The sequence below is a fragment of the Marinobacter sp. DSM 26671 genome (assembly GCF_900112835.1).
Taxonomy (GTDB): Bacteria; Pseudomonadota; Gammaproteobacteria; order Pseudomonadales; family Oleiphilaceae; genus Marinobacter; species Marinobacter flavimaris.
Genome location: NZ_FONF01000009.1, coordinates 56,854 through 170,874, shown reverse-complemented (window position 1 = coordinate 170,874; position 114,021 = coordinate 56,854). Strand labels below are relative to the sequence as shown.

The following is a 114,021-nucleotide window of genomic DNA, read 5'->3' as shown; positions in this document are numbered from 1 at the left end:
CCGGATACCGGATCGGCCGCAGTGAACTCCGCGGTGCCCTGGGTCATCAGGTTGTAGGCCGCTTCCACGCGGTCCCAGCGGTTGTCGCGATCCATGGCATAGTAGCGGCCCACGATCGAGGCAACGCGGCCGACGCCGAGGCTCTTCAATTTGGCCGCGGCCTTCTCCAGGGATGGTTTTGCGCTGCGGGGCGGCATGTCACGGCCATCGAGGAAGGCGTGGATGTAAACTTCCTTCGCGCCACGTGCGGCGGCAAGTTCGGCAGCGGCAATAATGTGGTCTTCGTGGCTGTGTACACCACCGGGCGACATCAGACCCATGAGATGAACGGCTCGGCCGCTTTGGACAGCCTTGTCGATCGCTGAGCAGAGCACTTCGTTCTGCTGGAAAGTGCCTTCTTCCAGATCTTTGTCGATACGAGTAAGGCTTTGATAGACCACGCGCCCTGCGCCCAGGTTCATGTGGCCAACTTCCGAGTTACCCATTTGCCCTTGCGGCAGCCCAACAAACATACCCGATGTATTGATCAGGGTTTTGGGCTGGTTTTGCCAGAGTTTGTCCCAGAACGGGGTGCTGGCATTGCTGATGGCATTGTCTTCAGCCGGGTCGCGATGGCCCCAGCCGTCCAGGATAATCAGTGCAGTCGGCTTGCGCATTGCAGTCATCATTAAGTCCGGAAGTAAAATGTTAGTAAATTTACTAAAACGAAAACCAAGTTTATCTATTTTCGCATTTACTGGCCACTTTCGTCACCTTCTGTCCGGGGAGCAGGCTGTGTATAATCCCGCCAAACTCATTATCAGGGTAAATTCATGGACCGGTTGTTTGAATTTGTCGTTAACCACTACATTCTTGTGTCGCTGTTCGTGGCATTCCTGGTTGCCATTCTCATTCTGGAGTCCCGTCGTGGCGGTGCCAAGATCTCGGCCCAGGGTGCGGTCAATCTGATCAACAAGGATGAAGCCGTTGTAGTCGACATCCGGGACCGCAAGGAGTTTGGTGAGGGCCGCATTACCGGCTCGATCAACATTCCCCTGAACAGCCTGAAGAGCCGGGTTGGTGAGCTGAGCAAGTTCAAGGACAAACAGATCATCGTTGCCGACAAGATGGGCCAGCATTCTGCCATGGCGGTTAAACAGCTGAACGCGGAAGGCTTCAGCAATGTGGTTCGCCTGAACGGCGGCGTTGCCGACTGGAAAGCCAGCAATCTTCCGCTGGTGAAGAAATAGAGCGGCCCTTGATCTGAAGATCATTCTGCCGCACTGTTTCACATAAGCCGGCCCGGCGCCAACGTAAAATGTCCCGGCAGCACACTTCATAACATCCCATAACAGCGGGCCCCGAGCCCATGATCGAGAACGAAAGGATTGAAAATGGCTGAGAATCAGCAAGCCGCAGCAGGCAGTGACAACCAGAACCAACCCCAGTTTGCCCTTCAGCGCATCTATGTGAAGGACCTGTCTTTTGAGTCACCCAACTCTCCGCTGGTATTTCAGGAGCAGTGGAAGCCGCAGGTGAATCTGGATCTGAATACGTCTCACAACAAGGTCAGCGACAACCAGTACGAGGTTGTGCTTTCCCTGACCGTCACCGCGAAAGTGGGTGAGAAGGTAGCTTACATCGTCGAGATCCAGCAGGGCGGCGTGTTCCTGGTGCAGGGCATCGAAGGCCAGCAGCTGGGCCAGATGCTGGGCGCCTACTGCCCGACCATCCTGTTCCCGTATGCGCGCGAAGCGATCGACGGTATTGTGAGCAAGGGCAGCTTCCCGGCCCTGATGCTGGCGCCGGTGAACTTCGACGCCATCTATGCCCAGGCGCTCAAGCGCAAGCAGGAAGAAGCTGCTGGCGAGGCAAGCGAAGAGCAGCAGACTCACTGATCCGAACCACTGTGATCAGATATAAAAAAACCGGCTCAGGCCGGTTTTTTTATGTCGCTCCGTTAAACCCCAGCTGCCGCCAGGCCTCGTAAACCGCCAGGGCTGCGGTATTGGAGAGATTCAGGCTGCGGCTATGCGGTTGCATGGGAACCCGCAGGCGATGCTCAGGCAGCAACCCCTCGCGGACATCAGCGGGAAGGCCGCGGGTTTCCGGGCCGAACATCAGGTAGTCGCCATCCTGGTAGCTCACTTCGTGGTAATGGGCGCTGCCTTTGGTGGTGAACCCGAACAGGCGTCCGGGTTGCTCGCTGGCCAGGAAGTCCTGGTAACTCTTGTGGATCCTGACCGTTGCGTACTCGCTGTAATCCAGCCCGGCCCGCCGCATCTGTTTGTCTTCCAGGTTAAAACCCAGCGGTTCAATCAGATGCAGCTGGCAACCGGTGTTGGCGCAGAGCCGGATGATGTTGCCGGTGTTCGGCGGTATCTCCGGCTCGTACAGCACAACGTGGAGCATGAAGCTTAGCGCTCGACGGCCAGGGCAACGCCCATGCCGCCACCGATGCACAGTGTGGCCAGGCCCTTGTGAACATCGCGGCGAACCATTTCATGCAGCAGGGAGACCAGAATGCGGCAGCCGGATGCGCCGATGGGGTGGCCCAGGGCAATGGCGCCGCCGTTCACGTTAACCTTGCCGGTGTCCCAGCCCATGTCGCGATTTACAGAAATAGCCTGGGCTGCGAAGGCTTCGTTGGCTTCCACCAGGTCCAGATCTTCCGTGCTCCAGCCGGCAAGCTTCAGACACCGCTGGCTGGCCGGGATCGGGCCGGTGCCCATAATCGTCGGGTCCACGCCTGCGTTGGCGTAGGCCTTGATGGTGGCGATCGGAGTCAGCCCCAGTTCTTTCGCTTTCTCGGCACTGCAGACCATCACGGCTGCGGCGCCATCGTTGAGGGATGAGGCGTTGCCGGCGGTAACGGTGCCGTCTTTCTTGAAGGCCGCACGCAGGTTGCCCAGTCCCTCGGCAGTCACGCCGTCACGGGGGCCTTCATCGCGGTCAACGACAATCGGGTCGCCCTTACGCTGGGGAATGGAGACCGGAACAATCTGCCCATCGAAATAGCCGGCTTCGCGAGCGGCGGCGGCCTTCTGCTGGGACGCCGCTGCAAACTCGTCCTGCTCGTCCCGGCTGATGCCGTATTTCTCGACGATGTTCTCGGCCGTGATGCCCATGTGGTAATCGTTGAAGGCGTCCCACAGGCCGTCCTTGATCATGGTATCCACCATGGACCAGTTGCCCATCCGCTGGCCATTCCGGCTGTTGGGCAGCACATGGGGCGCCTGGCTCATGCTCTCCTGGCCACCGGCGATCATCATCTCGGCGTCGCCACAGCGGATGGCCTGTACCGCCATGTGAACCGCTTTCAGCCCTGAGCCGCAGACCTTGTTGATGGTCATGGCGGGCACCGACGCTGGAATGCCGGCGTTAATGGCAGACTGGCGAGCCGGGTTCTGGCCAACACCGGCGGTAAGAACCTGACCCAGTACCACCTCGTTGATCTGGTCACCGGCAACGCCGGTTTCTTCCATTAGTGCCTTGATGACGGCGGTTCCCAGCTGGTCTGCGCTCAGGCTGGAAAGACCTCCGCCAAAGGTTCCGATAGCAGTACGGCGGGCGGCAACAATAACGACATCACGCATGGGAATTCTCCGGATCAGTGGCGCGCGCGGGATTGGGGCCGGCGCGAACAGGATTGAAAACTGCTGGCATTGTATCCGGAAAGCGGTCACCGGCCAAAGATCAGGTCCGTCATGCGCGGGTTGTACTACATGTTCAGGCTTCGGCCGCCATCAACAGAGACGATTTGCCCGGTGATAAAGGGCGCATCGCAGATCAGGAACGCAATGGTTTCGGAAATATCGTCAGGGTTGCCGGTGCGGGCCAGTGGCGTCTTCTGAAGGATTGCCTGTTGGGCGGATTGATCCATCTCGGCTTCGCCCTCTGGCCAGAGGATTGCGCCTGGCGATACGCCGTTCACGCGCACGTCCGGCGCCAGGTCTTTTGCCCAGGAGCGCGTCAGGGCAGCCAGGCCGGCCTTGGTGGCGCAGTACAGCGGGTGATCATCGATAGGCCTTTCACTGTAAATATCGATCAGATTTACGACGCTGCCGCGGTTTCGCCGAAGTTCGGCCAGGCATCCCTGAAGCAGGAAAAATGGGGCCCGTAGGTTGGTGTTCAGGATTGTGTTCCAGTCGTCTTCGGTGGCGTCTGCGGTCGGGGTGGGGTAGAAGACCGATGCATTGTTCACCAGTGCGTCCAGTCGGCCCCACTGTGCGATGGCGTCACTGGCCAGCCGGTCCACTCCAGTTAACTGGCTCAAATCCGCCTGCAGGGCGCAGGCGGAGTCGGGCCGTTGGCGGTTCATCTGCGCAATCAGTGAGTTCGCCTGCTCTTCCCGGGTCCGGTAGTGAATCACCAGGTTCCACCCTCTTTCGTGAAGTGTCCGGGCAGTCTGTGCGCCAAGACGGTGGGCTGCGCCGGTGATCAGGGCAACAGGCGTTGTGGACGGCATGGTGCCTCCTCAGTGGTTGGTCGGGGCGACGGCGTCGCCGATGCGTTTCAGGCGTTCAGTCCGGATTGCGCTGCCCAGTTCCTTGCCTTTATACCCTTGCGCCAGGAGGGTTCTCGGCTCAACGCCGGTCGCCGCTTCCGAGGCGGTTCGCAGCAGGTCCAGTGTGAGGGAATCGCCCGGCAAGGCGCACTCGAGCACCTTCGTGAGTTGCGAAAAACGTTCCGGGCGGCGCCAGACGTCCGCCTGGTCGAGCAGGTCCAGAAGCGTTTCGGCTTCCGGGCTTTGCGCATCAATGTCCCGGATCTGGGGTGTGAAGGCAGTAACCAGTCGCGCCAGATTCTGACAGTCATTGGGTGCCTTCAGGGCTTTGCCCCTGTCCTTTGCAACAGGGGCATCCAGGGGGGAGAGCAGGGCCGCAAAACGCTCCTCCGTCTCGGCGTGCAAGCGGCGGTGGACGCAGCCAAGTGCCGCCATCGCGAGTTGAAAGACTTTTTCCGAAGCTAATTCCGGAACAAGAACCTCAAGGGCGCCGCAGTCACGAAGAACTTCGAAAAAGGCCTCGGGCGCCTGTTCATGCAGCGCCCGCTGGAATTCTTGCCAGACCCGTTCGGGCACCAGGTGGTCTACTTCTCCGCTATCCACCATGCGCTTCATCAGGGCCATGGTCTGGTCGCACACGGAAAATCCCAGCGGGTGAAAGCGGGCTGCGAACCGGGCTGTGCGAAGAATTCTCAGGGGGTCCTCGGCGAAGGCCTCCGAGACATGCCGAAGCTTGCGATCTTCAATATCTCTGCGGCCTTCAAAGGGGTCGACCAGATCGCCGTTTTCAGCTTTTGCCATCGCATTGATGGTCAGGTCCCGGCGCTTCAAATCCTGCTCAAGGGTGACGTCGGGCGCGCTGTAAACAGTGAAGCCGTGGTAGCCGCGCCCCTGTTTCCGCTCGGTGCGAGCCAGGGCATATTCTTCCCGGGTTCGGGGATGCAGAAATACCGGGAAGTCCGCGCCCACCTGCTTGAAGCCGTTGGCTAGCATTTCCTTTGGAGTTGCGCCGACCACCACCCAATCCCGGTCCTTGACCTCAAGGCCGAGTAATTCGTCACGAACGGCACCGCCAACCAGATAGGCCTGCATGAAATCGCTGATTCCTTTCGGGAGTGTGTCGGTGGATTATCCGGTTCCCGGGCAGGGCAGGCAAACCTGTGACGCATGAGGGCCATAAAAAAGCCCGCCCGGATTGCCCGGGCGGGCTTTGATTGGAGCTTGGGGTCAGATGAAATCTTCATCTGACCCCACTTTCAGCTTTCCATCAGAACGCGGTGCCAAGCTCCAGGGCGGCACCGGCATCTGCATCGCTGTACAGGGCGCCGATATCGAGGCGGACGCCGACAATGTTCAGTCCGAGACCTGCCGTGAACTGGGTTTTCTCTTCAATGCCGTCGTTGTCATCGTTGCTGGCCAGGTTGTGGCGAACACCCACCCGCAACTGGGCGTAACGGAAGGCGTCGAATTCGGCGCCAAGGGCTGCCCACTGGGTGTCGTCCTCAAAGCCAAAGGCTTCCTTTTTGGTCAGGTCCACTTCCGCGGTGATAACGTGGTATTCGCTCTTGTGCGCGATGCCCGCTGTAACCATCGGGTCCAGCTTTAATGTGCGAACTTCCTCTCCGAGCAAAGGCCGGCTCGCAGCGGAGTCGAGCTCCATGGGGATCAGGTTTTTAACGACAATTCCGGTGTTCCACTGGTTGGAATCACCAAAGCTGTAGGCTGCGCCCACGTCGAGGTTGAAGCCGCTCTTTTCAGTCTGATACTGGTCATCGTCGAATTCGTCATCTTCGAAACCGGAAACCGCTTCCGTGTACTGGAAGGTGCGCAGCTCCACGTATTTCGGCGACAGGCCAAGCTGGAAGCTGTTGCCATCCTGTAGCTCAAAAGCCCGTGCGAAGCTGATGCCCACTTCCCCGACGGCGGATGCCAGTATTTTTCCTTGTGATGTCAGGTTCAGGGTGCCATTCGTACTGATCTGGTCGACGGCATTCTGAACGTCCTGGGCCGTTGCTGCAGTGGCAATCGCATTCAGTGCGGTAATATCCTGATCGGACACGTCACCACGAACGGTTGCTGTCAGGTTTGCATTGGTAAACACGCCGACAGCCAGAGATTGTCCCGGCACAGCCAGGCCCAGCCCTAGACCGGCGTTCACTCGCATGGTGTCCCTGTCGAATTCGGTCAAACGGTCGCTGAGATCGGCGGCGCCGTCCTGAATACTTTGTGGGTCGTCGGTATTGGGATCAAAACCGGAAACCAGCGATTCAAGATCAGTGATTACATCCTGGATATCATCCACCTGGTCAACTGTTTCTTCCTCATCCGCTGCGCGAGCATTCACCGAGGGCAGCATCAACCCAAAATCATCGTTCCAGCTGTGGTGATCGGAGGCCATCATCGCCGGGTTATCCATCGGCGCTGATGATGGTGTTGCTACAGCGACGCCAGTGCCACCCATGGCAAAAGAGCGGGCAGACATAAACGACTGCGGGCTGGCCAGTGCAGAACTGGTGGCAATGGAAAGACCAATAGCCAGAGAAAGTTTGGTCAGGCGATATCCGGTCATGAAGAATCCTGTCAGGTAAAAAGGCAAAATAGATGTTACGTACCTGAAAGGGTAAGGCAGAACCTTATCCAGCTCATGACGCATGGGGTAACGGTTTGTTTTTGATGTGTAAACAGAGGCAGTTTTTTGCCGCATAGGGATTGCAAAACAATACGGTTGGGAGTTGTTGATCGGAATATCAGGCAGTTAGAAAAACTGGCGTAGTTTTTTCATGGGAAACCGGAAATGACGTTTTCTGGAGACACGCAATGAACCTTCGCTGGATACTTATGCCTCTGCTGGCAACAACGGTGGCTGCTTGTGCGCCGGTTGGCAGTTATCAGGGGGATAACGGCAACCAGTCCCGCCAGGATACGATGCTGGAGCCAATTACTGTGCGGGTGAGCGGTCTGGGGACCTATGAGGATGTTGCGGCCGACCGTTCAAATATCCGCAAACGTCTGATGGCCCGGCGGGCCTCCCAGCTGGACGCCTACCGGAATCTCGTTGAACGGGTCTACGGTACTGTCGTGTACGGCAGTTCCACCGTTAATGATTTTGTGCTGCGCAACGACACCTTCAGAACCTATGTGGACAGCTACATTCGCGGCGCGAAGTTGGTCGCGGTCAACGAGCACAGCGACGGTGTCTTCGAAACGGTGATGGAACTGAAGCTCGAGCCACGTTTCCGGGCCTGTGTGGCCAAGGTTGCTGATGATCAGGTGCAGGATCTCTGCCCGATTCCCATGCCGCAGGAAAATGACAGCGTGGGCGATGTGCAGAGCAAAGGCGTGGATTCCCTGTATTACCTTGATTGATCGAGAGTATAGAGAGTGTAGGGAGTATCGAGAATTATGAAACGCTTGCTGTCACTGGCTGTGCTCGGAGCTCTGGCGCTCTTCGTGGTTTCTGCCGCCCATGCGGTGGTTCTGGAAGGCGTGGGCCATGCCAATATCCACAATGGCAACCTGGAAGCCGCCCGGGCTGAGGCCCGCAAGGCCGCAATCCGGGACCTTTCCCTGCAGTATGAAGCCAGGGTTAGCACGCACGACACCATGAAAAACGGCGTGATCACTGAGTCACGGATGGATCTGGCGTCAAGCGCCAGAGCCCGGAATGTGCGGGTAATTGATGAGTACCAGAGTGGCAATCTGTTGCGGGTGATTGTCCGGGGCGATATCAGCGAGAGTCGCAGCCAGTGTGGATCTGGAGATTCCGGACGCCTGAAAAAGCGCGTCGCAGTGACCGGGTTTCCTGTCCTGTATCCGGACCAGGCCAGAGTCGGGCGGATTGATGACGCCGGCGAAATCTTGCCGCAACAACTCCAGCAGCGTTTGGTGGCTCAGGGCGGATTGCAGGTCTTTGGTGCGACAACCTCACGGATGTTCACGGATCTGCTGAACGCGCCTACGGTACAACAGGGCGACAATCGATTGACCAATGTACTGGAACTGGCCCGTGAAATGGGCGTTCAGTTCGTAGTGACAGGCGTTATCCGGGATCTTGGCGTTGCGGATCCGTCAGCGTGGGGCACCTCCGTGCTGGATAAAATGCAGCGGGGCATCGGGGCGGTAGATCAACGGCGCCGGTTTGCGGCTGATCTCGTTATCTTCGACGGCTTCAGTGGCGCGCCGGTCTATCGTCAGAGATTTGAAGCCGCGGCCGATTGGGATGCCGGGCCTGGCAGTTCAGCAGGGTTCGGCTCTGCCGGCTTCCAGAAAACCGCCTACGGTCAGGCTGTCGAGGATGTTATCGCAGACATGGCGATGGCAGTAACGGATGCATTGGCGTGTCAGCCCTTCATGACCAGAATTGCGCGGGTAGACGACTTTTCTGTAACGCTGGAATCCGGGGCTACAGCAGGCCTCAGGCCGGGTGATGAGTTGAAGATCTATCGCAGCAAGCGCTACCTGGAATCACCAGATGACTCACCAGAATTGCAGGGCAGCGACTTGTCAGTGACGCTCGAAAAAGTTCAGCCGCATTTTAGCCGGGGTACCATGCCGCAACTGGGCGGCATCGTGAATATCCAGAGAGATGATATAGCGATTATCTGGTAGGGCTGACGGGCATCAATTGCTGGCGTTGGCCACCTCGGCGGCCGCAATGTCGCGGATCTTGCCAACCATCGCCCTGAGCCCGTTGCCGCGGGTCGGGGAAATGTGCCGGAACAGGTCCAGCTGCTCGAATAACTCATCAATGTCCGTGGCCAGCAGGTCCCTCGGGGTTTTGCCGTTAAGGGCGACCAGGATGATGGCAGCCAGTCCACGAACAATCATGGCGTCGGAGTCAATCAACAGGTACAGCCGGCCACTGTCTTCATCGTAATGATGAATCAGCCAGACCTGGCTCTGGCAGCCATGAACATAGTTTTCTTCAACCCGGGATTCCTCGGGAAACGCAGGAAGCTGCTTGCCCAGATCAATGATAAAAGCGTAGCGCTCTTCCCAGTCGTCCAGCAGCTCGAAGCCATCGAGAACGTCATCCAGGGTGGTGTCTTTACCCAAGGGGTTGTTCAGAAAGTCCTGTTCACTGGCAGTCATTTACAGCATTCCCAGTTCGAGTTTGGCTTCGTCGGTGAGCATTTCGTTGCTCCAGGGCGGATCGAAGGTCAGTTCAACGGTCACCTTGTCCACATTGGGCACATGCTCGAGCTTGGTTTTCACATCTTCGGTTATCACCGGGCCCATGCCGCAGCCGGCGGCAGTCAGCGTCATCAGCACGTACACATGGTTGCCGTCTTCGGTGCCATTTTCAATCCTGCACTCGTAAATCAGGCCCAGATCCACTACGTTCACCGGAATTTCCGGATCGTAGCAGTTCTGCATGGCTTCCCAGACCTGGTTTTCGTTGACGGTGCCGTCTTCCGGGGTTTCAAAGCTGCTTTCCAGGGGTTTCTTGCCGAGCGCGTCGGCATTGTGGCCTTCAATCCGGGCAAGGTTACCGTTAACAGCGACCGTAAAGGTGCCACCCAGCGACTGCGTGATGGTCACAAAGGTGTCCGACGGAATCATGATTTCGGTTCCGGAAGGAACAAGGCGGGCTTCCACCTCGCGTTTGGTCAGGACCACTTCCCGTTCTTGCATGCCTGTTCGGGCCTCGCTCTTTTCAATCTTTATATCGGATTACGCGACGGTAAAACTCTCGCCGCAACCGCACTCTGCGGTGGCGTTCGGATTGCGGAACTGGAACATGGAGTTCACGCCCTCCGTCACAAAATCGATCTCGATGCCGTTCACCAGCGGCAGATGCTCTTCTTTCACGAAAACATCGACGCCATCAATGTGAAACACCTTGTCGTCGGCGGCGGTGTCTTCCACCCATTGGGTTTCGTATTTGAAGCCGGAGCAGCCACTTTTCTTGATGGCCAGCCGAATGCCCTTGGCGTCCGGCTTTTTCTCCAGCTGTTTGCGCACGTGCTTGACCGCGCTGGGCGTCATGGTGACGGCGACGGTCGGGGTGAAGACTTCGGCTGTCATAATTCCACCTCCATCAGGCAAACAGACGCTGGACTTTCTGCAGGGCGGTAAACAATGTATCCACCTCGTCCAGAGTGTTGTAGAACGCGAATGAAGCCCTGGCTGTACCGGGAACTCCATAGAAATCCATCAGCGGCATGGCGCAATGGTGACCCGTGCGGATTGCGATTCCCTGCTGATCCAGCAGCGTGCCTATATCACTGGGGTGCAGGCCGGCAATTTTAAAGGATATAACCGGCACTTTGTTTTTTGCCGTACCGATAATCTCCATGCCGGGTACGGTTTCCACCAGCTGGTTGGCCCGCTCAAGGAGGCCGGTCTCGGCCGCTTCCATGGCGGAACGATCCAGGCCGTTCAGGTAGTCGATGGCGGCTCCCAGTCCGACTGCCTCGGCAATGGCCGGGGTGCCTGCCTCGAATTTGTAGGGCAGGGTATTCCAGGTGGTCCGTTCAAAGGACACTCGTTCGATCATCTCGCCGCCGCCCTGGTAGGGAGGCATTTCCTCCAGCAACTGGGCCTTACCGTAAAGCACGCCAATACCAGTGGGGCCAAACAGCTTGTGCGATGAGAACACGTAAAAGTCGCAGCCCAGCGCCTGAACGTCCGGCTGGTAATGAGGTACCGCCTGGGCCCCGTCCACCAGGGTGATGATGCCGTGGGCCTTGGCCTGTTCAATCAGGGCCGCCACCGGGTTCACCGTGCCAAGCACGTTGGAAACGTGGGTGATTGCCAGCACCCGGGTCTTCTCATTGAGCAGGCTGGTGAAGGACTCGAGGTCCAGCTCGCCTTCCGGTGTCACCTGAACAGGCACCACTTTCGCACCCGTGCGCTCGGCAATCATCTGCCAGGGCACGATGTTGGCGTGGTGTTCCATGTGGCTCACCAGGATCTCGTCACCAGCCTTCAGGCGCGGGGCGAGCCCATTGGCAACTAGGTTGATGGCCTCGGTCGTGCCGCGGGTCCAGATAATTTCCCGGGTGCTTTCGGCGTTCAGGAAGTTTCGAACCGTCTCGCGGGCACCCTCGAAGGCGGAGGTCGCACGGTCTCCCAGCGTATGGGCGCCCCGATGGACGTTGGAGTGCATCTCACGGTAATACCGATCCATGGCATCCAGCACAGCCTCCGGCTTCTGGGCCGACGCACCGTTGTCCAGATACACCAGGGGCTTTCCGTTTACCTGCTGGGACAGGATCGGGAAATCCCGGCGAATCGCGTCCACGTCGAAGGTGGTGCGCTTGGCGGTGCTTGCCACGGACAGATCGGTCATAACCGGTTACGCCTCCTGAAATGTCTGTTCGAAGAAGTGGTTCAGACGGCCCTGGACCGTCTCCCGCACTGCTTCAACCGGAATCTGCTCGACCAGCTCGTTGATAAAGGCCATGGTGAGCAGAACGTTCGCCTGACGCCGGCCGATACCCCGTGAAACCAGGTAAAACAGCGAGATTTCGTCAAGCTGGCCGATGGTCGCGCCATGGGCACATTTCACGTCATCGGCATAGATTTCCAGTTCCGGCTTGGTGTCAATCTCTGCCCCGTTGGACAGCAGCAGGTTCTTGTTGTTCATATCCGCATTGGACTTCTGGGCGTCCTGATGGATATGAATCCGGCCATTGAACACGGCGTGGGACTGGTCCGCTGCGATATTCCGATAGGTTTCTTCGCTGTTGCAGTGGGCAGCCACGTGCTCGATGGTGGTGTGGTTGTCGTAGTGCTGTTTGCCCTGGGTAACAACTACCCCGTTGAGCTTGCACTCAGCGCCTTCACCTTCAAGCCGAACCTGCAGATCGTGCCGGCGCAGGGGGCCACCAAACCCAACGGTATGGCTTTCAAACCGCGAGCTGCGCTGTTGCAGGACGCCGGTGGAGCCAATGTGCTGGACGTTCTCGCCTTCCATGTTCAGGCGAATGCTGGTGATGTTGGCGCCGTCGGCCACATTGAATTCAGTGACGGTATTGACCATGACCTGGGCCGAGCCGCTGGAGATGTACTCCTCCACCAGCGTAATCTGGCTATGACGGCCGGCATCCACGAAAATGCGCGGGAAAGCCGAACCGCTGGCCTCGGCCGTTACCTCGTGAACAATGAACAGCGGCTGGTCGAGCACTGCGTCCGGCTTCAGGCGAATCAGCAGGCCGTCTTCAAAACGGGCTGAATTCAGCCGGGCCATCTGAACCGCCTTGTTGTCCAGGGTGCTGTCCAGGCGATCCGCCAGATCGCTGGCTTCCTCATCGCTCAGATCGCCGAAGCTCTTGATGCTGATGCCGTCCAGATCCGGATATTCGCAGGCCTCTGGCATCATTACACCGTTAAGGAACGCAACCTTGTAGCCGGGCACTGCCAGGCCGCTGCCGGTCTTGCCATCCGCCGGCAGGGAGATGGCCATGTCGTCGGTCAGCTTCAGGTACTTGCTGGAGTATTTCCAGTTTTCGGTTTTCCGGGTCGGCAAGGGCATGTCGACCAGAGCGGTTCCACGCTGCTTGCGCAGGGCGAGCAGGGGCTCCGGCAGGGACTGCCCGGCCGGGTGCAGGAACGCGGTGGAAAGAGTGGGTGCTGGTTTCATTCCGCGACCTCCTTAGTTGGCTGAACTGTCGGCAGTTTCTTCATCCTTGATGCCCAGCCAGCCGTAGCCGCGTTCTTCCAGCTCCAGCGCCAGCTCGCGGCCACCGGATTTGATGATCTTGCCGCCCGCCAGAACGTGCACGTAGTCCGGCACAATGTGGTTCAGCAGACGCTGGTAGTGGGTCACCATCAGGATGGCGCGGTCTTCCGCGCGCAGAGCATTCACGCCGTCAGAAACAACCTTCAGGGCGTCGATATCGAGCCCGGAGTCGGTCTCGTCGAGAATTGCCAGCTTCGGCTGCAGCAGCAGGGCCTGCATGATCTCATTACGCTTCTTCTCACCACCGGAGAAGCCTTCGTTGACGCCCCGCTTCAGGAACGCCGGATCCAGATCCACCTGCTTGGAAATTTCTTTGGCGAGCTTCATGAACTCCGCCGCGTTCATCTCGTCTTGGCCCTTGTGCTGGCGCATGGCATTCACGGCGGTGCGCAGGAACTGCAGGTTGCTCACCCCGGGGATCTCCACCGGGTACTGGAACGCCAGGAAAATGCCTTCGCGGGCACGCTCTTCAGTTTCAAGTTCCAGCAGGTTGTCGCCGTTCAGGGTGATTTCACCCTCGGTAACTTCAAATGCTTCGTTGCCTGCCAGCACCTGCGACAGGGTGCTCTTACCAGAGCCGTTGGGGCCCATGATGGCGTGAACTTCCCCGGCCTTGATTTCCAGGTTGATGCCCTTGAGGATTTCTTTGCCCTCAACGGATGCGTGCAGGTTCTTGATGCTCAGCATTTGTAGCGTCTCTCTCATTTAACCGTCTGAATTCTGTTGCCTGCCCCTAACTGGGCGGAGTCAGCCATCGGGCAGGCCCTTCCGGGATACGCTGTAAATACATCCCTGTACGCTCGACGAAATCATCCCTGATTTCGACGATCCCGGAAGGGCCTGCCCGACGGCTTCTGCGATACTTTTGTGCTTGCCGTCCTGTTAACCAACGGACCCTTCGAGGCTAACTTCAAGTAGCTTGCCGGCCTCGACAGCGAACTCCATGGGCAGCTCTTTGAACACTTCCTTACAGAAGCCGTTCACGATCATGGAGACCGCCTGTTCCGGGTCGATACCGCGTTGGCGGCAAAGGAACATCTGCTCGTCGCTGACCTTCGAGGTGGTTGCCTCGTGCTCTACGATGGCCGACTTGTTCTTGCTTTCAATGTAAGGGAACGTGTGGGCGCCGCAGCGGTCGCCGATCAGGAGCGAATCGCACTGGGTAAAGTTACGTGCACCTTCCGCCCCGGGGCCGAATTTCACCAGGCCGCGGTAAGCGTTGGAGCTCTTGCCGGCGGAAATACCCTTGGAGATGATTGTGCTGGAGGTGTTCTTGCCCAGGTGAATCATCTTGGTGCCGGTGTCGGCCTGCTGGTAGTTGTTGGTCAGTGCCACGGAATAGAACTCACCAACGCTGTTTTCGCCACGCAGGACACAGCTCGGATACTTCCAGGTGACCGCGGAGCCGGTTTCGACCTGGGTCCAGGAAATCTTGGAGTTCTTGCCGATGGCGGCGCCACGCTTGGTGACGAAGTTGAAGATGCCGCCTTTACCTTCTTCATCACCCGGGTACCAGTTCTGCACGGTGGAGTATTTGATCTGGGCGTCGTCCAGGGCCACCAGTTCAACAACCGCAGCGTGCAGCTGGTTCTCGTCCCGCATGGGCGCGGTGCAACCTTCAAGGTAACTCACGTAGCTGCTGTCTTCGGCAATAATGAGAGTACGCTCGAACTGTCCGGTGTTGGCTGCGTTGATGCGGAAATAGGTGGACAACTCCATGGGGCAGCGAACGCCCTTGGGTACATAGACAAACGTACCGTCGGAGAAGACCGCGGAGTTCAGCCCGGCGAAAAAGTTGTCACCGGCCGGCACTACCGAGCCCAGGTATTTTTTGACCAGCTCCGGGTAATCCTGAATTGCTTCGGAGATAGAGCAGAAGATCACGCCGGCTTTGGCCAGTGGTTCCTTGAACGTGGTTGCTACGGAAACCGAATCGAATACTGCATCAACCGCCACGCCCGCGAGCTTCTCACGTTCGTGCAGGGGAATGCCCAGCTTTTCGTAGGTTTTCAGAAGCTCCGGATCCACTTCGTCCAGGCTCTGGGGCATGTCTTCCGGCCGCTTGGGCGCGGAATAGTACGAAATCGAGTTGTAGTCGATTTTCGGGTAGCCCACGTGGGCCCAGTCCGGCTCGTCCATCTCGAGCCAGCGACGGTAGGCTTTCAGACGCCACTCCAGCATCCATTCCGGTTCTTTCTTGAGGCCGGAAAGGCGGGCGATAACGTCTTCATTAAGGCCGGGTTCGAACGTGTCGGATTCAATGTCTGTTACAAATCCGTACTCGTATTCCCGTTTGATCAGCTCGTTCACCTCGGTGTCGGTGGTCGCCATGATCGTCGCTCCGTATTCTCTCATCGCGGGCTTGCGCCCTTAGTGTCGCCGACAGCGTCAAAGATGGGCTGTCGATCGGATGTCTTCAGTTTGGGTGTTGCAGTGGTCGCTCATCCCATGAGTACGCCCTGCAATCGCTTTTTGGATGACGGATTTCAAAGACTGTCGCTGATAAGTAAGCAGAAAATCCGCCTGAATCCATCGCTTCTGGCGAGCGATTATACAATACCAGAGTAAAATAGTCAGGTATTAATTTGAACGTGGGGTGATTATACCTTAATCGGCCTTTGGGGCACTAAGAGGGTGGTAATGAGGCTGATAGTCAGGTTCTTGCAGGACTGGAGTTTTTGAGAAGGACGCCAAGCGGGATTGCCTCCCAAAACACGCCGTGAACCCATCCCTGGGGGCTCGGCATTGCCATCCATGGCAATGCACGGTTTTGGGAGGCAATCCCGCTTGGCGCCTCAGACTAATTGCTAGTCGCCGGTAGCCAGGAGTCTGGTGAGGTAGCTGTGCTCCAGAGTTTGTGGAAGATTAGCCGGTTTTGGAATCCGCACGATATGCCCGCTGCCCGGCGCATAGTCCATGGCCTGGCCGTTTCGGTTCTCCATGACATTAGCCGAGAACCGGATGTTGCCGGCCGGGCTGATCAGTTCCAGTTGGTCGCCGGGGGCGAATTTGTTCTTCACGTCTATGGTCAGCCACTGGTCATCCTTGCCGGTAATGGTGCCAACCACCTGCTGGGTGCCAAGGAATGAGGAGCCCTGTTCGTAGGTCTGGTATTCCCGGGGCATATGGCGGCGCAGGAAGCCTTCGGTATAGCCCCGGTTGGAGAGGGCTTCCAATTCGTCCATCAGGTTCATGTCGAACGGCTTGCCCTGCACCGCCTCGTCGATGGCGCGACGGTAGACTTGGGTGGTGCGGGCCACGTAGTAGGTGCTCTTCGTGCGGCCCTCAATTTTCAGGGAATGAACGCCCATCTTTGCCAGTTCAGCGACGTGTTGAACGGCTCTCAAATCCTTTGAGTTCATGATGTAGGTGCCGTGCTCGTCTTCATAGGCGGGTATGAATCCGCCCGGGCGGTTGGGCTCTTCCAGCAGGATTTCTTTCGGTGCCACCTCCTGTACATCGCCGCCGCCGCAGGTGGCGATCAGGTCGCCGGTCTGGTCGTGGCCGTGCTGGACCTGTTTGTAGTTCCAGCGGCAGGCGTTGGTGCAGGCGCCCTGGTTGGCGTCCCGGTGGTTCATGTAACCCGAGAGCAGGCAGCGGCCAGAATAAGCCATGCACAGGGCGCCGTGAACGAAGACTTCGAGCTCCATCTCCGGGACCCGTTCGCGGATCTCGCGAATTTCATTCAGGGCCAGTTCACGGGAGAGGATGACTCGGCTGATTCCCTGACGCCGCCAGAACTCTACCGTGGCCCAGTTCACCGCGTTGGCCTGTACTGAAAGATGGATGGGTTGGTCTGGCCATTTTTCCCGCACCAGCATGATCAGGCCGGGATCCGACATGATCAGCGCGTCGGGTTTTTGTTCCAGTACTGGCGCCAGATCTCTCAGATAGGACCGCACCTTGTCGTTGTGAGGTGCTATGTTGGAGACAAGGTAGAACTGTTTGCCCAGTTCGTGGGCCCGTTCAATGCCCGCGCCAAGCGCTGCAACGTCTTTGAAACTGTTGTTTCTTACTCTCAGCGAATAGCGCGGCTGGCCGGCGTAGACCGCATCGGCGCCATAGGCAAAGGCGGTTTCAAGGTGTTCGGGGGTGCCCGCGGGGGCGAGCAGTTCCGGGGTTTTCATAGTGGCTCCGGGCGATTCTGAAAACGGGGCATTCTGCCGTATGCCGTCGGCCGTTCCCTTGATCCTGCTCAAAGGTCTTATTGATTGTTTTCGGCTAACATGTGTACGCTCACGGTTCGGGCTTTTCGGGCCGAAGCGTTGCAAAGGAGGAATTCAGGATGGCATCAAAGCCTCTGACGCCAGAGGTGGCGCGGGCTTCGCTGAGTGTCAGGGTCAGTTCCCTGATCAGTGTTCAGCTTGCTCGTGGCAAAGTTGGTGTGGAAGTCGTGGCGTCGCAGCTGCATATGAGCCGCTACACGTTGCACAAGAAACTGAAGCGTGAAGGGCTGACCTTCGCCCGTTTGCTGGAGGATGTTCGCCGCAGGCAGGCGCTGACCTACATGCAGGACAGGACCAAACCGCTGGTGGAGATTGCCGAGCAGCTCGGTTTTTCGGAGTTGAGCGCATTCAGCCGGGCTTTCAAGCGCTGGATGGGGACATCCCCGGCTGAATACCGCTCTGTCAGGCTATCCTGATCCGGATTAGACTTTTTTGAACACCAGTGAGGCATTGGTACCACCAAAGCCAAAGCTGTTGCTCATCACCAGGTCCAGTTTCTGGTTATCCATGCGTTCCCGAACGATCGGGTAGCCTTCGGCCCCTTCATCAAGGTCCTGGATATTTGCCGATGGAGCAATAAAGCCTTCACGCAGCATGATCAGGCTGTAAATAGCCTCATGTACGCCCGCCGCGCCAAGAGCGTGGCCGCATAGGGGTTTGGTGGAGCTCAGCGGCGGGATCTTGTCGCCAAACGTCTCTTTCAATGCTTTCAGCTCGGTGATGTCTCCGGCCGGGGTGCTGGTGCCGTGAGTATTCACGTAGCTGATTTCGCCATCCAGGTTCTTCATTGCCTGCTTCATGCAGCGCACTGCGCCCTCGCCACTCGGGGCAACCATATCTGCGCCATCGGAAGTTGCACCGAAGCCGACGAGCTCTGCCAGGATGTTTGCGCCCCGCGCTTCCGCGTGCTCCAGCGCTTCAAGGGCCAGCACACCGCCACCACCAGAAATCACGAAGCCGTCCCGATTCGCGTCATAGGTGCGTGACGCCAGTTCAGGCGTGTCGTTGTATTTCGTCGACAGGGCGCCCATGGCATCGAACAGCAGGCTCAGGGTCCAGTGGATATCTTCGCCACCGCCGGCAAACATGACATCCTGGCGCCCGAGAGCGATCAGATCGGCGGCATGGCCGATCGAATGCGCGCTGGTAGCGCAGGCAGAGGTGATGCCGTAGTTGATGCCGCGAATGCCAAATCCGGTTGCCAGTGACGCATTGATCGCACTGCCCATGGTGCGCGGCACGCGATAGGGCCCGACACGGCGGATACCGCGGTCGCGATGGGTATCGATGGAATCCAGCAGCTCAACCGTCGAGGCGCCGCCCTGGCCAAAGATGATACCAGTGGTGTCGGCCTTGATGTGCTCATCGGTCAGCTCGGCCTGCTCGATAGCCTCAAGCATCGCCAGATAGGTGTAACCGGAAGCGGGGCACATGAAACGCCACAGTTTCCGGTCAATCAATTCGGGCAGGTTCAGGTTGATCTGGCCGCAGATGTGGCTGCGCAGACCATTGTCCCGGGCTTCTTCGCTAAAGCCGATGCCAGAACGGGATTCCCTGAGTGACTGTGCGACTTCCTTCTGGTTGGTACCAAGGCTGGAAACAATGCCCATACCGGTGATTACAACACGACGCATCCTGTTAACTCCTAAAAATCATCGGTCGAGGTGAACATGCCGACCCGCAGGTCTTTGGCTGTGTAGATTTCCCGGCCATCTACTTCCATCCGGCCATCGGCAATTGCCATGGTCAGTTTGCGCCTGATCACGCGTTTGAGATCCAGACGGTAGGTGACTTTCTTGGCCGTCGGCAAGACCTGGCCAGTGAACTTCACTTCACCGGCGCCCAATGCGCGGCCTTTCCCTTCACCGCCACCCCAGGCGAGGAAGAAGCCTACCAGCTGCCACATGGCATCGAGGCCGAGGCAGCCCGGCATCACGGGATCATCAACGAAGTGCACCTTGAAGAACCACAGGTCCGGATTGATGTCGAGCTCCGCTACCAGGCTGCCCTTGCCGTAGAGGCCGTCGTCGTCCGCAATGTGCGTGACGCGGTCAAACATCAGCATCTCGTTGATGGGCAGGCGCATGGAGCCGGGGAAGAGCTCGCCATGGCCGCATTTGATCAGGTCTTCTTTATCAAAATGATCCGGGTTCATAGTGCCAGTGTCTCTGTTACAAAATGATTTCCTCATACTTTAGCTCGAATTTCGGGAGCTGCTATTGACCTTTAGTGGATGATTGCCGGTTTGAAGTTCCCCGAACTTGTCTGTTAATCCCGTTTGATGGTCATCAAGGTGCTTGTGCGACCCCGCGAATACAATCATCCATCAGAAGTCCGTTCTGTGACATCCGGAGATTCGAGACTGGCAAGGAGGGCGTATGTCCGGGAATGAGGAAATTATCGCAAGCAAGGTTCGGCGCGAGGGTGACCGGGTTTTGGTACGTCTTGAAAGAGAAACCGGGCACTTGCCTGAGCGAGTCTGGAAAATGCTGACAGACTCGGTGTGTCTGGCGGAGTGGCTGGCGCCTGGAACGCTGGATGCCAGGCCCGGCGGTCGGGTTCAGCTGGATTTCGGTAACAGTGGTATGCCGATCGATTGTCGGGTCACGGATTGCCAGCCGAATCGTCGCCTGGCCTATTCCTGGAGTTCGGGTGATTCCCCCGAGCGTCCGTTGATATGGGACCTTGATCCCATCGACGAGGGAACCCGCCTGTCGCTGACATTATTACTGCCTGATGATGAGGTGGTGCCGATTGCCTGTGCGGGCTGGGATGCTCATCTTGAGATGCTTCTGGCGGCATTGGAAGGAATCAGTATTCACTTCCCTGCCAGCCGGTTCCGCCAGGCAAGGGCAAGGTTCGAGTTGCTGGTCAGGCAGGAGTTGGCTGCCTGACCAGCCGGGGTCAGCCCTCTCGGCCATCCGGTCTGGGGCTGGCCAGGATGGTGGTGTAGCGGTACAGGAATATACCAAAGGCGACCAGCCAGAGCAGTGCGCTGCCACCAATGCCCGGGTGCCATGGGATGATCTCGAAGGCTGTGAGTACTCGCACCAGCGCGGCCAGATGAATTGCAACGAAGGCAAACACCATTCCCTTCGGCAACACCAGCGGTCTGCCGCTGTGGCCGAGGGCGACCCGGGAAATAACTCCCAGAATCAGGCACGCCACCGCCCCGGTGCCGGCGGCATGGCTCCAGGCGTTGGAGGGCCAGCCCGCGAACAGTGTGCCTGCCAGCAGGAACAGGGCCACCGGCACCCACAGGATGGACAGGTGCAGAATCCAGAGCAGGGGCTCCTGGCGTACGAGCCAGCCCTTCCATCCCGCCAGACGCACCAGCATAAGCCCACCGGACAGCAGCGCCAGCAAACCAGTAACGGTTTGCCAGCCAGTCACCAGGGATGCCATCAGCAGAATCAGGCTGAATACAGTTGCCATGTCCAGCGCGGGAATGGTCTTTACAGCGTTGCTGTCGAGTCCCCTCTGGCGCAACCAGCCGGTGGAAAACGCCGGAGTGATGCGGCCACCGACAATACTGATCAGTGCCATGGCCATGATCAGGGCACCATAGCTGAAGGCCATGTCGAGGCGGGTGACAAAGCCGATCTGCATCAGCCAAAGCAGGCCGAGTACCACCATGATCATCAGTTGTCGTTTTTGCCGGGCGTGCCAGATACGCCAGCCGGCATCCACCATTACCAGGGGCAGGAATGCCAGGTTTACTCCCAGAACCAGCCAAAAGGGCAGGTCAGCACCGGTTGCCAGCAGTACACGGCCGGCCAGCCAGACGCCCCAGAGCAGTACCAATCTGAATCCATGGGTTCGTTCTGTCTGGGTCCAAACGCACACTGCGGTTAACAGGAACCCCGCGATCGCTGCCGACAGAAAGCCAAACAACATCTCGTGCTGGTGCCAGAATAATCCGGGCATGGCCAGTGGAAGACTGATAACACCATTGACTTGCATCACCCAGAGGGGAATGACGGCAAGGGCCAGAACGGTCATGGACAGAAAGAAAATCCGAAAGGGGTAGGAAAATAATTGGCTGACGCTGACCGACGCCCGTTCAGGGGAAGTAGGAATGGCCCGCATAGATGTCTCCCATATACATGTATTCTGTGTATATGTTAAACCCTGACAACCGCGTTAACCATACCTGCTTGTAGGTAGATTGCGTACAATGCGGCAAAACGCCTGTTAACCAAGGAACTTTCATGACCGCGTACATGATTTTGAAACACCTGCACGTGACCACCGCGTACCTCACCATCACCCTCTTTGCCCTGCGTCTGCTCCTGGACGCCGTCGGAAGACCTGGGTGGCGACAGACACCGCTGCGGTTTATTCCCCACATCAACGACACCATTTTGCTGGTGGCGGCGATCTCTCTGGTTTTTGTGGCCGGGTACGCTTCGGCCATTCCGGGTTGGCTGATTGCCAAAATTGTCTTACTGGTCGGCTACATCATTGCTGGCGTGTTTGCCCTGAAAACCACCCTCGGAAAGCCCGTTCGAATTTCCGCGGCGGTACTGGCCCTGGTGCAGGTTACGGCCATTCTTCATTTGGCCCTGGCCAAGCCGTTCTGAGTCAGCGCTTTTCGCTGATCTGCTTCGTCAGCTCCGCCAGTTGTACCTGAACGGCCTGGAGCTGGCGGGCAATTTCGTCCCGCTCATCGTGGGCCTTCTGGGCCTGCTTGGCGTTCTGCTCCTCACTCATAACCTCCAGGATTGCCCCGATCATCATATTCAGGAAAACAAACGCCGTCAGGAATATGAAGGTGATGTAGAAAACCCAGCTCAGCGGATACTGCTCCATGGTGGCGTACATCACATCCGTCCAGTCCTCGAAGGTAGCCACCCGGAAGAGTGTCAGCATGGCAATGGCCACGTCGCCCCAGAGCTCCTCGTCCACGCTGGCGAAGAACATCGAACCCATGGCCGCGTAAATGTAGAAAATGATGAACATCAGCAGGGCGATGTAGCCCATGCGCGGAATCGCTTTTAGCAGCGAGTTGATCAGGAACCGGAGCTCCGGAACCACCGACACCAGGCGCAACACCCGGAAAACCCGCAACAGACGTCCCAGCAGAACCGCCTCGGAGTTATCCAGAGGAATCAGGCTGCCGATGACCACGAGGGTATCGAACAGGTTCCATCCGTCGAACAGAAAACGTTTCTTGTTGGCGCACACACCGAATCGGAACAGGATTTCCAGCAGGAAAAACAGGGTGATGGCGTTGTCCATCACGATGAGCGACTTCTCCACCAGGGGCGGCAGATCATAGGTTTTGGCGCCAATGGTCAGTGCCGACAGGATGATGATGGTGATGACTGCGCCCTGGAAAACCTTGCTGGACTCAATGCGGCGGAGTTTCTCGAAACCGGAGGCGGGGTTCAGTTGGGACGGCATGGCAGGCGACGGCTCCAGAAGATTCGGGGAAGGCCGAATTCTAAAGGGCCGGGACAGAATTGGATAGCCTCAACAAGGGTCGTTCGTTGTGCAAGGTGCCCCGCTGGGTGTAATTAGCAGGATTTATTCAGCCTGATCAGAAATATTCATTCGTGCGATCCGCAAACCCTTCCCATAATCAAGTCGCAAACAATAAAACCAAAAAGCGAGTGACAATCCATGGAAGATAGACCGGAGTTAGCCGGCTGGCGCTGGGGGCCGTTCACGTTCCGCGTGCCCTTTTACCACACGCGCCTGTGTTGGTCCGAGTTCCTGCAAGGGCTGTTTGTTTCAGCCGCTACAGGCCTGGCATTGATTCCCGTAATGACCGCCTTCTTCGGCCTCAGTTTTGAAGAAGCCGTCGCATTGTCGATGATCCATGCCTCCCTGATTGCCTCGGCGGTGATTGTTTTCGGCGAGCCCTACGCTGGCGGCTGGATTACCCCCGCGTTGCCCCTGATTCTGGCGTTTGTAATAGGGGGCTACGAGGACCCGGTCAGCCGGTTCCAGGCGATGACCGCGCTGAGCCTGGTGTTTGCCTCGCTTGTCCTTTTTCTCGGGATAACCGGCCTGGGTCGTCGCTTTGTGATTTGGCTACCCGATACGCTCAAGGCCGGCATCATTCTCGGGGCGTCGATAGCTGCGCTCAAGCGGGTGTTCGTGGACGATGCCGAGCGCTTTCTGCTTGAACAGCCCATCGCCACGGGTCTTGCCTGTGCCATCTGTTTGATATTCACGTTCTCCATTCCGATGCAGAAGCTCAAGGAGCGCAGCCGGTTCTTCTTTATGCTGGGAGCCCTGGGCCTGCTGCCGGGCTTTCTGGCCGCGGCCATCGTCGGGCCCTTGGTTGGCGAGGTGGATTTCGATATTCAATGGGGAATTCTGGTGCCACCACTGGGCGAGGCATTGGCGAAGGTTTCTCCACTGGCCATCGGCTGGCCGTCCCAGGAGATGATTCTCCAGAGTATTCCGCTGGCACTGATTGCCTACATCATTCTGTTTGGCGATCTGGTCACCGGGAATGAAGTGCTGCGGGATGGCTTGAAGGTGCGCAAGGACGAGCACGTGGATATCAACCTGAACCGCACCCATTTCTCCCTGTCGATCCGTAACGCCATCATGGGTATTGTGGCGCCCTTCTTCCCGACCCAGGGAGCGGTGTGGACCGGCGTACATGTAATTGTGGTGCAGCGCTGGAAGCAGGGGCCGAAGGCCATGAACAGCTTACACAGCGGCCTGGCCTCCTACTACCTGATGGGCCTGCCGTTCATCTTCTTCCTGTTGCCGCTGCTGACCGGCCTCAAACCGCTGCTGGGTGTTGCGCTGTCGCTGACTCTCGTGCTGACCGGTTTTGCCTGTGCTTACATTGCCATGTCGATCCCGAGGGACAATGCCTCAAGGGGTACGGTGGTTCTGATCGGCGCTGCTCTGGCGTTCTTTGAGCCATGGATGGGGCTGTTGATAGGCGTGGTGGCAACCCTGGCTCTCGTGGGCTGGGATCGCAGCCCGGACCCGATTCCCCACGACGAGTGACGAGCTGATGGCAGATCCCTGGTGTCAGCCAGCCTGGCCCAGGATGATCTGCCATTCCTCCTCGCTCACGGGCATCACCGAGAGCCGGTTACCCTTGCGGACCAAAGGCAGGTCCTCAAGCCCGGCCATGGATTTAAGCTTATCCAGCGGGATCAGTTTCGGCAGGGAGCGAACGTACTTCATGTCCACGGCTTGCCAGCGAGGCTTCTCAGCGGTGCTCTTGGCATCAAAATAGGGCGATTCAGGATCAAACTGGGTCGGATCTGGATAGGCGCTGCGAACGACCTTTACGATACCGGCTATCCCGATGTGTTTGCAGCTGGAGTGATAAAGAAAGACCTCGTCACCCTCTGCCATGCGCGCCAGAAAATTCCGGGCCTGGTAGTTGCGCACGCCATCCCAGGGGATTACACCGTTCGGGGCCTTGGCAAAATCCTCGATGCCGCATTCTGCAGGTTCTGATTTAACCAGCCACTTCGTCATGATGTCTCATCCTTGTTTCCGGATCTGCCTCATCGCACCTGGCAATTATACGAAAAAGCCCCGCTGTGCGGGGCAACAAGGCGTAATGGGTGAAACGCTTCATGAGCGTCCCGCGGTTGGCGGTGGCGCCAGCGGTTCTCTCGGCTTTTTGCGGTTCAGCGGGTAAAACAACTGTGGCGAAGCCAATTCCGGCAAGTCCGTTCTTTCCTCGTTGGCGGCCCATTCCACCCGCTCGGCAGACCGGATTGCGTAGTGCATCCACACCAGGGCAGCGGCGACGATCACGAACATCAGCATGAAACAGCTCTGCCAGATCCCGGTGAGATCGTTCAGCACGCCGAATGTCAGCGGCAGGATGAATCCGCCGAGGCCGCCAATCATGCCGACCACACCGCCCACTGCGCCGACGTGCATGGGGTAGTAAACCGGAATGTGTTTGTATACGGCGGCCTTGCCCAGGGACATGAAAAAGCCGAGGACAAAGATCAGGGCTACAAACATGGGCAGGTTCATGGCCAAGGTAAAGCGGATATCGCCATCAATGCCCTGTACCACATAATCGGTGGGCGGGTAGCTCAAAAGAAACGTGCACAGAACCGACGCTCCGAAGGTCCAGTACATTACCCGGCGGGCGCCGAAACGGTCCGACATCCAGCCACCGAGAATCCGGAACAGGGACGCTGGGATGGTATAGAGCGCCGCAATGATGCCGGCGGTTTTGATGTCCAGGCCGTAAACGCCGATCAGGAAGTGCGGCAGCCAGAGTGCCAGGGCCACGAACGCGCCAAAAACGAAAAAATAGTACAGGGCAAACCGCCAGACCCTCAGTTCCCGCAGCGGCTCCATCTGCTCCATGAAGGACTTTGCCTTTTCGCCCGCGCGCTCGGCGGCCATCGGGTCTTCCTTGGCCAACACGATGAAAACAACACCCATGATTGCCAGCACCGTGGCGTAGATCTGGGCAGTGCTTTCCCAGCCGAATGCGACCAGCAGGAATGGCGCTCCGAAATTCGTCACCGCCGCCCCAACGTTACCTGCACCAAAAATCCCCAGCGCCGTTCCCTGCCGTGCCGGCTCAAACCAGGCCGCTGTGTAGGCAACGCCCACGATGAATGCGCCACCGGCCAGGCCAACGCCAAGAGCCCCTACCAGAAGCATGATGTAGGTGGTTGCGAAGGTCAGCAGGTAAACGCAGGCAGCGGTGGTGAGCATCAGTATGCCAAAGACCCAGCGACCACCGTACCGGTCTGTCCAGATGCCCAGGAAGAGTCGGCTGATGGAGCCGGTGAGAATGGGGGTCGCCATCAGAAGGCCCAACTGGGTATCCGATAAACCCAGATCCTCGCTTATCCGGATGCCGATGATGGAAAAGATGGTCCACACAGCGAAGCACAGGGTGAAGGCGAACGTGGACAGACCCAGGGCGCGATACTGCTCGGGTTTTGACGGGCTGATGGCCATGCGTACCTCCTTCCGGATGTTGATCGAGGATGTTTGAAAGCACCTCTGAAACCCTATCAAAACCCGGGATTTCGGGTGCGGGGCATTGGAGGTACCTCCTGCTGGGTGCAGTGGTGGTAGGCAATTCCGGGATTTTGATGGGAGAGGGATAGATCCTTGATTTCTCTCGTGGGGTACGCGCTGCCAGCGTTGATTTACGTCAATTATGGGCGGCATCGGAGTGTGGGCTAATGCTGACAGATATCAATGGATGTCCCTTGATCTGCCCTCGAGTAGGGCACCGGAAAATGCCTTCGGGAGAACCCAGAAATGAAAATCATGATTGCCTACGACGGCTCGCGAAATGCCAGGTTGGCACTGGCACAGACCATCACCATGTTCCGCGACCTCAAACCTGTGATCACTCTGGTCGCAGTTGCTGAAAACCCACGGGACATCACCTCCGGAAACGAGGATATGTTCCAGCAGGAAGTTGCCGATCTCAAGAAGCATCTTGCCGAGGCCATGGAGGTTTGCAGCCAGGAACAGATCTCTGCTGAAAACATGCTTCTGGAGGGTGACCCCAGAAAGATGCTGTTGTTCGCGGCGGAGAAGAAGATCCATCCCGACATGCTGGTCATAGCACGTCACAGCCATGAGCCCGATGGCGGCTTTATTGCCCGCTCACTGACCTATTTCGTGGACGAACTGGATTACATGACCTTCGGCAGTGTGAGTTCCTTCCTCGCCCGCCGCATCCAGTGCCCGCTTCTCATTCTGCCCAGCCGCTAAGTCTGGCCATAACCGTTTCTGTAATTGAAAGCCCAGGGAGGCTGACATGAAAGTCGCAGACGTTTTCCACGTCAAGAATCCGGAAGTCAGGGCACTGCACCTGACCTGGATTGCATTCTTCATTACCTTTTACGTGTGGTTCAACATGGCGCCGCTGGCATCGAGTATGCTCAAAAGCGTCGACTGGCTGACCGCCGATGACCTACGCCTGTTTGCCATCTGCAACGTGGCATTAACCATTCCGGCCCGGATAATCGTGGGCATGGCCCTGGACCGTTTTGGTCCACGGCGTGTGTTTTCCGTTCTGATGGTCCTGATGTCCATCCCGGCCCTGGTGTTTGCGTTTGGTAACACCATGACTCAGCTCCTGGTCAGCCGTCTGGTGCTCAGCTCCATTGGTGCCAGCTTCGTGGTGGGTATCCACATGACTGCCATGTGGTTCAAGCCGAAAGACATCGGCTTTGCCGAGGGCTTTTATGCCGGTTGGGGCAACTTTGGCTCCGCCGCGGCGGCCATAACACTGCCAACCATCGCGCTGCACATGTATGGCGGTGAAGACGGCTGGCGCTGGGCCATCGCCCAGAGCGCGATCGTGATGGCGGCCTATGGTGTCTACTACTGGTTTGCGATTACCGACGGCCCGGCAGGCACCGTCCACCGCAAGCCCCGCAAGGCCGTGGCGCTGGAAGTCAGCAGCTGGGTCGACATGATCAAGCTGATCCTCTGGACCATCCCGCTGGTGGGCGTTCTGGCCATTCTGGTATGGCGCATCGAGAACATGGGCTATCTGAGTGCCACCGGCGCCTTCATCTGCTACGCCGTGATTGTCGCAATCGTGTGTTACCAGATTATCCAGATTCTCAGGGTAAACGTTCCCTTGCTGAAACAGGGCGTGCCGGAAGACGACAAGTACCCGTTTAACAGCGTGGCCGCGTTGAACAGCACGTACTTCGCCAACTTCGGCGCCGAGCTTGCCGTGGTCTCCATGCTGCCGATGTTCTTCGAGGAAACCTGGAGCCTGAGTGCGACCGCCGCCGGCCTTATTGCTGCTTCTTTCGCCTTCGTGAACCTGGTGGCGCGCCCGATGGGTGGCCTGGTTTCAGACCGTATGGGTAACCGCCGGTTCGTGATGCTCAGCTACATGTTCGGCATCTCCGTCGGCTTCGCGCTCATGGGTCTGATGAACTCCAACTGGCCGCTGATTATCGCCGTGGGCATTACCGTATTCACCTCCTTCTTCGTACAGGGTGCCGAGGGCGCAACCTTTGGTATTATTCCCTCTATCAAGCGGCGCCTGACAGGCCAGATTTCAGGCATGGCCGGGGCTTATGGCAATGTGGGCGCGGTTGTGTACCTCACCATCTTCACCTTCGTAACCCCGACTCAATTCTTCTACATCATTGCCGGTGGCGCGTTCATCAGCTGGCTGCTGTGCATCATGTGGCTGAAAGAGCCGGAATCCGGGTTTGCCGACGAGTATCAGGTGTCTTCTGTGGATCTCCAGATCGAAGAGGAAGAGCGGCGTCGACAGGCTGCGGCTACCAGCTAACCCTGCACTATTGAAGAAAAGGCCGCCGAGGCACTGCCCGGCGGCCTTTTTTAGTTGGAAGGGGAGTCTTTCGGGGATCACTGTTGGTCTTCACGCGGCTCGGGCGCAGGTCTTGTTGCAAATCGGATCTGACGGGAAACTGGATCTGGTGCTCACCTCAAGTCAGAAATGATCGTATCCGAATTTCATGTATGTGATTCCAGGACTCAGTACCAACCGCCAGGCCAGTTCGATATCGTCGCTGCACTCCCGATCATAGGCCCATACGGTGTCCGTCAGGCATTCGAGCCAGAGGTCGTATAGGTAGGGCTTGATATTCAGATGGCGGGCGCTGTGCAGGCAGGCAATTCGATGGAGGACATTGTCAACGTTGCCGCTGGCGTAAAAGGCCACGAGGCTGAAAAAGGATTTCTTCAGCATGCTTCGCTGAACCGCCATATCCGTGTTGCGAAACAGTACCCGGACCTCAGGTGAAGACATCAGGAACCGGCGATAGAAGGCTTCAAAGAAGTCAGGTAGCTCAGGTGGACTCTTGAGGACGCGCTCGTAGCTTGCGTCGAACAGCTCTTCGAAGGACATGGCAGGCTCCCTGGTTCTGTCGGGATTAAATCCAATATTCTGAATCTAGCATTTGCCGGCGTTTGCGTCATTTCGTCCTGTCGAGGCAGTCGAGGCGGGAGCCTTCAGTAGAGAGCAGGCATAAAAAAACCGGCGTCCTTAACGGACGCCGGCTGTTTTTAGGAGCGTGGTATCAGGGATTCTTGATGTACGCGCCCTTGCGCAGGTAGAACCACCAGTTAACCACCAGGCAGAGGGCGTAGAACACCGCAAATCCGTACATGGCCACTTCCGGGGTGCCGGCCTGGATTTCCTGGCCCATGACCCGGGGAGCGATGAACGCGCCGTAGGCGGCAACCGCGGAGGTCCAGCCCAGAACCGGACCTTTCTGCTGCTGGTTGAAGATGAAGCCGATGCTGCGGAAGGTGGAACCGTTGCCGATGCCACTGGCCGCAAACATGATGATGAACAGTATCAGGAACGGCGCAAAGTAGGCGTTCGGATCGGTGGAGTTGTAGGCCAGCATCATTACATAGCCGGTCGCCACAGAGGCTGCGACCATCACAACCGAGATGATCTGGGTAACGATGGAGCCGCCCACCTTGTCGGAAATCCAGCCGCCTACAGGGCGAATCAGCGCGCCCACAAACGGTCCCATCCAGGCCCAGGTCAAAGCGCTTGGCGCATCCGGGTTCACCACGCGGGTCACGGTACCGTCGGCTGCGACGTCCATCATGTTGCCGAAGATAACGCTGATGGACAGCGGCAGGGCCGCGGAGAAGCCGATGAATGAGCCGAAGGTGAGTATGTAGAGCACGGTCATGGACCAGGTGTGCTTGTTGCTGAAGATGGCAAACTGATTCTGGATGTTCGGTTTGATATCGCCGGGGATCAGTCGCAGAAGAATCAGCGTGAGCACGATGGTCAGGGGCAGGGCCAACCACATGTTCAGTACGCTGAGAGCCCAGACGCCGGCGATAGAAGCGAGAATACCCACGCCATACAGTCCGAGAATCTTGCCAAATGCTGAAAGCGGGTTGCCCGGGTTCGGGGTAACCACTTTCAGGTTGTTCATGCCGAACCAGCCGGCAAACGCCAGCGGAATGAGGAATACCAGCCAGATAAAGCCGGCGTTCTGGATCCAGGTATCGGTACCCGCTTCAATGCGGCCAATCAAGGTGCCGCTCGGGCTCTGTAGCTGCATCGGGTCGCCGGCGAGAGCGCCGAAGATGCCCACGGTCATGACCAGTGGGATGACCACCTGCATGGTGGTGACACCGAAGTTACCGAGACCGGCATTCATGCCCAGGCCATAGCCCTGTTTGCTTTTCGGGTAGAAGGTGCTGATGTTGCTCATGGAGCAGGCAAAGTTTCCGCCACCGATACCGGAGAGCAGTGCCAGGGCCTGGAACATGATAAACGGTGTGTCTGGGTTCATCAGGGCGATGCCGGTACCGGCAGCAGGAATCATCAGCAGGGCGGTGGTCAGGAACACTGTGTTTCGCCCGCCGGCAATCTTGATCATGAACGAGGCCGGGATCCGCAAGGTGGCCCCGGACAGGCCGGCGATCGCAGAAAGGGTAAACAGCTGATCAATGGTGAATGGAAAACCCAGGTTCTTCATCTGCGTGGTGATCATTCCCCACATCAGCCAGACGGCAAAGCCCATCAGCAGGCTGGGTATGGAAATCCACAGGTTGCGGGAAGCGATACGCTTGCCTTCCCGTTCCCAGAATTCTTCGCTTTCGACATCCCAGTGTTCGATGTCTGCGTTGGTCCTGTTCCTCGCGCCGATGTGGCCGGCGCTCGCTGTACTGTTAGCCATGATTCGTGCTCCTCGGTTTGCATACCCCTTTGCCTCCGGGCAGAGGCTTCAGGGCTTTGTGCCATTGTGCAAAGCAGGAGGGGGGCTAATTCTTGATATTGCTCAAGGACAAAATGAGGTGTCAGCGGGTCCGTTTTCCGGCGAACATTTTGGTCCGTTTGTGCGCCGTAAAATTCAATTTAATCAAAAAGATGCGATAGTGATATCTCGAAGTGGGTAGGTGTTCAGGAGGTTAGCGCAGTGGAGGTAGCCACTCATTTCCGTCGGTTTAGATCCGTTCCGAGCTTGATTTGAGTCCGCTTGCCGGGACTGCTTCAAGCGATGTGAGGCAGCACGCCATAGTAGATGGCACTGAAGTGGCAGGCGCTGCCGCCGATCACGAACAGGTGCCAGATCGCATGCATGTAAGGTATGCGGTCAGCCAGGTAGAAGGCGACGCCGGCGGTGTAGACAACGCCGCCGGCAATCGTCAGGTTCAGGGCGGTCTCACTCAGGTTGGCCACCAGATCGGACGAGGCGAAAGTGATCAACCAGCCCATGGCGATATAGATGCCGACCCTCGCCAGTTTGAACCGGTTCTTGAAAATAACCTTCAGCACCACCCCGGTAATCGCCAGTGACCAGATCACCGCAAACAGCGTCCAGCCCACTGAGCCGCGCATGTTTACCAGGAGGAACGGCGTGTAGGTGCCGGCGATCAGCAGAAAAATGGCGCAATGATCCAGGGTCTTGAAGGCGCTTTTCAGTTCCGGTCGCCGGGCACTGTGATACAGGGCAGAGGCCAGGTATAGCAGGATCAGCGAAGCGCCAAAAATACTGAAGCTGACAATCTTCCAGGCATCCCCGAACTGGCTGGCGCCAATGATCAAGGCCGCAGTGCCGATAATGCTCAGGATGGCTCCGAGCCCGTGGGTGGCACTGTTCAGCCATTCCTCAATGCGGTGATGGGTATTGGGTGCCGGGGATGGAGTTGCTGTCGCTGTCACTGAATGGTCTTCCTGATATGTCATGCCATTAAAATACTTGAGCGTACACGTGTACGCAATGGCCGAGAGTGACCATCCTGTGAGGCTGTTCAGAAAAACTGAATAACCTGTCGGAAAACTTCCGATTTCTCTCGAGTCTGCCTCTGGTTAACATCCGTATATCGATTTAAAGACACGGGAGGTTTTTCTCATGGCAAAAGTACTTGTGCTCTATTACTCCATGTATGGCCATATCGAGACGATGGCAAACACCATTGCCGACGGCGCTAAAGGCGTTGACGGCGTCGATGTAACCATCAAGCGCGTGCCCGAGACAATGGGCGACGAAGCATTTGTAAGTGCTGGCGGAAAGGCGGATCAGGAAGCGCCAGTGGCTGATCCGAAAGAACTGGCAGAATACGATGCGGTGATTTTCGGCACGCCCACTCGTTTCGGCAACATGGCGGGCCAGATGCGTACCTTTCTGGACCAGACGGGTGGCTTGTGGGCTGAAGGCAAGCTCCACGGCAAAGTAGCCAGCGTGTTCACGTCGACCGGCACCGGGGGCGGACAGGAGCACACTATCAGCTCTTTCTGGACCACCCTGGCTCATCACGGCATGGTGATTGTGCCCCTCGGGTATGGCATTCCCGAGTTCTTCGATATCTCTGAAGTGAATGGCGGGACGCCCTATGGCGCTTCAACCATCGCTGGTGGCGACGGCTCCAGGCAACCGAGTGAAAAGGAACTCGCCATTGCCCGCTTCCAGGGTAAGCACGTTGCCGAACTGGCAGTAAAGCTGCACGGATGATACTGAGGTTTTAGCAAAGCGTTGAGCGTTTTTCAGGGCGGCAGGCGAGAGCTTGCTGCCCTTTTTTATGCAGCACTGTCTGGAGCCTCACCTTCACAGTCAGGTTCTTGCGGCTCCGGTTTTGAGACGGGAAAAAGTCGCCGGCACAACACCGAGCCATGACGCCAGCTGATTGTCCGGCACCCGTTTGACCAGCTCCGGATATTCCTCAAGCAATAACCGGTATCGGTCACGGGCCGGCATTGTGTGCTTGCGGAATTCCCTCATGCTGGTGAGCTCTGCGATTTCTTCTGTCAGTGCCAGGGCGAACTGGGGCCAGAGCCCCTCTCCATGAGACTGGATCGCCGACCGGAAAGCCGAGAAGTCGGCCACCCAGGTGGTCAGCGGCGTGACCGTAGTCAGGCAAAGGGTATTGCGCACCGTGCGGGTTCGGCCAAAAACCGGCCAGACCATATCGCCTTCGGAAAAGAAATGATGCACCGACATCTTGCCGCTTGGCGATTCCCGGAAAAGCCGGAGTATGCCGTACTGAATCAGGTAAACGTTTGCCCAGGGTTTATCGTGTTTTTCCAGTGCAATTTCGGGGTCTACCCGTCTGAGGTGGAACAGGCGTGCAAGGTCTGCCAGAAACCGGGCGTCCGGATCATTTTCATGGCCCGCCAGACGAATACCGAATACCCGGCTCAAGCCATGCAGGAGGGCTGCCGACTCTGGTGCGGCATCCTGCTCAACAATATCCGGGTTGTTTTCTCCCAGCATGCATGGAGCCGAGGAGACGTCTGGCCTGAAAATACTGTTCATGGCATTGACCCTGTTATGAGTGTCACCTCGATTATGGTATCAGAGAAGAATCTTTTGAAATGACTTAAATCATTAAGGCTTTTTCACTGAGTCGATATCGCGATTCGGTGAAAGTTCAGTGATAGACTCCGCCTCCTGTCGCTGGAAGTTTACCCTTGCCTCACGGAGTTCCGATGGCTGCAGCCCTTGCCCTTTTCTTCAAGCTTATACCGCTCTATGTGACCGTCGCACTGGGCTGGATCGCCGGTCGCTATCTTGAGGCCAGTGGTCGCCATATTGCCGGCATCATGCTCTACATCGTGACACCATCCGTGGTGTTTTCCGGTGTTATGGCAGCGCCGCTTTCTCCCGAAGTCATCTTGCTGCCCTTTCTGGTATTCGGGATTTCTTCTGTTCTGGGAATTGTGCAATTAAAGCTGGCAAAGAGGGTGCTTTCCGACGGCAGTGCCAACATCATTCCCCTGTGTGTGGGTTCCGGTAACACCGGGTACTTCGGGGTTCCGGTTGCGTTGTTGCTGTTCGGTGAAGAGGGGCTCGGGCTCTACATCGTGTGCATGCTGGGCACCACGCTGTTCGAGAACTCCGTGGGCTTCTATCTGGCGGCGAGAGGGCGCTACAGCATCAAGGATGCGCTCTGGCGGGTGCTGAAACTCCCGTCTGTCTATGCCTTCCTGGCGGCCGTTGCCCTCAATCTGACGGGTGTTGGGATTCCCGATATCTTCGTGCCACTGTTCGATAACCTGCGCGGGGCCTACAGCATTCTGGGCATGATGATCATCGGCATGAGCATCACCAGCTTTCGTGGGCTGGCGGGCAATGTCCGTTTCACCGCGCTGGCGTTTTTCGGGAAGTTCGTGATCTGGCCACTGGTGGCGATTGTGTTCTGGTGGGTTGATTCAGCAGTGCTGGGTATATACGAGCCAGCGGTTCACAAGGCCATGTTCCTCATCTCGATCACCCCGATTGCTGCTAACACCGTGGTTATCGCCACGCTGCTGGATACCTCGCCGAGGCAGGCAGCGGGTACGGTGTTGCTTACCACGCTGTTTGCCCTGGCGTTTATCCCGGTAATGATTTCCCTGGCGTTTTAGCGGCTGCCCGATGCTGTAGCTGCCGGTTGCGCTTCACTGGCCCTGGCTTGGGCAATGTCGCTGCGGGCATGGCGCATCACGCTGATGCCGGCTGTAATCGCCAGGGTGCCCATGATGGCAGCCACAATCAGGTCGGGCCAGGCGGTTCCGATGCCGAACACGCCGAGCGCAGCCACCATAACGGCGATGTTGCTGATGGCATCGTTTCGGCTGCACAGCCAGACCGAGCGCATGTCCGAATCCCCTTCACGAAATTTGAACAGCATTGCGGCCACGCTTACATTGGCGGCAAGTGCCAGCAGCCCAACCGCTCCCATGGTCAGGGGCTCTGGTGTTATGCCCGCCTGCACCACCCAGACTGCCCGTGCCCAGACCACCAGGCCGAATGCCGTCATGGTAATACCCTTGACCATGGCTGCCCGGCCGCGCCACAACATTCCCATGGAAAGCACGGTCAGGGAGAGGGTGTAGTTGGCGCTGTCGCCGAAGAAATCGATGGCGTCCGCCATCAGTGAGACAGAACCGGATGACAGGCTGGCGACGCCCTCGACAACGAACATGGCCAGGTTCACCCACAACGCAATCCATAATGCCTTGCGAAAGCCCGGGGCAGGGGATTTGGGTTCGGGGGCAGAACAACTGCACGCCATAAAGACCTCCTGTATTCGAATGTCTCTATTTAAAACCCTGTAGTTGCTACAGGGTCAACAGTTGTTGCCGAAATTTTTAACACCGGTCACTTTTGGCCGGGGCCATGGGTACCGGGTACGTGGTTGTGGCGATCCTCTGGCTCCAATGCACCGAGTTCGGAATTCAGGCCGCCAAGAATGCCGCACTCCCGGACCGTTCTGCCATCAGTACAGGCTTCCTGAAGCCGCACCAGGGTCTCTTCCAGGCTCGCCAGTTCTTTCAGTCGCTCGCGCACGTGAGTCAGGTGGCGGGCAAGCAGGGCGTCTACATCGCTGCAGTCTGCTTCCGGTTGTTCGGCCAACCCGATCAGCTCGCGGATCTCGTCCTGAGCCATGTCCAGGTTGCGACAGCGTTTAATGAATAGAAGGCGGTCCAGGTGAGCGTTACGGTAAGAGCGGTAGCCGCTGGTGTCTCGATTCGGTTCCGGCAGCAGGCCGATCTTTTCATAGTAGCGGATGGTTTCAACGGGAATGTTTGTGACTTTCGCCAATTCACCGATTTTCATCGCATGATACCCCAGACACGACCTGGAAAATGGACGGTTGCCTTAAGTCCTGTCATCAAGGCAAAGCCTGAATTCAGGGTATCACAATGAGAGTTATGATCTCCCCGGGCGTTTGGATGACACAGATCAACCTGAGAGGACTTAAACGGGGTTCAAGGGGCCTTTTTCAGCCTCAATTCAGTTTCATGGTCTTTACTGATAAGGATGCACAAAGTTGCAGCCTATAAGGAGGATCTCATGAACAGATTAACCCGTTTCGTAGCGTGTTCTGTGCTCGTTGCTTTGCCTGCCTTCGCTTTTGCCCAGGGAAACCCGGGGCAAATGCCTCGCGGCGGCATGATGACTGAGGAACAAGTGCAGCAGATGAATGAAAACATGGCACGCATGCAGACCATGATGCAGGAAATGCGGAACGCCAATTCCAACGCTGAACGCCAGAGACTGCGCGAGCAGCACATGGAGTACATGCAGGAGCACATGCAGATGATGCGTGGCGGCATGATGGGGCCCGGGATGATGGGCCAGGGCATGATGGGCAATAGTCAGGGAATGATGGGCAGCGGCCAGGGCATGATGAATAATCAGGGCCAGGGTAAAAAGCAGTCTGGTAATGCCCAGAGCAATCGCTCTGGCGGGCCCGGGATGGACAACGAGCAGCGTCTTCAGATGATGGAGAACCGGATGAACCAGATGCAGATGATGATGGAGCAAATGCTGGAGCATCAACGGCAAATGAACCGCAAATGATGTGATTGTGCCCTCTAGTCGAAGAGTGACAATTGATCGGGCTGCTGCTTCGCTGGCACGCCGGGGCGTTTCTGGACAGGTCCCTTGCGACTGCCGTGGCGTAACAGCACCCGGTCTGTTTCTGTCTTGCTGACATGCTGCTTGCGAAAGTCGCCAACCGCCTTGCGGGCAACCCGAGCGGCCTGCTCATGGTTACACACCGGTGAGATGTAGGTGTTGCCGCCATAACGCTCTTTCTGGGCCGGTGTCATCAGCCAGGGTGTGTGGATCATTTCACTGGGCACGCCGGCCAGCTCGGGAATCCATCGCCGGATGAACTCGCCCTCCGGGTCCAGTTTCTGGCTCTGCAGCACCGGGTTGTAGATTCGCAGGGCGTTGATGCCTGTGAGTCCGGACTGCATCTGGGTCTGGGAGTAGTGTATGCCCGGCTCGAAATCGGTAAACAAGCGGGCCAGGTGAAGGGCCGGATCGCGCCAGTGCAGCCACAGCTGGTAGCTGGCGATTGCCATCAGCATGGCTCGCATCCGGAAGTTGATCCAGCCAGAATGAGCCAGCGCACGCATGCTGGCGTCCACCAGGGGCCATCCGGTCTGGCCTTCCTGCCAGCGTTGCAGTCGCTCGGAATCATTGGGCCCGGTTTTCAACGCCTCCATTTCCCGGTGCATGGCCCGGAACTCCAGCTCCGGCTCGTCCTCCAGTTTCTGGATGAAATGGCAATGCCAGTGCAATCGGGAGCGGAAGCTGGTCAGGCTTTTCCTTTTTCGGGGCAGGGTGTTGCGGTGGTTGCCGGTGGCCTTGGCTTCCTGGTAGATCTCCCGCAGGCTGACGGTGCCGTAGGCAATATGCGGACTCAGGCGCGAACAGGCCCTGACGGCGGTGTTCGGGCTGGAAATGTTGTACTGGTAACCGACGCAGCGGCGATCCAGGAAGGAGCCGAGGAGCTTTTCCCCTCTCGCGCTGCCGCCTTTCTGGCGATCCGGGCATGAGTCTGGCACTTCGAAACCCTGGCTATTCTCGGCAGCCCAATCGGTCTTCAGGGTATCCGATGTCGGGATTGCAGTCGGCGCCTCCAGCACTGGCTGGCGCATCAGCTCGGTCCACGCCCTGTCCCAGACATCCCGGTCGCTCAGGCGGCGAACCACACCGAACTGGTTCCACTCACGGAATTCCACCTGGTTTTCCGAACACCAGCCAATTACCGCCCTGTCTCTCTCGAAGGTCCAGTGTCCGCCGGTTTCCTGATGGCAGAAGATGCGGTTGATGCCCTGGCGGGCCTGAAGCCGCTTCAAGGCATCGGTCACCGACCCTCGAATCACCAGCAACTGGCTGCCGGCCTTGCGCAACTGTCGGTCCAGGTCGTCCAGAGAATCCCGGATAAACGCCCACTGCCGGCCGCTGGTATCCGGCAGTTGCCAGTACTCATCCTCGATAACATACAACGGAATGACGGGCTCTCCCAGGCTGGCTGCCGCCACCAGGGGGGCATGATCCCGTGTACGCAAATCGCGCTTGAACCACACAACGGTCGTCATGTGGATGCGTTCCTCTCGCGCCGGCAACGTTCGCTGCAGTAGCGGACATTTTCCCAGTCCTTTGCCCACTTTTTCCGCCACGCGAAGGGGCGCTGGCAGACCGGGCAGGTCTTTTCAGGGAGATTGAGCTTTTTATGGGGCACTAGTGGGCTCCGTTCAGGTTTCTGGCCATAGTACGTCCGGCTCCTTCCCGGGGATCAGCAGTAGGCAAGTGTCGGGCAATTGCTGGCCTCCCGCTCCCATTGAATGGTCACATGCTGGATATTGAAGTCACTTGCCAGCATTCGGGTGGCCTGCTCGATGATCTGATCGTCACTGGCCGGGTCGGGCTTGACGAGATGGACTGTGAGAGCGTTCTCCGTTGTGCTTAGCCCCCAGATGTGGAGATGATGAACCGATTCAACACCGGGCAGTCCTTTCAGACTATCGAGGACTTCCTGCGGGTTGATGTCCCTGGGTACCGCGTCCACCGCAAGATTGAGTGAATCCTTGAGCAACTGCCAGGTTCCCATAAAGATCACCGCTGCGATCACCAGACTTACGAGCGGATCGATCCAGTCAAGGCCGGTAAAAAGGATCACAAGGCCGGCAACCACAACGCCCACGGACACAGCCGTGTCCGCCGCCATGTGGAGGAACGCCCCGCGGATATTGAGATCGCCCTCCTGGCCTTTCATGAACAGTAGCATCGTGAGGCCATTGATAATGACCCCGATGCCGGCGACCACGATGACGGTCAAACCGGTAACCTCCGCCGGTTCGTTGAAACGGCCAATGGCCTCCCAGGCAATGCCGCCAACGGCAGCAATCAGAAAAAGCGCGTTGAAAAGAGCAGCCAGGATCGTGGATTTTTTCAGTCCGTAGGTGTTCCGGTCAGTGGCTTCCTGGGTGGCAAGCCAACTCGCAACCCAGGCCATGACAAGGCCCAGCACATCGCTCAGGTTATGGCCGGCATCTGCCAGCAGGGCCAGGGATCCGGACAGGACACCGTAGACCGCCTCAATGGCAACAAAGACCACATTAAGCACGACGGCCAGCGCAAACGAGCGATTATGCGTGTCGAAATGCTGCGCATGGCCGTGCCCGTGGCTGTGATCGTGGTGGCTGTGCATTTTCTGCTCTCCGTTTATTGATGATTCTGGGGAGCATTCAAAACCCTGTAGTTGCTACAGGGTCAAGGGTGAGATTAACCCGATTCCCGGGCCAGCTGGGCCAGATCTTCACTGATCTGCTCGGGCGACAGGCCGGGGCGTAGCAGCAGCCGGGCGTTGCCACTGCGATCGAACACGTAAACGGCGCTGCTGTGGGAGACGTTGTAGTTGCCGCTGGCGTCGGGCTTGTCGTAACCGAAGGTTGTTCGATAGCGTTTGGTGAGCTCTCGAAGCGCGGGTTCTTCCGCTGTCATGCCAACAACCCGATCACCGAAAAAATCCACGTAGCTGGCCAGGCGTTCCGGCGTATCCCTGCGCGGGTCAACGCTGACGAACAGGGTTGTTACATCGTCCCGGTACTCTTCGGGCAGTTGCCCAACGGACCGGCGAAGATCGGTCAGCGTGGTCGGGCAGACATCCGGGCAGGAGGTGAAGCCGAAGTACAATAGCCGGATGGTGCCTCGTGAGTCAGCGGGGGTCACGGTATTCCCATCAGTGCCCTCGAGCTGGAACTCAAGCTCGGGCATCAGGCCTGAGATGTCTTTGCCATGCCAGCTTTCATCATTCCCGGTGCAGCCGGTGAGCATCAGTGCCACGAAAATCAGCCAGAGTAGCCGTATTCTGCTCATGCGTTACCTCCCGCCAGAGAGCGGCTTTTCGGGAATTTGCCATCTTCATGCATGGCCCGGCGAAGCACGATCAGGATGCCCAGGATGCTCATCATGGCCGGGGGAATCCAGGTCAGTAGGCCGCCCAGCAACTGGTCCGTTTCCGGTGGCATCGGCCATGCCCGGCCGCAGACCTCGTAGACGTCATACACCATGCCCCTGGAAAATACGATCCAGGCGCCAAGAATCATCTGGGGTATCGCCACCAGCGCCAGCAGCAGGATACGTTTCCCGTAGCCAAGCGCATTCGTGACTGCAGGACTGCGGGGATCGAAGATCAGCCACCAGAACAGCAGGCCGTCCAGCAGCATGCTCCAGTTCATGATCCAGTACAGCTGCCGGCTGAGCATGGCGTCAAAATGAATCGGCGGCCAGAGCCAGAAGTAGATCAGTCCCACGAAGAGAAACGAGGCGATCAGGGGTTGCTGCAATAGGCGGTAAATCCACCCCAGAGGCTGCAGCCAATAACGCACAGACGGCGAAATTTTCTGATACCAGAAGCGCATCACCGGCAGTGGATTGGACAGCGCAATCAGAATTGGCCCCAGGTGGTGAAGAATAAGGTGTTGTCCCCGGTGAACGAAAAACATGTACTGGGAGTAGTAGTCGAACCGGGTCTGCATCACCGCATAGCAGAGCATAACGCCCAGTGTGAATGTACCGATCCGGCCCGGTCCCGGCCGGTCCTGCTCCGGCATCCTCAGTAGCGCTGCACCGTAAAACCCGAGCACCAGCATGTAACTGAGCAGGGTCAGCGGTGAAAAGTCGTAGGGCAGTAGGTAGCTCGATACTGGCATAGATCAGACTCGATGCGTGCACGCAGTGGAAACCGGGTTTATCTTTCTTGTCAGTACCGCTGAGTTTTGCCGGCCCGGCGGCGGATTTCAAGGCCGGCTTGAGGCAACTTCTGATGGAGGCGGGGCATGGCCCGATTTTGCGATTCCATTTCAGCACCGTCGGTGTTGATCTTTGACTGGCACGGCACCCTCGTCGACACCCACGATGCCATGTTCAGTGCCATGGAAGATATGCTGCCGCAACTGGAAGAGCTGGGGCTCGTGGAGCGGCTGCTGCCGGAGGATAAATGCCGTACCGGCGACGACGCGCGCCTGGTGCGCTACATCCGGATCTTCCGGCGCCTGCATCCGCGTATTCTGGCAGAGCGGCGGGTTTCAAGGACGGACATTTTCAATGCCATCTTTGGCGACGACAAAGAAGCCAAGCTGATTGCCCACAAGGCCTACAACGAGGCCTACCGCCGTTATTTCGGGCAGGTAAAACCGTTTCAACCTGGCGCGTATGAGTACCTCAGCGCCCTGAAAGCGATGGGTATCCGCCTGGCGGTGTCGACCAATCGGAACCGAGAGTTCCTGGACCGGGAATTACAGACGGTAGATGAAGGCCGATGGCGACGCCTGTTCGATGCCACGGTCTGTGCCGACGACGTAACCGAGTACAAGCCCGACCCCGAGGTGATTCTCAAGGCGCTTGAAAAGCTCGGTCTGCCAGCGGATGAAAAGGCCTGGTATGTCGGCGACAGCTACGTCGATATGCTCACCGCCAACAAGGCCGGCGTGTCGGGCGTGTTCTACAACGGCGCCTGCTGGGAATCCGGCCGGATCGACAGCTGGTTCTCGCACCGGGACGCGCCCGCGGCCATTCTGGACAGCTTTGAGGACCTCATGGACCTTTTAGCCCTGCTTGAGCGGAGCCAGCCGGAGGCCTTCGAGCAGACGCCTGCCGAGGTTCGACCCCGGCCCTTTCCGCCGCCACAGCGACCCGAGCCTAGAATTGAGCCGGACTGGCACCCGGCGGTGGTCAAGCTCATCCGTCCGGCAGTCATCCTGTTCGACTGGCACGCCACCCTGGTAGATACCCTCGACGCCATGTACCACGCGGTGGACGACATGCTGCCGGATTTCCACAAACTCAAACTGATGGACCGCATGGTGGCGCCGGAAGACAGCAAAACCCCGGAAGATGTGAAGCTGGTTGCCTACGTCCGGGAGTTTGCGAAGCTGCATCCGAAGGTGAAGGCAGACCGCAAGATTTCCCGGACCGATATCTTTGAGGTGTTGTTCGGGGACGATCAGGAAGCCAAGCAGGTTGCCCATCAGGCGTTCAATCACCATTACCGGAAACACTACGGTACCGTGAAGGCGTTTGAGCCTAAGGTGCGGGAAGTTCTGGAAGGGTTACGGCGGCTGGGCATCCAGGTGGGTGTCATTACCAACCGGGACCGCGAGTTTTTCGAGCACGAACTGGCGGCAGTGGAGGACACCGGCTGGACCCATCTGTTCGATGTTGACGTCTGCGGCGACGATACACCCCTGCGCAAGCCCCACCCGGATCAACTGCTGCTGGCGGTCCAGAAACTGGATTACCCGCCCGACCCGAGTGTGTGGTACGTGGGCGATAGCACGACTGACGTTATTGCCGCCAAGCGCGCGGGTCTGACCTCCGTATTCTTCAACGGGGCCCAGTGGGATCTGCCCTGGCTGAACAAGATTTTTCCGGGTACCCACAAACACCCGGATAAGCCGGATGTGGTGGTCAATGACTTCTCGGAGTTCTGGGCCCTGGTGTTGGCCTGTGAAGTCGGACCGCCCTGAGTGTCTGCTTTGCCGGAAGGACGATTGAATCAATCAGTATTGTTCAGAGTCGCTCAGTGCTTCCTCGATACTGAGTCCGATCACGATCACACCGAGGGCCGGTTCCCCGTGATCATTCAAAACCGGCCTGCTGGCGGTAACCTGGAATCTGGCCGCGGACTTGTCGTACCGAATGGGTGAGAGGTATATCGGTGGATCGCCGCCGGGTTGGGTTGCCTGATTTTCAATGACTTTCTGGAATTTGGGCTCATCACCTTGCCAGTAGTCCGAGGTGAGCTGGCTCATCGCTGCGAGGGTTCCCATGTCATTGACCAGCATTACCTCTGTGACAAGGCCCTGGTGGGAATGTTGCCACGCCTGCAGCGCTTTGGAGCCGGGAAGTGCCAGTATGTCCGCTGCCAGATCTGGCACTGCAAGGGGTGACAGCGCCGTCCATTGGCTGTCGATGGTCATTACGTCAGTAAAGCTCTCCTGCCTCGGTCCTTCGTCGATGATCTGGCGAACATCGAGGATGCTGTTCATTTCCTTGAAAAGCCGACTCGACAGCTCCGAAATGCGTCGATCTTCTTCCTGTGACAGCGCAAGTTGCCCAGCCATACAGCTGTTCAGCGTGCGGTTGAATATGCCGAGGAATTCGGGATTGTCTGAGGTAAAGGTTTCTCCCAGATAAAGGTAAAGCGGGGCATAGCGAACGAAGTGCGCACGGAGCTGCGTGCCGGCCAATTCTTTGGCCTGGCGCAGACGATCCATGACTCGCTCATCCATCAGGGCGGTATCAATCCGGCCCCGCTTGAGCAAGGCCAACAGCTGTGAGGGGGAGGATACGCTCAGGAAAATCCCATAGCTTTTAGCGCTCAGCCAGGCCTCTTCGTTGCTGCCGGCGACAACGCCTATTCGAAGGTCTTTGGTAAACGCTTTGTCGTCGCGAGTGAAAAAGTACCATTTCTCAAGCGCTACCGGATCGCTCCGTGTGGCAATGGTGTCGAGTTCTGCAGAAGGATCAATGGCAAAATAGCCATCGATCATATTGCGTTCCAGCGAATGTATGGCCCGGTTCTGGGGCGTAATCCGGATGCGGGTTGACCAGCCGGCCCGGTTGGCAGCACAAATCACCGTGTCTGCGGTTTCACCGGAGATCTGACTTTCTCCACCCGTGTCAGAGCCCACCATCTGATACGGCGGGCTTTCAAAGGTGTAGAGGTTCAGGATTGGAGGCTGGGCCTGGCAAAGGGGTGATGCCAGTACAGTTGTCAGACCCACTGCCAGTCGAAGGTTCATCGTCGGGGCCGCGTCCATGGTGTTAACAATCCTGATGTCAGGCTAGCACCAATGTGGGGCTTTTGCCGCACAAGTGCAGGACATATTGGCGTAAACACCTGCTTTGCGGAAGCCGACCGATGTTGGGGTTAAAGCTTCTCCAGGTTCGTCAACAAATACCCGGCGCGCTGGAGCAGCGCTTCCCGTTTCTCGGGCTTCTGCTTGTCCCAGTTCCGGTACATCATGCCCATACGCGGGTTTTTGGCAAAGTCGTCCCGATGGCGATCGATGAAATGCCAGTACAGGGCGTTGAACGGGCAGGCGTCATCTTCGGTGGCCTTGTTCACCTTATAATGACAGTTGGCGCAATGGTCCGACATGCGCTGGATATACTTGCCGCTGGCGGCGTAGGGCTTTGAGCCCAGGTAGCCGCCATCCGCGTGCATGACCATCCCCAGCACGTTGGGCAGTTCCACCCAGTCATAGGCATCGGCGTACACCGCCAGGTACCAGTCACAGATTTCCTCTGGCTTGATACCCGCCAGCAGCGCGAAGTTGCCGGTAACCATCAGCCGCTGAATATGGTGGGCGTACGCGTTGCGGCGGGTGGCATCAATGGCCTTGTGCATGCACCGCATTTTCGTGTCCCCGGTCCAGTAGAACCAGGGCAGGGCGCGGGTGTTGCCCAGACGGTTTTCTTTGGCATATCCCGGCATATTCATCCAGTAAATGCCCCGCACGAACTCGCGCCAGCCCAGTATCTGACGGATAAATCCCTCCACCGCGTTGATCGGTGCACGGCCTGAATACCACGCCTGAGCGGCCGCCTCGCAAACCGCCACCGGATCCAGAAGCCCGGAATTGATGTAGGGCGACAGGATGGAATGAAACAGCCAGTCCTCGTTGTCCGAAATCGCGTCCTGATAATCGCCGAAGCAGGGCAGGGCATAATCGATGAAGTGCTCGAGCGCCGCCTGCGAGTCTTCGGCGGTAACGGCAAAATGGAAATCGTCGGTGGTGCCGAAGTGATTGCTGAAGTGCTCATCCACCAGGGCGATAACCTCTTGGGTAATGGCATCGGGCTCTATCCGAAATGGTGCGGGGGCTGGCGGCTTGCCGGTCCATTTCTTCCGGTTGTCCGCATCGAAATTCCACTGACCACCCTCGGGCTCGCCGTCGGATGTCATCAACAACCCGGTCTTGCGCCGCATCTCGCGGTAGAAAAACTCCATCCGCAACTGTTTGCGGCCCTCGGCCCAGTCTGCAAATTCCTGTTTGGTGGCAATGAACCGTGAATCCGGCCGGATTTCCACCGGTACCCCAAGGCGCTCGTGCCAACCACTGATCTGCTCATGCAGCCGCCATTCACCACACTCTGTGGTGATCACGCTCTCGGCATTGATCTGCTTAACCTGCTCGCCAACCACTGCCTCGAGGCTCTGGTGCTCGTTGTCCGGGTGATAGGCCTGGTAGTGAACCTGCCAGCCATCGCTCTCCAGTTGCCGGGCGAAGTGACGCATGGCACTGAACAGCAGTACGATTTTCTTTTTGTGGTGATTGGTGTAGCTGGCTTCCTCATGGACTTCGGCCATCACTATGAGATCCCGATCCTTGTCGGCGTTGTCGAGAGCGCTGATGTTTCTCGTTAACTGGTCGCCGAGAATCAGAATCAGGTTGGCCATGCTGGGGAATCCTCCAATCAGTAAGCTGCGGGCTATGCCCACAAAGGGGTAAACCAAGTACGCCAACAGCCCAAGGGTGGTTCATATGCAGCGTTGGTAAACTGAAACCAACGTTCAGCTGACACGCATCAAAAAGAGGCGACAGGGATTGCCTTAGAATGGCCCCGATTTTATCTGACCCCGAGTTTGACATGACCCCCACATCCGCACTCAAAGCCCAAGACGCTACACTGCCAGAATTCATCTGGGATGACGCCCTGATCCGCCGCTACGACTTGAGCGGCCCGAGGTACACCTCCTATCCCACGGCCGTCGAGTTCAATCAGAACTACCCGATTGAGGACATGGTGAAAGCAGCGGCTCGCAGCAAGGCCAGTGGCCGGCCGCTGTCGCTGTACACCCACCTGCCGTTCTGCGCGCACCTTTGCTACTACTGCGCCTGCAACAAGGTCATCACCAAAAAACGTGACAAGGCCATGCCTTACGTAGAGCGGGTGCTGAAAGAGGCGGCCATCCAGTCAAAACTGTTCGGGGCCGACCGGCCAGTAACCCAGCTGCACTGGGGCGGCGGTACCCCCACGTTTTTACCAAAAGATGTGATGGAACACCTGATGGCGGGTTACGGGGAGCTGTTCAAACTGCAAACCGGTGAGGAGCGGGATTACAGTGTGGAGATCGACCCGCGGGAAGTGGACCAGGATACCCTGCCAACCCTGTGGAACCTGGGCTTCAACCGGATCAGTCTGGGGGTACAGGATGTAAACCCGGAGGTTCAGAAAGCAGTGAACCGTATCCAGCCCCGGGCCATGACCGAAGCGGTGCTCAACGAGGCACGGCGCATCGGCTTCCGGTCCATCAACCTGGACCTGATTTACGGCCTGCCATACCAGACGCCGGAAAGCTTTGCCGAGACCCTGGAAGCGGTGATCGAGATGTCGCCGGACCGGCTGTCAGTGTTCAGCTATGCCCACCTGCCGGACCGTTTCTATCCGCAGACCCGGATTCAGGGCGACACCCTGCCCAGTCCGCAGCAGAAGCTGACCATCCTGCATAACACCATCAACCGTTTGCTGGACGCCGGGTACGAATACATTGGCATGGACCACTTCGCCAAGCCGGACGACAGCCTGGCGGTGGCGCAACGAGAAGGCCGTCTGCACCGGAATTTCCAGGGTTACACCACCCATTCCGAATGCGATCTGGTTTCCCTCGGCGTTTCCGCAATTGGTCAGACGGACGATGCCTATTTCCAGAACAATCACGACCTGCCTTCCTGGGAAGCATCCATTGATGCCGGCCAACTGGCCATCACCAAAGGCGTGAACCTCACTCGGGACGACCGAATCCGCCGCTGGGTGATCGGCCAGCTGATTTGCCAGTTCCGGCTGGACCGTCAGCTGTTTGCGGATGTCTGGCAGGAAGATCTGAATCGCTATTTTGCCGATGAACTCAGCCGCTTGAAGCCCATGATTCAGGATGAGTTGATTGCTGATGATGGCAATGCCCTTCAGGTTCAGCCTGCAGGGCGGTTGCTGATCCGGGCGATCTGCCAGATTTTTGATTTGTACCGCAAAGAGGGCGCCAGCCAGCGGTTCTCGCGGATTATCTGATAGTAGCGGCATGGTCGGGGTCAGAAGAGTGCTTGCTTCTGACCCCATGTTCATTTGCAGAGCCAAAAAAGGGGCTGTCCGTTTCCGGAGAGCCCCTTTTGCGTCTTGCTAGTATCAGCTGTAGGCCGGCACCTTGAACTCGTTGGCAAGGTCCTGAAGGACCCTGGCCAGCCGTGCCTGCTCGCCGGTCACCTGGGTGATTTCCTGGGAGCCGGTCAGCGTCAGTATGGCGGCTTCACTGACTGATTCCATGCTGCCCGCCAGCTCCCGGGTAACCGCCACCTGCTCTTCAGAGGCGGTCGCAATCTGGCCGGCCATATCGGAGATGCTGTTCACGTCGGTCAGGATATCCGCGAAGGTCTGCTCCAGCTCGGACGCCTGCTCACTGGTGGCGTTAGCCAACTTATGGCTTTCGACAATCGAGCGGCTGGCATTGTCTGTAATGCTCTGAAAGCTGGTGATAATCTCCTCGATCTGGGTGGTGGATTCATGGGTCTGTTGCGCCAGAGTGCGGACTTCGTCGGCGACCACCGCAAACCCTCGACCATGCTCGCCGGCGCGGGCGGCTTCAATAGCCGCGTTCAGCGCCAGCAGGTTGGTCTGGTCGGCAACCTTCCGGATCACATCGACCACATCGGCGATGGTTGAGCTGCGGCTTTCCAGCTCTTCGATCACCTCGTTCACCTTCTGAACCGACCTGGCCAGCGACCGGATGCTCCTCACGCTTCCGTGCAATACCTGCTCGCCACTCCGGCTTTTCTCCATGGCACTGCGTGCGGCATCGGCCACCTGCTGGGTGTTCCGGGAGATTTCCTCGGAGGTGGCCGACATCTCTTCGGTGGCCGCGGCAACCTGTTCGATCTGTTGCTGCTGGTTTTTCACCTGGCTGGCATTCTGGCCGGCAGTCGAGCTGGTCTCCTCGGTAGCGGTGGCCAGCTGCACGCTGGATTTGTCGATGTGCAGCAGTGCATTGCCGAAGCGTCCGAACAGTTCGTTGATCGCCTTGCCAATGGTGCCCACTTCATCATGGCTGGAGATTTCAATCTCACGGGTCAGATCCTTGTTGTCCATGGCAAAGCGTACTCCATCCAGCAGTCGACCGACCTGCAAATTGATCGCGCGGATGATAACCAGCATCAGGATCAAGACGATCAGAACCGCGCCGGCGGAAATGACGGCAGCCACCATCAGGTCTCGACGGGCATCGGCGACGCCTGCCGAGGCGAGGCTCATGAGTCCGGAGAGCATTTCCTGTCTGGCCTGATTGAGGACACCGATTCTCTGGGTTGTGGTGGCAAACCAGTCAGATGCGTCCAGTGCATACATGCCAGATGGACTGCTGAACAAGGTTTCACGACGCTCCGCCAGAGCCTGGCTCGCGACACTCAGGTGCTGTTTTTCCAGGGTTTCACGTGTCTTGTCATCCGCCGACAGCATGGCCATGGCTTCATTCAGGTAGGCTTCCTGATGGCCGCCAAGACGTGCAATTCGGGCCACGGCAGGCAGATTGAAGTCACCGCTGCGAATCATCGACGCGCCGGCAGCCCGCTCGCGACCGGCCATCTCTGCGACGTTGGCGAGGGCATAGTAGCCGTTAACCTCGCGAGTAATTTCTGGATCCGTCGAGCGCCGGACGATGAGGCCAATCCGGTCGATCAGCTCCATAATCATCGCGGTATAGCGGGGAGCAGCGTCGCTGCGGTTGTCCACCGAGTTGCGGAGGGCACCAAGATTTCCGAGACCCTCACGGACAGACCGAATGCTTGTTTCAACCGACTGATCGAACTCCGTGTCAGCCATCAGGGCCTCGATTTCACGAAAGTAGGCCGAAATCCGGTTGTCGGTCTGGTTCCGTTGGTCCCTGAGGTCTCTCTCAGCCTGGCGAGCAGCATCGCTTCCCGGTTTGCTGGCAAGGAACACAGCAGAACGGCCACGCTCTTTTTGCAAAGCTTCGGTCAGCGGATCGCCGGCTTGGGCCAGTTCCACCATTTCGCCCAGTTCACGCATGTCGCCGAGTTTTCCATAGCTCAGCACGATACTGCCTGCGGCAAAGAAGAGAATAACGAGCAGAGCCGGCACCACCAGGGTAACCAGCTTGCCTCGCATAGAGAGGTTGTTAATGAGTTTCATAGCCGTGCCTTGATCAAATAGACGTTAAGTCAATTATCCCGGCCTGTCCCGCACAGGTTCTATAATCTTGACGGGGTAACCGATGGGGTAGTTTCAGGTGTGTAAGTTCCTGTGATCGTGTGTTAATTGCCTGATATTGATCAAGAAACGGTGCTGGTACGTAGCAATGCGGAGGGTACCTCTCCCGGGGTAGGTCCCTCGGTCGATGAACCAGCGAGGAGAGCGGCTTGCCCGAGGCTGACAATGGTCAAGGCATTTACTGCGTAAGTGCCGGTAACGTATGGGCATTCTAGTAGTGGAGAATGCCATGGAACTTGTCTGCCCTGCCGGTAGCCTTCCGGCCCTGAAAGCCGCCGTGGAAAACGGTGCCAACGCCGTCTATTTCGGTTTTCGTGACAGCACCAACGCCCGTCAGTTTGCTGGCCTGAACTTCAACGAAAAGCGCGCCGCAGAGGGTGTCGAATATGCCCACTCGCACGGTGCAAGAGTGTTCTGTGCCATCAATACGTACCCGCAACCAGACGGCTGGGAGCAATGGAAGGGGGCGGTAGACCGCGCCGCAAGTCTTGGTGTGGACGCCATCATTCTGGCCGACATGGGCCTGCTGGATTATGCCGCCAACCGGTATCCCAACATCCCACGGCATCTCTCAGTTCAAGGGTCTGCCACGAGCCACGAAGCGCTCTCCTTCTACAAGGACAACTTCGATATTCGCCGGGCCGTGCTGCCCCGGGTTCTGTCACTGGATCAGGTTCGTAGTGTGGCCAAACACAGCCCGGTGGAACTGGAAGTGTTTGCCTTCGGTAGCCTCTGCATCATGGCCGAGGGCCGCTGCTATCTCTCCTCCTACCTGACCGACGAATCCCCTAATACTCGAGGTGCCTGCTCACCGGCCAAGGCCGTGCGCTGGCAGGAAACACCCCTGGGGCTTGAGTCCCGCCTCAACAATGTCCTGATTGACCGTTATGGCCAGGGCGAATCCGCCGGCTACCCGACGCTGTGCAAAGGTCGTTTTGAGGTTGAAGGCAATGTTTATCATGCCATTGAGGAGCCGGTTAGCCTGAACACCCTGGACCTGTTGCCGGAGCTTCAGGCGTTGGGTATCAGTGCCGTGAAGATTGAGGGGCGCCAACGAAGCCCGTCCTACATCGCAGACGTAGCCAGAACCTGGCGCCATGCCCTGGACGAGCTTGACGCCGGCCACGACGGCTTCACTGTTGAACCTCAGTGGCAGCAGACGCTTGCGGGGCTTTCCGAGGGCGGCCTGACAACGCTGGGCGCTTACCATCGCAAATGGAAATAGGGTTTTACCATCCATGTTGAAGTTATCCTTGGGGCCGATCCTGTGGTTCTGGTCCAGGCAGACCGTTTTCGATTTCTATGCCAATGCCGCCGAGTGGCCGGTGGATACCATCTATCTGGGCGAAGTGGTGTGTTCCCGACGGCGGGAACTGAAACCGGATGACTGGCTCGATCTGGCCCGTGATCTGAAAGCCTGTGGCAAGAATGTGGTGCTCTCCACGCTCACGTTGATTGAGTCGGAGGCCGATTTGCGTCGCCTGCGCCGGTTTTGTGAGCAGGATGAATTCCTGGTGGAAGCCAACGATCAGAGCGCTCTGCAGGTGGCTATCCGGAACAGGATCCCGTTTGCTACCGGTCCCTCGATGAACATCTACAACACCGCAACCCTGAAGATCCTCGCCAAACAGGGGCTGAAAGCATGGAACCTGCCGGTGGAGCTGGGCAAGGAAACACTTGAGCAGTTAATCAGGGAGCTGCAGCAGGAAGAACTGGACCTTCCCGCCGAAGTGTTTTCCTGGGGCTTCCTGCCCCTGGCATGGTCCTCCCGCTGCTTTACCGCCCGCCATTACAACCTGCCCAAGGACAATTGTGAGTTCCGCTGCCTGCAGCATCCGGATGGCATGGAATTGCGCTCCCGGGAAAGCCAGGAACTGTTCCGTATCAACGGCATTTCCACCTTGTCTGGCTCCCGTTACGATCTGATGCGGGAGTTGCCGGAAATGGCGCGTATGGGGGTAAGCACCGTGCGCCTGAGCCCGGAGCATCAGGGCATGGAGGAAGTGGTCAGACGCTTTGATCAGATACGCCGGGGTGAATTGCCGGCCACCGATCCGCTGAATTTGGTGGAGGCGCCCCCCTGCAACGGGTACTGGTATGGCAAGCCGGGGATGGATCTGGTCCCGACTTGATCCAGATAAACCCGCTGCTGCGAAAGTTGCCGGCAATTTGTTAGCGTAATACAGCGGAATTGGTCGATATCCGGAATTCTATGATCTGGAACTTCCATGCGGAGAGCGCTGATGGATATTCGCCTGAAACGTGCCTATGAACAACCCGCCCGCTCAGACGGGCAGCGGGTACTGGTTGATCGTATCTGGCCTAGAGGGGTGGCCAAAGAAAATGCGCATATAGCCCATTGGCTGAAAGGATTGGCGCCGTCAACTGAACTGCGGAAGTGGTTCGGTCATGATCCGGGAAAATGGCCGGAGTTTCGGGAGCGGTACCTTGATGAGCTGACATCAGGTGATGCCAGCGAGGATCTTGAGGCATTCAGGAAACTGCTTGAGCAACATGACCGCATAACGCTTGTGTTTGCCGCGAAGGATACCGAGCACAACAATGCTGTGGCGCTCCGGGATTATATTTTGAACGACCAACTCTGAATAGTTAGAGGGTGGCGGACCTCGCCTTCCAGGCCGCCCAGATTGTTGAGAACGCTCGCCCCTTCTTGATCTGTTCGCGAACCTTATTCCTTGCTTAGCGCTTCCTGCGCCCACTGCCAGGCCGCTACCGTTGCCGGAAAGCCTATTGAATTCATACCCAGCACCAACGCGTGCTCAATTTCCTTGCGTGTGATGCCCAGTTCCAGACTCCGACGAATGTGGGACTTCAACGCGGATTCGCGACCTGCACCCACGCATACGCCGAGCTTAACCAGGGCACGCGACTTTTCATCCAGAGGGCCTGCATCGGCGAGGACTTTGCCAAGCTGCTGGTGCGCATCTTGAAGTTCTGGAAATCGATCGCTGAAAGCAACAAAGGTTTTGGGGAGTTCAGTCTTTTCTCTACTCATCAGATTATCCTCGATATTGGGTTTAACTTGGGTGCGTTAGTGCTGTTAGAAGACAGGCTCAATCGGGACGGGTTCTCTGGGTGGCCGATTCCGCTGCCTCTACCCGGTCTCGACCATTGGTCTTGGCTCTGAATAAAGCCTTGTCCGCCCGAATCAACGCGTGGTGGGGCAGTTCTTCCGGTGAAACTTCTGCAACGCCAAGGCTAATTGTCAGGTGGCCTACCAGAGGAAAGGATGCTTCCTTGACTCTCTCGCGAAGGGCATCGGCCAATAGCAGCGCCCCTTCCAATGAAGTTTGCGGAAGTAGCAGTACAAATTCTTCTCCGCCCCATCGTGCCAGCCGGTCTGCCTGCCTCAGGCGCTGCCGTAGCTCGTCGGTCAAGATCTGTAAGGTTACATCCCCTGCGTCATGGCCGAATTGATCGTTGACCCTCTTAAAGTGGTCAATGTCGACAAGCACAAGGGAGTAAGGCTGGCTGTACCGGATTGCTTCTTCGTGAGTTTCCAGCAGCGATTGTTCGAAACGTCGCCGGTTCCATAGTCCGGTCAGGGGGTCGTGGAAGGCCTCGTGCTCAAGCTTGGCCATGGTCTTTTTGTGGTCGGTTATGTCCCAGTACTGCCAGAGGTGGCCAACGTAAGTCTGCTCATTGAAGACGGGGATATAGGTACGCTCCAGGATCCGTCCATCGGACAGGTGCAGCTCATCTGTTTTCGTTTGCCTGGCAAGTAATGCGGCTTCAATACCTGCGATAAAAGAGTCTGGGTCGCGGAAGAAAGTCTTGCTCTGCTCTGCGGCGGCCGCACAGTCCATTCCATGAAGTGATTCCGGTGGCACAGGAATGCTGAAAATGTCACAGAAGCTCTGGTTGGCAAGCAGCATTTTTCGGTTTTCATCTTCCACCACAATCCCTCCCCGAAGGCTCTGCAGCAGAGCAGCTAATCGTTCGCGGGCGTTGATCAGGGCCGTTTCGCTTTCCATTCGGGCGGTTATGTCTATCTCACTGGCTAGTATGACGCGCTCACCTGTCGCAGGGTCGAGAGTACGTCGAAAATCCACCCGGTGCCAACGTTCCCCGGCGCTTGTCTGAACTGGTGCTTCCAGCGAGTAGCTTTCTGCATCGCTTTCCGCCCAGAGGCGCACGTCTTTCTTGTCTGACTGACGAGCGAAGCTGCTGGTTAAATCTGCGTCAGCCGACAGAATGGTCATAGCCGACGGATTACGGGTGAGCAAGTTGCCCTGCATATCAAAGGCGGACATAAGCGTTGGGGTATGACGCAGAGCTTCCTGGGCGCGAAGGGCCTGAATGTCTGGCTCTGTAACAGGCTGCGCCTCTACCAGCATTCCCTGGCCATTCTGCAGGGGAAAGCTGGAGCAGACGCAACGCATGGGCACAGGCTCACCGTTGGGGTAGAGGGTCCAGGTCTCGAGCACCGTTTCGCCGGCCTTGAATCGGGCCAGATAGTCTAGGAGGCGGGCTCGGGCGGAAACCGAAATTTCAGTAGCGAAATCCCTCGAAAGCAGTTCTTCCAGATTTTTGGCGCCCCATATCCTTACGCCGGCAGCGTTGGCCCAGCACATACCGAGGTTTTCAATATCGAAAACCCAGACAGGGGTTTTTAGACGGTCAGCAACGGCAAACGGTTCTGCTGAAAAAGGTGGAGCGCTGTTCATGGGATCTGGCGAATTTGCGTTGGAAAAATCATCGTTTGATTTTCACCCATTGCTGCGGAAGGCGCCATACCCAGGAAAGGCCTACCCCATCGGGAGTAGTTGCAGATTGCACTTGGTGGTTATGCCATTATTTTTAACTGTTTACTGTTCACTTTGCGCTACTCTCTCATTTTCGCCCCGTCCCGATGGCAGAATAACCAATAAGTCTGAAACATCATCGCATCAGCAGATAACGAAGGTGGAAACGCCATTCGATACTGTCCAATAGATTCTTGAGCGACAACCCCAGTTCGGTGTCGCCTTCAATGACCAGCCGACGCTGGAAAAACAACTGATCGGGATCCTGCCTGCGTTCCGCGAGCGTTCTGAAAGCAGCCAGTGAGCCGCGGATGGTTGCCTCGCCAGGGCCGTCGACCACCCTGAGGCGCGCGGCCCAGAAGCCAATGGTGATACCGGGTTGTCCGCCATGCACCTCGAGGCGAATACGCCGCCCTTCGAAGTCATCAAATTCTCCGTCTTCGATTGCCCGGGCAAAAATGCGATTAAGCGGCGCTTCTACGGCCAGCTGCTTCAGGGGCACCGGGACTCGGCGATCAATGGCGCCCAGCATGGGCACGGGGGAGGGCAGGTATTCCCGAAAGACCGAAAACGTTTGCTCCACGAGGGGAGAGTCCAGGGAGGTGATGGAAGCTAGTGGAAAAGCCATGCTTTACTCCGGGCGGTCAGTAACCGGCCTAGAGTAAAGCAAAGTTCTCCGGAAGGATTTGATATAACTCAGCCCTTGTGAAGGCCTTCCTCTACCGCCCAGACGGCCACTTCCACCCGGGAGCGCAGGTTGAGTTTCTTCAGCAGGTGCTTCACGTGCACCTTGACCGTTCCGTCACTGATGTCGAGTTTGCGGCCAATCATCTTGTTGGATAGTCCCTCGGCGATCAGGCGCAGGATATCCTTTTCCCTTGGGGTCAGGCTGTCAAAATCCGGGCGTGATGCCTGCTGGGGCTTGTGGGAGCGCAGGGCTTCGGCCAGCAGCGTGGTGAGTCGGTCGCTGATGACCATTTTGCCGACCGCCGCCTGATGGAGCTGGGTGATCATGTCTTCCGGCTCCATGTCCTTCAGCAGGTAACCGTCAGCGCCGGCCCGGAGAGCCGCTACCACGTCGTCTTCCTGATCAGAGACTGTGAACATGACAATGCGGGAACTGATGTTTTGTTCCCGCAACTTCTTGAGGGCTTCAATGCCGTCCATCTCCGGCATGTTCAGGTCCATCAGGATCAGGTCTGGCTCCAGCTCGGTTGCCAGCCGGATGCCGTCGGCAGCGTTGCTGGCCTCGCCAGCCACGACCATATCGTCTTCCATGTCGATCAGCTGTTTGATGCCCTGGCGAAGAAGCGGGTGATCATCGATCAGCAGAACACTTGCGGGTGACTCAGACATCAGGTTCTCTCTTGTTGTCAGGCATTTGATGCTTCTGTAGGAATCAGATTACGGCTTTTGGGGACGTAGCCCAGGGTGACTTCCACACCCCCTTCCTCCCGGTTGCTTACTTCGACTTTGCCGCCCAGCGTTCGGGCACGATCCTGCATGATGATCAGGCCGTAGTGATTGACGGGCTGATCACTGCCGGGCAGCCCCTTGCCATTGTCCCGAATCCGAACCCGCACCTGCGGTGATTCGAACAGGACATCCACGGTTATGTCTGTGGCATCCGCATGTTTAACCGCGTTGGCCAGACCTTCCCTCACGATCTGAAGGGTATGGATCTCCTCGTTTGGGGACAAGGTTTGCGGTGGCAGATTGTAGTGCAGCTCAACCGGTTTACCCAACCGCTCCGAGAACTCTTCAATGGTCTTTTGGAGGGCAGTAAACAGGTCCGGCGTATCAAGCTTCAGGCGGAAGGTAGCCAGCAGCTCCCTGAGCTGCCGGTAAGCACTGTTCAGGCCGTTACTCAGTTCATCGAGAATGGCCTCGTGAATCTCTTGCTTCTCGCCCTCAATATTGAGGCGGCGCAATCGGGCCACCTGCATTTTCAGGTATGAGAGCGACTGGGCCAGAGAATCATGAAGCTCCCGCGCGATCACGGTGCGCTCCTCGGCGAGGGTCTGCTGCTGCTCCTCGGTGATCTGACGTTCCAGAAAAATGGCGGTGGCCAGCTGGTCGCTGAGGGTTTCCAGCAGGCGGCGGTTGGTTTTTGACAGGCCTTCCTTGGCCGGGTACCAGACTTCCAAAGTACCCAGTAATTGCCCTGGGGTGCGAATTGGAAGCAGGAGTCTGCGACCGTCGTTGGCTTCCACGGGAAGCTCGTCATACGCCTCTGGTGTCACCAGGCAGGCATTGCAATGATGATCGCGGCAGTAGAAAGGGCGTTCCCGGGTGGCTGTCGTGATGGCTTCCACCGGTTCCGAGGACTGCTTGTCATGGAGAAAGAGGCGGATCGGCCCGATGCCCAGAAGCTGCTCAAGTTCCTGAAGCATGGGGATCGCCCCGTGACACAGATCGTGCTTGGCGAACAGGTCGCGGCTTGCCGAGTGCAGCAGCTGGAGGGCCGTGTGGCTTTTTTCGAGCTCTTCCGTTTTCAGGCGCGCCCGTTCCTCCAGCTCGTGGTAAGTCAATGCCAGCTCGCTGGTCATCTGGTCGAAGGCCTGGCCCAGTTGCGCGAGCTCGTCAGAGCCGGCCAGGTCGGCTCGGCGGGAGAAATCCTGTTCGCCAACGGCGTTGGCAATGCTCACCAGCTTGCGCAATGGCCGCAGAATCCGGTTTTTCAGGTCAATGAACAGCGCGACGATGATCAGGATTGAAAAGGCCAGACTGATGATCTGGATCAGGTGCAGCAGGTCAATGCGCGCCTCGGTGCGTTGTTCCAGCATCTTGACCAGCTGGTCCACGCGATCAACGTATTGTTGCGTTGAGGCGAGCATATTCACGGTTATGGGCGTGCCCTGATCGTGATTCTGCATGGCCGGCCGGAGCATGGTTTGCCAGGATTCCAGAATCATCTGGTACTGAATGGCAAGCGGATGCTCCCGGCTCTCGGGGATCGCATGGGTAATGCTCGAATCGGCCAGCTTGGCCTCGTAACGGTCGAGCATCTGCACGATGGAGTCTAACCCCGATGCCGGCGCTTCCGGGCCGGCACTCCGGGCCAGTAACTGGAATGCCCCCATGCGCAAGGCACCTGCCAGATTGATGGCAGTGGCATTGCCTTCAATGCTTTTGGAAACCGCAAGCGTGGTCGCCATGCTGACAATGGCTGTCAGCACCACGGCGCCAACAACGATGGCGATTCGGGTTACAAGCGGGCTTCTGGGTGTCATCGACTCTTTTGCGCATCGGTGTATTTGGCGGGACGGACTGAATTATGCCCGGCCCGGACAGTCCCTGATACCTCCTTGAGGATAGTCAATTACCCCAATGGTTGGTAACCCATCATAATCTTTGACCCTTTTATGATCAAAAGATGAAACTGAAAAGCAGGTTTTTAGCAGAGCAAAAGCAATGAAGTCCGAAAGGGATGGTGCAGAGGACCGGCTGGCGTCACTGGCGGTGGTACTGCCGCTGGCGATGGCGGGCTTCGTTGTTGCTGCCGGATGCTGGACCCTGTTCGCGGTAGCCGGAGTCCACCTGCGCCTGGAACTGGATCTCAGCGACATCCAGTTTGGCTTCCTGCTGGCGATGCCGATGGCGGTTGGGGCAGCACTCGCCGTTCCGGCAGGGATTGCTGCACAGAAATTCGGTGCCCGTCGGATCATGCTGATCTGTCTGGCCGGACTTGCCGCCTGCATGCTGATACTTTTAATCACCGACACCTTTCCAGGCTACCTGATCGCCGCTGGCGGATTGGGGCTGGCGGGCGGATTCTACAGTGCCGGGTTACAGTTCGTGACGGGACACTGTGAATCTCCACGCCTGGGCCTTGTCCTGGGGGTATTCGGTGCCGGAGTCACCGGCGCCGGATTCAACTACTACCTCGTGCCTCTATTTCATGAAGCTTTTTCCTGGCACGGGGTGCCGCTGGCGTACCTCATCGTCCTGGTGCTGGTTCTTGCCTTGCTGGTCATGCTGACCGATCCGGAAGACGCGGCGGCGGACCCGAGCGCTGAAACGTCAGTCAGGATTTTGTTGCGCCAGATGCAGTCAAAGAGAGCCGGTCAGCTCTGCGGCTATTTTGGCATTGTTGCCGGTAGTTTCTTTGCCCTGGCGCTGTGGCTGCCGGATTATCTGTCGTCACAGTTCGAGCTGCCGGTGGATTCCGGTGCCCGGCTGGCGCAATGGTTTGTTATTCCGGGAGCCCTGGCCCAGATCGCTGGCGGAGGTTTTTCCGATCGGTTCGGCAGTGCAAGAGTTGTCAGCCGGGCTCTGGTTGTCTGCCTGATTGCGCTGTTTGTTCTGTCCTACCCACCCATGACGCTCTTCATCCAGGGCGTCGACGCCATGATCCGTGTTGAATTTGCCCTGCCCATGCAGGTCGAGAGCGTGTTTGTGGTGACTCTCGGGCTGGCCATGGGTTGCACCATGGGGAGTCTCCAGCGGCTGGTCATTATCGAAAATCGGCCTGTGGCGGCCTTTGTTGCCGGGCTGCTTCTGGTTAGCGCCTGTTCCGTGGCGTTTCTTCTACCAGTGATCTTCAGCAGTGTGAACCACTGGCTGGGCATCCGCAGTGCGGTCTTCATGATTCTCTTCCTCTTACTTGTGGGCTGCCTGTTCCTGTTTGCCCGGGAAAGTCGCCGGCACGAGCGCGAGCACCTTCTCCACCCGGGGATATAGGCCGCCTACCCCCTGGGTGGTAGAAGCGGGTTATGAGGTAGTAACCACGCAGATTTCGCGGTTTTTCTCACACACAATGGTCTCAAATCGGAGCAACGATCCAGCAGACGGGTTGATGGAGAAAGAGACCATGAGTCATTTGATCGATAAACTGAATTACTTCAGGAAGAAGCGCGAGCCGTTCGCCAACGGCCATGGCGAAACCCACGAAGTCAGTCGCGAGTGGGAAGACAGCTACCGCCAGCGCTGGCAGCACGACAAGATCGTGCGTTCCACCCACGGCGTCAACTGCACCGGTTCCTGCAGCTGGAAAATCTACGTCAAGAACGGCCTGGTGACCTGGGAAACCCAGCAGACCGATTACCCCCGTACCCGTCCGGATCTGCCCAACCATGAACCCCGCGGTTGCCCACGTGGTGCCAGCTACTCCTGGTACATGTACAGCGCCAACCGCCTGAAGTACCCGTTGATGCGCAAGCACCTGATGAAGCTCTGGCGCGCGGCGAAAGTTGAGCACAAGGATCCGGTGGATGCCTGGGCGTCCATTGTTGAAGATCCCAAGAAAACGGCGGAGTACAAGCCGCGCCGGGGTATGGGCGGCTTCGTGCGTTCCAGCTGGGACGAAGTCAACGAGCTGATTGGCGCCTCCAACGTCTACACCGCCAAGAAGTATGGCCCGGACCGCATCATCGGCTTCTCGCCCATTCCTGCCATGTCCATGGTCTCCTACGCGGCTGGTAGCCGCTACCTGTCGATGATTGGCGGCGTTTGCATGAGCTTCTACGACTGGTACTGCGATCTGCCGCCGGCCTCCCCGCAAACCTGGGGCGAGCAGACCGACGTGCCTGAATCCGCGGACTGGTACAACTCCGGCTACATCATTGCCTGGGGCTCCAACGTGCCCCAGACCCGTACCCCCGATGCTCACTTCTTCACCGAAGTGCGCTACAAAGGCACCAAGACCGTTGCCATCACGCCGGACTACGCCGAAGTTTCCAAGCTGTCCGACGAGTGGATGAATCCGAAGCAGGGCACAGACGCCGCCCTGGGCATGGCCATGGGCCACGTCATCCTGAAAGAGTTCCACGTCGACAAGCCCAGTGAGTACTTCACCGACTACGTGCGTCGCTACACCGACATGCCTTACCTGGTCATGCTGGAAGAAAAGGACGACGGCAGCTTCGTGCCGGGCCGGTTCCTGCGCGCCAGTGACCTGGTAGACGGTCTGGGTGAAGAGAACAACCCCGAGTGGAAAACCATCGCAATCGACGAGGCTTCCGGTGAGCTGACGGCTCCCAATGGCTCTATTGGCTATCGCTGGGGCGAAAAGGGCAAGTGGAACCTGAAACAGACCGCCAAGGGCTCCGACGTCAACCTGCAGCTGTCCATGGTCGAGAAACACGACGACGTTGTGGACGTGGCCTTCCCGTACTTCGGTGGTATCGAGCACGACCACTTCAAGCATGTGGAAATCAAGGATGTGCTCAAGCACAAGCTGGGTACCCGCAAGGTAAAGCTGGCGGATGGCTCCGAAGGGCGCGTGGTGACTGTCTATGATCTGATGGTCGCCAACTATGGCATCAGCCGTGGCCTGGGCGAGGATGACGGTGCCACTTCCTATGACGAGGTGAAGCCCTACACCCCGGCCTGGCAGGAAAAGATCACCGGCGTGCCCGCCGAGAAAGTGATCCGCATTGCCCGTGAGTTCGCGGACAACGCCGACAAGACCAAAGGTCGTTCCATGGTCATCGTCGGTGCCGGTATGAACCACTGGTACCACATGGACATGAACTACCGTGGCCTGATCAACATGCTGATCATGTGTGGCTGTATCGGCCAGAGCGGTGGTGGCTGGGCCCACTACGTTGGCCAGGAGAAGTTGCGCCCGCAGACCGGCTGGCAACCGCTGGCGTTTGGTCTGGACTGGCAGCGTCCGCCCCGGCACATGAACTCCACCTCCTTCTTTTACGCGCACTCCGGGCAGTGGCGCTACGAGAAGCTGGGTGTTGACGAGATCCTGTCTCCGCTGGCGGACAAATCCAAATTCGGTGGCAGCCTGATCGACTACAACGTGCGCGCCGAGCGTATGGGCTGGCTGCCGTCTGCGCCGCAGCTGAACCGCAACCCGCTGGGTATTGCGGCCGAGGCTGAAAAGGCGGGTATGGAAGTGGCTGATTATGTGGCGCAATCCATGAAGGACGGCTCCCTGGCGTTTGCCAGTGAGGATCCGGAAGCGCCCCAGAACCACCCGCGCAACCTGTTCATCTGGCGCTCCAACCTGTTGGGTTCCTCGGGTAAGGGCCACGAGTACATGCTGAAATATCTGCTGGGCACCAAGAGTGGCCTGCAGGGCAAGGACCTGGGCCACGAAGGTGGCGCCAAGCCGAAAGAGGTCAAATGGCATGACGAGGCGCCGGAAGGCAAGCTCGACCTGCTGGTGACTCTGGACTTCCGCATGTCCACCACCTGCCTGTATTCCGACATCGTCCTGCCGACGGCCACCTGGTACGAGAAGAACGACCTGAACACCTCGGATATGCACCCGTTCATCCACCCGCTGACCGCAGCCACCGATCCTGCCTGGGAAGCGCGCAGTGACTGGGAAATCTACAAGGGCATCGCCAAGGCGTTCTCGAAAGCCACCGAAGGCCATCTCGGTGTCGAGAAAGACGTGGTCACCCTGCCGTTGCTGCACGACGCGCCGGCCGAGCTGGGCCAGCCGTTCGATGTGAAGGACTGGAAGCGCGGCGAGTGCGAGCTGATCCCGGGCAAGACGGCGCCCAATTTCATGACCGTTGAGCGGGATTACCCGAACACCTACGCGCGCTTTACCTCCCTTGGCCCGCTCATGGACAAGCTGGGGAACGGTGGCAAAGGCATCAACTGGAACACCGAGAAAGAGGTGAAGTTCCTGGGGGACCTGAACTTCAAGCACATCGACGGTGCCAACGCCGGCCGCCCGAAAATTGAGAGCGCCATCGATGCGGCGGAAGTGATCCTGACTCTGGCGCCGGAAACCAACGGCCAGGTTGCGGTCAAGGCCTGGCAGGCGCTCTCCGACATTACCGGTCTGGACCACACCCATCTGGCCACCAACAAGGAAGAGGAAAAAATCCGCTTCCGGGACATCGTGGCGCAGCCGCGCAAGATCATTTCCAGCCCGACCTGGTCTGGCCTGGAAGACGAGCACGTGTCCTACAACGCCGGCTACACCAACGTCCACGAACTGATCCCCTGGCGCACCCTGACCGGCCGTCAGCAGTTCTACCAGGACCACGAGTGGATGCGCGCCTTTGGCGAAAGCCTGCTGGTCTACCGTCCGCCGATCAACACCAAGACGGTCAGCAGCATGCTGAACCAGCGCAGCAACGGCAATGCCGAGAAAGCGCTGAACTGGATTACGCCGCACCAGAAGTGGGGTATTCACAGCACCTACAGCGACAACCTGCTGATGCTGACCCTTTCACGCGGTGGGCCAATCGTGTGGCTGAGTGAAGACGATGCCAAAGAACTGGCGATCGAAGACAACGACTGGATCGAGCTGTTCAACGCCAATGGCGCGATTGCAGCCCGGGCAGTGGTCAGCCAGCGAGTGATGCCGGGCATGGTCATGATGTACCACGCCCAGGAGCGGATCGTGAACATTCCGGGCTCGGAAATCACCGGCACCCGCGGCGGTATCCATAACTCGGTTACCCGTGTGTGCCCGAAACCGACCCACATGATTGGCGGTTACGCCCAGTATTCCTACGGCTTCAACTACTACGGCACCGTAGGCTCCAACCGCGACGAATTCGTGGTGGTTCGCAAGATGCACAACGTCGACTGGCTCGACGGTGAAGGCAATGACACTGTTCAGGAGGCTGTAAAATGAAAATCCGTTCCCAAGTCGGCATGGTGCTGAACCTGGACAAGTGCATCGGTTGCCACACCTGTTCAGTGACCTGCAAAAACGTATGGACCAGCCGTGAAGGCATGGAGTACGCCTGGTTTAATAACGTCGAAACCAAGCCCGGTATCGGCTACCCGAAAGAGTGGGAGAACCAGGACAAGTGGAAGGGCGGCTGGATGCGTGACAGCTCCGGCAAGATCCGCCCGAAGATCGGTGGCCGTTTCCGGGTACTGGCGAACATCTTCGCCAACCCCGATTTGCCACAGATCGACGATTACTACGAGCCGTTTGATTTCGATTACCAGCACCTGCACACCGCTGGCGACACCAAGCACCAGCCGGTGGCACGGCCGCGCTCGCTGATTTCCGGCCAGCGCATGCAAAAAATCGAATGGGGCCCGAACTGGGAAGAGATTCTCGGTACCGAGTTCGCCAAGCGCCGCAAGGACAAGAACTTTGACCAGGTGCAGGCGGACATCTACGGCCAGTTTGAAAACACCTTCATGATGTACCTGCCGCGCCTGTGCGAGCACTGCCTGAACCCGGCCTGCGTTGCCAGCTGCCCCAGCGGTGCCATCTACAAGCGTGAGGAAGACGGCATCGTCCTGATCGACCAGGACAAGTGCCGTGGCTGGCGGATGTGTGTCTCCGGCTGCCCGTACAAGAAGATCTACTTCAACTGGAAAACCGGCAAGTCCGAGAAGTGCATTTTCTGCTACCCGCGGATCGAGGCTGGCATGCCAACCGTGTGCTCCGAGACCTGCGTGGGCCGGATTCGCTACCTGGGTGTGTTGCTGTACGACGCAGACCGCATCGAAGAGGTGGCCAGCGCCCCGGGCGAGCACGAGCTGTACGAGAAGCAGCTGGAAATCTTCCTGGACCCGTTCGACCCGAAAGTGATCGAGCAGGCGAAGAAAGATGGCATTCCGATGAATGTGATCGAAGCCGCCCAGCAGAGCCCTGTCTACAAGATGGCGGTGGACTGGAAGCTGGCCCTGCCGCTGCACCCGGAGTACCGCACTCTGCCCATGGTCTGGTACGTACCGCCCCTGAGCCCGATTCAGTCTGCCGCGGAGGCTGGCAAGGTCGAGTTCGACGGCGTACTGCCGAAGATCGAAAGCTTGCGGATCCCGGTGAAGTACCTGGCCAACCTGCTTACCGCCGGTGATGAGAAGCCGATCGTGCTGGCCCTCAAGCGGATCATGGCCATGCGCCTTTACAAGCGCGCAGAGACCGTGGAAGGCAAGGAAGACCTGCGCGCCCTTGAAGAAGCTGGTCTGACCAAGGCCCAGGCGGACGAGATGTACCGCTACCTGGCCATCGCCAACTATGAGGACCGCTTCGTGATCCCCACCAGCCACCGTGAGCTGGCGAAGGAAGCCTTCCCCGATGCCACCGCCCATGGCGAGCGCAACGGCTGCGGCTTCAGCTTCGGTGAAGGCTGCAACGGCGACAGCAAGTTCAACATGTTCGGTGGCCGTAAACAGACCACCAGCATGGTCCAGAAGCTGTCGACCGTGAAGCAGGTCGATCCGAAGCAACTGCAGGAATAAGGAGGCCGCGATGCAACTTTTAAAAGTACTGGCAAGGGTGCTTGAGTACCCGACCGAAGAACTCCAGGCCTCCAAAGACGCCCTGATTGCCGCTGTCCTCGAGGACAGCCGGCTGCCGAGGCAGAACAAGGAGCAACTGCTCCGCTGTGTGGAGATGCTATGCGATGCCGACCTGCTGGACATGCAGGAAAACTACGTCGGCATGTTCGACAAAGGCCGCGCCACGTCGCTGCTGCTGTTCGAGCACGTGCACGGGGAATCCCGCGACCGGGGCCAGGCCATGGTGGACCTGATGGAGGAGTACCGCACCAACGGTCTGGAGATCGACGCCCGGGAGCTGCCGGACTACCTGCCGCTGTTCCTGGAATACCTTTCCACTCGCCCCTGGGATGAGATCCGGAACTGGCTGGAGGACATCCACCACATCCTCGGACTGCTGGGCGAGCGCCTGTACCAGCGGGAGAGTTTTTATCACGTGGTGATGGACTCCCTGCTGATCCTGTCGGGCCGCAATGCCAATCGTCAGGAGCTGGCGCAGATTGTCGCCTCGGAAGAACGTGACGACACGCCTGAGGCCCTGGACAAGGTCTGGGAAGAGGAAATGGTGAAGTTTGTCGATGATCAGGGCAGTTCCTGCAGCAGTAGCAGCGTTGTTGGTCAGCGCCGCCGCGAACTGGAACAGACCCAGACCATTCACCTGAGTGATCAGCTGATGACGGATGCAACACCCCGTCAGGCAGGGCGCGCCTGAGGGCGCAGGAGGAAACGGAAATGATGTCCTATCTGAACACACTGATTTTCGGGGTTTATCCCTACATTGCGATCGCCATTCTGGTGATTGGAACCTGGGCCCGCTACGACCAGGGCCAGTTTACCTGGAAGGCTCACTCCAGCCAGATGTTGCGCAAGAAGAACATGGTGATGGCCAGCGTGCTGTTCCATGTTGGCGTACTGGTGATCTTCTTCGGCCACCTCTTGGGCCTGCTGACACCGCACGCACTCTATGAGCCGTTCATGACCCCGGGCACCAAGCAGGTGATGGCAATCGTGGTTGGCGGGATCGCCGGCGTGATGGCCATTATCGGCGGCGGCATGCTCGCCTGGCGCCGGCTGACCGATCCACGTGTCAAGGCCAGCAGCACCTTTGCGGACAACATGATCATCGTCATCCTTGTCATTCAGCTGGCACTCGGCCTGCTGACCATTCTGCCCACCATGGGTCACCTGGATGGCAGCACCATGCTCAAGTTCTCCGCCTGGGCCCAGGGCATTGTGACCCTCCAGGGCGGCGTGGCCGGCTACATTGCCGACGTGCACTGGATCTACAAGACCCACATCTTCCTGGGCCTGACCATCTTCGTACTCTTCCCGTTTACCCGACTGGTGCACATGCTCAGCGTGCCGGTGGAGTATTTCGGGCGCAGGTACCAGGTGGTTCGCAAGCGCGCCTGATGCAAATGAAATCGGGGTCGGATGAAAGCATTCATCTGACCCCATGTTTACCGAGGTTATTGCTATGCAACTCATCCCCGTCGGCGACGCCGAAAAACCCAGAAACCAGTTCCCGCCGGTCACCGTGGGTGAAACCCTCATCGGCGAAGACGACATCGCCCGGGAAATGCAGCACCACCCGGCCGAAGAAGTCGCCGAAGCCTGGCATGAAGCCGCCAGAAGCCTCGTTATCCGCGAGCTCCTCCTGCAACAGGCCTGCCGTCTCAAGCTCGATGACATTGCCGACGAAGAAGACCGCATTGTCCGTGTCCTGGAACTCGAACTCAACGTACCGGACCCAACCGAAGAGGACTGCGAACGCTTCTACAAGGCCAATCCGGCCCGCTTCCGCAGCCCCACACTGATGGCCGTCAGCCACATCCTTCTTGCCGCCGCCCCGGACGACGTCCAGGAACGCATCCGCCAGGAAGAAGCCGGCCAACAGTTGCTGTCGTCCCTCATCAACGGCCGCTCCCAGTTCGCCGAACTGGCCAAACAATACTCCGCCTGCGAGTCCCGCCATCAGGGCGGCAGCCTCGGCCAGATCAGCAAGGGCCAGACAGTGGAAGAATTCGAGCGCCCCGTCCTGTCCCTGGAAGAAGGCCTCAACCCGGAACTGATCGAAACCCGCTACGGCTGGCACATCGTCCGCGTCGACCAGCGAATCGACGGCCAGCAGCTCCCGTATGAGCACGTCAAACCCCAGATCCGACAGTACCTGAGCGAGAGTGTAACCCGCCGGGCGTTTCGTCAGTACCTGCAGGTTCTGGCAGCGGAAACTGGCGTAGAAGGAGTAGATCTCGAGCTGCCCGACTCGCCACTAATGCAGTAAAAGGCGCGCGACCAAAGCCTGGAGACTGGCAGGAACCCCCTTTCCAAAACTGTCTGCAGCCATGGATGGCTGCAGTCAAGCGCCACATGGATGTGCCGCAAGGAGCGTGTTTTGGAAAGGGGGTTCCTGCCAGTCTGTACTCGATGTTCAGTGCGCCAGGCGCCAGACCTAGCGGTAGCCTTTTCGACTCAAATTAGTTAGCAAAAAAACACTTTGAGTTAGATCAATTACTCCCGAATAACCCCCCGACTACCCCCATGGGGGGAGCGATTTTCCCCCAGTATCCTTCTACTATTTAAATCATGATTTCGCATGCATGAATATGCAGAGAGGATACACCAATGGCACTGACCCAAACGGCCGAAACCCGCTACACCAAACCCGTGCTCGTCGCCGTCAACAAACCCTTTGACGACGAAGACGGCCTCCAGGCCCTGCGCAGCCATCCACTGTTCTCGGAACTCAATGGCAAAGACCTGCAGCACCTGATCCAGCAATCTCGAAGAATCCGCCTTGGCCATCACCAGCTGCTCTATCGCCAGGACATGCCGGCGCACCATTTCTTCTTCGTGATCTCCGGCCGCTTGCGTCTTTACCGCCTGGACTCCTCCGGCATCGACCGAACCCTCGACAGCATCGCCCCTGGCGACTGCTTCGCCGAAGTCATGATCTATGCCGATCCGCCCCGGTATGCCTGCTACGCCGAGGCCCTGAAATCCAGCGAGGTTCTGATGATCCCCGTGAAGGCCTACCAGGACATGCTGGAAAGCAACCCGAAATACGCCCAGGCAGCCCTGCGGCATTACGCCAAACGCGCGGTTTCCCGGTTCCACGACCTGGAAATCATGACCGTGCAGAACGCCCGTGACCGCCTGATCCGCTACCTGATCGACCTGCTGCCCAATGGCGCAGATGAGGGTGGAGAAGTCGAGTTGCCGCTACCCAAGTGCCTGGTGGCCTCCAGGCTGGCCATGCAGCCGGAGACTTTCTCCCGGATTCTGGCGGACCTGAAAGCCAACGGCCTGGTGCGGGTCAACCGCAGCCGACTGTTCATCTCGGATCCGCAGCGTCTGATTGAGATCAGCCAGTAACGGATCACATTCAAACCTCCAGGCTTTTTGGAAAGGGGGACAAGTGACATCGAGAAAGCAACGTCCACTGATTTACTCATGTTCCGGCTGCTCTGATGTGGCGCAGCTGGCCAACAATGTGGCGGTAAGGCTCGATCATGCCGGTGAGTTCGAAATGTCCTGCATCTCCGGCGTCGGCGGCAAGGTGCCGTCCCTGGTGAAAACAGCCAGGTCCGGTCGCCCGATCACCGTTATTGATGGCTGCCCATTGCACTGTGCCCGGGCCTGCCTCGAGAACATCGGTGTTGAGCCCGATGAGCATGTCCGGCTCTACGAATTCGGCTTCAAGAAACATTATGGACAGAGCTACGGCGAAGATGCCGTGGAAGAAGTGTGCGACGAAGTCCGCAGGCTAACCTCGTCCGACCAGCTCATTGCCCGCCAGGCGTAAATCGCAGCGGCCCGGTACCAGTAAGGATTCACCAAAATGATCAGCAGTTACAGTGACCTGATTCAGGCCTCCTATAGCCAGCAGGAACCCCAGCGTCTGCTATTCGTGTTCTGTCGGGCGGAGTTGCCGGATGAGGCCTCCCCGGAGGAAAAAGCCGCTTTTGAACGCGGCGAAGGCGGCGCCCTGACGCCGGTGGTCTGCGTCGATAAAACCCCTGATGAAGCACCGGATTTCGATGTCCTGCATGAAGAATCCCGTGCCACCGGCCAAGCCTGGGATGTGGTGTTCGTTGCCGCCATGTCCGGCCGGGGAGGCACGCCTCCATCCAGTGATGAAGCGCAGCAGCCACTGACCATGATGGTGGAGTCTATCCGCCTCGGCCATATCAGTAATTACCTCCCGCTCGATTCAAACGGAAACGCTGTCAGCCTGGGCTGACAGCGGGTATCTGATCGATTCGTCAGCCAGGTGTATTCAATAAGAGGTATTTGATTTTCCTCTAATTTGCCTAGGCTTAAGCAATAAGGCGCTTTTTTTCAGGGAGTCTTCAGTGTCCGTTTTTTCCCGCTTCGTTTTTCTCTTTTTCGCATTGATCATGGCCATGGCCCTGAATGCAGCGCCTTTGGCCAAGTATGAGCCCGTTGCCGGTCGTCAGGTTATCAAGCAGGCGTTTCCGGATGTCACCCGGGTCATTCCCCGCAAAGGCAATCGAGCGATCCAGGAGCTCTATGCCCGCAAGGAACTGGTGGGCTATGCCTATCAGTCCCTGGATTTTGTCCAGACGCCCGCCTACTCAGGAAAGCCGGTCAATGCCATGGTGGTGCTGGATATCGAAGGCACCATCAAGGCTGCCAAGGTCATCCACCATGACGAACCCATTCTTCTGGTGGGTATACCTGAAAGTAAGATGCACGCCTTTACCAATCAGTACACGGGCCTCAAAGCCGACCAGCGGGTAACCGTGGGCGGAACCTCTTCGGAACGAAAGGTGGCCGTTGACGGATTGTCCGGGGCCACTGTGACCGTGATGGTGATCAATGAAGTGATCATGCGCACTGCCCACCGGGTGGGAGTGGAACTGGGCATGGTTGAAGGCGAGGATGGAACCCGTCCGCCTCTGGCGACCGTCGACAAACAGGCCTTTGAACAGAAAACCTGGCAGGAACTGACCGGTGACGGCTCGGTGCGCCGGTTAATGCTTACCAAGGGCCAGGTGGATGATTCCTTCAAGGGGACGGAAGCCGAAGGCGTTGATACCGCGGGCCCGGAGGAACGCAAAGAGCCGCTGATTGATCTGTATGCCGCTTACCTGGATGCGCCCACCATCGGCCGGAATCTGCTGGGCGAGAGCCAGTACCAGTGGCTGACATCCGAGCTGGAGGAGGGCGAGCATGCCATTGCCGTGATGGCCAACGGTGAATACTCCTTCAAAGGATCGGGTTACGTTCGCGGCGGCATCTTCGACCGTATCCAGATTCGCCAGTTTGGTGACACCTTTAACTTCCGTGACCTGGACTTCTACCGGCTGAGTGATGTCTATGCCGAGGGCATGCCGGAGTTCACCGAGATGGCGATCTTCATCATTCGCCAGCAGTACAACTTCGATCCCGGTACACCCTGGACAATCGAACTCACTGTGAAGCGCCAGACCGGCCCCCTGGACAGCGAGTTCCAGGTGTTTCCGTTGGAGTACCAGCTTCCGGAGCAGTATTACACCCGTCCGGAGCCTGTAGTGTCCGAGGAAGAATGGCTGGAAAACCAGCCCATGTGGGTTCAGGTGTGGTACCAGCGGGAATTCCAGATTGTGGTGCTCGGTATCGGTATCGGCGTGCTGATGTTCATCCTGTTTTTCCAGGACTGGCTGGTGAAAAAACCGAAGATGATGCGCTGGATCCGCCACGCCTTCCTGACCTACACGCTGTTCTTCATCGGCTGGTATGCCATGGGGCAATTGTCCATCGTCAACGTGCTCACGTTTGTGAACAGCCTGATCAGTGGCTTCAGCTGGAGCACGTTCCTGATCGATCCGATGCTGTTCATCCTCTGGGCCGTGGTGGCCGGCATCATCCTCCTCTGGGGCAGGGCGGTTTACTGTGGCTGGTTGTGCCCGTTTGGCGCGCTGCAGGAGCTGCTGAATGAAATTGCCCGCAAGTTGAAGGTGCCCCAATACACCGTGCCGTTTACCGTGCACGAGCGGCTATGGGCCATCAAGTACATCATTCTGCTGGTGTTGTTCGGAGTGTCGCTGGATTCCATGGCGACCGCCGAACGGCTTGCCGAGGTGGAGCCGTTCAAGACCGCGATCACGCTCAAGTTTGATCGTAGCTGGCCCTTCGTGACCTACGCCGTCCTGCTGCTGGTGGTCAACCTGTTCACCCGCAAAGTGTTCTGCCGCTATATGTGCCCGCTGGGTGCGGCTTTGGCACTGCCGACCAAACTGCGAGTGTTCGACTGGCTCAAACGGCGCAAGGAGTGTGGCAATCCCTGCCGGTTGTGTGATCACGAGTGTGAAGTCCAGGCGATCCACCCGGACGGCCACATCAACTACATGGAATGCCATTACTGCCTCGATTGCCAGATGACCTATTTCGATGACCACAAGTGTCCGCCGCTGATCGTCAAGCGACGCGGCAAGCGCCGGGGTCATAACGCACCGGGCCACCCGGAGGAAATACCCGTGGTTCAGGTGTCTTGAGTAGTCCGATAAAAAGAAAGCATGAGAAGTAAAACCGCCATTACCAATAACGGAGTTGGATGTTATGAAAAAAAGAGATGATCTGACCAAAGACCTGCCGGAGCTTCCGGAAAGCGGCCAGAGCCGCCGTCGGTTTATGGGGGCTGCTGCGCTTGCGGGAGTCGCCGGTGCAGCCGGCCTGGGTACTGCCGTGATGTCGCGGGAGTCCTTTGCGGCTGCCGCCGAGGAGGCCCGTAACAAGTTCGTGGTGCATCCCGGCGAGCTCGACGAATACTACGGGTTCTGGAGTGGTGGTCACTCCGGTGAAGTACGGGTTCTGGGTGTACCGTCCATGAGGGAACTGATGCGCATCCCCGTGTTCAATGTGGATTCTGCCACCGGTTGGGGGATCAGCAATGAAAGCAAGGACGTGCTGGGCCATGACAATACCCACCTGAACGGCGATTCCCATCACCCCCACATTTCCATGACGGATGGTCGTTATGACGGCAAATACCTGTTCATTAACGACAAGGCCAACACTCGTGTAGCCCGGATCCGCCTGGACATCATGAAGTGCGACAAGATCACCACCATTCCGAATGTTCAGGCCATTCACGGCCTGCGTCTTCAGAAGGTTCCCAAGACCAAGTACGTGTTCTGTAACGCCGAGTATGTCATCCCCCATCCGAACGATGGCAGCGACACCAGCCTTGAAAGCAGCTTCACCATGTTCAACGCGGTGGACGCGGAAACCATGGAAGTGGCCTTCCAGGTGATTGTGGATGGCAACCTGGACAACACCGATGCCGACTACACCGGCAAATACGCCTGTGCCACCTGCTACAACTCGGAGAAGGCACTGGATCTGGCCGGCACCATGCGCAACGATCGGGATTGGGCCGTCGTGTTCAACATCGAGCGCATCGAGAAGGCAGTCCGGGACGGTAACTACAAGACCTTGGGCGACTCCAAGGTGCCTGTGGTAGACGGTCGTGCAGGCTCGGACCTGACCCGCTACATCCCGGTTCCCAAGAACCCGCATGGCCTGAATACCTCCCCGGACGGCAAGTACTTTATTGCCAATGGCAAGTTGTCGCCAACGGTCACCATTATTTCGATCGAGAAGCTGGATGACCTGTTCGACGGAGCGATTGAGCCCCGTGATACCGTGGTGGGTGAGCCAGAGCTGGGTCTTGGGCCCCTGCACACCACATACGACGGTCGGGGTAACGCCTACACCACTCTGTTTATCGACAGCCAGGTGTGCAAGTGGAACATTGCCGATGCCATCAGGCACTACAACGGCGAGGACGTGAACTACATCCGCCAGAAGCTGGATGTGCATTATCAGCCGGGCCACAACCACGCGTCTCTGACCGAATCCCGGGATGCCGATGGCAAGTGGCTGGTGGTGCTGTCGAAGTTCTCCAAGGACCGGTTCCTGCCGGTTGGACCTTTGCATGCGGAGAACGACCAGCTGATCGATATCTCCGGTGAGGAAATGAAGCTGGTTCATGATGGCCCGACCTTCGCCGAGCCTCACGATTGCATTCTGGTGCGTCGTGATCAGATCAAGACCAAGAAGATCTACGACCGTGACGATCCGTTCTTTGCCTCTGCCGTTGAGCAGGCCAAGAAAGATGGCGTGACTCTGGAAGCCGACAACAAGGTTATCCGCGATGGCAACAAGGTTCGTGTTTACATGACCTCAATTGCGCCGCAGTACGGGATGACGGAGTTCAAGGTGAAGCAGGGTGATGAGGTGACGGTGTACGTGACCAACCTGGACACCATTGAGGATGTGACCCACGGTTTCTGTATGGTGAACCATGGTGTCAGCATGGAGGTCAGTCCGCAGCAGACCTCTTCTGTGACCTTCAAGGCAGATCGTCCCGGGGTGCACTGGTACTACTGCAACTGGTTCTGTCATGCGCTGCATATGGAGATGCGGGGTCGCATGATTGTAGAGAAAGCCTGATCCACTGAGGTTCTTGCCGGGGTTCATTAATGGGCCCTGGCAAGGCCGCAGGCTTGGGTGTGGCAAACCGATGGTAAAGGGCTTTCCGAAACACGCCCGCGAGTACGTCCCTGTAGGGCTCGAATCGGGCCATCCATGGCCCTCAACGGTTTCGGAAAGCCCTTTACCATCGATTTGCACCAAACTCGGTGCAGTCCTCCTTCATCCTGACTTTTGAGAAAACATTGATGTATCGAATCATGCGTTATGGAGTGGCCCTGACCGTCGCTCTGTTATCGCTGACCGCGCAAGCGGAGCTGCAAGAACAGCTTGATGCCCTGGAACCGGGCGCGAGCTTTGAGCTTCCCCCTGAGCAGATTTCGTCTCTGGCAATCCGGGTGCCCGGTGTGTCTGTGTCTTGCCATGCCGAGACGGTGATTGACCCGGGCGGTCAGGGCAATGCGGTGGATATCATCGCCGAGGGGGTGACGTTTTCCGGATGTGCCGTTCGCAACTGGGGCAGCGATCTTAACGAGCTGGATGCGGGGATTTTTGTGGCTCGGGAGGCCAGGGGTGCGGTGGTTGCGAACAACCGTTTGCAGGGGCCGGCGTTCGGGGTGTGGTTGGATGCAACGCCGGATGTGACGGTCCGCGATAATAGGATTCGCGGTGATGACAGTCTGCGTCCGAATGACCGGGGCAATGGGATTCATCTGTTCAATACCACCGGCGCGCTGATTGAAGGCAATGACATCCGTCGGACGCGGGATGCGATTTATATCGAGACGGCGAATAACAATACGATCCGGGGCAATGAGATGGCGGATCTGCGTTATGGCATTCATTACATGTACTCGATGAATAATCTGCTGGAGAACAATGTCACCCGTAACACGCGAACCGGTTATGCGCTGATGCAGAGCAAGCGTCTGACGGTGATTAACAACCGGTCGGTGAATGATGAGAACTACGGGATTCTGATGAATTTCATTACCCAGTCGGAGCTGCGGGGCAATGTGGTGACGGGTGTGTCCCAGGGGCAGACCGCCGGTGTTGCCATTGAGGGGGCTGAAGGCAAGGCGGTGTTTATCTACAACTCGCTGTACAACACCTTTGAAGGCAATGTCTTTGCCGACAGTAATATCGGCATTCATCTGACCGCGGGCTCGGAAGACAACGAGGTTTTTGACAACGCGTTCGTGAATAATCAGCGCCAGGTCAAGTATGTCGCCACCCGCACCCAGGAGTGGTCAAAAGGGAAGAAGGGCAATTACTGGAGTGATTATCTGGGCTGGGACCGGAATCAGGACGGCGTTGGCGATGTGCCCTATGAGCCCAATGACAACGTGGACCGGCTACTTTGGAAATACCCGGAAGCGAAGGTTCTGATGTTCAGCCCGGCGGTGGATACTCTGCGCTGGGTGCAGGATGCGTTTCCGGTGGTCAAGTCCGCCGGTGTGACCGATTCCCATCCCCTGATGCGGATGCCCGCAGAGCTTCAACCGGAGAACCGATGAGCTGTTTTCACCTTGATAATGTGAGTTACCGGTACGATAAGAGCCCGGTCCTTACGGGGATCGACCTGACTCTGGAGCCGGGGGAAATTCTTGGGTTGTTCGGCCATAACGGGGCCGGTAAGACAACCTGTATCAAGCTGATCCTGGGGCTTATGACCCCTAACCAGGGATCGGTTTCCGTGCTTGGTGGTCACGCCGGTGATCCGCAGGTAACCCAGCATATCGGTTACCTGCCGGAGAATGTGATGTTCTATCCGCAGCTGACCGGTCGGGAGATTCTGAACCATTTCGCACGGCTGAAGGGCGCCTCCCTGCAACAGGTGCCTCAACTGCTGGAACAGGTTGGCCTTGGCGATGCCATGGATGCTCGTACGAAGACATACTCGAAAGGCATGCGTCAGCGTCTTGGTCTGGCGCAGGCGCTGTTGGGCAAGCCGAAGCTGCTGATGCTGGACGAGCCTACCGTTGGTCTGGATCCGGTCGCCACGGCAGATCTGTACCGGCTGCTCCGGGAACTGTGTGAGGGAGGCACCGGCATTGTGCTGTGTTCCCATGTCCTGCCCGGTGTCGAACCTTATATTGACCGTGCAGCCATTCTCACCGATGGCGCACTGAAGGCTGCCGGCGATCTGGCGGCATTAAGGCGACAGGCCAATATGCCGGTAACCCTGTCTCTGGATCCCGCCAACAGTATCTCGGCGCTGGAACATGTGATCGACAGCGCTTCGAGCAGCAGTGGCCTGATCATCAAGTCCGATAGCGGGCGCCTGCGGGTGGATGTGCAGCCAAGGGATAAAATGGCCTTGCTGCATGCAGTGATGGCGTCGGGTGAAGTGGCAGATATCAGCATTCATCAACCCAGCCTGGAAGACATCTACGTGCACTTTATCGGTTCGGGTGGCCTGGCCCACCGGGGAGGCAGCCAATGAACAGTATCTGGACCATTGCCCGCAAGGAACTCAGTGACAGCCTGCGCAACCGCTGGCTGATGGCCATTTCCCTGGTTTTCGCCACCCTGGCTTTGGGCATCGCCTGGTTTGGCGCCGCCGCCTCAGGGCAGGTGGGATATGCCTCCACGCCGGCCACCATTGCCAGCCTTGCGAGCCTTGGAATCTTCCTGATCCCGTTGATTGCACTGTTGCTGGCCTACGATGCCATCGTCGGGGAAGAAGAGGGTGGAACCCTGCTGTTACTGCTGACTTACCCTCTCAGTCGCAGCCAGTTGCTGCTCGGCAAGTTCCTGGGCCATGGCCTGACCCTGGCTTTCGCCACTGTGATTGGCTTCGGCGTCGCCGGCGTGGCCATTGCGGTGCTGGTGGAAAACGTTGCCATTGCCAGTCTCGCAGCAGCCATGCTGCGGTTTATTGGCTCCACCGTGCTGTTGGGATGGGGCTTTATTGCCCTTGCCTACGTGATCAGTGTCCGGGTCAGCGAAAAGCCCATCGCCGCCGGCCTGGCCCTGGCGACCTGGTTCTTCTTCGTGCTGATCTTCGATCTGATGCTGCTGGGTACCCTCGTGGCGAGTGAAGGCCAGTTCAGTGCTGAACTCTTGCCCTGGCTGTTGATGCTCAATCCCACGGATATCTACCGCCTGCTCAATATCGTTGCCTTCGGCGATACCGCCCAGCTCAGCGGCGTCCTCAGTCTCGGTGCCGATCTGCCCATCGGCGCCACCGGCCTCTGGATTGGTCTGGTGCTGTGGTTCGCTATCCCGCTGGCGGGTGCCTTGTTACTTTTCCGAAACCGCCGTATCTGAACGGAGTTGTCCCGATGAACAGAAGCAAACTCAACTGGCTCCTGGCCGCTCTGGCAGCCATAACCCTCACCGCCTGTTCGGGCAATGAGGAGCAGACCATGGCCAAACCCGAACCGGTGCATTTCGAAAGCGGCGATGAATGCCACGTCTGCGGCATGGTGATCTCCAATTTCCCGGGCCCCAAGGGTGAGGCCATAACCGAGAAAGAGCAGCACGTCCGTAAGTTCTGCTCCACCAAGGACATGTTCGCCTGGATGCTCCAGCCGGAGAATGAAAACCGTGATCACACCCTCTACGTCCACGACATGACCCAGACCGAGTGGGAGCATCCGGACGACACCGCCCTGATCGACGCCCGGGACGCTTTCTTCGTGGTTGGCTCTGACCGCTCGGGCGCCATGGGGCCGACGCTTGCCTCCTTTGCGACCGAGGAAGCCGCCCACGGGTTCATGATGGAACATGGCGGTGAGGTTCTGAAATACAGTTCGATCACCATGGAGCATCTGAACACCGGCATGGCGAAGCATGGTATGGATGGTATGGACGGAATGGACCACTAGAAATGAAAAAGGGTCAGATGAAAGCTTTCATCTGACCCTTTTGTTGTGCTGGTTGCTGTGCCGGCCGCTTAGCCGCCGGTCATGTTCATGAACCGGAGGATCTGCACATCCCCGTTGCTGGAGAAGTGATGCCGCTCCGGCTTCAGATCCATGGCATTGATAATGGTTTCCCGCAACTTGTCATCAGTCACCGGATTGCCCCGTAGCACCCTGCGCAGATCCACCGAGTGCTCGTTACCCAGGCACAGCAGCAGCCGACCTTCGACGGTCACCCGCACCCGATTACAGGTAGAACAGAAGTTGTGGGAATGGGGAGAAATGAAACCGACCCGGGTCTCGCTGTCTTCCATGCGGTAATAACGGGCGGGACCGCCGGAATCCTCGGTAGCGGGCACCAGCTCGTGATGCTTGCGGATGATGTCCCGAACTTCTTCGCTGGTGCAAAGCGCCAGGCCCCGATCGTGTTCGGAAATCTCACCCAACGGCATCTCTTCGATAAAGCTGATATCCACCTTTTTCTTGCGGGCGAACTCGATCAGCTCCGGGATCTCCTCGTCGTTGCGGCCCTTCATCACCACTGTATTGATCTTGATGCCCCGGAAGCCAGCTTCCCGGGCAGCATCAATACCGTCCAGCACATGTGACAGTTTGCCGGTGCGGGTGATGTTGCGGAATTTGTCGGCGTCCAGGGAATCCAGGCTGATGTTCAGGCGATGCATCCCCGCCTTGCGCAGAGGCTCGGCCATGGTGGTGAGCTGGCTTCCATTGGTGGTCATGGCAAAGTCGCGCAGACCGTAAGTGCCAATCTCCTTTACCAGCTCCAGGATATCCTTGCGTACCAGCGGCTCGCCGCCGGTCAGACGAATTTTTTCGGTACCCAGGTCAACGAAGTTGCGGGCAACGCGGGCAATTTCTTCCAGGGTGAGAACCTGCTGGCGGGGCAGGAAAGTCATGTCCTCGGCCATACAGTACACGCAGCGGAAATCGCACCGGTCAGTGACGGACAGACGCACGTAGTTGACGGTGCGACCAAAACGGTCTGTCAGCTTGTTCTGGGGCATCGGGTTGGTCCTGTTGCCGATTGTTTTTTAACCTGAGTATAGACCAAGTATTGCAGATTGGATCACCAATTCCGATACCCCTCGGGAGGTAAGCCTGCTGTCAGGTAATTCAGAGTGGGCCGTCCCTGGCCCGGGCTCTCTTTTTTCAGGCGCTGAGCTCGCTGGTTGCGCCGCTTTCATCGGTTTCGAGGGCAACCGGCTCCAGATCCGGGAAGAAAACGCCCTTCACGACTTGCCAGGTTACGGCGAGTGCGCCAACGATGAAGACCACGTCGCCAATGGTTCTGACCCAGCGCAGGGTTTGCAGGATATCGCTCTGCATGAAGGCTTCACTGCGTGCGTACCACAGGCCCTCGCTGGCGCTGGCAATGAACTGGATAAAGCCGACCGGCAACAGGCTGGTGAACAGCATCAGGACCAGGCCAATATTCAGCCACCAGAAACCTACCTTCATCAGCCGCTCGTCAAAGATGATGCGCGGACGGATGTAACGCAGGATCATCAGTGCGAAGCCCAGGGCCAGGAACCCATAGACACCGAACAGGGCCGCGTGGGCGTGGGTGGGCGTGGTGTTCAGGCCCTGGATGTAATACAGCGCGATTGGCGGGTTGATCATGAACCCGAGCACGCCGGCACCCAGCATGTTCCAGAAGGCAACCGCCACAAAGAAGGTCAGCGGCCAGCGAATATTTTCCATCCACGGTGCGCGGGACTTCAGGCGCCAGTTTTCCCAGGCCTCGTATCCCAGGACCACAAGTGGTACCACTTCCAGTGCACTGAAGGTGGCGCCCACTGCCATTACCGGCGTGGTCGTGCCGGAGAAGTACAGGTGGTGGAAGGTGCCGGGCACGCCCCCGAGCATGAACAGGCTGGCGGATGCCAGGCTGGCAGATGTTGCCACGGTGCGGGACACCAGGCCCATGCTGCAGAAGATAAAGGCTAGGGCAGTGGTTGCGAACACTTCAAAGAAGCCTTCGACCCACAGGTGGACAATCCACCAGCGCCAGTACTCCATGATCGAGATATGAGTACGCTCCCCATAGAAGAAGCCGGCACCATAGAACAGGCCAATGGCAACCACCGAAGCGGTCAGCAGGGCCAGCAGGTTCTTGTCACCAGGCTGGCGCAGGGCGGGAACAATACCGCGCAGCATCAGCACCAACCAGAACACGATGCCGAGGAACTTGCCGATCTGCCAGAGGCGGCCAAGGTCTACATACTCGTAACCCTGGTGGCCCAGCATGAAGCTGAGATTGGCCGGCATGATCTGGTTGATGGCGAGGAAGTTGCCAATAAACGAACCGGCAACCACAGCAACCAGGGCCCAGAACAGCACATCAACACCCAGTTTCTGGAATTTCGGATCCTTGCCGCCATTGATGATGGGGGCGAGGAACAGACCAGCGGCGAGGAAGCCGGTGGCAATCCAGAACATGGCGGACTGAATATGCCACGTACGCATCAGCGAATATGGGAACCACTCAGAAGTCTGGATGCCATAGAAGCCCTGGCCCTCAACCGTATAGTGGGCAGTGAAGCCGCCAAGCATGACCTGGAAAGTGAACAGGCCAACCACCAGCAGAAGATACTTGCCCAATGCTTTCTGGGAAGGCGTAAGCCCGACTGCACTCAGTGGATCCTTCAGTGGCGCCTGCGGTTCCTCATCCTCCTTGCGAAGGAAGGCCCAGGCCCAGATCAGACCACCGACACCGGCAATCAGGAGAACCACACTGATTAACGACCAGACCACGTTCTCGCCGCTAGGCCTGTTATCGATAAGCGGTTCGTGGGGCCAGTTGTTGGTGTAGGTAACCTCGCTGTCCGGGCGTTCGGTAGCAGCGGCCCAGGCAGTCCAGAAGAAAAACTCGGTCATCCGCTCGCGACGCTCGGCGCTGGGCAGGGTGTTTTCCTTCATGGCGTAGTTTTCGCGGGTTGACTGCAGTTCCGGAGCGTCGCTGAACAGTCGGCTGTAGTAGTCGGCTGTTCTGGCAATAGCTTCGCTCCTGCGCTCGGAAAGGTGCAGAGTGCTGGTAGCGGCGTCGTAGGTATTGGTGCGGTACTCGGTCTTCAGGTCGTACTGCAGGGCGTTCTGCTGCTGCCCGCTGAGGCTGTGCCATTCCTGCCCGTACTCTTCCAGGGCTGCGATTTCCAGCCAGGTTTCCAGTTCACGGTGCAGCCAGTCGGCGGTCCAGTCCGGTGCCTGGTAGGCACCGTGGCCCCAGATCGAGCCAAGCTGCATGCCTCCGACGGACTGCCAGGCAGTTTGTCCATCAAGAATGCTTTCCTCGGTCATCAGGGTGTCGCCGTCGGCGGACACAACGCGATCCGGGATGGGCGGTGCTTCGCGGTACACCTCGGCACCGAAATACCCCAGGAGCGTGAAGGTTACTGCCAGGATTCCGATCAGCAAAAACCAGAGGCGGCGGTACTTAGCCATGGTGCGCTCCTCCCAGTCTGGTCGGGTAGGCGTCTTTCTGTTTCATAACACTGTCTCCTCATTAAACATTTATTTAAGATAAATCTTTATGCAGGAATTTTGATTTGATGCATTTAAGGTGTCAAATTTATTTTGTGGGTATATCGGAAGTCGTAGATGGGTAAGGGAAGGTTTTTAGGTGGGTGACTTTCTACGGTTTGATTTTTTTCTGGTGCCGGCTTAGCATTAAGATGTATTTATAGTAAATGTTATAGGTGGATTCATGAGTGAATACGAAAAGTGGCTTTTCACAGCAAACAGCACCCTGGGACTGTCAGTGTTGGGTTTGATGGTTACAATTCTGCTTGCATACCCGTTGGCGGGCGCGCTTGCACTGTCTGTGCAAATTGCTGCCCACATCGGAACCCTGGTTTTTGCGGTCGGTATCAAGGTGGCCTATGTGGCGCGTCTGGTTTTTCTCAGCCGTTTGGGCAGACCTGTCCATTGAATCCCGGTAGAATAGATGCAGTTATGAACCTTGGTGAGAACCCCGTGATGGGCGATCGTTTTGGGAAAACCGGATTTCGTATTCTTGCGTATATCTCGATTACGCTGGCTGCTGCAGGAGTGGTTCTGCCGTTGTTGCCCACAACACCCTTCGTTCTGCTGGCCGCATTTTTTGCCAGCAAGGGGTCTCCGGCTTTTGCTCAGTGGCTTGAAGACCATCCCAGGTTTGGTCCTGCCATTGATCAGTGGCGTACTCGCAGGGCAGTGCCGGCACGGGCGAAGGTGCTGGCGTGCAGCATGATGGCCCTGAGTTGGGGGATGCTGTTTGCGTTGGGAGCGTCAGCGATGGTGTTGGGCATTTCTGGCGTATTTTTGTGCGGCACCGCCTGTTATCTGGTAACCCGACCTTCTTATTGAACGATTGCACACACGACTGGAGTATTGAATGCACATCACCCGCTACACGGATTATTCACTTCGAGTACTGATATATCTGGCAGTTCAGGGTGATCGTCTGGCGACCATTCAGGAAATCGCTGACAGCTATGACATTTCCAAAAACCACCTCATGAAGGTGGTGCACCAGCTGAACAAGAAGGGCTACATTGAAACCATCCGGGGCAAAAAGGGTGGAATGCGTCTGCATCGGGCGCCCTCGGATATTAACGTTGGTATCCTGGTACGGGAAACCGAACAGGACCTGAGCATCGTGGAGTGCTTTTCCTCCAAGAACGCCTGCAAGATAACCCCTGTGTGTGGCCTGAAATCGATGTTCGGTGAGGCGTTGAAGGCCTTCCTGGAAGTGCTGGATAAGTACACCCTGGCCGATGTTATCCAGGATCAGCACAGGCCCCAGCTCTTGAGATTACTTCAGATAGCCTGACGCGGCCAGGCGCGCCCTTGGCGCCTGGCCGCTCCAGCCCTGTCAGGCCGCTCTGGCCATTCCCATCAACTTCTCCGGCAGTGAATGTCGGAGTATGCGTTTGACTACCGTGCCGTACTGCTTGGCAAAACTGCCGGTGTTGTAGTGAATGCCGTGCTTTCGACACACCGCCTGTACCTTCCCGGAAATCTCCGGATACCGGTGGGCGGGCAGGTCCGGGAACACGTGGTGTTCCACCTGGTAGCTAAGATGGCCGCTCAGAATATGAAGCCAGCGGCCCCCGGTGAAGTTTGAGGACCCCGTGAGCTGGCGCAAATACCAGTGGCCCTTGCTCTCGCCCTCGCATTCCTCCTCTGTGAAGGTTTCCGCATCCTGGGTAAAGTGGCCACAAAAAATCACCGTGGATGACCAGAGATTACGGATCAGGTTGGCGCCCACATTCCCCGCCAGAACAATCGGAGCCACCGGAAAGGTAAGCAGCGGGAAGAAAACGTAGTCCTTGAAGGCCTGGCGGCCACCCTTGCGGGCGAATTGCTTCAGGAACGGCAGTTTTTCCCGCCAGCTTATTTCCCGGCTTCGCAGCTTCTCGGTTTCAAGTTCGTGCAGGCCCACGCCCCATTGGAAGAACACGCTCAGCAGAATGTAATTGATGAACTGCAGCGTGTGCCAGGGTTTCCAGGGCTCGTCATCGGTCAGTCGTAAGACGGCGTAGCCGTAGTCACGGTCCTTGCCGATGATGTTGGTGTAGGTGTGATGTTCATAGTTATGGGTACGGCGCCAGGAGTCACCTGTGCAGACCGTATCCCACTCGTAGGTCTGGGAATTCAGGCTCGGGTCGTTCATCCAGTCATACTGGCCGTGCATGACATTGTGACCGATCTCCATATTTTCCAGGATCTTGGCAATGCCGAGGGTTGCCGTGGCAGCAACGAACACCGGCGGAAGGAAGCCGAATGGCATCATGATCCGGCCACCGGCCTCAAGACTCCGGTGCAGCCGGATCATTCTCCGGATGTAACGTGCGTCCCGTTCTCCGAGGTCCGCCAGAACCTCCTCCCGGATCGCGTTCAGATCGGTTTCAAGTTCTGCGAGTTGCGCTTCGGTCATCTTTTTCATGGTCATACTCCCTGCGGTGCGCTCAGGCCCCGCAATAAAATCGGATGTGGGTTCTTAAAGGTCGAGTGAGACCGGGCCGCGGGGAACGGAGATACAAAGTTGGACAGTCTCCTCGCCGGGGCCGGAAGTTTGGCCGGTCAGACGGTTGATGACGGTACCCGTGGTTTTCCGGCAACTGCACTGGTGGCAGATGCCCATGCGGCATCCGTGGCGCGGTGTCAGTCCGGCGGCCTCGGCGATTTCCAGCAGGGTGGCATCGCCCTCGGAATCGACCATCATCTGGCTGCTCTCAAACTGAACCTCACCACCGAGTGTTTCGTTTCCAAGGTTGGCACTTGGCATTGAAAAGAACGTGCTGTGGATATCCGCGTCAGCAAAGCCTCTCTCGGAGAGGAGGCCCTGGGCCAGATCCATCAGGCCTTTGGGGCCGCAGAGATAGACCTGCCGAGCCTTGATGCCTGGCACTGTGTCCAGATCCTGGCCACGCAGGTAGCGGGGTTCCCTGGACTCGTTGGTGGCGATGATATTAAGCGTGAGGGCGCTATAGCGTGCCTTCAGGGCCAACAGTTTCTCCCGGGCAATAACGTCATCACGGGTTCTGACGAAATACAGCAGAGTCACCGGTGCCCGGTAATCCTGGGCCGCCATGGTCTCAAGCTGGCTCAACACTGGCGTGATGCCGCTGCCACCGGCAATAAACAGCACCGGTTGGGCCGGTTCTGGTATCAGAAAATCACCAAAGGCTTCGCCCAGACCGATTACCGCCCCAGTTTGCAGGTGATCGTGAAGCCAGTTGGTCACCAGGCCGCCGGGAAGGCGTTTGATGGTCAGCGTGACCAGTCCCTGTTCCTGCCAGAGCAGGGGTGAGCTCGAGAGGCTGAACGTACGGTTTCGGCGTACTCCATCCACTTCAACACAGATGTTCACATGCTGGCCCGCGCGGAAGCCCGACCAGCGCCTGGCCGGTTTCAGAACCAGTGTCTTGGTGTCCCCGGTTTCAGAAAGGATCTGCTCCACTCTGGCCGGTGTGTACTCTTGTACCCACATGGGGTTGATGCGTTCCAGCAGTGGGTCAAAAAACGCTTCCGGGTCATCCCGGTTGAATAGCTGCCTTCCGAGCCAGTGAAGGGCTTTTTGCTGGGGCTGTTTCGCTAACATGATCGTTGCCTCCCTGAGGCTTTTCGCTGTCCGTGTGTACAAGTGTTCACTTATGTGTACGAATGTACACACGACTACGTAAACTGACAACGGCTGAGCTCGTAATGGCTCAAAATGACAAGCATTCTGTACTTTTATTTTTTGGGATGTGTACACTTGTGAACCATTGGCTAACGGCAGGCGGTATGGGTACAGGATGGCGGAAAAACAGCGAAGAAAGCCCGGTGAAACCCGCGAGAAACTGATGACCGCGGCGTTAACCCTGGTAGGCAAGGGCAGGCATTTCGCCAGTCTTGGTATCCGGGAGGTGACACGTCAGGCAGGCGTGGTGCCCACCTCGTTTTACCGGCATTTCCGCAATATGGACGATCTGGGGTTGCAGCTTGTGGATGAGCTGGGCCTGGTGCTACGCAGGATGATGCGAGAAGCCCGCGCGAATGTGTTGCAGGCGGACAAACTGATTGAAGAATCGGTGGCCATCTTTATCAGCCACGCGCAGGCCAACCGGAGTTTCTTTCTGTTCATGGCCCAGGGGCTGGCCGGTGAGAGCAGGGCAGTGCAGGAAGGTATCCGGAGCGAGATGCGTTTCTTTGCCAGTGAGCTTGCGAATGATCTGCGCAGGTTGAGGCTGGTAGACCATCTGACCGATCAGGATCTGGACATGACCTGTGACCTGGTGGTTCGCAGTGTCGCCTTCAGCCTGACTGATCTGCTCGGCGTATCCGCCGACGACGACTACCAGATCGAGCAGATCAGGAAGCGGACCACCCGCTTCCTGCAACTGATTTTCGTGGGCGCCGCTCACTGGCAAAGCGCGGGCTGATTGTCCGTTGTATCAGTCCGCTTTACTCTTTTTCGTTGGCTGTTTGCGTGGCGCACTGGGCTTGGCCACAGCTTTCGGTTTGGCCTTTGGCGGAAGAATCAGGCTTTCCAGTTCGTCCAGTGCTTCACCCGTGTAAACCGCAAGTCTCTGCATGCTTGGCAGGGTATCCCTGCAGCCCGTATAGCCGAAGTTCAGTGAACCGTCATAGCTCAGGCAGGTGATGTTCAAAGCGCCACCGTGAGTAATCAGCGAGACAGGGTACATGGCTTCCAGTTTCGCGCCCTCGTAGTAAAGCGTTCTCTGGGGCCCCGGCACATTGGAGATCGTAACGTTAAATACCGGCCGCATGCGACCGCCAAGGCCGGACATCAGCTGCAGTATATAAGGCGACATCAGGAGCATGGTGTACTGGGTGAGCGCGCTTTTGGGCAGCTTCTGCAAATGCTCTTTGGCCCTTCGCGTTGACGCCTTGATGTTTTGCAGGCGGGTCAGTGGATCGGCTTCGTCGGTCGCAAGCGAAGAGATCATGAAACTGATCTGGGTGCCTGTCCCTTCGTCATCGGACGGCCGGATGTTAACCGGTATGCCGGCTGTGAGGGGAGCGTCCGGAAGTTCATTCTGTTCCAGCAGAAAACGCCTGAGGGCAGTTCCGCACAGGTACAGAACGATATCGTTGAGGGAAGCGCCGGAAACGTGGGCAAGTTCCTTGATCCTGTCGAGCTGATAATGCTGGGTGGCAAACCGGCGCTGGCCGGTAACCCGGTGATTGATCTTGGACACGGGCCCGGTAAACGGTGCCGTTAGACCATCCTCGGGGTGACGGACCGAATGCACCAGCCTGTTGCCCGCTTGCAACAGACGTGGCGCCATATCCGCTTGCAGTTTCAGTGCCTCCATGGCCTGTGAGACCGCGCCGGGCACGCTGGCCTCGGAATCGGATTTGCTGCCGCGACGGCGCTCCGGCCGAACCGACCAGGGTGGCGGCATGTCCCGTTTGTCGGGATCGGTTGTCAGTACCCGTTGCATCAGGCGTACACCACTGATGCCATCAATCATGGAATGATGCATCTTGGTGTAGAGCGCAAAACGGTTGTTCTCGAGGCCCTCGATAACGTGGCATTCCCAGAGCGGGCGGGCAAAATCCAGGGGGTTGGAGTGCAGGCGCGATACCAGTATGCCCAGTTCCCGTTCACCGCCGGGGCGCGGCAGTGCCGAGTGACGCACGTGGTAATCCAGATCGATTTTCTTGTCGACTTTCCAGCCCGGCGCCAGTACCCGACCCAACAGTCCGGACCAGGCAAGCTTTAAACCCCAGGGGGGCGCGACATCGCCGGTTTCCTTCATGCGGGTCACCATGTCCCGGAGGAAGGTTTCAGGGGCGCCCTCCGGTAGCGAAAAGATCTGCAGGTTGCCCACATGCATGGGGGTGTCTTCAGATTCTACGGCCAGCCAAGAGGCATCCAGCGTTCCCAGGCGTTTCATTCCTTGTGCGTCTCCACCAGTATCCAGGTATTTTAGTTATCTCATGCAAGTATACTTGCAACTGCTTCGTGACACGATGTTTCAGGTCATAAAGTTCCCCGGTTCTGCAGTGCCGTACCACCTCAAACCTTTGCCGTTTTAGTCTCCCGAAAGAGGCGAGTGTGTGCTACTTTTCATCGGTTGGTTGCAGTAAAAACAAAAACATCCGGAGGCGTTGTGGAATCCAGCCCGCTTATCTCGGCAGGACTGCCGATTGCTCTGTTCATCATCATGATCGGTATCGGCATGACCCTGACGATACGAGACTTCCGCCAGGTGGCGGTGTATCCGAAAGGGATGATCGTCGGCACCATTGCCCAGATTCTCGTCATGCCCCTCATCGCCTTCATGCTGGCCACGTTGCTGGCGGTTCCGCCGGCCATAGCGGTCGGACTGGTGATCATCGCCGCCTGCCCCGGAGGCACAACCTCGAATCTGTTTGTGCTGCTCTCGCGGGGGAACATTGCCCTCTCCATAGTACTGACTGTCAGCGCCAGCCTGATCACCATTCTTACCCTGCCGCTGTTTACCAATATTGCCCTTCAGTACTACATGGGAACCGAGGAAGACATTGTGCTGCCGGTCTGGAAAACCGTGGGCATGCTGATTGGCATCGTGCTCTTCCCGGTCGCCATCGGGATGGTGGTTCGTACCCGTAAGCCAGAAGTTGCCCGCAAGGCCGAGGGCATTGTGAGTATCTTTGGCGGCATTGTGCTGGCGGTGCTGATCGTGGCGCTGGTGTACGGTGTTCGCGACCAGATCTGGGAGCTCCTGAAGCAGGCGGGGCCGGCAACCATCCTGTTGAATCTGGCCGGTATTGGTCTCGGCCTGGCGGCCGGCCGGATGGCGGGTCTGACCCAGCGGGAATCCCTGGCAGTGGCGGTGGAGCTGGGTGTAAAGAACGGCACCATTGCCCTCATGGTCACTCTGACTCTGCTGGAATCCAGCGCCATGTCGATCCCGGCTGCGGTCTACGGGGTGCTGATGTTCCCCATCGGCTTTGTTCTCGCCATGTATGGTCGAAGCATCATTCCCATTTCGACGGTACAGAGCAAAAACTGACTGGAGTCCTGCGTTATGCAGTTCCTGAACGGCATTACCCTTCTGCTTGTCTACCAGTTGATAGGGGAGATTACAGTTCGCTTGCTCGGTGTTCCCATCCCCGGGCCCGTACTTGGCATGGTGATGCTGTTCGTAACTTTGATGATACGGGGCAAGGCGCCGGAGTCTGTCGATCAGGCGTCCACGGCCTTACTCAGTCATCTCTCGCTTCTGTTTGTTCCCGCTGGCGTGGGCATGATGGCGCACTTTGGCCGCATCGCCGACGAGTGGCTTCCAATAACCCTGGCGCTGTTGTTAAGTACCGTGATTACCATGGTTGCCACCGCGCTGATCATGCAGGTAACCACCCGCTGGTTTGCCAAGCCGCTTGCTGAAAAGGAGGGCGGCGATGAATGAGCCGGGCCTGCAAGACATCTGGGTATATCTCTCCGCATCACCGCTATTGGGGCTCACGATCACCCTGGTGGCCTATGGCCTGGCCTACCGGCTGTATCTGAAAACCAACTCCAACCCTCTGGCCAACCCGGTGGTCACGTCCGTCGCCATGCTTATTATTCTGCTGCTGGCGACAGGCACCTCCTACAGCGATTATTTTGAAGGCGGCCAGTTTGTTCACTTTCTGCTCGGTCCGGCCACGGTGGCGTTGGCCGTTCCCCTGTACCAGCAGTTTTCCAGGCTTCGACAGCTCTGGTTACCGGTGACCATTTCGCTCTTTTGCGGCGTTGTCATCGCCGCAGGCAGCTCTATCGGCCTGGCCCGGCTTCTGGGTGGGTCTACGGAGATCCAGATGTCCCTGGCCCCGAAATCGGCAACGGCGCCGGTGGCCATGGGGATTTCCGAAAAAATTGGCGGCCTTCCGTCGCTGACTGCCGTATTGGTTGTTATCACGGGCATCACCGGCGCCGTTCTGGGCACCAAGCTCTTTGAGTGGATCCGGGTTCGCGATGACACCGCCAGGGGCATTGCCATGGGTGTTGCAGCACACGGTATCGGGACCGCCCGGGCGTTTCAGGTAAGTTCGCAGATGGGTGCTTTTTCCGGGCTTGCGATGGCGCTTTCCGCCTTCGCTACCGCCTTGCTCGTGCCCTGGCTGGTCGATCTGCTTGAAGCCTGGATCCCCGCCTGAGCCGGCTCTTCCGATGGATTCAATGGGATAACTCCATTTCCCCATCGCTGGCGTACCCGTTATCAAGAGAAACCTTGATAAGCGAACCCTGAGGAGGCCCCTTGAGCAGGAATAACTACCTGGCAGTGCTTGTTCTGTCACCGGTGTGGATGTCGAGCTCGCTTCCGGCGATTGCACAGTCGTCATTGGACAACGATGAGGAGCTGGTGCTTCAAGTAACGTCACCAAGACTGGTTCGGGATCTGTACGAAACGCCCGCGGCAGTCTCGGTCATCAACGCACCCGATATCCGTGAGGGTCAGCAGCGTCTGCAACTGGATGAATCCCTCAATACCGTTCCGGGCCTGTTTTTTCAGAACCGCTACAACTTCGCCCAGAATCTCAGATTGTCTACTCGCGGATTTGGTGCCAGAGCGCCCTTCGGTATTCGGGGTATCCGGATTCAGGTGGATGGTATCCCCTACACGCTGCCCGATGGCCAGTCCCAGATCGATGCCATTGATCTGGATTCCGCCCAGCGAATCGAGGTCATTCGGGGGCCTGCCTCCGTTCAGTATGGGAATGCCGCGGGCGGTGTGATCGATATTTCCACTGCGTTGGGTGATGAGCTGCCCCAGGGCGGTCGGCTGCGGCTCGATGGCGGCAGTGACGACTATCGCAAGGCCGCGATACAGGGAAATGGCGTTGATGGTGATACCAGCGGCATAGCAACGCTTTCCTGGCTGACCTTTGATGGCCACCGGGAGCAGAGCAAGGCAGAGAAAGCACTGTTCAACGCCCGTGTGGCACGGGATCTGGATTCTGGACGGCGGATAACCGCCACATTCAACGCGCTGCATAACCCCAAATCCGAAGATCCGGGTGGGCTCACCCTGGCCCAGGCCGAAGAAGATCCGGAGCAGGCCACCGCATTGGCCAAGAGGCTGGACAGCAGCCAGACCGTGAACCAGCAGACCCTGGGTGTAAGATTTGAAGACTCGGGCGTCCTTCCCGGCCAACTCACCCTCGATACCTTCTACACTCACCGGGATTTCGCACAGCAGTTGCCGTTTCCCGGAAGCAGCCGCATAGCCTACGACCGGCACTTTTACGGCATCAGTTCCCAGTATCAGCAGGAATCGACGCTGGCCGGATTGCCTCTGGTGTGGGTAACCGGCCTGGATGTTCACCATCAGTCCGACGACCGGCGCCGCTATTCGGTGTCTATCGATGGCGATATCACCGGCCAGACCCAGGCGGAAAACCAGAGTGCTACCAATGTGGCGGTGTTTGGCCAGGGCGACCTGGCGCTGAGCGACGCACTCAACGTCTCCCTTGGCGTGCGGTTCGACCGGTTGCGTCTGGCCATTGACGACGACTGGCTGCAAGACGGTAACGATGATTCGGGCAACCGGACTTTCCGGGAATACAGTGGCGTTGCCGGTATCAGCTACAAGCTGGCACCGGCGCACCAGGTATACGCCACCCTTGGTACGGCGTTCGAGTCACCCACCTTTACCGAGTTTGCCAATCCGAATGGCGGCGGCTTCAATCCCGAGCTGGAGCCGCAGCAGGCATTGAATCGCGAGATGGGTATGCGCGGCATGCTTGGCCGTGGCCTCAGCTATGACATGGCCCTGTTCTCCATCCGGGTGGAGGACGAGATCCTGCCCTTTAACGTGGGCGATCAGACCTTCTACGAAAACGCCGGCGAAACCCGTCGCAATGGTTTTGAACTGGGTCTGGCCTGGGACCTTTCGTACGCCTGGCGGGTAACCAGCGCGCTGACCCTGGCGGATTACGAGCTAAGGGACTTTGTGGATGAGCAGGGCAACGACGCCAGCGGCAACGCTATTCCAGGTCTGCCGGAGCAACTCTGGGTGAGCGAGCTGGAGTGGCGCGGTGCAGCCGGTCGTTTCGCGGCTCTGGAGTGGCAGTATGTGGGCGAGTTCTACGCCGAAAACAGCAACCAGACCCTGGTGAGTGACTATTGGCTGGTCGGTATGCGTGCCGGCGATTCAGTACGGATGGCGGATCAGACCCTGAACCTGTATGCCGGAATCCGCAATCTGCTGGATCAGGACTACTTCAGTAACGTGCGGATAAATGCCAACGCGAACCGCCCTGTGGAAGACCGGGGCTATTTCGAACCCGCCCCGGGAAGAACTTTTTATGCGGGCCTGGAATGGGTATTCTGAGGGGCGATAACAACACAAACAGTAGGGATTTTTAATTCATGCAAACCAAGTTCCTTCTCGAAGAAAGCCAGATGCCGAAATACTGGTACAACCTGCAGGCGGATCTGCCTGAGCCGTTGCCCGCCGTGCTGCACCCGGGCACCCAGCAACCAGTGGGCCCGTCCGATCTTGAGCCGTTATTTCCGATGGCCTTGATTGAACAGGAAGTGACCACTGAGCGGGAAATCGAGATCCCTGAGCCGGTACGTGACGTTTACAACCTCTGGCGGCCGGCGCCTCTGTACCGGGCCCATCGTCTCGAGAAGGCCCTCGGCACACCGGCAAAGATCTTCTACAAATACGAAGGCGTCAGCCCGGCGGGCAGTCACAAACCGAATACTGCAATTCCCCAGGCTTTCTACAATCGTGAAGCGGGCATTCGCACCCTCACTACCGAAACCGGTGCAGGGCAGTGGGGCACATCGCTGTCCTTTGCCGGCTCTCTGTTCGATATCGACGTTACGGTGTTCCAGGTTAGGGTTTCCTACAACCAGAAGCCCTATCGCCGAGCGGTCATGGAAACCTACGGCGCCAAATGTGTGGCTTCGCCCTCGGAGCTGACCGAGTTTGGCCGCAAGGTGCTGGCAGAGACTCCGGACCACAATGGTAGTCTGGGCATCGCCATCTCCGAAGCGGTGGAACTGGCGGTCAAGGACCCGAACACCAAGTATGCCCTGGGCTCGGTTCTCAACCATGTGTTGCTTCACCAGAGCATCATCGGCCTGGAAGCCATGCAGCAGATGGAAATGGCGAACTGCTGGCCCGATGTGATTGTGGGTTGTACTGGCGGTGGTTCCAACTTTGCCGGAATTGCTTTCCCGTTTATGGGGCACGCCCTGAGAGGCGGCGAGAAATCCCGGATTGTGGCGGTAGAGCCCTCGGCCTGTCCCACGCTGACCCGGGGCAAGTACGCCTACGATTACGGTGATACTGCCCACATGACCCCGCTGACCAAGATGCATACCCTGGGCTCCGGCTTTACACCGCCGGGCTTCCACGCCGGCGGTCTGCGGTACCACGGTATGGCACCCCTGGTTTCACATGCCAAGGAGCTGGGGCTGTTTGATGCGGTGTCCTACACTCAGCGGGAGTGCTTCGAGGCCGGCGTTCTGTTTGCGAGGAACGAAGGTATCGTGCCGGCTCCGGAGGCCAACCATGCGGTCAAGGGTGCCATTGACGAAGCCCTGCGCTGCAAGCGGGAAGGCAAGGATGAGGTGATCCTGTTCAACCTCTGCGGTCATGGCCATTTTGATATGGCAGCCTACACCTCCTACTTCGCCGGTGAACTGAGCGACCACGAGTACGACGAACAGGAACTGGCCATGGCCCTGTCCGGGCTGCCCTCGGTCAACGCCTGATCAGTCGTCTTTCGCCCGCTGTTTGAAAATCGTACCCCCGCCGCCGGCATCCAGTTGTCGGATGGCGGTGGGTGCGCCCTCGTCATCCAGTCGCACGTCTCCGATGCCCGCGCCGTTCCACAGCCGCTCGCCGGCCTCGCGGCCCTCGGGTAGCCTGGGGGAAATCCACATGCGCCGTCTCTTGGTGAACCAGTTAAGGGGCGACCAGGGTGCGAACAGCCAGCGATTGAGCCGGTCCAGCCATTCCAGCAGGGCGTTGGGGAATTCGTTCTTGATGCCGCTACTGGTGATCTGCCAGACGCGGGGACCGTTCTGTTTGTGGCGCACCCTCACATCGTAGGCAAACGAATAGTGAACATCGCCTGAGAGAATCACGAAGTGTCTGGGCGTTCGGGGGTGGCCGAAGATATTCAGTAGCACACTGGCCGCGCCCCGATGCGCCATCCAGTTTTCAGCATCCACCAACAGCGGCTTGCCAAAGAAGGTAAACACCCGCTGGATCATCTCGATGAGCTTTACCCCGAACATTGGCGCCGGCGAAACCACCACGACGGCATCCTCGCCCATGATTTCGTGTTGAAAATCGGTCAGTGATTCCCAGTCCATCAGTCCGGAGGGGTGACTGCGCCGGATTTCGCTCCGCCAGCGATGGGTGCGGGTGTCCAGCACCACCAGTCTGGGTGATGTTGGCAGGCTGAAGTGCCAGTGTTGAAAGTGGAACAGCTGGTCGATCAGATCATCCTGAATGGCCGTATCCAGCTCGTGTTGCCCGTTGCTGGACTCGAACAGCCTCTGACACTGTTCGATCAGTTGGCCGAAATTGCCAGGCTGGTTGCCCCAGCCCTGGCACAAAAGATAGCCCAGCAGGGCATTGCCAATAATGCGCCGGGAAAAGGGGTGTTCGTAAGCGGTGGTTTCCCAGAGCGCGGAGAGATTCCAGTCGTCCGTCACGTCATGATCGTCAAAGATCATATAGACGGACACGTTGGCCATGGCCCGCGCTGCCTGCGGAAGGCTCTTGCGGAACTCGTTGATGGCGGCCTGTTCTTTCCGATAGCGCGCCAGCTCGTCCGGGTCATCGACCGGTTCAGCACTGGTCACACACGCCCAGGGTTCCGGGGACCAGACCAGCAGATACATGGCCATCACCTCGGCAAAGGAAATCAGGTGGTTGCCCGCATTGGCCGTGGTGAACACCGGTTTGCGGACGCCACCGAAGAAGCGCTCGGTCAGGTCTTCATTGAATTCGGATTCCGGCAGCAGTTCATCCCGGTGGTAATAGGCATTCGCCACCGAAGTCAGTTCCTTGCTGTGCGAAAGCGAGGCGCCTTCCAGTACCTCCTGGTAAAGGCCCAGTTGGTGAATGACACACTGGATGGCATGTAACATCGGGCCGGCCACATCATCGGCGTAAACCTGGTCGCCGGTCATCAGGAGCAGAGACGGAACGTCCTCAAGCTTCTTTGCCTTCTGCAGTTCTTCATCCACTCGAACCAGCCCGTCAGGAGAGGGGTGGTGGGGTCTTCGGCAGGAGCCGTGGAGTATTCGGTCCAGCCTGGATTTCAGGGTAAAGCCCGGCCTCTCCCGGCCCTCGGGGCAGAGATGTGGAGCCCACGTCCGGATCCACTTGCAAACCTCTGAGCCGTCGGCGGTGAGCCCCAGGTCGTATTCCAGCCGGGTGTCCTGTGGAAGAGCAGTTTCAGGAGTAATGGTCAGCAGATTCAACCAGGCTCGGGTACCGACCCGCAGCCGGGTAATCTCTGAATTCTCCAGCGGGCGATCCAGGAGGAGATCTTCGCCCTGGAAAATTCGCACAGTGAAAGAGGCCCGCTCCATTGTGACGAGCCATAAAACTATCGCGTCAGGCGCTGAATGACGAAGTACCGGTCCGGCCAGTACCCCGTCGGATTTGCCACCAGGCTCCAGGTTCAGTCCTCCTCAACTTCCCTGGGCGGGCAGTGGTGGTCCTCCACCACGGTGCCATCGTCCACGCTCTCGAGGTGCACATCAAAGCCCCACAACCGGTGCACGTGCCGCAGGACTTCGTCAGTTTCCTTTCCAAGGGGGACGCGGTCCACGGGAATGTGGCGCAGGGTCAGTGAGCGATCGCCGCGGACATCCACATTCCATACCTGGATGTTGGGTTCCCGATAGCTGAGGTTGTACTGGCGCGCCAGCTTCTCTCGCAGGTCTCGGTAGCCGGGGTCGTCGTGGATGGCGGTTACCCGGTACACGTCTTCCTGATCATCATTCTGGATTGCGAAAAGTTTCAGATCCCGCATTACCTTGGGAGAGAGGAACTGCTGGATGAAGCTCTCATCCTTGAAGTTCTTCATCGCAAAATGCAGGGTTTCCAGCCAGTCGCTGCCAGCGATGTCCGGGAACCACTCCCGGTCTTCCTCGGTGGGGTTCTCGCAGATTCGGCGGAGATCCGTAAAGATGGAGAACCCAAGAGTGTAGGGATTAAGCCCGGAATACCAGGGACTGTTATATGGCGGCTGGTACACCACCGCCGAGTGGCTCTGGAGAAACTCGAGCATGAAGCCGTCGGTCACCAGCCCCTTGTCGTACATGCGATGCAGCAGGGTGTAGTGCCAGAAGGTGGCCCATCCTTCATTCATGACCTGGGTCTGGCGCTGGGGATAGAAGTACTGCCCAAGCTTCCGCACGATGCGGATGATTTCCCGCTGCCAGGTTTCCAGCAATGGCGCGTTTTTCTCGATGAAGTAGAGAATGTTCTCTTGGGGCTCCTCCGGATAGCGTTTACGTCGTTTTACCGGGTCATCATCGTCGTCCATTTTCGGAATGGTGCGCCAGAGATCGTTGATGCGCCGTTGCTGGTATTCTTCTCGTTCTTTCTGGCGTCGCATTTCTTCCGACGCCGATATCGGGGCAGGCCGCTTGTACCGATCCACCCCGTAGTTCATCAGGGCGTGGCAGGAATCCAGGATTTCCTCCACGGCGTCCACGCCATAGCGCTCCTCACACTCCGCCACGTAATGACGGGCAAACACCAGGTAATCGATGATCGCGCTGGCGTCGGTCCAGGTGCGGAACAGGTAGTTACCCTTGAAGAAGGAGTTGTGGCCATAAGAGGCATGGGCAATAACCAGCGCCTGCATCGGCAGGGTGTTTTCCTCCATCAGGTAGGCGATGCAGGGATTGGAGTTGATCACGATCTCGTAGGCCAGGCCCATCTGGCCGCGCTGATAGCCCTTTGAGGTGCTGAGAAACTGTTTGCCGAAGGACCAGTGATGGTAGCCAACGGGCATGCCCACGGAGCTGTAGGCGTCCATCATCTGTTCTGCGCTGATCACCTCGATCTGGTTCGGGTAGGTGTCCAGGCCGAACTCGGCGGCGCACTTGGCAATCTCGTCATCGTATTCCTGGATCAGCTCGAAGGTCCACTCAGAGCCTGTGGAGATTGGCTCCCGGGCCCTGGGCTGATCACTTCCCGGCATATTGGGGCGGTCCATGAGGTTGGTCATGCGGCTTTCCTCTCGAACAGCTGGCGGAATACCGGGTAGATTTCACCGGGGTCGGCGATCTGCTGCAGGGCAAAGCTCTGGGGGAATTGCTCCTGAATCTTCTCGTATTCATACCAGAGCATCTGGTGGTCCTGCGGCGTGATTTCCACATAGGCAAAGTACTGAACCAGCGGCAGGATATTGTCGGCCAGGATCTTGCCGCATACCGGGGAATCGTCGTTCCAGTTATCCCCGTCTGACGCCTGCGCTGCGTAGATGTTCCATTCTGCCGGGGAATAACGGGACTCAATAATCTTGTGCATCAGCTTGAGGGCGCTGGAGACGATCGTGCCCCCGGTTTCCCGCGAATAGAAGAACTCTTCCTCGTCCACTTCCTTGGCGCTGGTGTGGTGCCGGATGAAGACCACTTCGATCTTCTTGTAGTTTTTCTTGAGGAACAGGTACAGCAGGATGAAAAACCGCTTGGCGATGTCCTTGTGCATCTGGGTCATGGATCCGGATACATCCATCAGGCAAAACATCACGGCGCTGGTGGCCGGCTGCGGTTTTTTCAGGTGCTGGCGATAGCGCAGGTCGATTTCATCAATGAAGGGAATGCGGCGAACGTTTGCTTTCAGTCGCGCGATTTCCTCCTCGAGTACCTGGATCTGATCCTCATGGCTGAACGCCGGGTCCAGATCTTCTGGCGCCGATTTCAGCGCTTCAAGCTGCTTTTCCAGATCCCGGATCTTCTTCTTGCGCGCCCCTCCCAGGCCCAGCCTGCGCGCGTGGGCCCCGCGCAATGAGCGCACTACATCAAGCTTGGCCGGCACCCCATCGGTGCTGAAGCCAGAGCGGACATATTTGAAGGCTTCGGTATCCTTGAGTTTCTTGCGGGCCAGGTTCGGCAGTTCGAGATCGTCGAACAGAAAATCCAGGAATTCTTCCTGGGTAATCTGGAAAGCGAACTCATCCATGCCTTCGCCGTCCGGGCTGGCCTGCCCCTGCCCGGAGCCCTGGCCCCCACCACCATCGGGCTTGGGAATGGTGTCACCGGCCACAAACTCCTGGTTGCCCGGATGCACCATCTCCCGCTTGCCGCCCTGGCCATGGTGAAAGATGGGTTCTTCAATGTCGCGAGACGGAATACTGACTTTCTCGCCCCGCTCTATATCGGTGATCGAGCGTTTCTGAACAGCATCCGACACCGCACGTTTGATGTGGTGTCGGTAACGGCGCAGGAACCGTTCACGGTTCACTGCGCTCTTGTTCTTACCGTTCAGTCGCCGGTCGACTATGTGGGTCATTCCCATGGCGTTACTCCAGCTCAGTGAATGGTCACTGACTTAGTGAGACTTGCGAACCCGCAGGTACCATTCAGCCAACAGCCGCACCTGCTTCTCCGTGTAGCCTCGGTCGACCATACGCTCGACGAACTGCTTGTGCTTGTTCTGATCTTCCTGACTCGCTTTCGGGTTGAAAGAAATCACAGGCAACAGATCCTCGGTGTTCGAGAACATTTTCTTCTCGATCACGGCGCGCAGTTTCTCGTAGCTGAGCCAGGACGGATTCTTGCCACCGTTGTTCGCCCGGGCCCGCAGGACGAAGTTGACCACTTCGTTGCGGAAATCCTTCGGGTTGGAAATGCCCGCCGGTTTCTCGATTTTTTCCAGCTCTTCGTTGATTGAGGAGCGGTCGAGGATCTCGCCGGTATCCGGATCCCGGTATTCCTGATCCTGAATCCAGAAATCGGCATAGGTGACATACCGGTCGAACAGGTTCTGGCCGTATTCGCTGTAGCTCTCGAGGTATGCGGTCTGGATTTCCTTGCCGATAAACTGCACATAGTGCGGTGCCAGGAATTCCTTGATGAACCGGAGATACTTCTCATGAGTTTCAGCAGGGAACTGCTCCTGTTCGATCTGTTTTTCAAGAACGTAGAGCAGATGCACCGGGTTGGCGGCCACTTCAGTGGTGTCGAAATTGAACACCTTGGACAGGATCTTGAAGGCGAAACGTGTGGAGAGCCCATCCATACCTTCCATCACGCCGGCGGCGTCACGGTACTCCTGGATCGATTTGGCTTTCGGGTCCGTGTCCTTGATGTTCTGGCCGTCATAAACCCGCATCTTGGAGAAGATGCTGGAGTTTTCCGGCTCCTTGATGCGCGACAGCACGGAGAACTGGGCCAGCATGTCCAAAGTGTCGGGCGCGCAGGGAGCACCTTCCAGGGAGCTGTTGCTCAGCAGTTTCTTGTAGATCTCGATTTCTTCCGTAACCCGAACACAGTAGGGCACCTTGACGATATAGACCCGGTCAAGGAACGCCTCGTTGTGTTTGTTGTTGCGGAAGGTCTGCCACTCTGATTCGTTGGAGTGGGCCAGGATCACGCCATCAAAGGGCACCGAGCCCATGCCTTCGGTGGTGTTGTAGTTGCCTTCCTGGGTCGCGGTCAGCAACGGATGCAGGACCTTGATGGGAGCCTTGAACATCTCCACGAACTCCATCAGGCCCTGGTTGGCCTTACACAGGCCACCGCTGAAGCTGTACGCATCCGGATCATCCTGGGAGAAATCCTCCAGCATGCGGATGTTGACCTTGCCCACGAGGGCGGAAATGTCCTGGTTGTTGTCGTCCCCGGGTTCGGTTTTGGAGACAGCGACCTGGTCGAGTACCGACGGATACATTTTCACAACGCGGAACTGGCTGATGTCGCCGCCGAATTCGTGCAGCCGTTTAACGGCCCAGGGCGACATGATGTTTTTCAGGTAGCGAGCGGGGATGCCGTATTCTTCTTCCAGAATCTGGGCGTCTTCGGCCGGATCGAACAGGCCAAGTGGAGATTCGTTCACTGGCGAGCCCTTGATGGCGTAGAAGGGCACTTTTTGCATCAGTGACTTGAGCTTTTCCGCGAGGGAGGATTTACCACCGCCCACGGGACCAAGCAGGTAAAGAATCTGTTTCTTTTCTTCCAGGCCCTGGGCAGCATGGCGGAAGAAGGAGACGATGTTTTCTACGGCGTCTTCCATGCCATAGAACTCGGAAAACTCGGGGTACCGCTTGATGACCTTGTTGGAAAATATCCTTGAAAGCCTCGGATCTTTCGAGGTGTCGACGAACTCTGGCTCGCCGATGGCAATTAACATTCTCTCAGCGGCCGTGGCGTAGGCCGTTGGGTCCTTTTTGCAGATCTCCAGGTATTCCTCAAGACTGTATTCTTCTTCCTGAGTACTCTCATACCGGTCTTTGAAGTGCTGCAGTATGCTCATAGATCGCCCTCGCTCGCTGTATCTTCAGCTTTCAGTTCACGCAATTTCCCCGTTGCAGTCAGTTCCGCCCGTCCGGGCGGTTTAGTTAGTTATGGGTGGAAGGAATGGATACTTACAAGCCTGTGCACGATCTTGTCGAGGTCGGCTTGCTTACTTTGAGCTTAGTTCACGGTTCGGGAGTTGGACAGTGTGTGAGTGGTTAAGGTTCATTAAATTATGTTAGGCGGGTGTGTTGGTTTTGTAGCCTTCTGGCGGAGGGGGCTGGAGAGCCACCCGGTACACTCCGATCAGGCCTCCGGGGGGATGCCCCGGGAAGCTAGAGTTTGGTTAAACGGAAGACGCTTTCAGATGCGTTTTCCAGGCCTTTTCTCTTTGTAAACGGATGATCCTTGGCCAGGGTATTGGTCAGGATGTGCTCGATTTTATAGTCGTCCTGGTAAAGTTCCCGCACTTCCTCGTCACTGACGTTGAACGGCGGGCCCTTGATTTCGGTGTCGTAGTCCAGGGTGATGAGCAGGATTCTGGTGCCGTCGGGGATTATGGCGGTAAGGTGGTTTACGTAGTCTCTGCGCATGTGGGGCGGCAGGGCGATCAGGGCGGCCCGGTCGTAGACCAGTCGAACGTGTTTGAGGTCTTCCGGAACCAGTTGGAAGAAGTCGCCGCACCAGAGCTGCAGGTTGTCGTGTTTGAAGGTTATGAAGGGTTCGCCGGGGTGAACTTTGGCTTTCTCGCCGGCTTCTTCGAAGAAGTCCTTGCAGGCCAGTTCGCTCAGCTCTACACCGATGATCGGATGGCCGCGGTCGTGGAGCCACCACATGTCGTGGGCTTTGCCGCAGAGGGGCACGAAAACGGCGTCGGTGCCTTTGCCAGCCAGTTCCGGCCAATGGTCGTGGAGATACTGGTTAACCGTGCCCTCGTGGAAACCGATTTCTTTTTTGGCCCAGCGTTCGTGCCAGAATTCATGTTCCATGGTTCATACCCTGTTCGTGCTTGGACATGTTGAGTTTTGGACGTTTAACCAAGTCTACCCTAATCTGTGGCCATCTGGATTCAGGAGAAAAGTATGAAAGCTGTGTTTCTTGATGCCAAAACTCTTGGCGACGATGTGGATCTCTCGCCCATCGAGTCGGTGACCGGCGGGTTGGAAAAGTATGATCGGACCACGCCGGATCAGATCCTGGAACGCATCCGGGGGTTCGATACCGTGCTGGTCAATAAAGTAGTGCTCACCCGTGAGCATTTCGAGGCCTGCCCCGAACTCAAGACCATCGCCGTGGTGGCGACCGGATTGAATAACATCGATCAGGCGGCGGCGAAGGATCACGGCATCAAGGTCATGAACGTGACCAACTACGGCCGCTCAACGGTGGCGCAGCACACCATGGCGTTGATGCTGGCACTGGCCACTCGGCTTCTGGATTACACCCGCGATGTCCAGGCAGGGCGATGGGGCAAAAGTGACATGTTCTGCCTGATGGATCATCCGATCATGGAACTGGAGGGGCTCACTCTTGGTATTGTCGGTTACGGTGATCTGGGGCAGGGCGTGGCGGAGCGGGCTGCGGCCTTTGGTATGAAGGTTCTTCTTGGAGCTCGGCCCGGGCAGGAACCGGGTGTGGTCGATGGCTATTCGCGAATTCCACTGGACGAATTGCTACCCCAGGCAGACGTGCTCTCGCTGCACTGCCTGCTGACCGACGAGACCCGGGATCTGATCGGTGCCCGCGAACTGAAAATGATGAAGCCCGACTCGTTGCTCATCAACACCAGCCGCGGAGGCCTGGTAAACGAACAGGCGCTTGCGGACGCGCTGCGCGCCGGTGAGATCGGCGGTGCCGGTTTCGATGTGTTGACCGAGGAACCGCCCCGCAACGGCAACCCTTTGCTGGCGGACGATATTCCCAATCTGATTATGACCCCGCACTCGGCCTGGGCCAGTCGGGAAGCGCGGCAGAGGATCGTCGGCATCACCGCTGTCAATCTGAAATCTGTGCTGTAACAGGAAAGCCCCGGAAGATCCGGGGCTTTGCAGACTGGCCTTGGGAGATCAGTATTTCCAGCCCACGCTCACCGAGGCACCCAGCTGGTACATTTCCAGATCAATGGTCTGGTTCGGTGCCAGCGGGTTGGGACCGGTCACTGTCTTGGCCGGGGAATAAAAGGCCATGCCAGACACATCAAGGTTTTCGCTGAAGCTGTGGGTAAATCCTCCAGTGAAGTGCCACTCCTGAACGCCCGGTGCCAGGATGTTGAACAGCACATCTTCATCGGAGATAGGATTCTCTCCATAGCTGACGCCGGCCCGCCAGGCATGCGCCGGTGTTTGCTGCCACTGCCAACCCAGCTTGACGATGGTCATGTCGTCCCAGCCAAAGCCTGCGCCATTATCATCGCCGAGCTGTGCCGTCTGCAGATTGGGCAGCAGCGGGTTGCCCACGCTGTTGATCTCGCTGTAACGGATGTGCTGGATATCCAGCAGGAACCAGTGGTTTTCAAGTCCGGACCAGGCGATACCCGCGTTGAACATCTGGGGAATGTCGAAGTCGCCCTGTTCCGCAAAAAGGCCGCGGTATTTGTCGAACTCGTTCATCTTCAGAATGTTGCGCCAGCTCAGGCCGCCGCGGAGGGTGTCGGTGATTTCACCTTGCCAGCCGATCTGGTAACCGTAACCCCAGGCATCGTCGGTGCCGTTGTTGGAGAGTGCGCCCGGGTCTGAAGAGAATGGCGCGAAACTCTGCAGGCCTTCAGCTTCAAAACGCTGATAGGCAATGACTGGTGAAAGGCCGAAGGCGTGGTTGTCGGAGAACTCCCAGGACCAGGTCGGGGCAATAAAAAGCTGCTCGAGGTTAACGCCGGTACGGCCTGCGTAGAAAGGCCCACCGCTTTCACCCGAGTAGTCGGTGTTCATGCCACCATTGGCAAACACCGAAACGCCGAAACTTGTGGTGTCGGAAAGTTCCCGATTAAAGCCCAGGTGGGGGATAACGAAACCGTTGCGGCTGCTTTTGTAAGTGCCCGGCTGCAATGAGAACGCAGGGGGAGGAGAGACCGGACCCTCTACGGTGTATTCCCGCCGGGGCGAAAAAACTTCGAATCCACCGTCAATCCGGTTCCCGACAAAAGCCATACCGGCCGGGTTGGTTGCCGCTGCAATGCTGTCCTGGGACAGTGCAGTGCCCGCGCCGGCCATGCCTTTACTGGTGGTGCCGTAGCCGTGACTGAAATAGCCGTTGGTGGCCAGGGCAGTCACCGGTGAGAAGACGGTAAGTGCAGCAACGCCCAGAGCAAGTTTGATTCGCATGAGAAAATACCTGATCAGAAAATACCATTTCTTGAATAGCGGCCTTTTTACAGAAGATCTGTTATAAGAGGGAGTAATAAATGCTGATATGGTTATATTGGATGTGTAGCCCTCGCAAACTGCCGTTAATCGGCCATACTCTGGTTACACCGGATATCTGACTGATAATCTGAATAAAACATGGAACGACAGGACCTAAAGTGGCTTCATTCCAATTAAAAGACCGGCTTCAGGCAGCTGAGCGCTGGATTCTGGCGAATCCCAATCCGCCCCAGAGTTGGCCCTGGACCTGGTTGTACAAGGTCGGCCGCACTGCCTATGCGATGGCTCGGGATGTTCTCAGTGGACAATTGACTCTCCACGCCATGAGTCTTGTGTACACAACCCTGCTGAGTATCGTGCCTCTCCTTGCCCTGAGCTTCTCGGTATTGAAGGCGCTGGGAGTGCATCAGCGGATGGAGCCGTTCCTGTTCCAGTTCTTTGAGCCGCTGGGACCGCAGGGGATTGATCTTGCCGAACAGATCCTGGGCTTCGTCGATAATATGAAAGTCGGCGTACTGGGATCGGTGGGCCTGGCGCTGCTGGTTTATACGGTGGTGTCACTGCTCCAGAAAATCGAGCGTTCCTTCAATATGATCTGGCGCGTGCCAGACATGCGTTCCATGGCGCAGCGATTCAGCAATTACCTGAGCGTGATCATGGTGGGACCGCTTCTGATGGTTTCGGCCATTGGCGTCAGCGCGACCATTTTTTCCTCAACCATCGTCCAGAAGCTAATCGAAATCGAACCGTTCGGCTCGGTGATTCTTGTGGCCAGCCGGTTCACCCCGTTTTTCCTGGTGGTTGGTGCTTTCACATTCGTCTATGTATTCATGCCCAATACCCGGGTCAAGCTCCGTTATGCGGCCATCGGTGGTCTGGTGGCCGGGGTATCCTGGCAGGCGGCCGGCATGCTGTTCGCCTCTTTCGTTGCCGGGTCTGCGAAGTACGCGGCAATCTATTCCAGTTTCGCCATCGGCATTATTCTGCTCATCTGGATCTATCTGAACTGGATGATTCTCCTGCTGGGCGCCAGCATCGGGTTCTATCTGCAGAATCCCGGCTCCGTGGCCAAGCGGCGCGAGGTGCAACTGGCACCAGAGCTGCAGGAAAATGTGGCGCTGGCGACCATGTGGCTGGTGGCCAAGCCCTTCAGCGAGGGCAAGCCTGCACCCCAGCAGGAATTACTGGAATACGAGCTGAGGGTGCCGGGTGAGGTAACCCGGGCTCTCAGTGACAAACTGATCCGTGCCGGTTTACTGAGCCTGGCCGGCAGTCAGGGCGATCGGCTGGTGCCCGGGCGGGCGCTGGATCTGATAACGATCGGAGACGTTCTCAGGGTTGTACGCCACGACGAGGACCGGATTGTTGATCGGCTCCCGAAAGTGATTCCTGCCGAATTGGTGGGAATCCGCAAGGTGGAGGAAACACGAACCTTTGCGGAGTTATTGCGCGGCGACGAGGCAAAGGAAAAACCAGGAGCTGTGGCGGAGAGGGAGCCTGTCTCAACTTCTGACAGTTGAACGGCCGCCTTCCCGAAGCATTTTCTGCAGCGCGTTGCGAATGTTGCTGATCTGATCCGGGGTCAGGCGCACCACTTTTGGCAGGTCCTCTTCTGCGAGGTTGCGTTGATGGGCGTGCCTGAGTACTTCCCGTGTGCCAATAACCATGCCGTCCGTCAGCGGAGTGTGCTTCTGTTTTGGGGCTGGCCGTTCCGCGGCCAGCAGGTAGGCATGGTACTTGGGGGGAAGGTTCCATTCGTTCGCCAGGAGCTGGCAGGTAGCCCACTGGTATCTGGCCAGAGCATGCCGAATAAGCGCTGGCTCCGGTTCGCCGATTGCTGTGCGCGACCGGCAGATTCGCTGAAGTTCACGGCGGATCGTGATGTACGCCAGTGAGGGCAGCAGGCCTACCATAAAGTGTGCACTGGTGTCTTCGCCCTGGGTTCTGGCGATCAGTTCCGCCGCCCGGGCACAGGTCAGCCCCCAGCGCCAGCCACGCTGACCAAACAGCGCTTCCCGGCTGTTCCTTGCGGCCATCATGGGGCGCATAACTGCCGCGGAAATCACGTTCCGGATGCCATCTACCCCCAGTACAAATACCGCCTGGTCCACCGATTCAATGGCGTGGTCGCTGGTCCGGAAGTAGGGGCTGTTGGCAATCTGAAGCAATTGATCGGTCAACGAGGGATCACCAAGAATGATCTCCGTGAGCCGCTGGCGGTCTGTGGACTCGTCGGACAGGGCCCGCATGAGCATGGGCAGGCTCATGGGTTGGCGGGGCAGTTCCTCCATTTTGTTGCTGGTGAGCCGCTGATAAAGCTCCTTCAGCACTTCCTCGTAGGAAGAAAGATCAACACGCAGGGCTGCCGGCTCGGCATCCAGCAGCCAGCAGAACAGATGTTCCTCAAGCTGTTGGGCAAGCTCCGGGCTGGTGTCAGGGGTGTCGGTAGCCGGCTTCTCCGGGGATGGATTGAACAGCCGCGCTTCCGGAGCGGGTGGTGCAGATTGTTTGCTTGGGAATAATCCTGAAATCCAGGAGAGAAAACCTGGCATCCGTTGCCTCCGGGTCGAACCTGTTCGAAGTAATGAACCTCCGTTTCCGAGAGTATAGATGTACGACGCATCCTTGCACAGGTTTTAAGCCGGTGAATTATTGCAGGAATTTACAGGAACGACTCCCCGAACACGAACACCAGTTGGCATATGCCGGCGCCAAAGCCGAGGAATGCGCCCACCAGGATCAGTTTGATTTCATCCTCCTGGAAACAGGGCCGTAGCAAGTCCTGAAACTCTTCGGAAGACAGTGCAATCATCCGCTCGACCATGATCGATTCGACGGCTCTGGCCCGGTCCTTCTCGAACACCGGGTTGTTGAACGATGTCTGTGATATTTCGATGGCCTTCTCGCCAACCTTGTTCTTGAGCGTTGCAAAGCCAGTGGGTCCGAAGGCCATCTGGGTCAGCGCCTTGCCCATGCCGGCGGTTTCATCCACCAGCGGTTTGATGTGCTTCTTGACCATGTTGCGGGCGCGATCACCCTTGGGCCCATCAAGAATCGCGTTGATGATGTTGCCAACGGTGAGAATCTCGTGGGTCACGATGTGGCAGAATGACTCAGCCACGGCCGGCTGGCGTTTCAGGAAAAGACCCTGAATCCGGAAGGGGCCGACTTTTTTGGCGTGCAGCGGCCGGAAAATCACATTCAGGGCAATCCAGTTGGTTGCCCAACCCACCAGAAGACCGAAGAACGGCAGCACCCACCAGCTCGGATAGACATACCAGACTGCCATCTGGATCAGGCCGAACAAAAAGCCGAAGTAGAGCCCAGAGTTGATGATGAACCGGAATTCCACCTCACCGCACTCGATAAAGATCCGGTTCAGCAGCTCCTTGTCGCTGGCCAGGCGCTCAATGACCATGCCCTTGATATCCAGCAGGTCTTCAATGTTGTCGGAGACATCTTCCACCAGGTTGTCCACGAGCTGGGGCGTGGATTTGCGGACGCGATCGTAGACCATCTTCCTGGCCGAGGCCGGCAGGTTTTCCCAGAAGGTGGGGTATTCCTTGAGCATCATTTCGTCCACGTATTCCTCGATGCGGGGTTCGACGGAGTGAACGATATGGGTGGCGAGAACTTTCGGATCGATCTGCTGAAAGATCTCCCGAACGGTTCCGATCTTGGAAATCGTGGCATCGACACTGATGGCCGCCATTTTACGGGCCTTCGAGGGAATAATGCCTTGCCAGCCAAGCAGCGGTGGTTTGCCGATGAATTCCAGCGGGTAGAAGGTCATCTTGATGGCCAGCCAGTTGGTGGTCCAGCCAATCAGGGCGGCAATGACCGGGATACTGAGGTATTGCCAGAATTCTTGGGTGCTTAGCAGGCTTGTCATCCCGTTACTCGCGTGTGATCGTTTTTTTGCTTTCGGAGTCGACAGGGATAATGTTGTTGGCACCCCTTCATGTCAATGACTTGCGTGCCGACATGAGACGGCGGCACGGTCGGGATGGGTCAGCTGCCTATGTCACCCCAAAGCCATTGGCAAAGCGCCATGGCCGCAACTGGGGCGGTTTCCGTTCGCAGTACCCGGGGGCCGAGGGCCACCGGCAGGAAACCTTCTTTTTCCGCCTGGGCGATTTCCTCGGGGGAGAGGCCGCCTTCCGGGCCGATCATGAGAGCCACCCGTTCTGGGGGGATGATGGACTTCAGGGCGTGTTCGGTGCGGTGGTGGAGAACCAGGCGGACTTCGCAATCGCGGCTGTGTTCCAGCCACTCGGAAACCGTCATCACCGGCAGGATCTCTGGCACCCGGGCGCGCCCGCACTGCTCGGCGGCGCTGATGGCAACGGATTGCCAGTGGCGCAGGCGCTTGTCTTCCCGGTCGCCCTTCAGTTTTACGTCGCATCGTTCGGTGGTTAATGGCACGATGCGGGAAACACCCATTTCCACCGCTTTTTGCACTGCGTAGTCCATGCGGTCACCCTTGGAGAGGGTCTGGCCGAGAACGATTTCCAGTGGGGATTCGGTGGTGTTGGCTTCCGGGGTACCAACCTGGACTTCCACGTTCTTCTTGCTGGCACTGGAAATGGTGGCGGGGTAGTCGTTGCCATCACCGTTGAAAAGCAGCAGCTCCTGTCCCGGCTGCATGCGCAATACCCGGCCCACATGTTGTGCGGCGTTGTCATCAAGTGCTGCGGTGCCGCCCTCGGTGAGGGCGGAATCGGTGTAGATGCGGGGTATGCGCATGAGCTGGTCTCTCAGATTCCGGGCGGCTGTCAGTCGCGAACTGCGATCTCAATGCCTTCCGTCGCAACCTGGCCCAGATGGCGGATCTGTTCTTCGGTGATCACGTAAGGCGGCATGAAGTAAACCACATTACCCAGGGGGCGAAGCAAGGCCTGGCGGGTTAATGCATGCTGGTAAACACGAATGCCACGGCGCTCCTGCCAGGGGAAGGGCGTTTTCGACGCTTTATCTTTCACCATTTCCACCGCCATGGTCATGCCATGCTGGCGAATGTCGCCGACATTGGGGTGCTCCGCAAGATGGGCGACGGATTTGGCCATGCACGTGGAGAGCGCGCGGTTGCTCTCAATCACATTGTCATCCCGGAAGATGTCCAGGGTCGCCAACGCCACGGCGCAGCCAATGGGGTTGCCCGTGTAGCTGTGGCTGTGCAGAAACGCCTTGAGGGTCTCATAGTCGTCGTAGAAGGCGTTGTAGACATCATCGGTGGTCAGTACCACCGACAGAGGCAGGTAGCCGGCGGTGAGCCCCTTGGACAGGCACATGAAATCCGGAGTGATGCCCGACTGCTCACAGGCAAACAGGGTGCCGGTGCGGCCAAAACCAACGGCAATCTCATCGGCAATCAGGTGCACGCCATAGCGGTCGCAGGCTTCCCGCAGTTTGGTGTGGTAGATGGGATGGTGCATGCGCATGCCGCCGGCGCACTGGATCAGCGGCTCCACCACCACGGCGCAGATTTCGTCATGCTTTTCTGCCAGCAGCTTTTCCATGGCTTCAAACTGGCGCAGCGCGTAGGCTTCGTCGGTCTCACCCGGCTCCTTGTTGAAGGCGTCCGGTGAGGGGGCTGTCAGCACTTCCATCAGTAGCGGCTGATAGGTGTCCTTGTAGAGCGAGACATCGCCGAGGGCAAGCGCACCCAGGGTTTCACCGTGGTAGCTGTTGCTCAGGTTCACAAAGTTCTTCTTGCCCGGTTTGCCGTGGTTCTTCCAGTAGTGGAAGCTCATTTTCAGGGCGGCTTCGATGGCGGAAGAGCCGTTGTCGGCGTAAAAGACCTTGTTCAGACCGGGCGGGGCAACTTCAATCAGTCGCTCGGACAGATTGACCACCGGCTCGTGGGTAAAACCGGCGAGGATAACGTGTTCGAGCTCGCCAATCTGCTTCTGGATCGCCGCGTTGATTCTCGGATTGGCGTGGCCAAAGAGATTAACCCACCAGGAGCTGACGGCATCGATAAATCGATTGCCTTCAAAGTCCTCAAGCCAGACACCCTCGCCACGCTTGATGGGCACCAGAGGCACGGCGCCTTCGTGGTCTTTCATCTGGGTGCAGGGGTGCCACACGGACTTGAGGCCACGGGTGACGAGGTCAGCATTGCGCATGATAATTCTCCGTCAGACGGTCTGATTCTGGGTTGTCGCTGTTAACCTGTGCGGATATTACAGTTAACAGCGGATATCGGCCACCCGGATTTCAGGTCGACCTGGCCCGGTATTGGCTGACGTTTCTTCGCTCTTGATTCCATCACACTGTGAGATCGATGGGTTTGGCTGGAAGAGCGCTTCAGTATAAACTGGCGCCGTATACCCCAAGGGTCAGGATGGCCCGGCAAAACGCAAAGGACGCGACATGAGTAAAGCGATAGTTCTGCTCGGAGACCTTGGCTCCGATCACGAAGGTTTCCCGCCCACGCCGGTGATCGCCGGTTCCCCCGATGTGTTGATTGATGGCAAGCCCGTTGCCCGGGTAGGCGACCCGCTGGCACCCCATTCCAAACCCAAACACCCGCCCCATCCGCGCACCATCACTGGAGGTTCGTCCACCGTCATGATCAATGGCAAACCGGCGGCGGTGACAGGCGGGGCGATTTCGTGTGGCGGTGTGACGATTGGGTCGGGGTCTGTGGTGATTGGTGATACTCACACGCCGGCGTCATTTTCGGGAGTATCCAGCGCCCCTGCGAAGTTAGGCAGGATCTTTGATGCTGCAGAATCCAAGAGTGGAGTTGAGGGTCTTTTGGATGCAGAAATGAAGACTGGGCCATCTCAATTGCGAGACGGTAGTCGTGCCGATGACGCCGATTTGAAGCATAGTTAAGATAAGATTCTTACTCGTCCTAACAAGCGAGAGAAAGCTGGAAATTCGCTGAGAATAGGCATCTTCTTCGATGGAACTGCCAACCACAAAGACAACGACAAACACCTGCCAGATAGGGATATTACCAATGTCGCGAAGTTGTTTGATCTCTACGAGTCTGGAGCAAATTCAGAGCGGATTTACATCCCCGGGCCAGGAACGATTGCCGGGCATATCGCGCCAGACGGCTTTGACGCTCGCGAAGACATAATTGGTTTGGCCTTGGGGGTAGGTCCCGAAGGGGGCCACAAACGGATTCAGACAGCGATCACTGCACTCAACGACATTCTGGACGAAAGTAAGCCTGATGTAGTTGTGTTGGATGTATTCGGGTTTAGCAGGGGAGCCGCGCTGGCCCGGCATTTCGTGAATCTCGTTAATGAGTGGCCCGCCTCAATAATTTTGCCAGAGATAAATGAGCCGAGCCTGTCAACGTCGGTAGTTAGCTTTCGTAAGTTAAATGCGTTTCCTCGCGATATCACTGCAAGAGTCGGATTTATAGGATTATTCGATACTGTAGGAAGCTTCTATCTTCCCGGAAATCAAAATAACCTGGATTTTAATGTCAATCTCAGGCCGGACAGTGCCGACAGGATTGTTCATCTGACCGCTCATCATGAGATCCGTAGAAACTTCCCCCTTTCGAGTATCCGGGAACCTGCTGGACTTCCATCCAATTTCTCAGAGATAGCATTGCCGGGTGTCCACTCGGATGTTGGTGGGGGTTATGAAAATCCGGTTGGAGGTATCCAGAATCACGAAATCTTCACTGTCAGAGTCTTTTCTGGTCACGGTATGAATTATCGGACAATCCAGAGTGCCCAGAAAAAAATTGAAGCGCTTAACCGAAATGATCACCGCAACATCCAGGCTCGCGTTGAGGGCACGGATGTAATCGCGGAGGAGAGGCGAGCAACTCGAAAGGAATTGGCGATTCATGCTCTTCACCTTATGTATGAGATGGCGGTATCAGAGGGCCTGCCCATGTCGCCTATGGATTTGTCAAACGCCAACCACAGAATCCCCGATGACCTTAAGAAAGCTATTGACGCTTGGCAGGAAGCTGGAGCCAACCTCTTTGCTGCTAGGAAGTATTTGGGGAAATACATGCATACCTCACATCGAGAGGATGTATTGCCTCACCTTCCTGAGAACTCTGGTAAGAGAAGGATCTTCTATAACAGGCCCTCGTTAGCCGTCCAACAACAAGAGGTCACTGCACGACCATGACAAAGCACGTTGCAAATTGTCTCGCCATCAGCCGCCAGATGGTGTTGTTGGTGTTGATCACTGGCCTTGTTGCCTGCTCTTCGGAGAGAAAAACCTATGAATACACCGTCATCGTCTCCGGGGGGCCATCCGGGTGGCCGGTCTGGGTTGAAGAGGTAACACTGAACGGCGACCGCAGAATACCCGGTGGAGCAATCAGTTACGGGTATGATCAAACGCCTCCAACTGGCGGCCGAATTGTTATAGACCCGGCACCAGTTCCGGAACGGGTCGAAGCCCGCTGGTTTTCGCACAGGGAGCAGAAATTTTACGAGGTCTCGCTACCCATGCCCGAGGAATTCAGTGAGACCGTTGCCGAGTGGTTCGAAGATTATCCGACGCCGAAGTATGGGCATTACTTTATCGTTGGCTTCTCAGGCAAAGGCCAGGCTCTGGCGTGGTGGCGAGCATCGTGTCGGGATTGCGCGGGTGACGAAGATTCAGGTTTTGCCGCCCCGGTAATCGACGAATTACGTGCTGAAGCTGCAAATGGTGACCCCTCCGGCTATCAAGCGCAGGTGCAGCATTACATTGACAAAGGGGTCATCCCTGCGCCCGCCAGGTAGGACGTTGAGCTGTCGTTACGCAAAAGAGAAATGCGTAGTGAAGGTGACTCCATGATGGGCACCAATATCACTTAGGTCATTGCTGATGATCGAGGCACTCACAGTTATTTCAGCGTTCTTGGGGATTGCCTCCATGATAGGCGGCTTACTGGGAATACTGTTTACAGTGACAGTAGCGTTTTCGAGGATACGCGTGGTAGAGGCCAAGATTGCCGCGCCCGGCGCCTACCTGGATATGACAAAAATTCTGTGGGGCGATGGCCCCTGGGGAAGGTGGATTCGTGCCATGAACGTCTGGGCCTTTTTCACCTACAGGAATCTCCCTGTGATCGGTAGCAAAGTTGCGTTGCGAATGGGTACAGAGGATAAGGCGACTCCCAGGAATTTAAAGCTGTGGGCGCTTATCCCTGTCAGCTTTACTTTTGTCTGCGCAATGATCTTTGCGTTGTCGGCAATTTTTTTGGTGATTGTTGAGTGAAAAGTCGCCCGCTGTGAACAGCCCCTTTTTTCTCTTACAAAACCGAGCTATGGGGCGAGCAACCGTGAGTGATGAATGGCGAATCTTTGCAGCACATGTGGTGGCTGGAGGCATTCTGCTGAACCTGTTGTTCATCTTTGTGATCGTGACCACGGGGTTTCGTTATGCCAAAAAAATAGAACAACGAGTCGCGACGCATTCTGGCAGTCTTTCCAGTATCAGCCAGATCTGGTCAGAGGCGCTTGTCGGTCGTCTCGTCAGGTGCAGCCATGTCTTTGCGTTCCTTGTTTTCCGTAATTGTTCGTCTCGTTTCTGGCACAGGCGAGCATCGACGTTGGGCGACCCAGATGTTCCGCTGCCAAAGCTCTGGCAAGCGTGGTGTCTCGTTCCTGTTCTGTCAATGTATGGAACGCTCGCCGTTGTTCTGGTGGCAGGTGTATTAATGCAGTCTGAATGAAGCGCTCCCGCCGATGGCAAACTGCTGGGCTTGCCGGCATCTGCCGCAGCGCAAGTGTCTGAGATTTTGAAGTTCTTGAGAACGTGCCAATAAATTAAAAACCAAAAAAGCAAGGAAGCTTAAATATGATCACAAAGACAATTCTCAACTTTACCGGCCTCTACGCCGCTCTCCAGCTCTGCATTATTACGATCGGTGAGGTATTCAACATCGATATGAATTCCGGCGTGCAAATCGGGGCGATGATCGGTGCCGCCTATGGCGCAATGGCCGCATCGGTTTCGGCGTTTGGTAGGGCGCCGACGCTCCGGGAGAACTGGATGATGTCCGTCTCTGTGAACATCAGTGCGCTGGTTGTCTCTTTCATTTCCCTCATCGCTCTGCTGTTCGTTTCAGCCGATGCCCCTGTGATTGATGACCTCATGATAGTTATCTCAGAGCTTCCAATGGGCCTTGTGATGATCGGTTTTGCGGTTGCCGTTCTATTGCAGACCCTCGTGTGCTTGCTGATCTTTGGCAAGGTGGCGCGCCGGTATCTCACGAAGCTCAATCCGGCCTAACTTTTCGATACAGCAAGGTTGTCATATGACAACCTTGCTGTATATGATTTGCCCAAGGAATGGCACGAGTGCCCCGCAAGAGACATGCGAACAAAGATATAGAAGCGGCGCTGGCCTGTGCAGAACTGACTCGCTAACGGAGTTGAAGACCATGAATCGTGAATACGACTTCACGCTTAAATATTCAGTTCCACAAGACTTTGCACATGACCAGCTCGAGAGCTCATTGTTTCAAGCGGGATGCGACGACGCCATCATCGGCCTCGGCCAAAAAGGCCGGCTCGCTCTGAACTTTACACGCGAGGCCGAGTCAGCAGAACAAGCCATGCTGAGCGCGCTGCAGGATGTGCAACGGGCGGTTCCTGAGGCCCGCCTGGTGGAGGCCGGGCCGGATTTTGTGGGTATTTCCGACATGGCGAGCCTGCTGATGTTTTCCCGCCAGAACATGCGAAAGCTCATTCAAACCCATCTGGCCAGTTTTCCAATGCCGGTCCATGAGGGCGCGTCAGCAATCTGGCATCTGTGTGATGTCCTTGCCTGGTTCTCCGAAACACAGAAGCGAGCGATTCCGGCTGATCTAATGGACGTGGCCCGAGTAAGCATGGGCGTGAATATGGTGCGAGAAGCAGGGCGGATCGATCATCGATTGCAGGCGCAGTTAAGACAACAAAGCGCTATCGATTAATGGTATCCAACAACGCCAACATCTCCCGCTGCGGCCAGATCGCGCCTTTGACTCCCTTAACCGTGCAGGGCCTTTCCGCCAGCCACGCGCCGGTTCTGTAGGGTGCAAGATCGCTGATTGAGAGCCGGTTATACCAGATCTGATGCTCAAGATCCTGCCCCATCCGGTTCATGGTCGCCTGCACGGAACGGTCGCACTCCAAGTCGCAAACCAGTTCTGCGAGGGCGCTTTCGGCAGCGTCCATCTGTGCCTGATTCGCGCCGGACTTGAGCAGCGTGTTCATCAATGCATCCTGAAACCACCAGTCCAGCTCCGCGAAGTCCGGTTTTGTCAGGCAGGTTGCCAGCAACGGAAAGCGGGTGCTGTCGTGAACAAAAAACACGCAGTTGCGGCGCTGGATTGTGAGCAGGTTGGCGTGCCAGCCGCTAAGCGGGCTCTCAGGCTCGTCATTAGCGGCATGTGGGATCGGCAGTTTGCGTTTGAGACGAGCGGACGAATCCAGCGGCAGCTTCGTATCAAGTTTCTTTGTGCAGTGGATGCGGATCATGGTTTTCTGGCTATATATTCTATCGAAGTCTTGTTTAGGCCGACTTTGATTTGCGGTGAAATTATAAGTGCATGAAATTACATTCAGTTATGTATCCTTGTGTGCCGCAATGCGATTACTGATCAAATAAACTTGCCGGTTTATCTGCGCTTCCACAAGAAGAGAATATGGGATACGGTTGGGTCGTTCTACCGTGACCGTCAGCAACAAGATGTACCGTGGTTACTACCGAGAAAAAGGGAATTTCACACCTGTGTCCAGTTTGCCTCCCAATGAAGTCGAGATCGTCGAGGTGTTGCGCCGCTCGGAACACGGCATGACTCTGCCGTTCATCTGCAGGGGCGACGATGGAGAGATTTATTTCGTCAAAGGCAGCGGGGCGGGCAGACAGAGTCAGATTAACGAATGGATCTCTGGCAACCTCGCTCTGGCCATGGGAATTCCCGTAGCTCCGTTCAGACTTGTCGATGTTCCCGACGAGTTAACCGATGTATTATCAGCGGAAGATGCGCTTGCGTTGGGTCGCGGCCCGGCTTTTGGATCCGTGGAGCAGAGGATAACGGAGTTGGCTTTCTCCCAGATTCATGATATCCCATCGGAAATGCGTGGCTCTCTCCTCGTTTTCGATTGGTGGATATCGAACGTTGATCGTCAATTGACGAAAAACGGCGGAAACGCCAATCTGTTCTGGGA

At 57.6% G+C, this 114,021-nt stretch carries 107 protein-coding genes (2 of these 107 cut by a window edge); 52 read left to right on the top strand and 55 right to left on the bottom strand.

Annotated features, from left to right (window positions below):
- Positions 1-665, bottom strand: the start of a protein-coding gene (gene gpmM, locus BM035_RS12295; RefSeq protein WP_008169322.1) for a 2,3-bisphosphoglycerate-independent phosphoglycerate mutase. The gene continues 883 nt to the left of window position 1, outside the view; only the first 665 of its 1,548 coding nucleotides appear in the window; its start codon is at positions 663-665; its stop codon lies beyond the left edge, outside the window.
- A 147-nt stretch (positions 666-812) separates the two neighbouring features.
- Between gpmM and BM035_RS12290 the strand changes: the two genes are divergently transcribed.
- A complete protein-coding gene (locus tag BM035_RS12290) occupies positions 813-1,229 on the top strand; it encodes a rhodanese-like domain-containing protein (protein WP_008169323.1) in 417 nt (138 codons plus the stop codon).
- A gap of 144 nt (positions 1,230-1,373) precedes the next feature.
- Positions 1,374-1,877, top strand: coding sequence for a protein-export chaperone SecB (gene secB / locus BM035_RS12285; RefSeq protein WP_008169324.1), 504 nt, complete (start codon positions 1,374-1,376; stop codon positions 1,875-1,877).
- 49 nt (positions 1,878-1,926) lie between these two features.
- Here the strand turns inward: secB and trmL are convergent, their stop codons facing one another.
- The 5 genes from trmL to traF all read right to left on the bottom strand — a co-directional run bounded on the left by trmL (position 1,927) and on the right by traF (position 7,055).
- Positions 1,927-2,391: a tRNA (uridine(34)/cytosine(34)/5-carboxymethylaminomethyluridine(34)-2'-O)-methyltransferase TrmL gene (gene trmL, locus BM035_RS12280; protein WP_008169325.1), complete on the bottom strand. Its 465-nt coding sequence runs from the start codon at positions 2,389-2,391 to the stop codon at positions 1,927-1,929.
- A 5-nt stretch (positions 2,392-2,396) separates the two neighbouring features.
- Positions 2,397-3,575: an acetyl-CoA C-acetyltransferase gene (locus BM035_RS12275; RefSeq protein ID WP_092032106.1), complete on the bottom strand. Its 1,179-nt coding sequence runs from the start codon at positions 3,573-3,575 to the stop codon at positions 2,397-2,399.
- Positions 3,576-3,700: 125 nt separating this feature from the next.
- A complete protein-coding gene (locus tag BM035_RS12270) occupies positions 3,701-4,447 on the bottom strand; it encodes a pteridine reductase (protein ID WP_008169327.1) in 747 nt (248 codons plus the stop codon).
- Between the two features lie 9 nt (positions 4,448-4,456).
- The gene (locus BM035_RS12265) at positions 4,457-5,578 is read right to left on the bottom strand and encodes a multifunctional CCA tRNA nucleotidyl transferase/2'3'-cyclic phosphodiesterase/2'nucleotidase/phosphatase (RefSeq protein ID WP_092032103.1); all 1,122 of its coding nucleotides are present in this window, start codon (positions 5,576-5,578) and stop codon (positions 4,457-4,459) included.
- Positions 5,579-5,753: 175 nt separating this feature from the next.
- A complete protein-coding gene (gene traF, locus BM035_RS12260; protein ID WP_008169329.1) occupies positions 5,754-7,055 on the bottom strand; it encodes a conjugal transfer protein TraF in 1,302 nt (433 codons plus the stop codon).
- Between the two features lie 248 nt (positions 7,056-7,303).
- Here traF and BM035_RS12255 point away from each other — a divergent pair, with 248 nt between their 5' ends.
- The gene (locus BM035_RS12255; RefSeq protein ID WP_092032100.1) at positions 7,304-7,852 is read left to right on the top strand and encodes an LPP20 family lipoprotein; all 549 of its coding nucleotides are present in this window, start codon (positions 7,304-7,306) and stop codon (positions 7,850-7,852) included.
- A gap of 36 nt (positions 7,853-7,888) precedes the next feature.
- A complete protein-coding gene (locus BM035_RS12250; RefSeq protein ID WP_092032098.1) occupies positions 7,889-9,094 on the top strand; it encodes a flagellar assembly protein T N-terminal domain-containing protein in 1,206 nt (401 codons plus the stop codon).
- A 12-nt stretch (positions 9,095-9,106) separates the two neighbouring features.
- Here BM035_RS12250 and BM035_RS12245 read toward each other — a convergent pair whose 3' ends face one another.
- The 8 genes from BM035_RS12245 to trhP form a co-directional block, all read right to left on the bottom strand.
- Positions 9,107-9,577 carry a SufE family protein gene (locus tag BM035_RS12245; RefSeq protein ID WP_008169334.1) on the bottom strand — a complete coding sequence of 157 codons (471 nt, stop codon included), beginning with the start codon at positions 9,575-9,577 and terminating at the stop codon, positions 9,107-9,109.
- Complete coding sequence (sufT, locus tag BM035_RS12240) at positions 9,578-10,120, bottom strand: putative Fe-S cluster assembly protein SufT (RefSeq protein ID WP_008169336.1); 543 nt, start codon at positions 10,118-10,120, stop codon at positions 9,578-9,580.
- 39 nt (positions 10,121-10,159) lie between these two features.
- Entirely contained in the window at positions 10,160-10,513 is a 354-nt protein-coding gene (locus tag BM035_RS12235) for a HesB/IscA family protein (protein ID WP_008169339.1), read from the bottom strand.
- 13 nt (positions 10,514-10,526) lie between these two features.
- Positions 10,527-11,780, bottom strand: coding sequence for an aminotransferase class V-fold PLP-dependent enzyme (locus BM035_RS12230; RefSeq protein ID WP_008169340.1), 1,254 nt, complete (start codon positions 11,778-11,780; stop codon positions 10,527-10,529).
- Between the two features lie 6 nt (positions 11,781-11,786).
- Positions 11,787-13,073, bottom strand: coding sequence for a Fe-S cluster assembly protein SufD (gene sufD, locus BM035_RS12225; protein ID WP_008169342.1), 1,287 nt, complete (start codon positions 13,071-13,073; stop codon positions 11,787-11,789).
- A 12-nt stretch (positions 13,074-13,085) separates the two neighbouring features.
- Complete coding sequence (sufC, locus tag BM035_RS12220) at positions 13,086-13,859, bottom strand: Fe-S cluster assembly ATPase SufC (protein ID WP_008169344.1); 774 nt, start codon at positions 13,857-13,859, stop codon at positions 13,086-13,088.
- A 195-nt stretch (positions 13,860-14,054) separates the two neighbouring features.
- The gene (gene sufB / locus BM035_RS12215) at positions 14,055-15,503 is read right to left on the bottom strand and encodes a Fe-S cluster assembly protein SufB (RefSeq protein ID WP_008169346.1); all 1,449 of its coding nucleotides are present in this window, start codon (positions 15,501-15,503) and stop codon (positions 14,055-14,057) included.
- 476 nt (positions 15,504-15,979) lie between these two features.
- Positions 15,980-17,299 carry a prephenate-dependent tRNA uridine(34) hydroxylase TrhP gene (trhP, locus tag BM035_RS12210; protein WP_053112987.1) on the bottom strand — a complete coding sequence of 440 codons (1,320 nt, stop codon included), beginning with the start codon at positions 17,297-17,299 and terminating at the stop codon, positions 15,980-15,982.
- 158 nt (positions 17,300-17,457) lie between these two features.
- Here trhP and BM035_RS12205 point away from each other — a divergent pair, with 158 nt between their 5' ends.
- Positions 17,458-17,814, top strand: a complete 357-nt coding sequence (locus tag BM035_RS12205; RefSeq protein ID WP_014578227.1) for a helix-turn-helix transcriptional regulator — start codon at positions 17,458-17,460, stop codon at positions 17,812-17,814.
- Positions 17,815-17,820: 6 nt separating this feature from the next.
- On the opposite strand, the gene fabB is transcribed toward BM035_RS12205, so the two are convergent.
- Positions 17,821-19,032: a beta-ketoacyl-ACP synthase I gene (gene fabB / locus BM035_RS12200; protein WP_053112986.1), complete on the bottom strand. Its 1,212-nt coding sequence runs from the start codon at positions 19,030-19,032 to the stop codon at positions 17,821-17,823.
- An 11-nt stretch (positions 19,033-19,043) separates the two neighbouring features.
- On the bottom strand, positions 19,044-19,553 hold the full coding sequence (fabA, locus tag BM035_RS12195; protein WP_008169354.1) for a bifunctional 3-hydroxydecanoyl-ACP dehydratase/trans-2-decenoyl-ACP isomerase: 510 nt from the start codon (positions 19,551-19,553) through the stop codon (positions 19,044-19,046).
- Positions 19,554-19,776: 223 nt separating this feature from the next.
- Between fabA and BM035_RS12190 the strand changes: the two genes are divergently transcribed.
- Positions 19,777-20,292 carry an SRPBCC family protein gene (locus tag BM035_RS12190; RefSeq protein ID WP_082220542.1) on the top strand — a complete coding sequence of 172 codons (516 nt, stop codon included), beginning with the start codon at positions 19,777-19,779 and terminating at the stop codon, positions 20,290-20,292.
- A 10-nt stretch (positions 20,293-20,302) separates the two neighbouring features.
- Here BM035_RS12190 and BM035_RS12185 read toward each other — a convergent pair whose 3' ends face one another.
- Entirely contained in the window at positions 20,303-21,487 is a 1,185-nt protein-coding gene (locus tag BM035_RS12185) for an NnrS family protein (protein ID WP_053112985.1), read from the bottom strand.
- A 122-nt stretch (positions 21,488-21,609) separates the two neighbouring features.
- Between BM035_RS12185 and BM035_RS12180 the strand changes: the two genes are divergently transcribed.
- Entirely contained in the window at positions 21,610-21,981 is a 372-nt protein-coding gene (locus BM035_RS12180) for a SirB2 family protein (RefSeq protein WP_053112984.1), read from the top strand.
- A gap of 1 nt (position 21,982) precedes the next feature.
- Here BM035_RS12180 and BM035_RS12175 read toward each other — a convergent pair whose 3' ends face one another.
- Positions 21,983-22,804, bottom strand: a complete 822-nt coding sequence (locus BM035_RS12175; protein ID WP_014578224.1) for an ion transporter — start codon at positions 22,802-22,804, stop codon at positions 21,983-21,985.
- Between the two features lie 219 nt (positions 22,805-23,023).
- On the opposite strand from BM035_RS12175, the gene BM035_RS12170 reads away from it, so the two are divergent.
- Positions 23,024-24,376, top strand: coding sequence for a hypothetical protein (locus BM035_RS12170; RefSeq protein ID WP_092032095.1), 1,353 nt, complete (start codon positions 23,024-23,026; stop codon positions 24,374-24,376).
- A 24-nt stretch (positions 24,377-24,400) separates the two neighbouring features.
- Here the strand turns inward: BM035_RS12170 and BM035_RS12165 are convergent, their stop codons facing one another.
- Complete coding sequence (locus tag BM035_RS12165; RefSeq protein ID WP_092032093.1) at positions 24,401-24,859, bottom strand: EVE domain-containing protein; 459 nt, start codon at positions 24,857-24,859, stop codon at positions 24,401-24,403.
- A gap of 99 nt (positions 24,860-24,958) precedes the next feature.
- The gene (locus BM035_RS12160) at positions 24,959-26,320 is read right to left on the bottom strand and encodes an MFS transporter (protein ID WP_092032090.1); all 1,362 of its coding nucleotides are present in this window, start codon (positions 26,318-26,320) and stop codon (positions 24,959-24,961) included.
- Between the two features lie 309 nt (positions 26,321-26,629).
- Here BM035_RS12160 and BM035_RS12155 point away from each other — a divergent pair, with 309 nt between their 5' ends.
- Positions 26,630-27,091, top strand: a complete 462-nt coding sequence (locus tag BM035_RS12155; RefSeq protein WP_092032089.1) for a universal stress protein — start codon at positions 26,630-26,632, stop codon at positions 27,089-27,091.
- A 46-nt stretch (positions 27,092-27,137) separates the two neighbouring features.
- The gene (locus BM035_RS12150; protein WP_062781114.1) at positions 27,138-28,640 is read left to right on the top strand and encodes an MFS transporter; all 1,503 of its coding nucleotides are present in this window, start codon (positions 27,138-27,140) and stop codon (positions 28,638-28,640) included.
- 162 nt (positions 28,641-28,802) lie between these two features.
- On the opposite strand, the gene BM035_RS12145 is transcribed toward BM035_RS12150, so the two are convergent.
- From BM035_RS12145 to trhA, 3 genes are all read right to left on the bottom strand, one after another.
- Positions 28,803-29,219 (bottom strand): globin, encoded by a 417-nt coding sequence (locus BM035_RS12145; protein ID WP_092032087.1) that lies wholly within the window; start codon positions 29,217-29,219, stop codon positions 28,803-28,805.
- 172 nt (positions 29,220-29,391) lie between these two features.
- On the bottom strand, positions 29,392-31,023 hold the full coding sequence (locus tag BM035_RS12140) for an antiporter (RefSeq protein WP_092032085.1): 1,632 nt from the start codon (positions 31,021-31,023) through the stop codon (positions 29,392-29,394).
- A 314-nt stretch (positions 31,024-31,337) separates the two neighbouring features.
- Positions 31,338-32,033, bottom strand: coding sequence for a PAQR family membrane homeostasis protein TrhA (gene trhA / locus BM035_RS12135; protein WP_092032082.1), 696 nt, complete (start codon positions 32,031-32,033; stop codon positions 31,338-31,340).
- 166 nt (positions 32,034-32,199) lie between these two features.
- Here trhA and wrbA point away from each other — a divergent pair, with 166 nt between their 5' ends.
- Positions 32,200-32,799, top strand: coding sequence for an NAD(P)H:quinone oxidoreductase (gene wrbA / locus BM035_RS12130; protein WP_092032079.1), 600 nt, complete (start codon positions 32,200-32,202; stop codon positions 32,797-32,799).
- Between the two features lie 99 nt (positions 32,800-32,898).
- Here the strand turns inward: wrbA and BM035_RS12125 are convergent, their stop codons facing one another.
- On the bottom strand, positions 32,899-33,600 hold the full coding sequence (locus BM035_RS12125; protein ID WP_092032076.1) for a Crp/Fnr family transcriptional regulator: 702 nt from the start codon (positions 33,598-33,600) through the stop codon (positions 32,899-32,901).
- Positions 33,601-33,773: 173 nt separating this feature from the next.
- Between BM035_RS12125 and BM035_RS12120 the strand changes: the two genes are divergently transcribed.
- Entirely contained in the window at positions 33,774-34,691 is a 918-nt protein-coding gene (locus BM035_RS12120; protein WP_014578218.1) for an AEC family transporter, read from the top strand.
- On the opposite strand, the gene BM035_RS12115 is transcribed toward BM035_RS12120, so the two are convergent.
- Both BM035_RS12115 and cadR read right to left on the bottom strand, forming a co-directional pair.
- Positions 34,688-35,341 carry a cation diffusion facilitator family transporter gene (locus tag BM035_RS12115; protein WP_092032074.1) on the bottom strand — a complete coding sequence of 218 codons (654 nt, stop codon included), beginning with the start codon at positions 35,339-35,341 and terminating at the stop codon, positions 34,688-34,690. The two genes, BM035_RS12120 and BM035_RS12115, sit on opposite strands and share 4 nt — an antisense overlap.
- Before the next feature lie 86 nt (positions 35,342-35,427).
- Positions 35,428-35,886, bottom strand: coding sequence for a Cd(II)/Pb(II)-responsive transcriptional regulator (cadR, locus tag BM035_RS12110; protein WP_092032071.1), 459 nt, complete (start codon positions 35,884-35,886; stop codon positions 35,428-35,430).
- A 237-nt stretch (positions 35,887-36,123) separates the two neighbouring features.
- Here cadR and BM035_RS12105 point away from each other — a divergent pair, with 237 nt between their 5' ends.
- Positions 36,124-36,633 carry a hypothetical protein gene (locus BM035_RS12105; RefSeq protein WP_254775490.1) on the top strand — a complete coding sequence of 170 codons (510 nt, stop codon included), beginning with the start codon at positions 36,124-36,126 and terminating at the stop codon, positions 36,631-36,633.
- Between the two features lie 14 nt (positions 36,634-36,647).
- Here BM035_RS12105 and BM035_RS12100 read toward each other — a convergent pair whose 3' ends face one another.
- The 5 genes from BM035_RS12100 to BM035_RS12080 all read right to left on the bottom strand — a co-directional run bounded on the left by BM035_RS12100 (position 36,648) and on the right by BM035_RS12080 (position 40,781).
- Positions 36,648-38,165 (bottom strand): FAD-binding domain-containing protein, encoded by a 1,518-nt coding sequence (locus BM035_RS12100; RefSeq protein ID WP_092032064.1) that lies wholly within the window; start codon positions 38,163-38,165, stop codon positions 36,648-36,650.
- Entirely contained in the window at positions 38,162-38,308 is a 147-nt protein-coding gene (locus BM035_RS12095; RefSeq protein WP_075267585.1) for a DUF2256 domain-containing protein, read from the bottom strand. The genes BM035_RS12100 and BM035_RS12095 overlap by 4 nt, the downstream gene beginning before the upstream one ends.
- Before the next feature lie 54 nt (positions 38,309-38,362).
- Positions 38,363-39,277, bottom strand: coding sequence for a cation diffusion facilitator family transporter (locus BM035_RS12090; protein ID WP_092032062.1), 915 nt, complete (start codon positions 39,275-39,277; stop codon positions 38,363-38,365).
- Positions 39,278-39,351: 74 nt separating this feature from the next.
- Entirely contained in the window at positions 39,352-39,945 is a 594-nt protein-coding gene (locus BM035_RS12085; RefSeq protein WP_092032059.1) for an SCO family protein, read from the bottom strand.
- On the bottom strand, positions 39,942-40,781 hold the full coding sequence (locus BM035_RS12080; protein ID WP_092032056.1) for a cytochrome c oxidase assembly protein: 840 nt from the start codon (positions 40,779-40,781) through the stop codon (positions 39,942-39,944). The genes BM035_RS12085 and BM035_RS12080 overlap by 4 nt, the downstream gene beginning before the upstream one ends.
- Before the next feature lie 126 nt (positions 40,782-40,907).
- On the opposite strand from BM035_RS12080, the gene BM035_RS12075 reads away from it, so the two are divergent.
- The gene (locus tag BM035_RS12075; RefSeq protein WP_092032054.1) at positions 40,908-42,596 is read left to right on the top strand and encodes an HAD family hydrolase; all 1,689 of its coding nucleotides are present in this window, start codon (positions 40,908-40,910) and stop codon (positions 42,594-42,596) included.
- 33 nt (positions 42,597-42,629) lie between these two features.
- Here BM035_RS12075 and BM035_RS12070 read toward each other — a convergent pair whose 3' ends face one another.
- Entirely contained in the window at positions 42,630-43,892 is a 1,263-nt protein-coding gene (locus BM035_RS12070) for a substrate-binding periplasmic protein (protein ID WP_092032051.1), read from the bottom strand.
- Between the two features lie 110 nt (positions 43,893-44,002).
- The gene (locus tag BM035_RS12065; RefSeq protein WP_092032049.1) at positions 44,003-45,535 is read right to left on the bottom strand and encodes a cryptochrome/photolyase family protein; all 1,533 of its coding nucleotides are present in this window, start codon (positions 45,533-45,535) and stop codon (positions 44,003-44,005) included.
- A gap of 191 nt (positions 45,536-45,726) precedes the next feature.
- Here BM035_RS12065 and hemN point away from each other — a divergent pair, with 191 nt between their 5' ends.
- On the top strand, positions 45,727-47,145 hold the full coding sequence (hemN, locus tag BM035_RS12060) for an oxygen-independent coproporphyrinogen III oxidase (protein ID WP_092032146.1): 1,419 nt from the start codon (positions 45,727-45,729) through the stop codon (positions 47,143-47,145).
- Positions 47,146-47,259: 114 nt separating this feature from the next.
- On the opposite strand, the gene BM035_RS12055 is transcribed toward hemN, so the two are convergent.
- Positions 47,260-49,275: a methyl-accepting chemotaxis protein gene (locus BM035_RS12055; protein ID WP_092032046.1), complete on the bottom strand. Its 2,016-nt coding sequence runs from the start codon at positions 49,273-49,275 to the stop codon at positions 47,260-47,262.
- 307 nt (positions 49,276-49,582) lie between these two features.
- On the opposite strand from BM035_RS12055, the gene ubiU reads away from it, so the two are divergent.
- The 3 genes from ubiU (at position 49,583) to BM035_RS12040 (ending at position 51,959) form a co-directional block, all read left to right on the top strand.
- On the top strand, positions 49,583-50,578 hold the full coding sequence (gene ubiU / locus BM035_RS12050; RefSeq protein WP_062781162.1) for a ubiquinone anaerobic biosynthesis protein UbiU: 996 nt from the start codon (positions 49,583-49,585) through the stop codon (positions 50,576-50,578).
- A gap of 13 nt (positions 50,579-50,591) precedes the next feature.
- Positions 50,592-51,485, top strand: coding sequence for a U32 family peptidase (locus tag BM035_RS12045; protein WP_092032044.1), 894 nt, complete (start codon positions 50,592-50,594; stop codon positions 51,483-51,485).
- A 111-nt stretch (positions 51,486-51,596) separates the two neighbouring features.
- The gene (locus BM035_RS12040) at positions 51,597-51,959 is read left to right on the top strand and encodes a DUF488 domain-containing protein (protein ID WP_053115463.1); all 363 of its coding nucleotides are present in this window, start codon (positions 51,597-51,599) and stop codon (positions 51,957-51,959) included.
- A gap of 83 nt (positions 51,960-52,042) precedes the next feature.
- On the opposite strand, the gene BM035_RS12035 is transcribed toward BM035_RS12040, so the two are convergent.
- From BM035_RS12035 to BM035_RS12015, 5 genes are all read right to left on the bottom strand, one after another.
- A complete protein-coding gene (locus tag BM035_RS12035; protein ID WP_053112957.1) occupies positions 52,043-52,369 on the bottom strand; it encodes a carboxymuconolactone decarboxylase family protein in 327 nt (108 codons plus the stop codon).
- A gap of 58 nt (positions 52,370-52,427) precedes the next feature.
- Positions 52,428-54,041 carry a sensor domain-containing diguanylate cyclase gene (locus BM035_RS12030; protein ID WP_092032041.1) on the bottom strand — a complete coding sequence of 538 codons (1,614 nt, stop codon included), beginning with the start codon at positions 54,039-54,041 and terminating at the stop codon, positions 52,428-52,430.
- A 214-nt stretch (positions 54,042-54,255) separates the two neighbouring features.
- Positions 54,256-54,747: a ubiquinone anaerobic biosynthesis accessory factor UbiT gene (gene ubiT, locus BM035_RS12025; RefSeq protein WP_227507822.1), complete on the bottom strand. Its 492-nt coding sequence runs from the start codon at positions 54,745-54,747 to the stop codon at positions 54,256-54,258.
- Positions 54,748-54,815: 68 nt separating this feature from the next.
- Positions 54,816-55,475, bottom strand: a complete 660-nt coding sequence (gene narL / locus BM035_RS12020; RefSeq protein ID WP_053112955.1) for a two-component system response regulator NarL — start codon at positions 55,473-55,475, stop codon at positions 54,816-54,818.
- A gap of 17 nt (positions 55,476-55,492) precedes the next feature.
- Positions 55,493-57,352, bottom strand: coding sequence for a HAMP domain-containing protein (locus tag BM035_RS12015; RefSeq protein WP_053112954.1), 1,860 nt, complete (start codon positions 57,350-57,352; stop codon positions 55,493-55,495).
- Positions 57,353-57,533: 181 nt separating this feature from the next.
- Here BM035_RS12015 and BM035_RS12010 point away from each other — a divergent pair, with 181 nt between their 5' ends.
- The 15 genes from BM035_RS12010 to BM035_RS11940 all read left to right on the top strand — a co-directional run bounded on the left by BM035_RS12010 (position 57,534) and on the right by BM035_RS11940 (position 76,558).
- On the top strand, positions 57,534-58,802 hold the full coding sequence (locus BM035_RS12010) for an MFS transporter (protein ID WP_053112953.1): 1,269 nt from the start codon (positions 57,534-57,536) through the stop codon (positions 58,800-58,802).
- A 130-nt stretch (positions 58,803-58,932) separates the two neighbouring features.
- On the top strand, positions 58,933-62,676 hold the full coding sequence (locus BM035_RS12005; RefSeq protein ID WP_092032143.1) for a nitrate reductase subunit alpha: 3,744 nt from the start codon (positions 58,933-58,935) through the stop codon (positions 62,674-62,676).
- Entirely contained in the window at positions 62,673-64,247 is a 1,575-nt protein-coding gene (gene narH, locus BM035_RS12000) for a nitrate reductase subunit beta (protein WP_062781173.1), read from the top strand. Before BM035_RS12005 ends, narH begins: the two co-directional genes overlap by 4 nt.
- A gap of 10 nt (positions 64,248-64,257) precedes the next feature.
- Positions 64,258-64,998 (top strand): nitrate reductase molybdenum cofactor assembly chaperone, encoded by a 741-nt coding sequence (gene narJ / locus BM035_RS11995; RefSeq protein WP_062781175.1) that lies wholly within the window; start codon positions 64,258-64,260, stop codon positions 64,996-64,998.
- A gap of 23 nt (positions 64,999-65,021) precedes the next feature.
- Positions 65,022-65,699, top strand: coding sequence for a respiratory nitrate reductase subunit gamma (narI, locus tag BM035_RS11990; protein WP_092032141.1), 678 nt, complete (start codon positions 65,022-65,024; stop codon positions 65,697-65,699).
- A gap of 64 nt (positions 65,700-65,763) precedes the next feature.
- Positions 65,764-66,570, top strand: a complete 807-nt coding sequence (locus BM035_RS11985; protein ID WP_092032138.1) for a peptidylprolyl isomerase — start codon at positions 65,764-65,766, stop codon at positions 66,568-66,570.
- A 341-nt stretch (positions 66,571-66,911) separates the two neighbouring features.
- Positions 66,912-67,661, top strand: coding sequence for a Crp/Fnr family transcriptional regulator (locus tag BM035_RS11980; protein ID WP_008175395.1), 750 nt, complete (start codon positions 66,912-66,914; stop codon positions 67,659-67,661).
- A 43-nt stretch (positions 67,662-67,704) separates the two neighbouring features.
- Complete coding sequence (locus BM035_RS11975) at positions 67,705-68,091, top strand: putative zinc-binding protein (RefSeq protein WP_053112952.1); 387 nt, start codon at positions 67,705-67,707, stop codon at positions 68,089-68,091.
- Between the two features lie 36 nt (positions 68,092-68,127).
- A complete protein-coding gene (locus BM035_RS11970; RefSeq protein ID WP_053112951.1) occupies positions 68,128-68,529 on the top strand; it encodes a hypothetical protein in 402 nt (133 codons plus the stop codon).
- A gap of 157 nt (positions 68,530-68,686) precedes the next feature.
- A complete protein-coding gene (nosR, locus tag BM035_RS11965; RefSeq protein WP_092032136.1) occupies positions 68,687-70,786 on the top strand; it encodes a transcriptional regulator NosR in 2,100 nt (699 codons plus the stop codon).
- A 64-nt stretch (positions 70,787-70,850) separates the two neighbouring features.
- On the top strand, positions 70,851-72,746 hold the full coding sequence (nosZ, locus tag BM035_RS11960; RefSeq protein WP_053112950.1) for a TAT-dependent nitrous-oxide reductase: 1,896 nt from the start codon (positions 70,851-70,853) through the stop codon (positions 72,744-72,746).
- A 227-nt stretch (positions 72,747-72,973) separates the two neighbouring features.
- A complete protein-coding gene (locus tag BM035_RS11955; protein ID WP_092032133.1) occupies positions 72,974-74,242 on the top strand; it encodes a nitrous oxide reductase family maturation protein NosD in 1,269 nt (422 codons plus the stop codon).
- Positions 74,239-75,171 (top strand): ABC transporter ATP-binding protein, encoded by a 933-nt coding sequence (locus tag BM035_RS11950; protein WP_053112949.1) that lies wholly within the window; start codon positions 74,239-74,241, stop codon positions 75,169-75,171. The genes BM035_RS11955 and BM035_RS11950 overlap by 4 nt, the downstream gene beginning before the upstream one ends.
- Positions 75,168-75,998 (top strand): ABC transporter permease, encoded by an 831-nt coding sequence (locus BM035_RS11945; protein WP_092032038.1) that lies wholly within the window; start codon positions 75,168-75,170, stop codon positions 75,996-75,998. Before BM035_RS11950 ends, BM035_RS11945 begins: the two co-directional genes overlap by 4 nt.
- Positions 75,999-76,012: 14 nt before the next feature.
- Entirely contained in the window at positions 76,013-76,558 is a 546-nt protein-coding gene (locus tag BM035_RS11940; protein WP_053112947.1) for a nitrous oxide reductase accessory protein NosL, read from the top strand.
- Positions 76,559-76,626: 68 nt separating this feature from the next.
- Here BM035_RS11940 and moaA read toward each other — a convergent pair whose 3' ends face one another.
- Together moaA and BM035_RS11930 are read right to left on the bottom strand one after the other, a co-directional pair.
- On the bottom strand, positions 76,627-77,619 hold the full coding sequence (moaA, locus tag BM035_RS11935; RefSeq protein WP_092032036.1) for a GTP 3',8-cyclase MoaA: 993 nt from the start codon (positions 77,617-77,619) through the stop codon (positions 76,627-76,629).
- Between the two features lie 145 nt (positions 77,620-77,764).
- Complete coding sequence (locus tag BM035_RS11930) at positions 77,765-80,056, bottom strand: nitric-oxide reductase large subunit (RefSeq protein WP_092032033.1); 2,292 nt, start codon at positions 80,054-80,056, stop codon at positions 77,765-77,767.
- Between the two features lie 262 nt (positions 80,057-80,318).
- Between BM035_RS11930 and BM035_RS11925 the strand changes: the two genes are divergently transcribed.
- Genes BM035_RS11925 through BM035_RS11915 form a run of 3 tightly spaced genes read left to right on the top strand, consistent with a single transcriptional unit; the run spans position 80,319 to position 81,425 of the window.
- Entirely contained in the window at positions 80,319-80,543 is a 225-nt protein-coding gene (locus tag BM035_RS11925; protein WP_008175371.1) for a hypothetical protein, read from the top strand.
- A gap of 23 nt (positions 80,544-80,566) precedes the next feature.
- Positions 80,567-80,959: a YbaN family protein gene (locus BM035_RS11920; RefSeq protein WP_008175367.1), complete on the top strand. Its 393-nt coding sequence runs from the start codon at positions 80,567-80,569 to the stop codon at positions 80,957-80,959.
- Between the two features lie 28 nt (positions 80,960-80,987).
- Positions 80,988-81,425 carry an RrF2 family transcriptional regulator gene (locus BM035_RS11915; RefSeq protein ID WP_008175365.1) on the top strand — a complete coding sequence of 146 codons (438 nt, stop codon included), beginning with the start codon at positions 80,988-80,990 and terminating at the stop codon, positions 81,423-81,425.
- 42 nt (positions 81,426-81,467) lie between these two features.
- Here BM035_RS11915 and BM035_RS11910 read toward each other — a convergent pair whose 3' ends face one another.
- Positions 81,468-82,541 carry a fatty acid desaturase family protein gene (locus BM035_RS11910; RefSeq protein WP_008175363.1) on the bottom strand — a complete coding sequence of 358 codons (1,074 nt, stop codon included), beginning with the start codon at positions 82,539-82,541 and terminating at the stop codon, positions 81,468-81,470.
- A 54-nt stretch (positions 82,542-82,595) separates the two neighbouring features.
- Complete coding sequence (locus BM035_RS11905) at positions 82,596-83,699, bottom strand: ferredoxin reductase (protein WP_092032029.1); 1,104 nt, start codon at positions 83,697-83,699, stop codon at positions 82,596-82,598.
- 196 nt (positions 83,700-83,895) lie between these two features.
- Here BM035_RS11905 and BM035_RS11900 point away from each other — a divergent pair, with 196 nt between their 5' ends.
- On the top strand, positions 83,896-84,522 hold the full coding sequence (locus BM035_RS11900; protein WP_014578194.1) for a TetR family transcriptional regulator: 627 nt from the start codon (positions 83,896-83,898) through the stop codon (positions 84,520-84,522).
- A 12-nt stretch (positions 84,523-84,534) separates the two neighbouring features.
- Here BM035_RS11900 and BM035_RS11895 read toward each other — a convergent pair whose 3' ends face one another.
- Complete coding sequence (locus tag BM035_RS11895) at positions 84,535-86,004, bottom strand: WS/DGAT/MGAT family O-acyltransferase (protein ID WP_092032025.1); 1,470 nt, start codon at positions 86,002-86,004, stop codon at positions 84,535-84,537.
- Positions 86,005-86,220: 216 nt separating this feature from the next.
- On the opposite strand from BM035_RS11895, the gene BM035_RS11890 reads away from it, so the two are divergent.
- The 5 genes from BM035_RS11890 (at position 86,221) to BM035_RS11870 (ending at position 91,805) form a co-directional block, all read left to right on the top strand.
- Positions 86,221-87,105, top strand: a complete 885-nt coding sequence (locus BM035_RS11890) for a bile acid:sodium symporter family protein (RefSeq protein ID WP_092032023.1) — start codon at positions 86,221-86,223, stop codon at positions 87,103-87,105.
- A gap of 15 nt (positions 87,106-87,120) precedes the next feature.
- Positions 87,121-87,501 carry a CidA/LrgA family protein gene (locus tag BM035_RS11885; RefSeq protein ID WP_092032020.1) on the top strand — a complete coding sequence of 127 codons (381 nt, stop codon included), beginning with the start codon at positions 87,121-87,123 and terminating at the stop codon, positions 87,499-87,501.
- Positions 87,494-88,231, top strand: a complete 738-nt coding sequence (locus tag BM035_RS11880) for an LrgB family protein (RefSeq protein ID WP_014578190.1) — start codon at positions 87,494-87,496, stop codon at positions 88,229-88,231. Before BM035_RS11885 ends, BM035_RS11880 begins: the two co-directional genes overlap by 8 nt.
- A gap of 101 nt (positions 88,232-88,332) precedes the next feature.
- Positions 88,333-90,408 (top strand): TonB-dependent receptor family protein, encoded by a 2,076-nt coding sequence (locus BM035_RS11875; RefSeq protein ID WP_008175356.1) that lies wholly within the window; start codon positions 88,333-88,335, stop codon positions 90,406-90,408.
- A 38-nt stretch (positions 90,409-90,446) separates the two neighbouring features.
- A complete protein-coding gene (locus BM035_RS11870) occupies positions 90,447-91,805 on the top strand; it encodes a TrpB-like pyridoxal phosphate-dependent enzyme (protein WP_008175355.1) in 1,359 nt (452 codons plus the stop codon).
- Here the strand turns inward: BM035_RS11870 and BM035_RS11865 are convergent, their stop codons facing one another.
- From BM035_RS11865 to tmpT, 5 genes are all read right to left on the bottom strand, one after another.
- Complete coding sequence (locus tag BM035_RS11865; protein ID WP_254775488.1) at positions 91,806-93,641, bottom strand: alkaline phosphatase D family protein; 1,836 nt, start codon at positions 93,639-93,641, stop codon at positions 91,806-91,808.
- Positions 93,642-93,733: 92 nt separating this feature from the next.
- Positions 93,734-95,293, bottom strand: a complete 1,560-nt coding sequence (locus BM035_RS11860; protein WP_092032014.1) for a SpoVR family protein — start codon at positions 95,291-95,293, stop codon at positions 93,734-93,736.
- Positions 95,290-96,579 carry a YeaH/YhbH family protein gene (locus BM035_RS11855; RefSeq protein ID WP_206748289.1) on the bottom strand — a complete coding sequence of 430 codons (1,290 nt, stop codon included), beginning with the start codon at positions 96,577-96,579 and terminating at the stop codon, positions 95,290-95,292. The genes BM035_RS11860 and BM035_RS11855 overlap by 4 nt, the downstream gene beginning before the upstream one ends.
- Before the next feature lie 39 nt (positions 96,580-96,618).
- On the bottom strand, positions 96,619-98,541 hold the full coding sequence (locus tag BM035_RS11850; protein WP_008175348.1) for a PrkA family serine protein kinase: 1,923 nt from the start codon (positions 98,539-98,541) through the stop codon (positions 96,619-96,621).
- A gap of 316 nt (positions 98,542-98,857) precedes the next feature.
- Positions 98,858-99,511 (bottom strand): thiopurine S-methyltransferase, encoded by a 654-nt coding sequence (gene tmpT, locus BM035_RS11845; RefSeq protein ID WP_008175346.1) that lies wholly within the window; start codon positions 99,509-99,511, stop codon positions 98,858-98,860.
- Positions 99,512-99,604: 93 nt separating this feature from the next.
- On the opposite strand from tmpT, the gene BM035_RS11840 reads away from it, so the two are divergent.
- The gene (locus BM035_RS11840; protein ID WP_092032012.1) at positions 99,605-100,540 is read left to right on the top strand and encodes a D-2-hydroxyacid dehydrogenase; all 936 of its coding nucleotides are present in this window, start codon (positions 99,605-99,607) and stop codon (positions 100,538-100,540) included.
- Between the two features lie 48 nt (positions 100,541-100,588).
- Here the strand turns inward: BM035_RS11840 and BM035_RS11835 are convergent, their stop codons facing one another.
- Positions 100,589-101,842, bottom strand: a complete 1,254-nt coding sequence (locus BM035_RS11835) for an OmpP1/FadL family transporter (protein ID WP_092032009.1) — start codon at positions 101,840-101,842, stop codon at positions 100,589-100,591.
- Between the two features lie 200 nt (positions 101,843-102,042).
- Here BM035_RS11835 and BM035_RS11830 point away from each other — a divergent pair, with 200 nt between their 5' ends.
- Entirely contained in the window at positions 102,043-103,404 is a 1,362-nt protein-coding gene (locus BM035_RS11830) for a YihY/virulence factor BrkB family protein (protein WP_092032006.1), read from the top strand.
- On the opposite strand, the gene BM035_RS11825 is transcribed toward BM035_RS11830, so the two are convergent.
- The 4 genes from BM035_RS11825 to BM035_RS11810 form a co-directional block, all read right to left on the bottom strand.
- Positions 103,387-104,436: an HDOD domain-containing protein gene (locus BM035_RS11825; protein WP_053112941.1), complete on the bottom strand. Its 1,050-nt coding sequence runs from the start codon at positions 104,434-104,436 to the stop codon at positions 103,387-103,389. The genes BM035_RS11830 and BM035_RS11825 overlap by 18 nt on opposite strands.
- A gap of 110 nt (positions 104,437-104,546) precedes the next feature.
- Complete coding sequence (locus tag BM035_RS11820) at positions 104,547-105,776, bottom strand: DUF445 domain-containing protein (protein WP_014578176.1); 1,230 nt, start codon at positions 105,774-105,776, stop codon at positions 104,547-104,549.
- 119 nt (positions 105,777-105,895) lie between these two features.
- Positions 105,896-106,630: a 16S rRNA (uracil(1498)-N(3))-methyltransferase gene (locus BM035_RS11815; protein ID WP_053112940.1), complete on the bottom strand. Its 735-nt coding sequence runs from the start codon at positions 106,628-106,630 to the stop codon at positions 105,896-105,898.
- Positions 106,631-106,659: 29 nt separating this feature from the next.
- Positions 106,660-108,012: an adenosylmethionine--8-amino-7-oxononanoate transaminase gene (locus tag BM035_RS11810; RefSeq protein ID WP_092032003.1), complete on the bottom strand. Its 1,353-nt coding sequence runs from the start codon at positions 108,010-108,012 to the stop codon at positions 106,660-106,662.
- Between the two features lie 247 nt (positions 108,013-108,259).
- Here BM035_RS11810 and BM035_RS22965 point away from each other — a divergent pair, with 247 nt between their 5' ends.
- The 7 genes from BM035_RS22965 (at position 108,260) to BM035_RS11780 (ending at position 112,781) form a co-directional block, all read left to right on the top strand.
- Positions 108,260-108,727, top strand: a complete 468-nt coding sequence (locus tag BM035_RS22965; protein WP_241956210.1) for a type VI secretion system PAAR protein — start codon at positions 108,260-108,262, stop codon at positions 108,725-108,727.
- Positions 108,728-108,733: 6 nt separating this feature from the next.
- Positions 108,734-109,996 (top strand): phospholipase effector Tle1 domain-containing protein, encoded by a 1,263-nt coding sequence (locus BM035_RS11800; protein WP_199185500.1) that lies wholly within the window; start codon positions 108,734-108,736, stop codon positions 109,994-109,996.
- Entirely contained in the window at positions 109,993-110,601 is a 609-nt protein-coding gene (locus tag BM035_RS11795) for a DUF2931 family protein (protein WP_053112937.1), read from the top strand. The genes BM035_RS11800 and BM035_RS11795 overlap by 4 nt, the downstream gene beginning before the upstream one ends.
- A gap of 85 nt (positions 110,602-110,686) precedes the next feature.
- Positions 110,687-111,079, top strand: a complete 393-nt coding sequence (locus tag BM035_RS11790; RefSeq protein ID WP_053112936.1) for a hypothetical protein — start codon at positions 110,687-110,689, stop codon at positions 111,077-111,079.
- 64 nt (positions 111,080-111,143) lie between these two features.
- Positions 111,144-111,536: a hypothetical protein gene (locus tag BM035_RS22335; RefSeq protein ID WP_139216037.1), complete on the top strand. Its 393-nt coding sequence runs from the start codon at positions 111,144-111,146 to the stop codon at positions 111,534-111,536.
- Between the two features lie 125 nt (positions 111,537-111,661).
- Positions 111,662-112,096: an ABZJ_00895 family protein gene (locus BM035_RS11785; protein ID WP_053112935.1), complete on the top strand. Its 435-nt coding sequence runs from the start codon at positions 111,662-111,664 to the stop codon at positions 112,094-112,096.
- Between the two features lie 151 nt (positions 112,097-112,247).
- Entirely contained in the window at positions 112,248-112,781 is a 534-nt protein-coding gene (locus BM035_RS11780; RefSeq protein WP_092031998.1) for a DNA-binding protein, read from the top strand.
- Here the strand turns inward: BM035_RS11780 and BM035_RS11775 are convergent.
- Positions 112,771-113,328, bottom strand: a complete 558-nt coding sequence (locus BM035_RS11775; protein ID WP_053112933.1) for a DUF6933 domain-containing protein — start codon at positions 113,326-113,328, stop codon at positions 112,771-112,773. The two genes, BM035_RS11780 and BM035_RS11775, sit on opposite strands and share 11 nt — an antisense overlap.
- 193 nt (positions 113,329-113,521) lie before the next feature.
- Between BM035_RS11775 and BM035_RS11770 the strand changes: the two genes are divergently transcribed.
- Positions 113,522-114,021, top strand: partial view of a HipA domain-containing protein gene (locus BM035_RS11770; RefSeq protein WP_254775486.1) — the 5' portion only. Its footprint extends 313 nt past the window's final position; the window shows 500 of its 813 coding nt (coding positions 1-500); it begins with the start codon at positions 113,522-113,524; its stop codon lies off the right edge, out of view.

Excerpts from the sequence above, each read along its gene's own strand:
- BM035_RS12290 (WP_008169323.1), top strand. The coding sequence starts at position 813 with ATGGACCGGTTGTTTGAATTTGTCGTTAACCACTACATTCTTGTGTCG.
- secB (WP_008169324.1), top strand. The coding sequence starts at position 1,374 with ATGGCTGAGAATCAGCAAGCCGCAGCAGGCAGTGACAACCAGAACCAA.
- trmL (WP_008169325.1), bottom strand. The coding sequence starts at position 2,391 with ATGCTCCACGTTGTGCTGTACGAGCCGGAGATACCGCCGAACACCGGC.
- BM035_RS12275 (WP_092032106.1), bottom strand. The coding sequence starts at position 3,575 with ATGCGTGATGTCGTTATTGTTGCCGCCCGCCGTACTGCTATCGGAACC.
- BM035_RS12270 (WP_008169327.1), bottom strand. The coding sequence starts at position 4,447 with ATGCCGTCCACAACGCCTGTTGCCCTGATCACCGGCGCAGCCCACCGT.
- BM035_RS12265 (WP_092032103.1), bottom strand. The coding sequence starts at position 5,578 with ATGCAGGCCTATCTGGTTGGCGGTGCCGTTCGTGACGAATTACTCGGC.
- traF (WP_008169329.1), bottom strand. The coding sequence starts at position 7,055 with ATGACCGGATATCGCCTGACCAAACTTTCTCTGGCTATTGGTCTTTCC.
- BM035_RS12255 (WP_092032100.1), top strand. The coding sequence starts at position 7,304 with ATGAACCTTCGCTGGATACTTATGCCTCTGCTGGCAACAACGGTGGCT.
- BM035_RS12250 (WP_092032098.1), top strand. The coding sequence starts at position 7,889 with ATGAAACGCTTGCTGTCACTGGCTGTGCTCGGAGCTCTGGCGCTCTTC.
- BM035_RS12245 (WP_008169334.1), bottom strand. The coding sequence starts at position 9,577 with ATGACTGCCAGTGAACAGGACTTTCTGAACAACCCCTTGGGTAAAGAC.
- sufT (WP_008169336.1), bottom strand. The coding sequence starts at position 10,120 with ATGCAAGAACGGGAAGTGGTCCTGACCAAACGCGAGGTGGAAGCCCGC.
- BM035_RS12235 (WP_008169339.1), bottom strand. The coding sequence starts at position 10,513 with ATGACAGCCGAAGTCTTCACCCCGACCGTCGCCGTCACCATGACGCCC.
- BM035_RS12230 (WP_008169340.1), bottom strand. The coding sequence starts at position 11,780 with ATGACCGATCTGTCCGTGGCAAGCACCGCCAAGCGCACCACCTTCGAC.
- sufD (WP_008169342.1), bottom strand. The coding sequence starts at position 13,073 with ATGAAACCAGCACCCACTCTTTCCACCGCGTTCCTGCACCCGGCCGGG.
- sufC (WP_008169344.1), bottom strand. The coding sequence starts at position 13,859 with ATGCTGAGCATCAAGAACCTGCACGCATCCGTTGAGGGCAAAGAAATC.
- sufB (WP_008169346.1), bottom strand. The coding sequence starts at position 15,503 with ATGGCGACCACCGACACCGAGGTGAACGAGCTGATCAAACGGGAATAC.
- trhP (WP_053112987.1), bottom strand. The coding sequence starts at position 17,299 with ATGAAAACCCCGGAACTGCTCGCCCCCGCGGGCACCCCCGAACACCTT.
- BM035_RS12205 (WP_014578227.1), top strand. The coding sequence starts at position 17,458 with ATGGCATCAAAGCCTCTGACGCCAGAGGTGGCGCGGGCTTCGCTGAGT.
- fabB (WP_053112986.1), bottom strand. The coding sequence starts at position 19,032 with ATGCGTCGTGTTGTAATCACCGGTATGGGCATTGTTTCCAGCCTTGGT.
- fabA (WP_008169354.1), bottom strand. The coding sequence starts at position 19,553 with ATGAACCCGGATCATTTTGATAAAGAAGACCTGATCAAATGCGGCCAT.
- BM035_RS12190 (WP_082220542.1), top strand. The coding sequence starts at position 19,777 with ATGTCCGGGAATGAGGAAATTATCGCAAGCAAGGTTCGGCGCGAGGGT.
- BM035_RS12185 (WP_053112985.1), bottom strand. The coding sequence starts at position 21,487 with ATGCGGGCCATTCCTACTTCCCCTGAACGGGCGTCGGTCAGCGTCAGC.
- BM035_RS12180 (WP_053112984.1), top strand. The coding sequence starts at position 21,610 with ATGACCGCGTACATGATTTTGAAACACCTGCACGTGACCACCGCGTAC.
- BM035_RS12175 (WP_014578224.1), bottom strand. The coding sequence starts at position 22,804 with ATGCCGTCCCAACTGAACCCCGCCTCCGGTTTCGAGAAACTCCGCCGC.
- BM035_RS12170 (WP_092032095.1), top strand. The coding sequence starts at position 23,024 with ATGGAAGATAGACCGGAGTTAGCCGGCTGGCGCTGGGGGCCGTTCACG.
- BM035_RS12165 (WP_092032093.1), bottom strand. The coding sequence starts at position 24,859 with ATGACGAAGTGGCTGGTTAAATCAGAACCTGCAGAATGCGGCATCGAG.
- BM035_RS12160 (WP_092032090.1), bottom strand. The coding sequence starts at position 26,320 with ATGGCCATCAGCCCGTCAAAACCCGAGCAGTATCGCGCCCTGGGTCTG.
- BM035_RS12155 (WP_092032089.1), top strand. The coding sequence starts at position 26,630 with ATGAAAATCATGATTGCCTACGACGGCTCGCGAAATGCCAGGTTGGCA.
- BM035_RS12150 (WP_062781114.1), top strand. The coding sequence starts at position 27,138 with ATGAAAGTCGCAGACGTTTTCCACGTCAAGAATCCGGAAGTCAGGGCA.
- BM035_RS12145 (WP_092032087.1), bottom strand. The coding sequence starts at position 29,219 with ATGTCCTTCGAAGAGCTGTTCGACGCAAGCTACGAGCGCGTCCTCAAG.
- BM035_RS12140 (WP_092032085.1), bottom strand. The coding sequence starts at position 31,023 with ATGGCTAACAGTACAGCGAGCGCCGGCCACATCGGCGCGAGGAACAGG.
- trhA (WP_092032082.1), bottom strand. The coding sequence starts at position 32,033 with ATGACATATCAGGAAGACCATTCAGTGACAGCGACAGCAACTCCATCC.
- wrbA (WP_092032079.1), top strand. The coding sequence starts at position 32,200 with ATGGCAAAAGTACTTGTGCTCTATTACTCCATGTATGGCCATATCGAG.
- BM035_RS12125 (WP_092032076.1), bottom strand. The coding sequence starts at position 33,600 with ATGAACAGTATTTTCAGGCCAGACGTCTCCTCGGCTCCATGCATGCTG.
- BM035_RS12120 (WP_014578218.1), top strand. The coding sequence starts at position 33,774 with ATGGCTGCAGCCCTTGCCCTTTTCTTCAAGCTTATACCGCTCTATGTG.
- BM035_RS12115 (WP_092032074.1), bottom strand. The coding sequence starts at position 35,341 with ATGGCGTGCAGTTGTTCTGCCCCCGAACCCAAATCCCCTGCCCCGGGC.
- cadR (WP_092032071.1), bottom strand. The coding sequence starts at position 35,886 with ATGAAAATCGGTGAATTGGCGAAAGTCACAAACATTCCCGTTGAAACC.
- BM035_RS12105 (WP_254775490.1), top strand. The coding sequence starts at position 36,124 with ATGAACAGATTAACCCGTTTCGTAGCGTGTTCTGTGCTCGTTGCTTTG.
- BM035_RS12100 (WP_092032064.1), bottom strand. The coding sequence starts at position 38,165 with ATGACGACCGTTGTGTGGTTCAAGCGCGATTTGCGTACACGGGATCAT.
- BM035_RS12090 (WP_092032062.1), bottom strand. The coding sequence starts at position 39,277 with ATGCACAGCCACCACGATCACAGCCACGGGCACGGCCATGCGCAGCAT.
- BM035_RS12085 (WP_092032059.1), bottom strand. The coding sequence starts at position 39,945 with ATGAGCAGAATACGGCTACTCTGGCTGATTTTCGTGGCACTGATGCTC.
- BM035_RS12080 (WP_092032056.1), bottom strand. The coding sequence starts at position 40,781 with ATGCCAGTATCGAGCTACCTACTGCCCTACGACTTTTCACCGCTGACC.
- BM035_RS12075 (WP_092032054.1), top strand. The coding sequence starts at position 40,908 with ATGGCCCGATTTTGCGATTCCATTTCAGCACCGTCGGTGTTGATCTTT.
- BM035_RS12070 (WP_092032051.1), bottom strand. The coding sequence starts at position 43,892 with ATGGACGCGGCCCCGACGATGAACCTTCGACTGGCAGTGGGTCTGACA.
- BM035_RS12065 (WP_092032049.1), bottom strand. The coding sequence starts at position 45,535 with ATGGCCAACCTGATTCTGATTCTCGGCGACCAGTTAACGAGAAACATC.
- hemN (WP_092032146.1), top strand. The coding sequence starts at position 45,727 with ATGACCCCCACATCCGCACTCAAAGCCCAAGACGCTACACTGCCAGAA.
- BM035_RS12055 (WP_092032046.1), bottom strand. The coding sequence starts at position 49,275 with ATGAAACTCATTAACAACCTCTCTATGCGAGGCAAGCTGGTTACCCTG.
- ubiU (WP_062781162.1), top strand. The coding sequence starts at position 49,583 with ATGGAACTTGTCTGCCCTGCCGGTAGCCTTCCGGCCCTGAAAGCCGCC.
- BM035_RS12045 (WP_092032044.1), top strand. The coding sequence starts at position 50,592 with ATGTTGAAGTTATCCTTGGGGCCGATCCTGTGGTTCTGGTCCAGGCAG.
- BM035_RS12040 (WP_053115463.1), top strand. The coding sequence starts at position 51,597 with ATGGATATTCGCCTGAAACGTGCCTATGAACAACCCGCCCGCTCAGAC.
- BM035_RS12035 (WP_053112957.1), bottom strand. The coding sequence starts at position 52,369 with ATGAGTAGAGAAAAGACTGAACTCCCCAAAACCTTTGTTGCTTTCAGC.
- BM035_RS12030 (WP_092032041.1), bottom strand. The coding sequence starts at position 54,041 with ATGAACAGCGCTCCACCTTTTTCAGCAGAACCGTTTGCCGTTGCTGAC.
- ubiT (WP_227507822.1), bottom strand. The coding sequence starts at position 54,747 with ATGGCTTTTCCACTAGCTTCCATCACCTCCCTGGACTCTCCCCTCGTG.
- narL (WP_053112955.1), bottom strand. The coding sequence starts at position 55,475 with ATGTCTGAGTCACCCGCAAGTGTTCTGCTGATCGATGATCACCCGCTT.
- BM035_RS12015 (WP_053112954.1), bottom strand. The coding sequence starts at position 57,352 with ATGACACCCAGAAGCCCGCTTGTAACCCGAATCGCCATCGTTGTTGGC.
- BM035_RS12010 (WP_053112953.1), top strand. The coding sequence starts at position 57,534 with ATGAAGTCCGAAAGGGATGGTGCAGAGGACCGGCTGGCGTCACTGGCG.
- BM035_RS12005 (WP_092032143.1), top strand. The coding sequence starts at position 58,933 with ATGAGTCATTTGATCGATAAACTGAATTACTTCAGGAAGAAGCGCGAG.
- narH (WP_062781173.1), top strand. The coding sequence starts at position 62,673 with ATGAAAATCCGTTCCCAAGTCGGCATGGTGCTGAACCTGGACAAGTGC.
- narJ (WP_062781175.1), top strand. The coding sequence starts at position 64,258 with ATGCAACTTTTAAAAGTACTGGCAAGGGTGCTTGAGTACCCGACCGAA.
- narI (WP_092032141.1), top strand. The coding sequence starts at position 65,022 with ATGTCCTATCTGAACACACTGATTTTCGGGGTTTATCCCTACATTGCG.
- BM035_RS11985 (WP_092032138.1), top strand. The coding sequence starts at position 65,764 with ATGCAACTCATCCCCGTCGGCGACGCCGAAAAACCCAGAAACCAGTTC.
- BM035_RS11980 (WP_008175395.1), top strand. The coding sequence starts at position 66,912 with ATGGCACTGACCCAAACGGCCGAAACCCGCTACACCAAACCCGTGCTC.
- BM035_RS11970 (WP_053112951.1), top strand. The coding sequence starts at position 68,128 with ATGATCAGCAGTTACAGTGACCTGATTCAGGCCTCCTATAGCCAGCAG.
- nosR (WP_092032136.1), top strand. The coding sequence starts at position 68,687 with ATGGCCATGGCCCTGAATGCAGCGCCTTTGGCCAAGTATGAGCCCGTT.
- nosZ (WP_053112950.1), top strand. The coding sequence starts at position 70,851 with ATGAAAAAAAGAGATGATCTGACCAAAGACCTGCCGGAGCTTCCGGAA.
- BM035_RS11955 (WP_092032133.1), top strand. The coding sequence starts at position 72,974 with ATGTATCGAATCATGCGTTATGGAGTGGCCCTGACCGTCGCTCTGTTA.
- BM035_RS11950 (WP_053112949.1), top strand. The coding sequence starts at position 74,239 with ATGAGCTGTTTTCACCTTGATAATGTGAGTTACCGGTACGATAAGAGC.
- BM035_RS11945 (WP_092032038.1), top strand. The coding sequence starts at position 75,168 with ATGAACAGTATCTGGACCATTGCCCGCAAGGAACTCAGTGACAGCCTG.
- BM035_RS11940 (WP_053112947.1), top strand. The coding sequence starts at position 76,013 with ATGAACAGAAGCAAACTCAACTGGCTCCTGGCCGCTCTGGCAGCCATA.
- moaA (WP_092032036.1), bottom strand. The coding sequence starts at position 77,619 with ATGCCCCAGAACAAGCTGACAGACCGTTTTGGTCGCACCGTCAACTAC.
- BM035_RS11930 (WP_092032033.1), bottom strand. The coding sequence starts at position 80,056 with ATGGCTAAGTACCGCCGCCTCTGGTTTTTGCTGATCGGAATCCTGGCA.
- BM035_RS11925 (WP_008175371.1), top strand. The coding sequence starts at position 80,319 with ATGAGTGAATACGAAAAGTGGCTTTTCACAGCAAACAGCACCCTGGGA.
- BM035_RS11920 (WP_008175367.1), top strand. The coding sequence starts at position 80,567 with ATGAACCTTGGTGAGAACCCCGTGATGGGCGATCGTTTTGGGAAAACC.
- BM035_RS11915 (WP_008175365.1), top strand. The coding sequence starts at position 80,988 with ATGCACATCACCCGCTACACGGATTATTCACTTCGAGTACTGATATAT.
- BM035_RS11910 (WP_008175363.1), bottom strand. The coding sequence starts at position 82,541 with ATGAAAAAGATGACCGAAGCGCAACTCGCAGAACTTGAAACCGATCTG.
- BM035_RS11905 (WP_092032029.1), bottom strand. The coding sequence starts at position 83,699 with ATGTTAGCGAAACAGCCCCAGCAAAAAGCCCTTCACTGGCTCGGAAGG.
- BM035_RS11900 (WP_014578194.1), top strand. The coding sequence starts at position 83,896 with ATGGCGGAAAAACAGCGAAGAAAGCCCGGTGAAACCCGCGAGAAACTG.
- BM035_RS11895 (WP_092032025.1), bottom strand. The coding sequence starts at position 86,004 with ATGAAACGCCTGGGAACGCTGGATGCCTCTTGGCTGGCCGTAGAATCT.
- BM035_RS11885 (WP_092032020.1), top strand. The coding sequence starts at position 87,121 with ATGCAGTTCCTGAACGGCATTACCCTTCTGCTTGTCTACCAGTTGATA.
- BM035_RS11880 (WP_014578190.1), top strand. The coding sequence starts at position 87,494 with ATGAATGAGCCGGGCCTGCAAGACATCTGGGTATATCTCTCCGCATCA.
- BM035_RS11870 (WP_008175355.1), top strand. The coding sequence starts at position 90,447 with ATGCAAACCAAGTTCCTTCTCGAAGAAAGCCAGATGCCGAAATACTGG.
- BM035_RS11865 (WP_254775488.1), bottom strand. The coding sequence starts at position 93,641 with ATGGAGCGGGCCTCTTTCACTGTGCGAATTTTCCAGGGCGAAGATCTC.
- BM035_RS11860 (WP_092032014.1), bottom strand. The coding sequence starts at position 95,293 with ATGACCAACCTCATGGACCGCCCCAATATGCCGGGAAGTGATCAGCCC.
- BM035_RS11855 (WP_206748289.1), bottom strand. The coding sequence starts at position 96,579 with ATGACCCACATAGTCGACCGGCGACTGAACGGTAAGAACAAGAGCGCA.
- BM035_RS11850 (WP_008175348.1), bottom strand. The coding sequence starts at position 98,541 with ATGAGCATACTGCAGCACTTCAAAGACCGGTATGAGAGTACTCAGGAA.
- tmpT (WP_008175346.1), bottom strand. The coding sequence starts at position 99,511 with ATGGAACATGAATTCTGGCACGAACGCTGGGCCAAAAAAGAAATCGGT.
- BM035_RS11840 (WP_092032012.1), top strand. The coding sequence starts at position 99,605 with ATGAAAGCTGTGTTTCTTGATGCCAAAACTCTTGGCGACGATGTGGAT.
- BM035_RS11835 (WP_092032009.1), bottom strand. The coding sequence starts at position 101,842 with ATGCGAATCAAACTTGCTCTGGGCGTTGCTGCACTTACCGTCTTCTCA.
- BM035_RS11825 (WP_053112941.1), bottom strand. The coding sequence starts at position 104,436 with ATGCCAGGTTTTCTCTCCTGGATTTCAGGATTATTCCCAAGCAAACAA.
- BM035_RS11820 (WP_014578176.1), bottom strand. The coding sequence starts at position 105,776 with ATGACAAGCCTGCTAAGCACCCAAGAATTCTGGCAATACCTCAGTATC.
- BM035_RS11815 (WP_053112940.1), bottom strand. The coding sequence starts at position 106,630 with ATGCGCATACCCCGCATCTACACCGATTCCGCCCTCACCGAGGGCGGC.
- BM035_RS11810 (WP_092032003.1), bottom strand. The coding sequence starts at position 108,012 with ATGCGCAATGCTGACCTCGTCACCCGTGGCCTCAAGTCCGTGTGGCAC.
- BM035_RS22965 (WP_241956210.1), top strand. The coding sequence starts at position 108,260 with ATGAGTAAAGCGATAGTTCTGCTCGGAGACCTTGGCTCCGATCACGAA.
- BM035_RS11795 (WP_053112937.1), top strand. The coding sequence starts at position 109,993 with ATGACAAAGCACGTTGCAAATTGTCTCGCCATCAGCCGCCAGATGGTG.
- BM035_RS11790 (WP_053112936.1), top strand. The coding sequence starts at position 110,687 with ATGATCGAGGCACTCACAGTTATTTCAGCGTTCTTGGGGATTGCCTCC.
- BM035_RS11785 (WP_053112935.1), top strand. The coding sequence starts at position 111,662 with ATGATCACAAAGACAATTCTCAACTTTACCGGCCTCTACGCCGCTCTC.
- BM035_RS11780 (WP_092031998.1), top strand. The coding sequence starts at position 112,248 with ATGAATCGTGAATACGACTTCACGCTTAAATATTCAGTTCCACAAGAC.
- BM035_RS11775 (WP_053112933.1), bottom strand. The coding sequence starts at position 113,328 with ATGATCCGCATCCACTGCACAAAGAAACTTGATACGAAGCTGCCGCTG.